Source organism: Sphingomonas sp. NBWT7 (genome assembly GCF_014217605.1).
Taxonomy (GTDB): Bacteria; Pseudomonadota; Alphaproteobacteria; order Sphingomonadales; family Sphingomonadaceae; genus Sphingomonas.
Window position 1 is genome coordinate 2,543,097 of sequence record NZ_CP043639.1, and the last position, 113,879, is coordinate 2,656,975.

103 protein-coding genes, 1 tRNA gene, 1 pseudogene and 1 riboswitch (1 of these 106 only partly in view) are annotated in these 113,879 nt (G+C 68.9%); of the genes and pseudogenes, 65 read left to right on the forward strand and 40 right to left on the reverse strand.

Going from position 1 to position 113,879, the window contains the following annotated elements:
* Window positions 1–3 precede the first annotated feature (3 nt).
* The 5 genes from F1C10_RS12350 to F1C10_RS12370 all read left to right on the forward strand — a co-directional run bounded on the left by F1C10_RS12350 (window position 4) and on the right by F1C10_RS12370 (window position 2,586).
* Window positions 4–483: a PTS sugar transporter subunit IIA gene (locus tag F1C10_RS12350; protein WP_185206579.1), complete on the forward strand. Its 480-nt coding sequence runs from the start codon at window positions 4–6 to the stop codon at window positions 481–483.
* Window positions 470–925, forward strand: coding sequence for a PaaI family thioesterase (locus F1C10_RS12355; protein ID WP_258042897.1), 456 nt, complete (start codon window positions 470–472; stop codon window positions 923–925). The genes F1C10_RS12350 and F1C10_RS12355 overlap by 14 nt, the downstream gene beginning before the upstream one ends.
* Window positions 922–1,251 carry a DUF1491 family protein gene (locus F1C10_RS12360; RefSeq protein ID WP_185210223.1) on the forward strand — a complete coding sequence of 110 codons (330 nt, stop codon included), beginning with the start codon at window positions 922–924 and terminating at the stop codon, window positions 1,249–1,251. Before F1C10_RS12355 ends, F1C10_RS12360 begins: the two co-directional genes overlap by 4 nt.
* A 243-nt stretch (window positions 1,252–1,494) precedes the next feature.
* Entirely contained in the window at window positions 1,495–2,037 is a 543-nt protein-coding gene (locus tag F1C10_RS12365) for a cell wall hydrolase (RefSeq protein ID WP_258042898.1), read from the forward strand.
* A gap of 57 nt (window positions 2,038–2,094) precedes the next feature.
* On the forward strand, window positions 2,095–2,586 hold the full coding sequence (locus tag F1C10_RS12370) for an MmcB family DNA repair protein (RefSeq protein WP_258042899.1): 492 nt from the start codon (window positions 2,095–2,097) through the stop codon (window positions 2,584–2,586).
* A 21-nt stretch (window positions 2,587–2,607) separates the two neighbouring features.
* Here F1C10_RS12370 and F1C10_RS12375 read toward each other — a convergent pair whose 3' ends face one another.
* Window positions 2,608–3,966, reverse strand: a complete 1,359-nt coding sequence (locus F1C10_RS12375) for a short-chain fatty acyl-CoA regulator family protein (protein WP_185206586.1) — start codon at window positions 3,964–3,966, stop codon at window positions 2,608–2,610.
* Between the two features lie 101 nt (window positions 3,967–4,067).
* Between F1C10_RS12375 and F1C10_RS12380 the strand changes: the two are divergent.
* From F1C10_RS12380 to F1C10_RS12440, 13 genes and pseudogenes are all read left to right on the forward strand, one after another.
* Window positions 4,068–4,838, forward strand: a pseudogene (locus tag F1C10_RS12380) (acyl-CoA carboxylase subunit beta); the annotation flags it as partial.
* A 129-nt stretch (window positions 4,839–4,967) separates the two neighbouring features.
* A complete protein-coding gene (locus F1C10_RS12385) occupies window positions 4,968–5,249 on the forward strand; it encodes a hypothetical protein (protein ID WP_185206588.1) in 282 nt (93 codons plus the stop codon).
* Window positions 5,246–5,461, forward strand: coding sequence for a hypothetical protein (locus F1C10_RS12390; protein WP_185206589.1), 216 nt, complete (start codon window positions 5,246–5,248; stop codon window positions 5,459–5,461). The genes F1C10_RS12385 and F1C10_RS12390 overlap by 4 nt, the downstream gene beginning before the upstream one ends.
* Before the next feature lie 8 nt (window positions 5,462–5,469).
* Complete coding sequence (gene mce, locus F1C10_RS12395) at window positions 5,470–5,889, forward strand: methylmalonyl-CoA epimerase (protein ID WP_185206591.1); 420 nt, start codon at window positions 5,470–5,472, stop codon at window positions 5,887–5,889.
* 22 nt (window positions 5,890–5,911) lie between these two features.
* Window positions 5,912–6,703: an enoyl-CoA hydratase-related protein gene (locus F1C10_RS12400; RefSeq protein WP_185206593.1), complete on the forward strand. Its 792-nt coding sequence runs from the start codon at window positions 5,912–5,914 to the stop codon at window positions 6,701–6,703.
* Between the two features lie 218 nt (window positions 6,704–6,921).
* Complete coding sequence (scpA, locus tag F1C10_RS12405) at window positions 6,922–9,096, forward strand: methylmalonyl-CoA mutase (protein ID WP_185210224.1); 2,175 nt, start codon at window positions 6,922–6,924, stop codon at window positions 9,094–9,096.
* Window positions 9,093–9,482, forward strand: a complete 390-nt coding sequence (locus F1C10_RS12410) for a lysozyme inhibitor LprI family protein (protein ID WP_258042901.1) — start codon at window positions 9,093–9,095, stop codon at window positions 9,480–9,482. The genes scpA and F1C10_RS12410 overlap by 4 nt, the downstream gene beginning before the upstream one ends.
* Entirely contained in the window at window positions 9,479–10,492 is a 1,014-nt protein-coding gene (gene bioB / locus F1C10_RS12415) for a biotin synthase BioB (RefSeq protein WP_185206595.1), read from the forward strand. Before F1C10_RS12410 ends, bioB begins: the two co-directional genes overlap by 4 nt.
* An 82-nt stretch (window positions 10,493–10,574) precedes the next feature.
* Window positions 10,575–12,602 (forward strand): acetyl/propionyl/methylcrotonyl-CoA carboxylase subunit alpha, encoded by a 2,028-nt coding sequence (locus F1C10_RS12420; RefSeq protein WP_185206597.1) that lies wholly within the window; start codon window positions 10,575–10,577, stop codon window positions 12,600–12,602.
* 116 nt (window positions 12,603–12,718) lie between these two features.
* The gene (locus F1C10_RS12425) at window positions 12,719–14,170 is read left to right on the forward strand and encodes an efflux transporter outer membrane subunit (protein ID WP_185206598.1); all 1,452 of its coding nucleotides are present in this window, start codon (window positions 12,719–12,721) and stop codon (window positions 14,168–14,170) included.
* The gene (locus tag F1C10_RS12430) at window positions 14,170–15,561 is read left to right on the forward strand and encodes an efflux RND transporter periplasmic adaptor subunit (RefSeq protein WP_185206600.1); all 1,392 of its coding nucleotides are present in this window, start codon (window positions 14,170–14,172) and stop codon (window positions 15,559–15,561) included. The genes F1C10_RS12425 and F1C10_RS12430 overlap by 1 nt, the downstream gene beginning before the upstream one ends.
* Window positions 15,545–16,288 (forward strand): ABC transporter ATP-binding protein, encoded by a 744-nt coding sequence (locus F1C10_RS12435; RefSeq protein WP_258042902.1) that lies wholly within the window; start codon window positions 15,545–15,547, stop codon window positions 16,286–16,288. Before F1C10_RS12430 ends, F1C10_RS12435 begins: the two co-directional genes overlap by 17 nt.
* The gene (locus F1C10_RS12440) at window positions 16,288–17,496 is read left to right on the forward strand and encodes an ABC transporter permease (protein ID WP_085810095.1); all 1,209 of its coding nucleotides are present in this window, start codon (window positions 16,288–16,290) and stop codon (window positions 17,494–17,496) included. The genes F1C10_RS12435 and F1C10_RS12440 overlap by 1 nt, the downstream gene beginning before the upstream one ends.
* Window positions 17,497–17,507: 11 nt before the next feature.
* Here F1C10_RS12440 and F1C10_RS12445 read toward each other — a convergent pair whose 3' ends face one another.
* The 5 genes from F1C10_RS12445 to F1C10_RS12465 are packed head-to-tail and all read right to left on the reverse strand — an operon-like array spanning window position 17,508 to window position 22,708.
* On the reverse strand, window positions 17,508–18,119 hold the full coding sequence (locus F1C10_RS12445) for an NTP transferase domain-containing protein (RefSeq protein ID WP_185206602.1): 612 nt from the start codon (window positions 18,117–18,119) through the stop codon (window positions 17,508–17,510).
* Entirely contained in the window at window positions 18,106–19,029 is a 924-nt protein-coding gene (locus F1C10_RS12450; RefSeq protein ID WP_185206603.1) for an XdhC family protein, read from the reverse strand. The genes F1C10_RS12445 and F1C10_RS12450 overlap by 14 nt, the downstream gene beginning before the upstream one ends.
* Window positions 19,030–19,032: 3 nt before the next feature.
* On the reverse strand, window positions 19,033–21,237 hold the full coding sequence (locus F1C10_RS12455) for a xanthine dehydrogenase family protein molybdopterin-binding subunit (protein WP_185206605.1): 2,205 nt from the start codon (window positions 21,235–21,237) through the stop codon (window positions 19,033–19,035).
* Window positions 21,234–22,208, reverse strand: a complete 975-nt coding sequence (locus tag F1C10_RS12460; RefSeq protein WP_185206607.1) for a xanthine dehydrogenase family protein subunit M — start codon at window positions 22,206–22,208, stop codon at window positions 21,234–21,236. The genes F1C10_RS12455 and F1C10_RS12460 overlap by 4 nt, the downstream gene beginning before the upstream one ends.
* The gene (locus tag F1C10_RS12465; protein WP_185206609.1) at window positions 22,205–22,708 is read right to left on the reverse strand and encodes a 2Fe-2S iron-sulfur cluster-binding protein; all 504 of its coding nucleotides are present in this window, start codon (window positions 22,706–22,708) and stop codon (window positions 22,205–22,207) included. Before F1C10_RS12465 ends, F1C10_RS12460 begins: the two co-directional genes overlap by 4 nt.
* A gap of 99 nt (window positions 22,709–22,807) precedes the next feature.
* On the opposite strand from F1C10_RS12465, the gene F1C10_RS12470 reads away from it, so the two are divergent.
* Window positions 22,808–23,788 (forward strand): glycerophosphodiester phosphodiesterase, encoded by a 981-nt coding sequence (locus F1C10_RS12470; RefSeq protein WP_258042903.1) that lies wholly within the window; start codon window positions 22,808–22,810, stop codon window positions 23,786–23,788.
* Window positions 23,788–24,072 carry a hypothetical protein gene (locus F1C10_RS12475; protein ID WP_185206612.1) on the forward strand — a complete coding sequence of 95 codons (285 nt, stop codon included), beginning with the start codon at window positions 23,788–23,790 and terminating at the stop codon, window positions 24,070–24,072. Before F1C10_RS12470 ends, F1C10_RS12475 begins: the two co-directional genes overlap by 1 nt.
* A gap of 20 nt (window positions 24,073–24,092) precedes the next feature.
* Here F1C10_RS12475 and F1C10_RS12480 read toward each other — a convergent pair whose 3' ends face one another.
* Complete coding sequence (locus F1C10_RS12480) at window positions 24,093–24,815, reverse strand: triacylglycerol lipase (protein ID WP_185206614.1); 723 nt, start codon at window positions 24,813–24,815, stop codon at window positions 24,093–24,095.
* A gap of 110 nt (window positions 24,816–24,925) precedes the next feature.
* Window positions 24,926–26,221: a hemolysin family protein gene (locus F1C10_RS12485; RefSeq protein ID WP_185206616.1), complete on the reverse strand. Its 1,296-nt coding sequence runs from the start codon at window positions 26,219–26,221 to the stop codon at window positions 24,926–24,928.
* Between the two features lie 126 nt (window positions 26,222–26,347).
* Between F1C10_RS12485 and F1C10_RS12490 the strand changes: the two genes are divergently transcribed.
* Window positions 26,348–27,025: an OmpA family protein gene (locus F1C10_RS12490; protein WP_185206618.1), complete on the forward strand. Its 678-nt coding sequence runs from the start codon at window positions 26,348–26,350 to the stop codon at window positions 27,023–27,025.
* A 24-nt stretch (window positions 27,026–27,049) separates the two neighbouring features.
* Here the strand turns inward: F1C10_RS12490 and F1C10_RS12495 are convergent, their stop codons facing one another.
* Together F1C10_RS12495 and F1C10_RS12500 are read right to left on the reverse strand one after the other, a co-directional pair.
* The gene (locus F1C10_RS12495; RefSeq protein WP_185210227.1) at window positions 27,050–27,478 is read right to left on the reverse strand and encodes a nucleoside deaminase; all 429 of its coding nucleotides are present in this window, start codon (window positions 27,476–27,478) and stop codon (window positions 27,050–27,052) included.
* Between the two features lie 81 nt (window positions 27,479–27,559).
* Complete coding sequence (locus F1C10_RS12500; RefSeq protein WP_185206619.1) at window positions 27,560–27,799, reverse strand: hypothetical protein; 240 nt, start codon at window positions 27,797–27,799, stop codon at window positions 27,560–27,562.
* 143 nt (window positions 27,800–27,942) lie between these two features.
* Here F1C10_RS12500 and rpmB point away from each other — a divergent pair, with 143 nt between their 5' ends.
* Window positions 27,943–28,239 (forward strand): 50S ribosomal protein L28, encoded by a 297-nt coding sequence (rpmB, locus tag F1C10_RS12505; protein ID WP_185206621.1) that lies wholly within the window; start codon window positions 27,943–27,945, stop codon window positions 28,237–28,239.
* Window positions 28,240–28,326: 87 nt separating this feature from the next.
* On the opposite strand, the gene F1C10_RS12510 is transcribed toward rpmB, so the two are convergent.
* Complete coding sequence (locus F1C10_RS12510; protein WP_258042906.1) at window positions 28,327–29,334, reverse strand: esterase-like activity of phytase family protein; 1,008 nt, start codon at window positions 29,332–29,334, stop codon at window positions 28,327–28,329.
* An 89-nt stretch (window positions 29,335–29,423) separates the two neighbouring features.
* On the opposite strand from F1C10_RS12510, the gene F1C10_RS12515 reads away from it, so the two are divergent.
* The 5 genes from F1C10_RS12515 (at window position 29,424) to F1C10_RS12535 (ending at window position 38,830) form a co-directional block, all read left to right on the forward strand.
* The gene (locus F1C10_RS12515) at window positions 29,424–29,774 is read left to right on the forward strand and encodes a glycine zipper 2TM domain-containing protein (RefSeq protein ID WP_185206623.1); all 351 of its coding nucleotides are present in this window, start codon (window positions 29,424–29,426) and stop codon (window positions 29,772–29,774) included.
* A gap of 336 nt (window positions 29,775–30,110) precedes the next feature.
* Window positions 30,111–32,102: a threonine--tRNA ligase gene (gene thrS / locus F1C10_RS12520; protein ID WP_185210229.1), complete on the forward strand. Its 1,992-nt coding sequence runs from the start codon at window positions 30,111–30,113 to the stop codon at window positions 32,100–32,102.
* Window positions 32,103–32,274: 172 nt separating this feature from the next.
* Window positions 32,275–35,103, forward strand: coding sequence for a TonB-dependent receptor (locus F1C10_RS12525; protein WP_185206625.1), 2,829 nt, complete (start codon window positions 32,275–32,277; stop codon window positions 35,101–35,103).
* A 132-nt stretch (window positions 35,104–35,235) separates the two neighbouring features.
* Window positions 35,236–35,769: a translation initiation factor IF-3 gene (gene infC / locus F1C10_RS12530; protein WP_185206626.1), complete on the forward strand. Its 534-nt coding sequence runs from the start codon at window positions 35,236–35,238 to the stop codon at window positions 35,767–35,769.
* 238 nt (window positions 35,770–36,007) lie between these two features.
* A complete protein-coding gene (locus F1C10_RS12535; RefSeq protein ID WP_185206628.1) occupies window positions 36,008–38,830 on the forward strand; it encodes a TonB-dependent receptor in 2,823 nt (940 codons plus the stop codon).
* Window positions 38,831–38,920: 90 nt separating this feature from the next.
* On the opposite strand, the gene F1C10_RS12540 is transcribed toward F1C10_RS12535, so the two are convergent.
* Complete coding sequence (locus F1C10_RS12540) at window positions 38,921–39,301, reverse strand: VOC family protein (RefSeq protein WP_185206630.1); 381 nt, start codon at window positions 39,299–39,301, stop codon at window positions 38,921–38,923.
* Window positions 39,302–39,346: 45 nt separating this feature from the next.
* A complete protein-coding gene (locus F1C10_RS12545) occupies window positions 39,347–42,094 on the reverse strand; it encodes a [protein-PII] uridylyltransferase (protein WP_185206632.1) in 2,748 nt (915 codons plus the stop codon).
* Window positions 42,095–42,235: 141 nt separating this feature from the next.
* Here F1C10_RS12545 and F1C10_RS12550 point away from each other — a divergent pair, with 141 nt between their 5' ends.
* Together F1C10_RS12550 and F1C10_RS12555 are read left to right on the forward strand one after the other, a co-directional pair.
* Entirely contained in the window at window positions 42,236–42,412 is a 177-nt protein-coding gene (locus F1C10_RS12550; protein WP_185206634.1) for a hypothetical protein, read from the forward strand.
* Window positions 42,409–42,723, forward strand: a complete 315-nt coding sequence (locus tag F1C10_RS12555) for an antitoxin Xre/MbcA/ParS toxin-binding domain-containing protein (RefSeq protein WP_185206636.1) — start codon at window positions 42,409–42,411, stop codon at window positions 42,721–42,723. Before F1C10_RS12550 ends, F1C10_RS12555 begins: the two co-directional genes overlap by 4 nt.
* Window positions 42,724–43,001: 278 nt before the next feature.
* Here F1C10_RS12555 and phbB read toward each other — a convergent pair whose 3' ends face one another.
* The 4 genes from phbB to F1C10_RS12575 form a co-directional block, all read right to left on the reverse strand.
* A complete protein-coding gene (gene phbB, locus F1C10_RS12560; protein ID WP_185206638.1) occupies window positions 43,002–43,724 on the reverse strand; it encodes an acetoacetyl-CoA reductase in 723 nt (240 codons plus the stop codon).
* Between the two features lie 34 nt (window positions 43,725–43,758).
* Window positions 43,759–44,766, reverse strand: coding sequence for a ferrochelatase (gene hemH, locus F1C10_RS12565; protein ID WP_185206640.1), 1,008 nt, complete (start codon window positions 44,764–44,766; stop codon window positions 43,759–43,761).
* Entirely contained in the window at window positions 44,763–46,967 is a 2,205-nt protein-coding gene (locus F1C10_RS12570; protein WP_185206642.1) for a molybdopterin cofactor-binding domain-containing protein, read from the reverse strand. Before F1C10_RS12570 ends, hemH begins: the two co-directional genes overlap by 4 nt.
* Window positions 46,968–47,072: 105 nt before the next feature.
* A complete protein-coding gene (locus F1C10_RS12575; RefSeq protein ID WP_185206644.1) occupies window positions 47,073–48,776 on the reverse strand; it encodes a class I adenylate-forming enzyme family protein in 1,704 nt (567 codons plus the stop codon).
* An 89-nt stretch (window positions 48,777–48,865) separates the two neighbouring features.
* Here F1C10_RS12575 and lgt point away from each other — a divergent pair, with 89 nt between their 5' ends.
* The 6 genes from lgt (at window position 48,866) to F1C10_RS12605 (ending at window position 53,359) form a co-directional block, all read left to right on the forward strand.
* Complete coding sequence (gene lgt, locus F1C10_RS12580) at window positions 48,866–49,741, forward strand: prolipoprotein diacylglyceryl transferase (RefSeq protein ID WP_185210230.1); 876 nt, start codon at window positions 48,866–48,868, stop codon at window positions 49,739–49,741.
* Window positions 49,742–49,757: 16 nt separating this feature from the next.
* The gene (locus F1C10_RS12585) at window positions 49,758–50,810 is read left to right on the forward strand and encodes a class I SAM-dependent methyltransferase (RefSeq protein WP_258042908.1); all 1,053 of its coding nucleotides are present in this window, start codon (window positions 49,758–49,760) and stop codon (window positions 50,808–50,810) included.
* Window positions 50,807–51,322: a GNAT family N-acetyltransferase gene (locus F1C10_RS12590; protein WP_185206646.1), complete on the forward strand. Its 516-nt coding sequence runs from the start codon at window positions 50,807–50,809 to the stop codon at window positions 51,320–51,322. Before F1C10_RS12585 ends, F1C10_RS12590 begins: the two co-directional genes overlap by 4 nt.
* Window positions 51,319–52,092 (forward strand): peptidoglycan editing factor PgeF, encoded by a 774-nt coding sequence (gene pgeF / locus F1C10_RS12595; protein ID WP_185206648.1) that lies wholly within the window; start codon window positions 51,319–51,321, stop codon window positions 52,090–52,092. Before F1C10_RS12590 ends, pgeF begins: the two co-directional genes overlap by 4 nt.
* Window positions 52,089–52,646: an MAPEG family protein gene (locus F1C10_RS12600; RefSeq protein ID WP_258042909.1), complete on the forward strand. Its 558-nt coding sequence runs from the start codon at window positions 52,089–52,091 to the stop codon at window positions 52,644–52,646. The genes pgeF and F1C10_RS12600 overlap by 4 nt, the downstream gene beginning before the upstream one ends.
* A 137-nt stretch (window positions 52,647–52,783) precedes the next feature.
* The gene (locus F1C10_RS12605) at window positions 52,784–53,359 is read left to right on the forward strand and encodes an opacity protein (RefSeq protein WP_185206650.1); all 576 of its coding nucleotides are present in this window, start codon (window positions 52,784–52,786) and stop codon (window positions 53,357–53,359) included.
* 56 nt (window positions 53,360–53,415) lie between these two features.
* Here the strand turns inward: F1C10_RS12605 and F1C10_RS12610 are convergent, their stop codons facing one another.
* Window positions 53,416–54,138: an arylesterase gene (locus F1C10_RS12610; protein ID WP_374939382.1), complete on the reverse strand. Its 723-nt coding sequence runs from the start codon at window positions 54,136–54,138 to the stop codon at window positions 53,416–53,418.
* A gap of 23 nt (window positions 54,139–54,161) precedes the next feature.
* Here F1C10_RS12610 and F1C10_RS12615 point away from each other — a divergent pair, with 23 nt between their 5' ends.
* Both F1C10_RS12615 and F1C10_RS12620 read left to right on the forward strand, forming a co-directional pair.
* Window positions 54,162–54,857: an ABC transporter ATP-binding protein gene (locus F1C10_RS12615; protein WP_185206652.1), complete on the forward strand. Its 696-nt coding sequence runs from the start codon at window positions 54,162–54,164 to the stop codon at window positions 54,855–54,857.
* Entirely contained in the window at window positions 54,854–57,388 is a 2,535-nt protein-coding gene (locus tag F1C10_RS12620; protein WP_219729753.1) for an ABC transporter permease, read from the forward strand. The genes F1C10_RS12615 and F1C10_RS12620 overlap by 4 nt, the downstream gene beginning before the upstream one ends.
* A 43-nt stretch (window positions 57,389–57,431) precedes the next feature.
* Here the strand turns inward: F1C10_RS12620 and F1C10_RS12625 are convergent, their stop codons facing one another.
* The 3 genes from F1C10_RS12625 to F1C10_RS12635 form a co-directional block, all read right to left on the reverse strand.
* Window positions 57,432–59,375: a TonB-dependent siderophore receptor gene (locus tag F1C10_RS12625; protein WP_185206654.1), complete on the reverse strand. Its 1,944-nt coding sequence runs from the start codon at window positions 59,373–59,375 to the stop codon at window positions 57,432–57,434.
* 223 nt (window positions 59,376–59,598) lie between these two features.
* A riboswitch (cobalamin riboswitch) is annotated at window positions 59,599–59,820 on the reverse strand.
* A 47-nt stretch (window positions 59,821–59,867) separates the two neighbouring features.
* Window positions 59,868–60,635, reverse strand: a complete 768-nt coding sequence (locus F1C10_RS12630) for an ABC transporter ATP-binding protein (RefSeq protein ID WP_185206656.1) — start codon at window positions 60,633–60,635, stop codon at window positions 59,868–59,870.
* Complete coding sequence (locus F1C10_RS12635) at window positions 60,629–61,621, reverse strand: iron ABC transporter permease (protein WP_185206658.1); 993 nt, start codon at window positions 61,619–61,621, stop codon at window positions 60,629–60,631. The genes F1C10_RS12630 and F1C10_RS12635 overlap by 7 nt, the downstream gene beginning before the upstream one ends.
* Before the next feature lie 66 nt (window positions 61,622–61,687).
* Between F1C10_RS12635 and F1C10_RS12640 the strand changes: the two genes are divergently transcribed.
* Window positions 61,688–62,569 (forward strand): ABC transporter substrate-binding protein, encoded by an 882-nt coding sequence (locus F1C10_RS12640; protein WP_185206659.1) that lies wholly within the window; start codon window positions 61,688–61,690, stop codon window positions 62,567–62,569.
* Here the strand turns inward: F1C10_RS12640 and F1C10_RS12645 are convergent.
* From F1C10_RS12645 to murI, 3 genes are all read right to left on the reverse strand, one after another.
* Complete coding sequence (locus F1C10_RS12645; protein ID WP_185206661.1) at window positions 62,536–63,405, reverse strand: 3-hydroxybutyryl-CoA dehydrogenase; 870 nt, start codon at window positions 63,403–63,405, stop codon at window positions 62,536–62,538. The genes F1C10_RS12640 and F1C10_RS12645 overlap by 34 nt on opposite strands.
* Before the next feature lie 227 nt (window positions 63,406–63,632).
* Window positions 63,633–64,877, reverse strand: coding sequence for a 5-aminolevulinate synthase (hemA, locus tag F1C10_RS12650; protein ID WP_185206663.1), 1,245 nt, complete (start codon window positions 64,875–64,877; stop codon window positions 63,633–63,635).
* 140 nt (window positions 64,878–65,017) lie between these two features.
* A complete protein-coding gene (murI, locus tag F1C10_RS12655) occupies window positions 65,018–65,806 on the reverse strand; it encodes a glutamate racemase (RefSeq protein WP_185206665.1) in 789 nt (262 codons plus the stop codon).
* A 142-nt stretch (window positions 65,807–65,948) separates the two neighbouring features.
* On the opposite strand from murI, the gene plsY reads away from it, so the two are divergent.
* From plsY to topA, 4 genes are all read left to right on the forward strand, one after another.
* Window positions 65,949–66,533 carry a glycerol-3-phosphate 1-O-acyltransferase PlsY gene (gene plsY, locus F1C10_RS12660; protein WP_185210235.1) on the forward strand — a complete coding sequence of 195 codons (585 nt, stop codon included), beginning with the start codon at window positions 65,949–65,951 and terminating at the stop codon, window positions 66,531–66,533.
* On the forward strand, window positions 66,526–67,623 hold the full coding sequence (gene dprA, locus F1C10_RS12665; protein ID WP_185206667.1) for a DNA-processing protein DprA: 1,098 nt from the start codon (window positions 66,526–66,528) through the stop codon (window positions 67,621–67,623). Before plsY ends, dprA begins: the two co-directional genes overlap by 8 nt.
* The gene (locus F1C10_RS12670; RefSeq protein WP_185206669.1) at window positions 67,620–67,973 is read left to right on the forward strand and encodes a hypothetical protein; all 354 of its coding nucleotides are present in this window, start codon (window positions 67,620–67,622) and stop codon (window positions 67,971–67,973) included. The genes dprA and F1C10_RS12670 overlap by 4 nt, the downstream gene beginning before the upstream one ends.
* Window positions 67,974–68,061: 88 nt before the next feature.
* Window positions 68,062–70,659: a type I DNA topoisomerase gene (gene topA / locus F1C10_RS12675; protein WP_185206671.1), complete on the forward strand. Its 2,598-nt coding sequence runs from the start codon at window positions 68,062–68,064 to the stop codon at window positions 70,657–70,659.
* A 31-nt stretch (window positions 70,660–70,690) separates the two neighbouring features.
* Here topA and F1C10_RS12680 read toward each other — a convergent pair whose 3' ends face one another.
* Both F1C10_RS12680 and panC read right to left on the reverse strand, forming a co-directional pair.
* Entirely contained in the window at window positions 70,691–70,987 is a 297-nt protein-coding gene (locus F1C10_RS12680) for a hypothetical protein (protein ID WP_185206673.1), read from the reverse strand.
* A 61-nt stretch (window positions 70,988–71,048) separates the two neighbouring features.
* Window positions 71,049–71,900 carry a pantoate--beta-alanine ligase gene (gene panC / locus F1C10_RS12685; protein WP_185206675.1) on the reverse strand — a complete coding sequence of 284 codons (852 nt, stop codon included), beginning with the start codon at window positions 71,898–71,900 and terminating at the stop codon, window positions 71,049–71,051.
* An 81-nt stretch (window positions 71,901–71,981) separates the two neighbouring features.
* Here panC and F1C10_RS12690 point away from each other — a divergent pair, with 81 nt between their 5' ends.
* Window positions 71,982–72,764: a division plane positioning ATPase MipZ gene (locus F1C10_RS12690; RefSeq protein ID WP_185206677.1), complete on the forward strand. Its 783-nt coding sequence runs from the start codon at window positions 71,982–71,984 to the stop codon at window positions 72,762–72,764.
* A complete protein-coding gene (locus tag F1C10_RS12695) occupies window positions 72,761–73,048 on the forward strand; it encodes a J domain-containing protein (protein WP_185206679.1) in 288 nt (95 codons plus the stop codon). The genes F1C10_RS12690 and F1C10_RS12695 overlap by 4 nt, the downstream gene beginning before the upstream one ends.
* Here F1C10_RS12695 and F1C10_RS12700 read toward each other — a convergent pair.
* Window positions 73,045–73,608: a hypothetical protein gene (locus F1C10_RS12700; RefSeq protein WP_185206680.1), complete on the reverse strand. Its 564-nt coding sequence runs from the start codon at window positions 73,606–73,608 to the stop codon at window positions 73,045–73,047. The genes F1C10_RS12695 and F1C10_RS12700 overlap by 4 nt on opposite strands.
* Before the next feature lie 130 nt (window positions 73,609–73,738).
* Here F1C10_RS12700 and pgmG point away from each other — a divergent pair, with 130 nt between their 5' ends.
* From pgmG to F1C10_RS12735, 7 genes are all read left to right on the forward strand, one after another.
* On the forward strand, window positions 73,739–75,112 hold the full coding sequence (gene pgmG, locus F1C10_RS12705; RefSeq protein ID WP_185206682.1) for a phosphoglucomutase/phosphomannomutase PgmG: 1,374 nt from the start codon (window positions 73,739–73,741) through the stop codon (window positions 75,110–75,112).
* A 31-nt stretch (window positions 75,113–75,143) separates the two neighbouring features.
* Window positions 75,144–75,902 (forward strand): exonuclease domain-containing protein, encoded by a 759-nt coding sequence (locus F1C10_RS12710; protein WP_185206684.1) that lies wholly within the window; start codon window positions 75,144–75,146, stop codon window positions 75,900–75,902.
* A gap of 81 nt (window positions 75,903–75,983) precedes the next feature.
* Window positions 75,984–77,495, forward strand: coding sequence for an ATP-binding protein (locus F1C10_RS12715; RefSeq protein ID WP_185206686.1), 1,512 nt, complete (start codon window positions 75,984–75,986; stop codon window positions 77,493–77,495).
* Window positions 77,492–77,935 (forward strand): response regulator, encoded by a 444-nt coding sequence (locus tag F1C10_RS12720; protein ID WP_085810066.1) that lies wholly within the window; start codon window positions 77,492–77,494, stop codon window positions 77,933–77,935. The genes F1C10_RS12715 and F1C10_RS12720 overlap by 4 nt, the downstream gene beginning before the upstream one ends.
* Entirely contained in the window at window positions 77,935–78,960 is a 1,026-nt protein-coding gene (locus F1C10_RS12725; protein ID WP_185206688.1) for a sensor histidine kinase, read from the forward strand. Before F1C10_RS12720 ends, F1C10_RS12725 begins: the two co-directional genes overlap by 1 nt.
* Before the next feature lie 21 nt (window positions 78,961–78,981).
* Window positions 78,982–80,088: an S-(hydroxymethyl)glutathione dehydrogenase/class III alcohol dehydrogenase gene (locus F1C10_RS12730; protein WP_185206690.1), complete on the forward strand. Its 1,107-nt coding sequence runs from the start codon at window positions 78,982–78,984 to the stop codon at window positions 80,086–80,088.
* A gap of 58 nt (window positions 80,089–80,146) precedes the next feature.
* Complete coding sequence (locus tag F1C10_RS12735) at window positions 80,147–80,530, forward strand: VOC family protein (RefSeq protein WP_185206692.1); 384 nt, start codon at window positions 80,147–80,149, stop codon at window positions 80,528–80,530.
* Window positions 80,531–80,795: 265 nt separating this feature from the next.
* Here the strand turns inward: F1C10_RS12735 and F1C10_RS12740 are convergent, their stop codons facing one another.
* The 3 genes from F1C10_RS12740 to sucC form a co-directional block, all read right to left on the reverse strand.
* Entirely contained in the window at window positions 80,796–81,725 is a 930-nt protein-coding gene (locus F1C10_RS12740) for an electron transfer flavoprotein subunit alpha/FixB family protein (protein WP_185206694.1), read from the reverse strand.
* Between the two features lie 145 nt (window positions 81,726–81,870).
* Window positions 81,871–82,620 (reverse strand): electron transfer flavoprotein subunit beta/FixA family protein, encoded by a 750-nt coding sequence (locus tag F1C10_RS12745; RefSeq protein ID WP_085810071.1) that lies wholly within the window; start codon window positions 82,618–82,620, stop codon window positions 81,871–81,873.
* Between the two features lie 57 nt (window positions 82,621–82,677).
* Window positions 82,678–83,877 (reverse strand): ADP-forming succinate--CoA ligase subunit beta, encoded by a 1,200-nt coding sequence (sucC, locus tag F1C10_RS12750; RefSeq protein ID WP_185206696.1) that lies wholly within the window; start codon window positions 83,875–83,877, stop codon window positions 82,678–82,680.
* Between the two features lie 168 nt (window positions 83,878–84,045).
* Here sucC and F1C10_RS12755 point away from each other — a divergent pair, with 168 nt between their 5' ends.
* A complete protein-coding gene (locus tag F1C10_RS12755; RefSeq protein WP_258042911.1) occupies window positions 84,046–86,784 on the forward strand; it encodes an ATP-dependent DNA helicase in 2,739 nt (912 codons plus the stop codon).
* A gap of 13 nt (window positions 86,785–86,797) precedes the next feature.
* Complete coding sequence (locus tag F1C10_RS12760; protein WP_185206698.1) at window positions 86,798–87,337, forward strand: histidine phosphatase family protein; 540 nt, start codon at window positions 86,798–86,800, stop codon at window positions 87,335–87,337.
* A 327-nt stretch (window positions 87,338–87,664) separates the two neighbouring features.
* Here F1C10_RS12760 and F1C10_RS12765 read toward each other — a convergent pair whose 3' ends face one another.
* Both F1C10_RS12765 and F1C10_RS12770 read right to left on the reverse strand, forming a co-directional pair.
* Window positions 87,665–92,287, reverse strand: coding sequence for an NAD-glutamate dehydrogenase domain-containing protein (locus F1C10_RS12765; RefSeq protein WP_185206700.1), 4,623 nt, complete (start codon window positions 92,285–92,287; stop codon window positions 87,665–87,667).
* Window positions 92,288–92,368: 81 nt separating this feature from the next.
* A complete protein-coding gene (locus F1C10_RS12770; protein WP_185206702.1) occupies window positions 92,369–93,202 on the reverse strand; it encodes a hypothetical protein in 834 nt (277 codons plus the stop codon).
* A gap of 156 nt (window positions 93,203–93,358) precedes the next feature.
* On the opposite strand from F1C10_RS12770, the gene F1C10_RS12775 reads away from it, so the two are divergent.
* Both F1C10_RS12775 and F1C10_RS12780 read left to right on the forward strand, forming a co-directional pair.
* A tRNA-Thr gene (locus F1C10_RS12775) sits at window positions 93,359–93,434 on the forward strand.
* A 126-nt stretch (window positions 93,435–93,560) separates the two neighbouring features.
* Window positions 93,561–94,298 (forward strand): haloacid dehalogenase type II, encoded by a 738-nt coding sequence (locus F1C10_RS12780; RefSeq protein ID WP_185206704.1) that lies wholly within the window; start codon window positions 93,561–93,563, stop codon window positions 94,296–94,298.
* Window positions 94,299–94,375: 77 nt separating this feature from the next.
* Here the strand turns inward: F1C10_RS12780 and F1C10_RS12785 are convergent, their stop codons facing one another.
* A complete protein-coding gene (locus F1C10_RS12785; RefSeq protein WP_185206706.1) occupies window positions 94,376–95,224 on the reverse strand; it encodes a TauD/TfdA family dioxygenase in 849 nt (282 codons plus the stop codon).
* Window positions 95,225–95,289: 65 nt separating this feature from the next.
* Between F1C10_RS12785 and F1C10_RS12790 the strand changes: the two genes are divergently transcribed.
* The 5 genes from F1C10_RS12790 (at window position 95,290) to F1C10_RS12810 (ending at window position 99,123) form a co-directional block, all read left to right on the forward strand.
* Window positions 95,290–95,952, forward strand: a complete 663-nt coding sequence (locus F1C10_RS12790; RefSeq protein ID WP_185206708.1) for a Crp/Fnr family transcriptional regulator — start codon at window positions 95,290–95,292, stop codon at window positions 95,950–95,952.
* Between the two features lie 79 nt (window positions 95,953–96,031).
* Entirely contained in the window at window positions 96,032–96,715 is a 684-nt protein-coding gene (locus F1C10_RS12795) for a PepSY-associated TM helix domain-containing protein (RefSeq protein WP_185210237.1), read from the forward strand.
* Between the two features lie 22 nt (window positions 96,716–96,737).
* A complete protein-coding gene (locus tag F1C10_RS12800; protein WP_185206710.1) occupies window positions 96,738–97,229 on the forward strand; it encodes a DUF2271 domain-containing protein in 492 nt (163 codons plus the stop codon).
* Between the two features lie 17 nt (window positions 97,230–97,246).
* On the forward strand, window positions 97,247–98,131 hold the full coding sequence (locus F1C10_RS12805) for a DUF4198 domain-containing protein (RefSeq protein WP_185206712.1): 885 nt from the start codon (window positions 97,247–97,249) through the stop codon (window positions 98,129–98,131).
* 17 nt (window positions 98,132–98,148) lie between these two features.
* On the forward strand, window positions 98,149–99,123 hold the full coding sequence (locus F1C10_RS12810) for an FAD:protein FMN transferase (protein WP_258042913.1): 975 nt from the start codon (window positions 98,149–98,151) through the stop codon (window positions 99,121–99,123).
* Between the two features lie 14 nt (window positions 99,124–99,137).
* On the opposite strand, the gene F1C10_RS12815 is transcribed toward F1C10_RS12810, so the two are convergent.
* Window positions 99,138–100,577, reverse strand: a complete 1,440-nt coding sequence (locus tag F1C10_RS12815) for a M48 family metalloprotease (protein ID WP_185206714.1) — start codon at window positions 100,575–100,577, stop codon at window positions 99,138–99,140.
* Window positions 100,578–100,737: 160 nt separating this feature from the next.
* Window positions 100,738–101,406 carry a TetR/AcrR family transcriptional regulator gene (locus tag F1C10_RS12820; protein WP_185206716.1) on the reverse strand — a complete coding sequence of 223 codons (669 nt, stop codon included), beginning with the start codon at window positions 101,404–101,406 and terminating at the stop codon, window positions 100,738–100,740.
* 153 nt (window positions 101,407–101,559) lie between these two features.
* On the opposite strand from F1C10_RS12820, the gene F1C10_RS12825 reads away from it, so the two are divergent.
* Window positions 101,560–102,777, forward strand: a complete 1,218-nt coding sequence (locus F1C10_RS12825) for an LLM class flavin-dependent oxidoreductase (RefSeq protein WP_185206718.1) — start codon at window positions 101,560–101,562, stop codon at window positions 102,775–102,777.
* Entirely contained in the window at window positions 102,774–103,634 is an 861-nt protein-coding gene (locus F1C10_RS12830; protein WP_185206720.1) for an SDR family oxidoreductase, read from the forward strand. The genes F1C10_RS12825 and F1C10_RS12830 overlap by 4 nt, the downstream gene beginning before the upstream one ends.
* A gap of 13 nt (window positions 103,635–103,647) precedes the next feature.
* On the opposite strand, the gene F1C10_RS12835 is transcribed toward F1C10_RS12830, so the two are convergent.
* Window positions 103,648–104,091 carry a hypothetical protein gene (locus F1C10_RS12835; RefSeq protein ID WP_185206722.1) on the reverse strand — a complete coding sequence of 148 codons (444 nt, stop codon included), beginning with the start codon at window positions 104,089–104,091 and terminating at the stop codon, window positions 103,648–103,650.
* Window positions 104,092–104,140: 49 nt separating this feature from the next.
* Window positions 104,141–105,667, reverse strand: coding sequence for an FAD-dependent oxidoreductase (locus F1C10_RS12840; protein WP_185206723.1), 1,527 nt, complete (start codon window positions 105,665–105,667; stop codon window positions 104,141–104,143).
* 179 nt (window positions 105,668–105,846) lie between these two features.
* On the opposite strand from F1C10_RS12840, the gene F1C10_RS12845 reads away from it, so the two are divergent.
* From F1C10_RS12845 to F1C10_RS12855, 3 genes are all read left to right on the forward strand, one after another.
* Complete coding sequence (locus tag F1C10_RS12845; RefSeq protein ID WP_258042914.1) at window positions 105,847–106,917, forward strand: zinc-binding dehydrogenase; 1,071 nt, start codon at window positions 105,847–105,849, stop codon at window positions 106,915–106,917.
* The gene (locus F1C10_RS12850; RefSeq protein WP_219729754.1) at window positions 106,914–107,930 is read left to right on the forward strand and encodes an alpha/beta fold hydrolase; all 1,017 of its coding nucleotides are present in this window, start codon (window positions 106,914–106,916) and stop codon (window positions 107,928–107,930) included. The genes F1C10_RS12845 and F1C10_RS12850 overlap by 4 nt, the downstream gene beginning before the upstream one ends.
* Before the next feature lie 231 nt (window positions 107,931–108,161).
* Window positions 108,162–108,599 (forward strand): DUF1772 domain-containing protein, encoded by a 438-nt coding sequence (locus F1C10_RS12855; RefSeq protein ID WP_185206725.1) that lies wholly within the window; start codon window positions 108,162–108,164, stop codon window positions 108,597–108,599.
* Between the two features lie 57 nt (window positions 108,600–108,656).
* On the opposite strand, the gene F1C10_RS12860 is transcribed toward F1C10_RS12855, so the two are convergent.
* From F1C10_RS12860 to F1C10_RS12870, 3 genes are all read right to left on the reverse strand, one after another.
* Complete coding sequence (locus F1C10_RS12860; protein ID WP_185206727.1) at window positions 108,657–109,331, reverse strand: nitroreductase; 675 nt, start codon at window positions 109,329–109,331, stop codon at window positions 108,657–108,659.
* 120 nt (window positions 109,332–109,451) lie between these two features.
* A complete protein-coding gene (locus tag F1C10_RS12865) occupies window positions 109,452–111,293 on the reverse strand; it encodes a DUF885 family protein (protein ID WP_185206729.1) in 1,842 nt (613 codons plus the stop codon).
* A 139-nt stretch (window positions 111,294–111,432) separates the two neighbouring features.
* A protein-coding gene (locus F1C10_RS12870; RefSeq protein WP_185206731.1) for an amidohydrolase family protein crosses the window boundary here: on the reverse strand, window positions 111,433–113,879 show its 3' portion. 961 nt of this gene lie beyond the right edge of the window; 2,447 of the gene's 3,408 nt are visible here — the last part of the coding sequence; its start codon lies beyond the right edge, outside the window; the stop codon is at window positions 111,433–111,435.

Consider the following 113,879-nt stretch of genomic DNA (forward strand, 5'->3'; position numbering starts at 1 on the left):
GTCATGTCCAATGATTTGAGTGATCTGCTCCACCCCGACCTCGTCGTCGTCGGGGTGGCGGCAACCAGCAAGAAGACGTTGTTCCAGCAACTTGGTTCGATCGTCGCGCCCGCCATCGACGGCAAGCCGTCCGCGATCGCCGGCGCGCTTACGGAGCGCGAGAAGCTTGGTTCGACCGGTTTCGGCGGGGGCGTGGCGATCCCGCATGCGCGCCTCCCCGATCTGCCGCGGATCATCGTCGGCGTGGCGCGGCTCGCGCAGCCGATCGAATTCCAGTCGGTCGATGACGTGCCGGTGGATATCGTGGTAGCGATGCTGTCGCCGCCCGATGCCGGCGCGGAGCATCTGAAGGCGCTGGCCCGCGTGTCGCGTCGGTTCCGCGACCGCGCGTTCGTGGCCAAGCTGCGCGGCGCCGGTTCGCGCGATGCGCTATATGCCCTGCTGACGGCGGATGACGGGAACCACGCGCGTGACGCGGCCTGAAGGTGCCGAGGCGCATCATCGTGCCCTTGAATCGCTCTATGCCGCAGCACCGATCAACGCGCTGTTCGCCTCGCGGCTCGAAATTCCCGAACCCGGCGTCGCGCGGATTCGGTTCGACGTTGTGCCCGATCACTTCCACGCCGCGGGTGCCGCGCACGGGACTACCTATTTCAAGATGCTTGACGATGCCGCTTTCTACGCGTGCAACAGTCTCATCACCGATCGTTTCCTGCTGACGACGCAGTTCAATCTGCTGCTGACGCGCCCGCTCGCCGCCGGTCCGGTCGTGGCGGAGGGGCGTTGGGTCAGCGGACAGCGCCGCGTCTTCGTCGGGGATGCACGGCTGATTGCGGCGGATGGGGAGGAGGTCGCGCGGGGTACCGGCACCTTCATGCGCAGCCGTATCGCGCTAGCCGGGCTGCCTGGGTACCGTGTCGGATAGTGGCAAGGCTGCCGACGCACCTGCTCGTTTCCGCACTTCTCCGCCGCATCAATGATGCCGGCGGGTTCGCCGTCGTGCGCGCCCGCGGTGATGCCGATTCCGGCGGTATCTTAATCTTGCTCGAGCGCGAGGATCGGCTGATCGAGCGGATGATCGGCATGGATGGTCGCGATGCTTTGACCCCAGCGGGACTCGCCGGCGCGGCAGCGGAAACGCCCGACGATTACTGGCAGCGGCGCCGCGCGCGCGATCCCGACTTATGGGTGGTTGCTCTGGATGTCGCGGACGGCGAACGGTTCGCCGCTGAAACGATCTGCATTAATTGACTCGAAACCCCTGGTGAACGAGCAGCCTCGTATTGCTTTTGGCGTTGTGCTGCACGGGTGCGATCCGTTCGGTGACGCAGTCGGGGGGGCTCCCGGGCGATCGATGTTCGCAGGCGAACGGCTGGTCGTGTCCGCGTAACCACCGCATTTGATAGTGTACGAATGGCTTTCTTCTCGCAGGCCGCGATTGCCGTGGCCATGACGATGACGTTTCTTGGACTGGGTGTGCAGAGCACGCCGTCCATGGCTGCAGAGGTTGAGCAGCAATCGCTCCCCCAGCCTGCCACCACCCAGCCTGCCACGACTGCGGTAGTCACCACCGCCACTCCGGCGGTCGCGACGAACAATGAACTCGCGACCGGCGATACGGTTGCCTATCCGACGCTTGCGGCCGCGGTCGCTGCGCAAACGACGCACGACGGCGACGATCAGGCGATCGAATGCCTCGCCGGCGCGATCTTCTACGAGGCGAAGGGCGAGCCGCTGTCCGGCCAGCTTGCGGTCGCTGACGTGATCCTCAACCGCTCGAAATCGGGCCGCTTTCCCGAGGACGTCTGCCAGGTCGTCACCCAGCGCGGCCAGTTCAGCTTCGTCCGCGGCGGTCGCATCCCGTCGATCGACGAGGACAACCGCTATTATCGCACCGCCGTCGCGGTGGCGAAGGTCGCGCTCGCCAACGCTTGGGACGGCGAGGCGGATCGTGCGCTGTATTTCAACCGTGGCCGCGCCCCCGCGGCAGGGCTGCGCAAGGTCGCGTCGATCGGCAATCACGTCTTCTGGCGCTGAGCGATCGGGCATCGATCCCTGCTTTCCATCGTTCCCTTCCTGTTCTAATCAATGGGCGTGCTTACGACGCCTCAACCCTGCCTCGACGATCCTCTATCGCCGCTCTGCGCCGCGGATGTTGCGCGCGGCGTGACGCGGCTGTTGCTGCGGCACGATCTGGTGGCGATGGCCGAGGTACCGCTCGAGGGCGGGCGCCGCGTCGATCTGATGGCGATCGACGGGCGCGGGCAGATCACGATCGTCGAGATAAAGGTGTCGCGCGCCGATCTGCTCGGCGACGGCAAGTGGCAGGATTACCTGCCGCATTGCGATCGGTTCTTCTGGGCGGTGCCGGCGGGGTTCGATCACGCCCCGATTGCGGGCGACGCCTTCCTTCCCGAACGCACCGGGCTGATCGTCGCCGATCGCTACGATGCGGCAGTGGTGCGCGAGGCGCGGACCGATCCGATGAATACGCATGCGCGCAAGAAATGCACGCTCGCCTTTGCCCGTCGCGCGGCGCGCCGGCTCGTCGTGCTGGCCGATCCCGAAGCGGCGCAGGCGTGGTAGCGCACGCCGCCCCGTCCCTTGCTACAGCACCCGGTACGGCACGATCCGCCTGACCCCGGGCTCGACCGCGATCGGCCGGTCGGTGGGGGGAAAGGCGCGCTGGTCGCACTCAATGCGCGGGCACAGCCGGCACGATATGCCGATCGGCGTCGGGCGGCTCGTCCGATCGACGGCATCGGCGTAGACGAAGTCGGCGGCGTGCGTCGCCTCGCACCCGAGCACGACGGCGTAGCGGCGCGCGAGCCGATCGAACCGCCCCGACGACTTCACCAGCCCCTTCGCCATCGAGACGTAGCGGACGCCGTCCGGCGTTTCGGCGTGCTGCACCAGGATACGATCGGGCACCGCGACCGCTTCGTGCACGTGCCATAGCGGGCAGGCGCCGCCGAAGCGCGCGAACTGCAGCCGCGTCGCCGAGTGGCGCTTGGTGATGTTCCCCGCCATGTCGACGCGGCAGAAATAGAACGGCACCCCTTCCACGCCCTGCCGCTGCAGCGTCGACAGGCGGTGGCACGCCTGTTCGAAGCTGACGTTGAAGCGCCGCGTCAGCCGATCGATGTCGTGCCGCAGCCGGCGGGCTTCGGCTCGGAACCTAGAATAGGGCATGACGAGCGCGCCTGCGGCGTAGTTCGCCAAACCCACGGCGAGCAGCCGGCGTGCCTCGTTCCCCGGCAGATCGGCGGCAGCGACGATCCCCTCGATCATCCCCGCGAACGCCGTCGCCGCCAGCCGGTGCGCGACGAGGAAGCGCTGCGTCTCGGGGGAAAGCGCGCCGTTGATCGTCAGTCGCACGCCGTCGAAGCGCGACAGCGGTGCATCCTCGTCATGGTCGGTCGCGACGACGATGCCGTGATCGGACAGTGCACGCGCAAGGCTGGTGGCGCGCTCCGCCAGCTCCTCAGCCGCGCGGTCGAGCGGGTCGATGTAATTGCCCGCCTCGTGAAACCAGTCGCGCACCGCCTCCCACGGCAGCCGCGCGCCGCTGCCCGCGACGAGCGACTCCTCCGCCAGCGCCAGCCGGTCCTCCGCCGCGCGCTTCGCCGCCTGCAGCGCGATGAGGCGATCGGCGACGCCCGGCTGGGCTTCCGCCAGCTTCACCGCGTCGATCGCGTCGAACCCTGCCAGCGCACGATCCGCCAGCGCGTCGGTCAGTGCGGTCAGCCGGCGCGCTGGCGCCTCGCCCTCGATCACCGCCAGCGCCTGCGGATAATGGCGCGCGAGCGCGGCCGTCACCGCCGTGGTCAATGGCCGCTCGTCGCTCTCCAGCTGCGACAGGTAGCTAACTGACAGGCCGAGTTTCGTCGCCATCGCGCGTTGGTTCATCCCGGCGGCGAGGCGTAGCGACCGCAGTTGCGAACCGGCGTAGAGACGGGCAGCCATAGTTCCGCCTATTTCGCAGAGCTTCCATTCGCAAGTTCGCAACTTCACATTTGCGTCAGGCGGCCCTGCGGCGCAGACAGCACCACCGTCAGGAGAGATGCATGTCGTCGACGATCGAGGAACTGGAACGCAAACGCGACGCCGCGCGGCTCGGCGGCGGGCAGAAGCGTATCGATGCGCAGCACGCCAAGGGCAAGCTGACCGCGCGCGAGCGTCTCGACGTGCTGCTCGACGAAGGGTCGTTCGAGGAACTCGACATGTTCGTCGAGCATAACTGCGTCGATTTCGGCATGCCCGATCAGGTCTATCCGGGCGACGGCGTCGTCACCGGATCGGGCACGATCAACGGCCGTCTCGTGTTTGTCTTCAGCCAGGATTTCACCGTGTTCGGCGGCTCGCTGTCCGAACGCCACGCGCAGAAGATCTGCAAGGTGATGGACATGGCGATGAAGGTCGGTGCGCCCATCATCGGCCTCAATGACTCGGGCGGCGCACGCATTCAGGAGGGCGTCGCCTCGCTCGGCGGCTATGCCGAGGTGTTTCAGCGCAACGTCCTTGCCTCGGGCGTGGTGCCGCAATTGAGCCTCATCATGGGCCCGTGCGCTGGCGGTGCGGTCTATTCGCCGGCGATGACCGACTTCATCTTTATGGTGAAGGATTCCTCTTACATGTTCGTCACCGGCCCCGACGTGGTGAAGACGGTGACCAACGAAGTGGTGACGCAGGAAGCGCTGGGCGGCGCGGTGACGCATACCACCAAGACGAGCGTCGCCGACGTCGCGTTCGAAGACGATATTGAGGCGCTGCTCGCCGCGCGCGACTTTATCGATTTCCTTCCCGAATCCAACCGCTCACCGGTGCCCGAGCACCCGCCGCCGCATCGCGCTTGGGCTCAGGAAGCTCAAGAACAAGAGCCTCGAGAACCCGTGGAAGAAGCATGACAACATCCCGTTGTGAGCCGCTTGCCTGCACATTATAATGTGATGTGAAGGAGAGCCGTCATGCAGACCGAGCGAGTTACGTTCCTCACCACCCCGGGCCACAAGGCTGCGCTTACCGCGCGTGCGGCGGCGCGGGGCGTGTCGCTCGGCCAGTATATTCGGCAGCGGATCGAGGATGAAGATGCAACGCCGGAGGATGAAGCTGAGCTCGCCGAACTCGTCGCGCAGGTGAATGAAGCGCTGCCGCACATGAATGCCTCGATCGATTCGATGATCGAGACGTTGCAGGCGACCAGCCGGAGCATCCGCGAGACGCTCGATCAACTGGACCGCGATCGGTGAGCGCCGTCAACGATGCCTTTTCGGCGTTGAAGAACGTGGTGCTGATGCAGGAACGGCTGGATGTCGTCCGGCGCGAGCTTGGCGAGCTTCGGGCCACGGTGGGCACGTTGAACGATCGGGTGATCGGCCTGGATCGCCGTCTCGTCCGCATCGAGACCATGATCGAAATGACACGCGGTAGCGGATCGTCCGTGCCGCGCATCGAGGGATAAGAGGACACATGAACCTTGGTCGCCTGAACCATGTCGGCGTCGCGACGCCGTCGATCGAGAAATCGGTCGAAACGTACCGCACGCTGCTCGGCGCGGCGGCGATCGGCGAGCCGTTCGACCTGCCGGCGCAGGGGGTGAAGGTGTGCTTCGTCGATGCGCCCAACACCCAGATCGAGTTGATCGAGCCGTATGACGCGAGCTCGCCGATCGCCGGCTTCCTCAAGAAGAACCCGGCGGGCGGGCAGCATCACGTGTGCTTCGAGGTGCCCGACATCGACGCCGCAGTGGCGCATCTCAAGGCGAACGGCGCGACGGTGCTGGGCGAGCCGCGGATCGGCGCGCACGGCACGCCGATCATCTTCGTCCACCCCAAGGACTTCGGCGGCATGCTCGTCGAGCTGATGGAAGAGCCCAAGCAGGCGCATTGAACACGATAAAAGGAGAGCGGGAATGGCTGATTACGAAACGATCCTGACGGAAAAGAAGGGCGATGTCCTCGTCATCACGCTGAACCGCCCCGAGCGGCTCAACGCGGCGTCGATCCAGCTCGCCGAGGACCTGACGGTCGCGCTGTACGATCTGCAGGGCGCGCGCGCGGTGCTGCTGACGGGCGCGGGCCGGGCATTCTGCTCGGGCGCCGATCTTCAGGCCCGCGGCGGCGGCGACAGCGTGGTGAAGGGTGGTGACACCAGCCACCGCGCGCTGATGAACTTCTACAACCCGCTGATGAGCCAGATCATGAACCTGTCGGTGCCGGTCGTCACCGCGGTGAACGGCCCGGCGGCGGGCGTCGGCTGCTCGATGGGGCTGTCGGGCGATTTCGTGTTCGCCGGCAAGAGCGCGTACTTCCTCCAGGCGTTCGTCAACATCGGGCTGGTGCCCGACGGCGGCTCGACCTGGCTGCTCGCCAAGACGATCGGCAAGGCGCGCGCGACGCAAATGATGATGCTGGGCGAGCGGATCGGCGCCGAGCAGGCCGAGCAGTGGGGGCTGATCTACAAGGCGGTCGACGACGCCGCGCTGATGGACGAGGCGCTGGCGATGGCGACGCGCCTCGCGAGCGGGCCGACCGTCGCGCTGTCGGCGATGCGCAAGAACATTCAGGTCGCACTCGACGGCACGTTCGATCAGGTGCTGCGCGCCGAGGCGGAGGGGCAGCGGCTCGCCGGTGGTTCGCAGGATTCGCGCGAGGGGGGGCTCAGCTTCCTCGAGAAGCGCAAGCCGGTGTTCAGGGGCCAGTAAACCACATGCTCCGTTCGTCCTGAGGAGAGGCTGAGCGGCGCGAAGTTTCGTCTCGAAGGACCGCCCCGCGCGTTGACGCGGATGGCAGTCCTCCGAGACGGCACTTCGACAAGCTCAGTGCCTCCTCAGGACGAACGGCTGGGATGACGATAGCAATGACCGACAAGCCCGAAACCAACCTTGGCGAAGACACCGGCGCCGCGCCCAAGCCGGCACCGATGCCGACCGAAGTCGCGTCGCCGCCGCCCGCGCCCACGCTCGACACATGGGCGAAGGCCGCCGCCAAGGAGGTGAAGGGCAAGAATCTCACGTGGGACACGCCCGAGGGGATTCAGGTCAAGCCGCTCTATACCGAAGCGGATACCGAAGGCTGGGAGCCGGGTCTGCCCGGTTTCGCGCCTTTCACACGCGGCGTGCGCGCGTCGATGTATGCCGGGCGCCCGTGGACGATCCGCCAGTATGCCGGCTTCTCGACCGCCGAGGAATCGAACGCCTTCTATCACCGCAACCTGAAGGCGGGGCAGAAGGGGCTGTCGGTCGCGTTCGATCTCGCGACGCACCGCGGCTATGACAGCGACCACCCACGCGTCACCGGCGACGTCGGCAAGGCGGGCGTCGCGATCGACACGATCGACGACATGAAGATCCTGTTCGACGGCATCCCGCTCGATCAGATGAGCGTGTCGATGACGATGAACGGCGCGGTGATCCCGATCCTCGCCTTCTTCATCGTCGCGGGCGAGGAGCAGGGCGTCGACCGCAAGCTGCTCGACGGGACCATCCAGAACGACATCCTCAAGGAGTTCATGGTCCGCAACACGTACATCTACCCGCCCGAGCCGAGCATGCGGATCATCTCGGACATCTTCGGCTACACCAGCCGCGAGATGCCGAAGTTCAATTCGATCTCGATCTCCGGCTATCACATGCAGGAAGCTGGCGCGACGCAGGTGCAGGAGCTCGCCTTCACCATCGCCGACGGCATGGAATATGTGAAATACGGCGTCGCGAGCGGGCTCGATATCGACAAGTTCGCGGGCCGCCTGTCGTTCTTCTTCGCGATCGGCATGAACTTCTTCATGGAAGTCGCCAAGCTGCGCGCCGCGCGCGTGCTGTGGCACCGCGTGATGACCAACCTTGGCGCGCAGGACGAACGCTCGAAGATGCTGCGCACGCACTGCCAGACGTCGGGCGTCTCGCTAACCGAGAAGGATCCGTACAACAACGTCATGCGCACCACGATCGAGGCGATGGCGGCGATGCTGGGCGGCACCCAGTCGCTCCATACCAACGCGCTCGATGAGGCGATCGCGCTGCCGACCGATTTCTCCGCCCGCATCGCGCGCAACACGCAGATCGTGATTCAGGAAGAGACGGGGATGACCAAGGTCGTCGATCCGCTCGGCGGCAGCTATTACGTCGAGGCGCTGACCAAGGATCTGGTCGACCGCGCATGGGCGATCATCGAGCGCGTCGAGGCGGAGGGCGGCATGGCCAAGGCGGTCGCCGCCGGCTGGCCAAAGGCGATGATCGAGGAAGCGTCCGCGGCGCGCGCGGCGCGGATCGATCGCGGCGAGGAAGTCGTCGTCGGCGTCAACAAATACACCAAGGACAAGGAGGATCCGATCGAGATCCTCGACGTCGACAACGTCGCGGTGCGCGAGGCGCAAATCCGCCGCATCGAGAAGGTGAAGGCGGAGCGCGACGGCGCGGCGTGCCAAGTGGCGCTCGACGCGCTGCGCGACGGCGCGAAGGGTAATGGCAACCTGCTCGAACTCGCGGTGGAATGCGCGCGCAAGCGGGCGACGCTGGGCGAGATCTCGGCGGCGATGGAGGATGTGTTCGGCCGCTTCGGCACGTTCCCTACGCCGGTGAAGGGCATCTACGGCGGCGCGTACAAGGAGGACGAGCGCTGGGCGCGGCTGCTGCGCGGTGTTGAGGCGACCGAGCGCCGGCTCGGCCGCCGCCCCCGCATGTTCGTCGCCAAGATGGGGCAGGACGGGCACGATCGCGGCGCCAATCTCGTCTCGTCGATGTTCGGCGACCTGGGGTTCGAGGTGATCGCCGGGCCGCTGTTCCAGACGCCGAAGGAATCGGCCGCGGTGGCGCTGGAAAAGGACGTCGACGTCGTCGGCGCGTCGAGCCTCGCCGCGGGTCACAAGACGCTGATTCCCGAACTGATCGGCCACCTGCGCGATGCCGGGCGCCCGGACATCAAGGTGATCGCGGGCGGTGTGATCCCGGCGCAGGACTATCAGGCGCTGTACGACAGCGGCGTGCAGGCGATCTTCGGCCCGGGCACCAACCTCATCAAGGCGGCAGAGGACGTGCTGCGGCTGCTCGGCCACAACATGCCGCCCGAAGGCGAAGAGCAGGCGGAGGCGGCGGAGTGAGACTGCTCGTGCACACTGCGGGTCTGGCCTGCATCGCGCTGTTATGTGCCACCCCCGCCGCCGCGCAGACGCAGGCGCAGATGAACGCTTCCGCCGGCACAGACTATCGGCGCGCCGACGCCGCGATGACGGCGCAGTGGAAAGCGACGTACGCGTACATGAAGCGTGAGGATGCGCAGAACACGGTGGGCACGCGCAGCCCGGGCTATGCCGCGGCGACGCTCGCCAGCCAGCGCGCGTGGCTCGCCTTCCGCGACGCGCAATGCGCGATCGAGACGAAGGAGGTCGAGGGCGGATCGATGGCGCCGATGGTGCGCGCCGGCTGCCTCACGCGGCTGACCAAGGAACGGACGAAGCAATTGAAAGATTTGATGTGGCGCCGATGATCCGCACCGATTGGACGCGGGCGGAGATCGCCGACCTGTTCGACCTGCCGTTCGACGAACTGATGTGGCGCGCGCAATCGGTGCACCGCGCGCACCATGCGGCGGGCGAGGTGCAATTGTGCACGCTGCTGTCGATCAAGACCGGCGGCTGCCCCGAGGATTGCGGCTATTGCTCGCAGTCCGCCTCCGCCGACAGCGGGGTGAAGGCGACCAAGTTGATGGACGTGCGCGCCGTGCTGCAGAGCGCCGCGCAGGCGAAGGACGCGGGCTCGCAGCGCTTCTGCATGGGCGCGGCGTGGCGCAATCCCAAGGACAAGGACATGCCCGCCATCGTCGAGATGGTGCGCGGCGTGCGCCAGATGGGGATGGAGACGTGCATGACGCTGGGGATGCTCACCCCGCGCCAGGCCGCGATGCTCGCCGACGCCGGGCTCGATTACTACAACCACAATATCGATACCTCGCCGGAGCGGTACGGCGACGTCATCACCACGCGCACCTTCGGCGAGCGGCTCGAAACGCTGGAGAACGTCCGCACCGCCGGGATCAACGTGTGCTGCGGCGGGATCGTCGGCATGGGCGAGACGCGCGAGGATCGCGTCGGCTTCGTTCACGCGCTCGCGACGCTGCCGCGGCATCCGGAAAGCGTGCCGGTAAACGCGCTGGTGCCGGTGAAGGGCACCGTGCTCGGCGACATGCTGGCGGACACGCCGCTCGCCAAGATCGACGACATCGAGTTCGTGCGGACGGTGGCGGTGGCGCGGATCACCATGCCGATGAGCATGGTGCGCCTGTCGGCGGGGCGGGAGAGCATGAGCGAGGCGACCCAGGCTTTGTGCTTCATGGCCGGCGCGAATTCGATCTTCACCGGCGACAAGCTGCTGACCGCGGGCAACCGCGGCGACAGCGCCGACGCCGCGCTGTTCGCGAAGCTCGGCGTGCGGCCGATGCAGGCGGAAGAGCCGATGCGCGCACGCCGCGACGAAGCCGCGCTCGAGCCGGCTGAATAAAGGTGATCGGGGAGCCTGCCTCCCCGCATAGGGTTCGATCGCTTGCGACGGCACACCCGCCGCAGGCCTAGGGGAGAAGGCAGTGTTCAAGAAGATCCTGGTCGCCAATCGCGGCGAGATCGCGTGCCGGGTGTTCCGCACCGCGAAGAAGATGGGCATCAAGACCGTCGCGGTCTATTCGGATGCCGACGCGCGTGCGCCGCACGTGCTGATGGCGGATGAGAGCGTGCGGCTCGGGCCGGCGCCGGCGGCGGAGAGTTATCTCAAGGCGGATCTGATCCTGCTCGCCGCCAAGGAGACGGGCGCGGACTGCATCCACCCCGGCTACGGCTTCCTGTCCGAGCGTGAGAGCTTCGCCAAGGCGTGCGCCGAGGCGGGTATCGCCTTCGTCGGTCCGCCGCCCAACGCGATCGCCGCGATGGGCGACAAGATCGAATCGAAGAAGCTCGCCAAGGAAGCCGGCGTCAACGTCGTCCCCGGCTATCTCGGTGAGATCGCGGACACCGACGAGGCGGTGAAGATCGCCGGCGACATCGGCTATCCCGTCATGATGAAGGCGTCCGCCGGCGGCGGCGGCAAGGGCATGCGGCTCGCGTGGAGCGAGCAGGACGTGCGCGAGGGCTTCGAGGCGACCAAGCGCGAGGGGCTGGCGAGCTTCGGCGACGACCGCGTGTTCATCGAGAAGTTCATCGAGAGCCCGCGCCACATCGAGATCCAGGTGCTCGGCGACCAGCACGGCAATGTCGTCTACCTCAACGAGCGCGAATGTTCGGTGCAGCGCCGCCACCAGAAGGTGGTCGAGGAAGCGCCGTCGCCGTTCGTCACGCCCAAGATGCGCAAGGCGATGGGCGAGCAGGCGGTCGCGCTGGCCAAGGCCGTCGGCTACTACTCCGCCGGCACGGTCGAGCTGATCGTCTCGGGCGCCGACAAGACGGGCGAGAGCTTCTACTTCCTCGAAATGAATACCCGCCTGCAGGTGGAGCATCCGGTTACCGAAGAGATCACCGGGCTCGATCTGGTCGAGCAGATGATCCGCGTCGCTTATGGCGCGAAGCTCGGTTTCGGGCAGAAGGACGTCAAGATCAACGGCTGGGCGATCGAGAATCGCGTCTATGCCGAGGATCCGTATCGCGGCTTCCTTCCCTCGATCGGCCGGCTGGTACGCTACAATCCGCCCGCTGCGGACAAGCGCCAGGCGCCGTTCGGCGACGACGAGGGCGCGCCCGGCGTGCGCGTCGACGACGGCGTGTACGAGGGCGGCGAAGTCAGCATGTTCTACGATCCGATGATCGCCAAGCTGATCACCCACGGCAAGACGCGCGAGGAAGCGATCGACAAGCAGGTCGCGGCGCTCGACCAGTTCGAGATCGTCGGGCCGGGCACCAATCTCGATTTCGTCTCCGCGCTGATGCAGCACCCGCGTTTCCGCTCGGGCAATATCACGACGGGGTTCATCGCCGAGGAATATCCCGAGGGCTTCCACGGCGCGCCGGCGTCCGAAGAAACGGTTCGCGCGCTCGCCGGCATCGCCGGCTTCGCCGCGACGGCAGAGGCGGACCGCGCGCGCCGTGTCGACGGGCAGCTCGGCGATCGGCTGCATCCGCCGGCCGACTGGGTGGTGCGGATCGACGGCAAGGACCATGATGTCACCGTCTCGCCCGATGCGCTGCGCGTCGACGGGGCGGACCTGCCGCTCGCGCTCGAATACACGCCGGGTGACCGCGTCATCGTCGCCGAGCCGACCGAGGGTGATGCGCCGGCGCTGACGGTGAAGCTTGCGAAGACGCGTACCGGCTTCACGCTCAACGCGCTCGGCGCCAGCCACAAGGTGCGCGTGCTGCCCGCACGCGCGGCGCCCTACGCGCAGCACCTCCTCGAGAAGGTGCCGCCCGATCTGTCCAAGTACCTGATCGCGCCGATGCCCGGGCTGCTGGTGCGGCTCGACGTCAAGGCCGGCGACAAGGTCGAGGCGGGGCAGCCGCTCGCGGTGGTCGAGGCGATGAAGATGGAGAACATCCTGCGCGCCGAGAAGAGCGCGGTGGTGAAGAGTGTCAGCGCCGAAGCGGGCGCGAGCCTCCAGGTTGATCAGGTGATCCTCGAGCTCGAATAGCCGATCTCCCGTTCCTGCCGGTTCCGGAGGCCGGCAGAAACGGCGCGTGCCGCACTGCGACAAATCGCGACACTAAAGTGCTGGACCGGACGGGCCGCCGCCGCCATCCCGATCCCATGCAGCGTTTCCGCGCCTCGCTCCTCCTCGCCGTCGCGCTCGGCGGATGCACCGTCGGGCCCGACTATCGTCCGCGTACGGCGAGCGAGCTGGGCGTTCCCGACGCCTATTCGGTTACCGCGGCGCCGACGCGCGAGGATCTGACGCGCTGGTGGCGCGGGTTCGACGATCCCGTGCTCGGCGATCTCGTCGAGCGTGCCGCGGCGACCAATCTCGACATTGCGCAGGCAGCGGCGCGGCTGCGCCAAGCACGCGAGGCGCTGGTGCAGAACCGCGCGACCCTGCTGCCGACGCTCAACGGCTCGGGCGGCTACAGCCGGTCGGAGACGCTACGCGGCGGCGGCACCGTCCAGAACGTCGGCGGGGGCGGGGGCTCGAACTTCTCGCTCGGGCTCGACGCGCAATACCAGCTCGGCCTGTTCGGCGAGGTGCGGCGCACGATCGAGGCGAGCCGCGCGCAATATGAAGCGTCGGGGTTCGATCAGGCGACCGTGCTGCTGTCAGTGCAGGCGGAGGTCGCGCGCAACTACGTGCTGGCGCGGCTGTATCAGCTGCAGCTCGCGAACGCGCGCGACAGCCTCGCGTTGCAGGACGACAATCTCGAGATTGCCGGCTTCCGCGTCCAGGCGGGGCTCGTCTCCAGCCTCGATCAGGAGCAGGCCCGCGTCCAGCGCGCGCAGACTGCAGCGTCGATCCCGCAGATCGAGCAGCAATATAACGCCGCCGTGTCGCGGCTGGGCGTGCTGACCGGCCAGGCGCCCGGCGCGCTCAAGCCGCTGCTCGCCGCGCCGCGGCCGATCCCGCGTGGGCCGCAGGCGGCAGGCGCGGGCATCCCCGCCGACGTGCTGCGCCAGCGCCCTGACGTTCGCTCGGCGGAGCGCAACCTCGCCGCCGCCACCGCGCAGATCGGTGTCGCCAAGGCGCAGCTCTATCCCGCGCTCGCGATCAGCGGCAGCATCAACACCAATGCGGGCAACATCGGCGGGCTGCTCGAGACGATCACGGGCGGGCTTTTCGCCGGGCTGACGCAGGCGATCTTCAACGGCGGACGGTTGCGCAGCCAGGTCCGTGGGGCCGAAGCCGCGACCGATGCCGCGCTCGCCGCGTACAAGCAGGCGGTGCTCATCGCGCTTGAGGACGTCGAGAACGCTCTGGTCGCGCGGCGCAGCGCGCAGGAGCGCGAGCGGCAGTTCGCGATCGCGCTCAACGCGGCGAACGCCTCGGCAATCCTCAGCCGCAGCCAGTATCGCACCGGCCTCACCGATTTCACGACGCTTAGCCAGCAGGAGGCGGCGCTGCTGTCGGCGCGCAACAGCGCGGCGCAGGCGCGCGGCGATCAGGCGACGGCGCTCATCCAGCTATACACCGCGCTCGGCGGCGGGTGGGACGCGGGCGCCGCGCCGCTCGCCGATACCGATCCGCAGCGTCTCAACCAGAACGGATCGCGCTGATGGCGACGACGGACCTCGACGATTTCCTTGGCGTGAAGCCGCAGCCCGCGTGGCGGCGCTGGATCAAATGGCCAGCGATCGCGCTCGGCGTCATCCTGCTCGTGCTGCTCGGCATGCGCCTGTTCGGTTCGAGCGCGGAGACGGGATACGCCACCGCGCCGGTGCGGCGGGGCGATCTGACCGTCACCGTTTCCGCGACGGGCAAGCTCGCGCCGACCAACCAGGTAACGGTGGGTTCGCAATTGTCGGGGCTTGTCACGCGTGTCGTCGTCGACGTCAACGACCGCGTCGTCGCCGGCCAGCCGCTCGCGCTGATTGATCCCGAGCAGATCGACGATCAGATTCGCGCCGGCGAGGCGCAGCTCGCCGCCAATGTCGCGCAGGTCAACCAGGCGCGCGCCACGGTGTCCGAAGCGCAGGCGCAGCTCGCGCGGTTGCAGGAGGTTTACCGGCTGTCGAACGGCCGCGTGCCCTCGAAGACCGAGCTGCAGACCGGTCAGGCCAATGCGCAGCGCGCGGTCGCCGCACAGCGCGTCGCGGAGGCCAATGTCTCCGCCGCGCGCGCCAATCTCGCGCAGAGTCAGACGCAGCGCCAGCGCGCGATCATCCGCTCGCCCGTCAACGGCGTCGTGCTCGCGCGGCAGGTCGATCCCGGTCAGACGGTCGCCGCCTCGTTCAACACGCCGACGCTGTTCGTCATCGCCGAGGATCTGAGCCAGATGAAGCTCGAGGTCGCGATCGACGAGGCGGATGTCGGCGCGGTGAAGCAGGGGCAGAAGGCGAGCTTCGCCGTCGATGCCTTTCCCGGCCGCACCTTCCCGGCGACGATCACCCGCGTCGATCTGGGTTCGAACCTGACCGCCAGCACGGCGAGCGCATCGAGCAGCGGCACGGCGAGCACGACGGCGAGCACCGGGCAGGTCGTCTCCTATGCTGCCGATCTCACCGTCGCGAACCCGACGATGGAGCTGCGCCCGGGGATGACGGCCACCGCGGATATTGTCACCAGCGACAAGAAGAACGTGCTGCTCGTGCCCAATGCGGCGTTCCGCTTCGCGCCGACCGCGGCGGGCGACGGCGGGCAGGGCGGCATCGCCGGCTCGCTCACCTTCCGTCCGCGCCGCGGCAATTGCGCCGAGCGCCAGGTGACGGTGGGCCGCGGCGCGCAGCAGACCGTGTACGTCAAGGGCGAGGACGGCCAGCCGCGCGCGATCCAGGTGACGACCGGCGATACCAACGGCAGCGTGACGGAAGTGCTGTCGGGCGGGCTCAAGCCAGGCATGCAGGTCATCACCGGGCAGCTGGCGGGCGGTGACGAGGGCGCGGCGCCGCGCGGCGGCGGCCAGCGCCGCCAGCGGCAGGGAGGCGGCGGCGGTGGCGGTGGCGCCTGACGCGCGCCGCGCCGCCGGCGACCCGATCATCACGCTGCGCGGCGTGACGAAGACCTATGGCACCGGGCCGACCGCGTTCCAGGCGCTGAAGGGCGTCGATCTCGACATCGCGGCGGGGGATTTCGTTGCGGTGATGGGTCCGTCGGGATCGGGCAAGTCGACGACGATGAACATCCTCGGCTGTCTCGACGTGCCGTCGGGCGGCACCTTCCTGTTCCGCGGCCACCATGTCGAGACGCTCGACCGCGATCAGCGCGCGCTGCTCCGCCGCCGCTACCTCGGTTTCGTCTTCCAGGGGTTCAACCTCTTGAGCCGCACCAGCGCGCTCGAGAATGTCGAGCTGCCGCTGCTGTACCGCGGCGACGATCGCAAGGCGCGGCGCGACGCTGGCATGGCGGCGCTCGACAAGGTCGGGCTCGCCGACTGGTGGGATCACACGCCTGCCGAACTGTCGGGCGGCCAGCAGCAGCGCGTCGCGATTGCGCGCGCGATCGTGACGCGGCCCGACGTGCTGCTCGCCGACGAGCCGACCGGCAACCTCGATTCCGAACGCTCGGTCGAGATCATGGAGCTGCTCACCGATCTCAACCGGACGAGCGGAATCACCGTGCTGATGGTGACGCACGAGCCCGACATGGCGGCGTTCGCGCACACCGTCGTTCACTTCAAGGATGGGCTGGTCGAGCGGATCGACGCCAATCATCGCATGGGGGAGGGGGTGGAATGATCTTCGGCACCACCTTCATCCTCGCGCTGCGCTCGATCCGGCGGCACCTCCTGCGCTCGTTCCTCACCACGCTCGGCATCGTCATTGGCGTCGCCGCCGTCGTCGCCATGGTGACACTGGGCAAGGCAACGACCAGCGCGGTGCAGCAGCAGATCGCTGCGCTCGGCACCAACGTGCTGCAGATCCGCCCCGGTCAGGGCTTCGGTCGCGGCGGCGGCGGCCCGCGCCCGCCCGATTTCAAGCCCGAGGACGTCACTGCGATCGAGCAGCAAGTCGCCGGCGTCACCGCCGTCGCACCGCAGGCGTCGGCCACCGCCACCGCGATCTACGAGGGCGCGAACTGGTCGACGACGATCCAGGGCACCACCAATGCGGTATTCACCGTGCAGCCATGGCCGCTCGCGCAGGGGCGCACCTGGACGCCGGCGGAGGAGCAGGCCGGAAAGGCGGTATGCATCATCGGCAATACCGTGCGGCAGAACCTGTTCCGCCGCGGCAGTGCGGTGGGGCAGCGGATGCGCATCGGCGCGATCAGCTGCGACGTCATCGGCGTCCTCACTGCGCGCGGTCAGGCGGGGTTCGGCGGCGATCAGGACGATACGGTGGTGATGCCGATCAAGGCCGTCCAGCGCCGCTTCACCGGCAACCGCGACGTGCGGCTGATGCTGGTCGGCGTCGATCAGGCCTATTCGACCGCGGCGGTGCAATCGTCGATCAGCGATCTGCTGCGCGAGCGGCGCAACGTCGGCGGGGGCAAGCAGGACGATTTCAACATCTTCGACACCAAGCAGATCAGCGACACGCTGACGGGCACGACGACGCTGCTGACGCGCATCGTCGCCGCGGTGGCGGCGATCAGCCTCGTCGTCGGCGGGATCGGCATCATGAACATCATGCTCGTCTCGGTCACCGAGCGGACGCGCGAGATCGGCATCCGGCTCGCGATCGGCGCGGTGGCGAACGAAGTGCTGATGCAATTCCTCGTCGAGGCGGTGACGCTGTCGATGCTCGGCGGGCTGATCGGGCTGATCCTGGCGCAGCTCGTCATCCTCGTCGCGACACCGCTGATGCAGGTACCGTGGACGTTCGATCCGACGATCAACATGATCGCCTTCGCCATCGCGGCGGTGATCGGCGTCGTCTTCGGCTATTTCCCCGCCCGCCGCGCGGCGGCACTCAACCCGATCGACGCGCTGCGCCACGAGTAGCGCATCGGTAATCAGGCGCGTCGGCGGGTATGCGCCTCGGGTGCGTGGACCAGCCGGCGCAACTCCTCGAGCTCCCCAGGTGTGTCGACATCGATCAGTTCGGCCGCGGTGGTGACGACGTGCTTGCCCGCGCGGATCAGCGCGCGCGCACCGTGATCGCCGGTGATCGCCAGCAGCTCGTCGAACCGATCGCGCCCGAACAAGGCCGGCGGGCGCGGCTGGCGACCGTCGCTCGACGCCACCACCGCGCGCGCATCGTCGGCGGCGTCGAGCAAATTGTAGACGTGCGTCGCGGTAACGCGCGGCATGTCGGCGAGCGCGATCGCCACCGCCGCGGCGTTGCGCGCATGCGCGCAGGCGATGCCGAGCCGCAGCGAGGACGCCATGTCGGCGATCGCGGCGTCGTTGCGAACCACGGTGTAGCCGTGCTGCGCATAGTCGATGCGGCAATTGGCGGTCACCGCGATCCGCTCGCGGAACGGCATGTCCTCCAGCGCCACCGCGACGTGCAGCCCGAGGGCGCGGCCGAGAAACGGTTCGTCGAGCTTGCTGCCGATGTCGCCGAAGCGGGTCGATTTGCCCGCCGCGAGCAGGACGAGGACGACGTCCTCAGCCGCGATCATGAAACGCCTTGATCATCGCCCCCGCGACCGACAGCGCGATCTCCGCCGGCCCGATCGCGCCGATATCGAGCCCCACGGGCCCGTCGATCCGATCGAGGTCCGCGTCGCTTACGCCCGCCGCCGCCAGCCGCTCGCGCCGCGCCGCGTGGCTCTTGCGGCTGCCCAGCGCACCGACGTAGCCGGTGTCGGCGGCGAGCGCCGCGATCAGCGCCGGGTCATCGATCTTGGTATCGTGGCTAAGCGTCACTACCGCGGTCGACGGACCCGGTTTGTACGCCGCCACCGCCTCGTCGGGCCAGCGATCGTCGAGCACCGTATCGGGAAAGCGCTCCTCGGTAAGGAAGCGCCCGCGTGGATCGACCACCACCGTTTCGATTCCCAGCGTGCGCGCGAGCCCGACCAGCGATTGCGCGATTTGCACCGCCCCGACGACGATCAGCCGGCGCGGCGGATCGTAGCGGTTGGCGAAGACTGCCCCCGTTTCGACGGGCCGCAGATCGGAATGGCCGGTCGCAAGATCGGTCGTCACCGTCAGCGACTGGCCGTTGGCACGCGCGGCGACGATGCGGTCGAACAATTCGGGATCGAATCCCTCGGCGCTCACCGGCTGCACCATGACGCTGATCTGGCCGCCGCACGGCAGCCCGACTTCCCACGCGCTGGCGTCGGCTACGCCATACTCCTTTACCGCGAACGGCGCGCCCGCGAGAATCTGCGCCGCGGTATCGAGGATGTCGCCTTCGACGCAGCCGCCCGACACCGAGCCTTCGAACCGCCCGTCCTCGTGCACCAGCATGTGGCTGCCGCGCGGCCGCGGAGCCGATCCCCAGGTCGAGACGACGGTGGCGAGCGCCATCCGGGCTCCCTTCCACGCCTGGGCCGCGGAAAGGACAGGGTCGTTATCGGCCATGGATCACACCGGGGGGAGCGAGGGGAGGAGCTTATCGAGGGTTACCGGCATGTTGTAGCTGCGCACGCCGGTCGCATTGTGGATCGCGTTGACGATCGCCGCGCCGGCACCTGCGATGCCGAGCTCGCCGACGCCCTTGGCGCCGACCGGGTTGGCCGAATCATCGATCTCCTCGATGAAATGCGCCTCGATCTGCGGCACGTCGGCATTCACCGCGACGTGATACTCGCCGAAATCGGGGTTCACGAACCGCCCGTTGCGCGGATCGACGACGGCGTCCTCGCTCAGCGCGTAGGCCAGCCCCCACACCATGCCGCCGACCACCTGGTTGCGCGCCGTCTTCTCGTTGAGCACGCGGCCGATGTCGAACACGCCCAGCATCCGGCGCACGCGTACCTCGCCGGTCACCGCGTTGACCGCGACTTCGGCGAACTGCGCGCCGTGGCTTGCCTGGCTCGTCGCCTGCGATTCCTTGCCGGGCGACGTCTTGCCGCGCGCGGTGATCGGCGCGCCGCGCACCAGATCGCCGATCGCGCTCGTCCGTCCGCCGGCGGTGACCTGACCGTCGAGCAGCGCGAGATCCTCCTGTGCGGCGTTCATGCGCAGCGCGAGTTCGGCGAGTATATCCTCGCACGCCAGCGCCACCGCCGCGCACGCGCTGCCCGCGCCGAACGATCCGCCCGAACCCGCGCTCGGCGGCAGGTCGCTGTCGCCGATCACCACGTCGATGGCGCTCACCGGCAGGCCGAGCATCTCGCCCGCGGTCTGCGCCAGGATCGTGTAGGTGCCGGTGCCGATATCGGTCATGTCGGTGCGCAGCGTCGCGCGCCCGTCCGCCTCCAGCGTCACCTCGGCTTCCGCCTGGACGGTGAAGTTGCCGCGCAGCGCCGCCGCCATGCCCATGCCGATCAGCCACTCGCCCTCGCGCCGGCTGCCCGGCGTCGCCGCGCGCCGCTCCCAGCCGAAGCGCCGCGCGCCCTCTTCGTAGCAGTCGAGCAGGCGGCGGGTGGAGAAGCGCTTACCCGTCGTCGGATCGACACTCGGCTCGTTGCGCCGGCGCAGCTCGATGGGATCGAGCCCGAGCTGCTCGGCGAGTTCGTCCATCGCGCACTCGACCGCGAAGGTGCCGATCGCCTCGCCCGGCGCGCGCACTGCGCCCGTCGCGGGCAGGTCGATCCGCGCGAGATCGGTGCGGAAGCGACGCGCCTTGCCGGCGTAGAGCGGCAGCGTGCCGAACGGCACCGGCTCGAGGAACCCGCTGTCGTCGTTCTGATAGGCGACGCTCTCGTGCGCCATCGCGCTGATATTGCCATCGGCATCGCAGGCGATGCGCATCCGCTGCTGCGTCGGCGAGCGGTGGTGCACCATATAGGCGGTCTGCCGGCGCGTCAGCGCGACCTTCACCGGACGCCCGACCTTCTCTGCCGCGATCGCGGCGAAGATCACCTCGGGGCCGACGCCCGTCTTGCCGCCGAACCCGCCGCCGACATAGGGCGCGAGTACGCGCACGCGGTCCTTGTCGATCCCCAGCGCCGTCGCGATCGTGCCCTTCGCGCCGCCGATCACCTGGTTGCTCGACCGCACGATCAGCCGCTCGCCCTCCCACCACGCGGTGGTCGCGTGCGGCTCGAGCGCGGCGGGGAAGTGGATCGGCGTCGAATAGGTGCGATCGAACACAATCTCGGCCGCGGCGAGCGCTTCGTCGAACCCGCCCTTGTCGATCGCCGGCAGGAAGCCGAGCTTGTGATCGCGCTCGACCGTGACGTCGCCCGCGTCGAAGCGGCCCGGCTGCTCGGCGTAGTTCACCTCGATCAGCCGCGCCGCGGCGCGCGCCGTCTCCTGCGTCTCGGCGACGACGAGCGCGACACCCTGGCCGTAATGGAAGATCTCGTCGCTGCCGAGCGTCGCGGGCGCGCGCGAATTGCCCTCGCCGGTCGGCATGCGCGGATCGCCATGGATCACCGCGATTACGCCGGGCAGCGCCTCGGCCGCTGCGGCGTCGATCCCCGTCACACGCCCGCGCCCGATCGCCGCCGTCACCACCGCCATGTACGCGGTACGCTCGGGCGCCTGCTCATAGGCGTAGTGCGCCGCGCCGCTGACCTTGGCCGGCCCCTCGTAGCGGTCGATCGGCTTGCCCAGCAGCCCCTGCTGCGCGCGGTCGAGCGCGGCGGGGCGGTACGGGGCGTCCATCGCGACGTCGTTCATGGCTGCACCTGCGTCAGCTCGCGCAGCGTGGCGGTCAGCACGCGCCGCACGAGCGGGATCTTGAAATCATTGTGGCCGTAGCCGCGCGCGTCCGCGAGCAGCGCGTCCGCCGCCGCGGCGAAGGTCGCCGCATCGGGCGCCTGGCCGACCAGCGCCGCCTCGACCGCCGCGTCGCGCCACGGCATCGGCCCGAGTCCGCCGAAGGCGAGCGCGGCGTAGGCGATCCGCCCGTCCTCCACCGCGATCACGCCGGCGACGGAGACGACGGCAAAGGCGTAGGACGCGCGATCGCGCACCTTGCGATACGCCTGTCGCGCGCCCGCCGGCGGGGCGGGCAAAGCGACGTGGGTGATGAGCTCGCCCGGTTCGAGCACCGTCTCGATTTGTGGCGTGTCGCCGGGCAGGCGATAGAAATCCCCGAGCGGGATGCGCCGCCGGTCGCCGTCGGGCTTCAGCGTCACCACCGCCGCGTCGAGCGCGCGCATCGCCACCGGCATGTCGCCGGGATGCGTCGCGATACATTGGTCGCTCGTCCCCAGCACGGCGTGGATGCGGTTGAACCCGCCGATCGCGTCGCAGCCGCTGCCCGGCACTCGCTTGTTGCACGCGGCGTGCGTGTCGTAGAAGAAATAGCAGCGCGTGCGCTGGAGCAAATTGCCCCCCGTCGTCGCCTTGTTGCGTAGCTGCCCCGACGCGCCGGCAAGCAGCGCGCGGCTCAGCACGGGGTAGCGTGCGATCACGCGGGGGTGCGCGGCGAGATCGCTGTTGGGCACCAGCGCGCCGATCAGCAGCCCGCCGTCGCGCTCCTCGATCGTATTGAGGTTAAGCCGGCTGATGTCGACCAGCGCCTCGGGCGTCTCGACCTGCAGCTTCATCAGATCGATGAGGTTGGTGCCGCCCGCAATGAACCGCCCGCCCGCTTTCACCGCAGCTTCGGGACTGTCGGCGCGGGTATAGCTGAACGTCTTCACGCCGCCGCCCCCGCCTCGTGCACGTCGCGGATCGCGTCGACGATCGTCGGATAGGCCGAACAGCGGCAGATGTTGCCGCTCATCCGCTCGCTGATCTCGGCATCGTCGAGCTGAGGCGCCGTGAGATCACCCGAGACGTGGCTCGGCCATCCCTTCGCGACTTCGTCGAGCATGCCGACTGCCGAGCAGATCTGCCCCGGCGTGCAATAGCCGCACTGATAGCCGTCGTGACGGACGAACGCGGCCTGCATCGGGTGCAACGCGTCGGCGCTGCCCAGCCCCTCGATCGTCGTAATGTCATCGTCCTGATGCATCACCGCGAGCGTGAGACACGCATTGATCCGCCGTCCGTTGACCAGCACCGTGCACGCGCCGCACTGGCCGTGGTCGCACCCCTTCTTGGTGCCGGTAAGGCGGAAATCCTCGCGCAGGAGGTCGAGAAGCGAGGCGCGGATATCGGGATCGGCCTCGCGCTTGCTGCCGTTGATGGTGAAGCGCATGACGATAGTATGCGCGCTTCGATGATCCGATCCAAGAGTGCCGCAATAATTCTTGTTATGCTGCTGGCGGGCGGCTGCGCTTCGCGGCAACCTGTGGCGATGGATCCGGTCGCCTCGCTCTCGCCCCCCATCGTCATCGCGCACCGCGGCGCCTCGGGCGAGCGGCCCGAGCACACGCTCGCCGCCTATGCACGGGCGATTCAGCAGGGCGCCGACGTGATCGAGCCGGATCTGGTGCCGACGCGCGACGGCGTGCTCGTCGCGCGGCACGAGAACGAGATCAGCGAGACGACCAACGTCACCGATCACCCCGAATTCAGCGATCGCCGCGCCACCAAGACGATCGACGGCAAGACGCTGACGGGCTGGTTCACCGAGGATTTCACGCTCGCCGAACTGAAGACGCTGCGCGCGCGCGAGCGCCTGCCGCTGCTCCGCCCGGATAATACGGCCTATGACGGGCAGGAGACGATCCCGACGCTCGACGAGGTGATCGCGTTCGCCAAGCGCCACGGCGTCGCGATCTATCCCGAGACCAAGCATCCGAGCTATTTCGCCGCGATCGGCCACGGCACCGATGCGCCGCTCGTCGCCGCGCTCAAGGCGGCGGGGTGGGACAGCGCCGACGCACCCGTCTTCATCCAGTCGTTCGAGGTCGCGAACCTGCGGCGCCTCGCGACGATGACGAAGATCCGGCTGATCCAGCTCGTCGATGCGGATGGCACACCGGCGGATGGCGCGGCGGCGAGCTATGCCGATATGACGACGCCCGCCGGGCTAGCCGCGATCGCGCGCTACGCCTGGGGGATCGGCCCCAACAAGGCGATGCTGTGGCAGGGGGATGCGCCGAGCACGCTCGTCCGCGACGCGCACGCCGCCGGGCTGCGCGTCCACCCCTGGACGTACCGTGCCGAGAACTACTTTCTGCCGTCACCTTTCCGCCAAGGCATGAATCCGCGCGGACACGGCGATGTCGCCGCCGAGATTGCGGCCGCGCTTCGCCTTGGTATCGACGGATTTTTCACCGATTTTCCTGCTATCGGGGTGAAGGCGCGAAACGACGCGCGGGGAGTGAAGTGATGCGTAAGATCATCGTGTGTGCGGCCGCGCTGGCGCTGCCGCTGAGCGCCGGCGGGTGCATTCGCACCGCGGCCAGCGTCGTCACCGCGCCGTTCAAGGTCGCGGGGCAGGCGGCGGACTGGGCGACGACCAGCCAGGACGAGGCGGATCGCAACTACGGCCGCAAGATGCGCAAGAAAGAAGCGCGCGAGGGCCGCGAGCGCCGCGACTGGGAAAAACGCTGCCGCCGCGATCCGGAGAATTGCGGTCGCTACGACGGCTACGTCGCCGGCCGCGACAATTAGGCGGATCCGCTAGGCCGCGTTCATCGCGCGCGGCCCAGCGTCTCGGCAACCGCCTGCAGCACCTGCGGGCGATGCTGCACGCCCATGTGGCTCGCCACCACCTCGATCGCGCGGCATCCCGGCTCGTCCGGCGCGTGGCAGATCAACCCGTTGACGATCCCGTCGGTGGCGCTCCAGATCGCGGTGGCGGGCACCGGCAGCGGGCGCGCGATCTCCGCCAGCCGCTCCTGCACGGCCGGCCCGTCGACCTTCTCGCCCGTCATCCACTCGAACAGCCGCCACACATTCGTTGCGCGCGGGCTGCCGGCATAGGGCGATGCGATGGTGATCACCTCGCGCACCAGATCGGGGCGGCGATGCGCCGCGAGCCGCGCGATCATCCCGCCCAGGCTGACGCCGACCAGCGTGACCGGCCCGTTCTGCGCCACGCTCGCCTCGAGCCGCGCAAACAGCAGTTCGGCCTCCGCGCCGATCGTGCGCACGCCGAAATTGGCGCCCATTCCCCAGCCCTCGGCGCGGTAGCCGAGCCAGCCGAGATAGCGGCGCATCGGGAACATCGATCGGTCGCCGGTGAACAGCCCCGGCAGCGTCACCACCGTCCGCCCGTCACCCTTGGGCGCCGACAGCAGCGAACGCCGCGCGCCGAGCAGCAACATCGTGCCCGCGATCGAGCGCACCGGCTCGGCGATCCACTGCCGCGGCGGTGGCGGCGCGAGGGTGAAGGGCAGGGCGGCGGCCGTCATCGGCAATTCCGTAACGAGCTTGCGCAGTAGAGCGCAGCGGGCCTCGTTACAGTTCCATGACGGAACGGCGCCTGAACCGATAGCGCCGACCTCGCGGCGTGATCGGATTGCTACTCGGCGCTCACCAGCAACTTGTCGATCCGTCGCCCGTCGAGGTCGACCACCTCGAACTTCCAGCCTTGCTCCACGAAGCTCTCACCCTCGCTAGGCAGATGGCGGAACACCGCCAGTGCGAGCCCAGCGACGGTCGCATAGTCGCGATCCTCGGGCAGATCGATGCCGAGCCGGTCGGCGAGCGCGTCCGCCGCCATCGTGCCGGCGACGAGCAGCGAGCCATCGTCACGCTCGACGACATTAGGCGCGTCGCCAGGGTCGCTGTCCGACGCGAACTCGCCGGCGATCGCGGCAAGCAGGTTGGCCGGCGTCACGATCCCTTCGAAATGGCCGTATTCGTCGTGGATCAGTGCCATCGGCACGTCCGCGCGGCGCAGCGCATCGAGCGCATCCATCGCGTCGATCCGGTCGATCACCACCGGTGCCTTGCGCACCAGCTGCGCCAGATCGAGCGTCTCGCCGCGCGCGAGCGCACGCGCGATGTCGCGCGCCTGCACCACGCCGATCACCGCGTCGATCGATCCGTTGGCGACGGGCAGGCGGCTATGCGCTGACGTAAGCAGCTTGGCGCGGATCGCCGCATCGTCGAGCGCGGCGTCGAGCCATTCCACCTCGGTACGCGGCGTCATCACCTCGCGCACCGGTCGGTCGGCGAGCCGCACGACGCCCGAGATGATCGAGCGTTCATGCTCCTCGATGATGCCCGATTTCGACGCTTCGGCGACGATGTGGTGGATCTCCTCGGCGGTGACGTGCTCCTCCGATTCGCGGTTGAGCCGCAGCAACTTGAAGATCAGCGCGCTGCTCGCATCGAGCAGCCAGACGAGCGGCTTGGTGCCGACCGCCAGCCACGTCATCGGCAGTGCGATCCAGGCCGCGACCGGCTCCGGCTTTCGCAACGCGAACTGCTTGGGGACGAGCTCGCCCAGGATCAGCGAGGCGAAGGTCGTCAGCCCGATCACCAGCGTCAGCCCGATCGTGTGCGCCGCCGCCGTAGGCACGCCGAGCGCCGCAATCCGCGCCGCTGTCGGCTCACCCAGGCTTGCGCCCGAATAGGCGCCGTTGACGATCCCGATCAGCGTGATGCCGATCTGCACCGTCGACAGGAACTTGCCGGGATCGGCCGCCAGCGTCAGCGCGGCGCGCGCGCCGCGATGCCCGCCGCGCGCCATCGCCTCCAGCCGCGCGCGCCGCGAAGATACGATCGCGAGCTCGCTCATCGCGAAGACGCCGTTCAGCGCGACGAGCGCGAGGATGATGAGGACGTCGATCCAGGGGAACGGCGGAAGCATGGTGTGACGATCTCTTGGCGGGAAAAGCCGTCGCCGACAACCACCCGCGTCAGCGATGGTTCAGCACGCAGGCGGAACAACCGTCGCGAAAACCGGTTTGAGGCGGAAACCGATAGGGGAATGTTGATGCGTATCAAGTCAGCTCTGATTTCCACGATTGCCGGCGGCGCGCTGCTCGCGACGGCTGCGTGCACCACCGATCCCGAGACGGGCGAGCGGCGGATCTCGAAGGCGGCGATCGGCGGGATCGGCGGCGCGCTCGGCGGCTATCTGCTCGGCGATCTCGTCGGCGGGCGGCGCGATCGCACGGAAAAGATCATCGGCGCGGGCATCGGCGGCATCGCCGGCGCTGGGATCGGCGCCTATATGGACAAGCAGGAACGCGATCTGCGCGCGCGTACCGCCGGCACCGACGTGCAGGTGATCCGCCAGGGCGACGATCTGCTGCTCAACATCCCCAGCGGGATCAACTTTGCGTACAATTCGGCGGCGGTGCAGCCGCAGTTCCAGCGCACGCTCGATCAGGTCGCCGGCGTGCTCAGCGAATACAACCGCACCTATGTCGACGTGTACGGCCACACCGATTCGACCGGCAGCGACGCCTATAACCAGGGCCTGTCCGAACAGCGCGCCCGCGCCGTCGCCGATTATCTGTCGACTCGCGGGGTGCAGAGCGCACGGATCGGCACGCGCGGCTTCGGCGAGACGCAGCCGATCGCAACCAACGAGACCGAGGAAGGGCGCGCCGCGAATCGCCGCGTCGAGATCAAGATCGTGCCGATCTCGCAGAACGAAGCAGGCTGAGCCGGTGGCGCTGACGCAGGTTCGTCAGCGCCGCGCCTGAAAGAAAGCGCGCAAAAGGTCGCGCGCCTCGCCATCACCGATCCCGGCATAGACTTCGGGACGGTGGTGGCAGGTCGGCTGCTCGAACAGGCGTGGTCCGTGCTCGACCGCGCCGCCCTTCGCATCGCTTGCCGCATAATAGAGCCGCGCGATCCGCGCGTGCGCGATCGCCCCGGCGCACATCGCGCACGGCTCCAGCGTCACCCACAGGTCGCAATCTTCCAGCCGGTCGCGCCCAAGCTGCGCAGCGGCGGCGCGAATCACCAGCATCTCGGCATGTGCGGTCGGATCAAGCAGGCGACGCGGCGCATTGGCCGCTGTCGCGATCACCTCGCCCTGATACGTAACCACCGCGCCGACCGGTACTTCGCCGATCCCCGCCGCCTCGCGGGCAGCGTCTAGCGCGCGGCGCATCGGTGCGGGCAGGGGAAACATCCCACCGCCCGTATCGCCGATCGGTAAGGGTCGCCAGTCGAGCGACCCCCCGAAACGTGCTTACTGTGCCGGCGTCGGCGTCGCGCCCGGCTTCTGCACCTGGATGCTGGGCACCTCGACCGTCTTGGTTTCGGTGCCCACGTCGATCCGCCCGACATCGGCTTTGAATTCTGGCGCCTGCCCGCCCTCCAGACGCGGCAGCTGCGCCGTCTGCGTCTGATCGATGCTGATGAACCCAGTCGCCATCCCCGCCAGAATCACGAGCGCGGCGATGCCAAGTAGGACGAGCAGGGCACGCATGACGGGTATCTCCACAACCGATTCGCTGCCGGAACAACGCCCGCCCGCGGCCAAGAGTTGCATCACCGGTCGCTTGACCTTTGCCCGTGCGATGGTTATCGGCGCCGACTTTCCGGGCCAACCCGAAACTCAGGATCTGAATCATGTCGCGCATCTGCGAGCTGACCGGCAAGGGCCGGCAGGTGGGACACAATGTTTCCCACGCCAACAACAAGACCAAGCGCACCTTCCTGCCCAACCTGCAGAACGTGACGCTGATGTCCGATTCGCTCGAGAAGAGCGTTCGTCTGCGCGTGTCGACGCACGGCCTGCGCTCGGTCGAGCATAACGGCGGTCTCGACAACTGGCTGGTCAAGACGGGCGACGACAAGCTGTCGCTGCGCGCACGCCGCCTGAAGCGCGACGTCGTCAAGAAGCTGGCGGCCGCTACCGCCGCCTGATTGGCGCGCGATTGCGACGCGGGAACGGCCTGCTGCCCCATCGGGCAGCGGGCCTTTCGCTGTTGTGGGGCAGCGATCGTCGCCGGCTCAACCGCCTAGCGCAAACTTCAGCAGATAGGTCGGGCGCCACGGCATCGCGTCATTGTCGGTCACGATCCACACCATCGTCCGCCCGCGCTCGCGCGTGATCGCCAGTCCCTCGCAATTCTCGGCCACGAGCGGCGCGCGCAGGGTCGCGATTACCAGCCCGGCCACCTGCGCACCCGCGCGAATCGACTCGCGCGGCACGCGGACGAGCTTGGCGGAGAATTCGAACGGAAAGCGGAAGCGCCGCGTCAGGATCAGCAGGTCACCGTTGGGCAGCGTTGCCGCATCGCTCGGGTCGTAGCGCTCGGGCGGCACGAACAGGAAGCGCGCGATTCGCGTGTCCGCTCGCGTCGGATCGCCCGAGAACAGCACCGCGTGGCGCGTTCGACGGTTCGGCTTGCGCTCGGCGAGCGCGACGAAGCGGCCGTCCACCAGCCGCGCGAGCGATTCGACGCCCTGGTTGGTCGCCCAGTCGCGCATCGCTGCCGGCCGCGCCCGCGCCGTCGCCCGGCCGAAGTCGACCGTGTAGCGCCAGATCTCGTTGTTGTTCTCAAACCCGATCCACGCCGTGCCAGTGGCGGGATCGAGCGCGATTGATTCGCTGTCGCGGTCCGATCGCGTCCACCCCGTCCCCGGCCCGGCGCGCAGCACATGACCGGTGGGATCGATCACACGGCCCCCTGCGATGGCGAAGCGCACGATGTTGCCGCCATCCGACAATAAGGTGATTCGGCCATTGCGCAGCGCGATGCCCGAGAAGCCGCCGAACGCCGGCGTCGGGCTCGTCAGCGTCACCCCGCCGATCGGGCGCAGCGCGCCGACGCGCGCCGGCCAGCCGCCGGCCGGCACGTACGGCGTCGCGCGGATTTCGGGCGTCGCGCGAATCAGCGGCAGCCGTTCGTCGCCGCTGTAACGCGGCACGGCCAGTAGCACGGCGATGATCGACAGGATGATGCGCACGCCGGTGCCATAGGCGCTTCTTGCCTGAACGGTCGATAACGAGCGCATTCAGGCTTCACTCAACGCGACTCGGCCAAAAGCATGTTCATCGAGGCGGCACCCGCCACCTCGCCGGAAACACCAACGGGAGTTGCAAGATGTTCAAGAAGCTTTCGCTCGCCGGCGCCGCTCTCGCCATGAGCACGGTCGCCATGATCCCGGCCGAAGCGTCGGCACAGCGTTACTACGGCGATCGCTACGAGCGCCAGTATCGCGGCTACGACAACGGCTACCGCAACTATCGCGGCAATGATCGGCGCTATTATCGCAACCAGCGCTGCAACAGCGGCACCACCGGCACGATCGTCGGCGCGATCGCCGGCGGCCTGCTCGGCCGGGTCGTCGACAGCCGCGGTGATCGCACGCTCGGCACGGTGCTTGGCGGTGTCGGCGGCGCGGTCGCTGGTAATGCGATCGGGAAGTCGAACAATCCGCGCTACTGCCGCTAACCAGATGGCCTGACGGCCGAACCCTTCCCTCCGGTCGCGTATCGAGGGCGCGGGCCCGCTTCCCAACGGAGGCGGGCCCGTTGTTGTAAGCGGCGCTATTGTTCGCAGCGGTTCGCGCCGCTATCTTCCGCGCCATGCCGCTCGTCCGCGCCACGACTAGCACCACCACCCCGGTCACCCGGGGGCGGTCGCCCACGCGCTAGGCGCGCGGTCGGCCAGCTCGCCCGGGAACGGGTGGGCCAGCGTCCCCTCTCGTTCCTGCACCCATCGGACGCTCTTTTCGCGCGGGCGCGCCTCGCCTAAGCGGCAAGCATTGCAGGAAAGCCAGTGATGAACATGTACGCGATCACGCTCCCCGACGGTTCGGTGCGCGAAGTTCCCCCCGGCGCGACGCCCGCCGATATCGCCGCGGCGATCGGCCCCGGTCTGGCCAAGGCGGCGATCGCCGCGCGCGTCGACGGCGAGCTGCGTGATCTGTCGCGGCCGTTCAATGGCGATGCGCAATTGGCGCTCGTCACGATGCGCGACGAGAAGGATGCGCTCGAACTCGCGCGGCACGATTACGCGCACGTGCTGGCCGAAGCGGTGCAGCATCTGTTCCCCGGCACGCAGATCACCTTCGGCCCCGCGACCGACGACGGCTTCTATTACGATTTCGCCGCGCCGGCGGATCGCGGCCCGTTCACCGAGGACGATCTGCCCGCGATCGAGGCCGAGATGCGCCGCATCATCGCGAAGAACGAGCCGTTCACGCGCGAAGTGTGGAGCCGCGAGCAGCTGATCGAAACGTGGCAGCGCCAGGGCGAGACGTTCAAGGCCGAATGGGCCGCCGAACTGCCCGACGGCGAGGAACTGACGATCTATCGCCAGGGCCAGTGGCTCGACATGTGTCGCGGCCCGCACATGCCCTCGACGGGCAAGCTTGACCCGCAAGCGTTTAAGCTGACGCGTGTTTCGGGCGCCTATTGGCGCGGTGACCAGAAGAATGCGATGCTGTCGCGCATCTACGGCACCGGCTGGCTCAACAAGGAGCAACTCGATGCGCATCTCACGATGCTCGAGGAAGCGGCGAAGCGCGACCATCGCAAGATCGGCCAGGAGATGGACCTGTTCCACCTCCAGGCCGAGGCGCATGGCAGCGTCTTCTGGCATCCCAAGGGCTATATGATCTGGCGCCAGCTGGAGGCGTACATGCGCCGCCGGCTCGACGCGGCGGGCTATGACGAGGTCAAGACGCCGCAGGTGATGGACGCGCGCCAGTGGGAGAAATCCGGCCACTGGGGCAAGTATCGCGAGAACATGTTCGTCATCCCAGACGAAGTGCCCAACATCGAGGATGAGGGCGCGCTGGTGTCGGACGACGCCGACTGGATGGCGCTGAAGCCGATGAACTGCCCGGCGCACGTCCTGATCTTCCGCCAGGGGATCAAGTCGTATCGCGACCTCCCCATCCGCATGGCGGAATTCGGCTGCTGCCACCGCAACGAGCCGCACGGCGCGCTGCACGGCATCATGCGCGTGCGCCAGTTCACGCAGGACGACGCGCATATCTTCGTGCGCGAGGATCAGCTGGTCGACGAAGTCGCCAAGTTCATCGACCTGCTCGACAGCGTGTACCGCGATCTGGGCTTCACCGATTACGCGGTGAAGCTCGCGTTGCGCCCCGAGAAGCGCTTCGGCGACGATGCGATGTGGGACAAGTCGGAGGACGAGCTGCGCCGCGCCGTCATGGCGTCGAACCTGCCGCAGACGATCAAGGACGGGTTCGAGGAGCTGGAGGGCGAGGGCGCCTTCTACGCCCCGAAGCTCGAGTTCCACCTGACCGACGCGATCGGCCGCACCTGGCAGGTCGGCACGATCCAGTCGGACCGCGTGCTGCCCGACCGGCTCGATGCGTCGTACATCGGCGAGGATGGCGAGCGCCACCGCCCGGTGATGCTGCACCGCGCGATCCTTGGCACGTTCGAGCGCTTCCTCGGCATTCTGATCGAGCATCACGCCGGCCGCTTCCCGCTATGGCTGTCACCGGTGCAGGTGGTCGTAGCAACGATCGTTTCCGACGCCGACGATTACGCCGAAGAGGTGCGCGCGAAGCTCGCCGCCGCCGGGCTGCGGGTGGAGACCGATCTCCGCAACGAGAAGATCAACTACAAGGTGCGTGAGCACAGCCTCGCCAAGGTTCCCGCAATGCTGGTTGTCGGCAAGCGCGAGGCGGAGGAGGGCACCGTCGCCGTCCGCCGGCTCGGCAGCCAGGGGCAGGAGATCGTCGCGCTCGACGAGATCGTCGCCCGGCTCGTCGAGGAAGCGCGCGCGCCCGACATGGCGTAAGGTCCTAGTCGCCGCCGCCGGGATCGCTTCCCGCGCGGCGCGCGATGTGGCGCGAAAGACGCACTTCGTTACAAAGCTGCAACCTGACGATCGTGTCAGGTGACGCGAACGTCACCCCACCGCTAAAGGCGCCCCAAACCGGCCGATAGGGCCGAAAGGGGAGGATCGCCACATGCGCTCGACGTTGCTTACTTGTCTGCTCTCGGCCGCACCGCTCGCGCTCGCGATGCCCGCGGCGGCGCAGACGCAGTCGACCACCTCTCCCGCCGCCGATGCCGCGGTCGCCGATCAGGCGCCCGCCGCGAGCGACGATCCCGGCGATATCGTCGTCACCGCGACGCGCCGTTCCGAGGCGCTGTCGGACGTGCCGATCGCGATCTCGGCGGTATCGGGTGAGACGCTGCAGAACACCGGCGCGACCGACGTGCGTGCGCTCAACCAGGTTGCGCCGTCGCTGCTCGTCTCGGGCGCGACGAGCGAGGTGAACTTCACCGCGCGCATCCGCGGCATCGGCACCGTCGGCGAGAACGCCGGCCTCGAGAGCTCGGTCGGCCTGTTCATCGACGGCGTCTATCGCAGCCGCACCGGCGTCGGCCTGTCCGAACTCGGCGATATCGAGCGCGTCGAGGTGCTGCGCGGCCCGCAGGGCACGCTGTTCGGCCGCAACTCGACCGCCGGCCTCATCAACATCACCACCAAGGGGCCCGAGCTCGGCCGTTTCATGGCGAAGGGCGCCTTCACCTACGGCAATTACGATTTCATGCGCGCTGAGGGCGCCGTGAACGCGCCGCTGGGCGAGAACGCCGCCTTCCGCCTCGACGGCGTGTGGCAGCAGCGCGACGGCTATATCAAGGCGCTGACCCCCGGCGAGCCGGACATGAACGATCGCGATCGCTGGCTGCTGCGCGGCCAGCTCGCGTTCGAGCCGACCGACCAGCTCAAGGTCCGCCTGATCGGCGACTATTCGAAGCGCGACGAGAATTGCTGCGCCGGCGTGCTGCTCGGCCCGGTTCGCGGCTTGACGCGCCAGGCCGACGGCACCGCCGCGATCGGCCCCAACGCGCTGTTCGGCCTCGTCCAGGCACTCGGCGCGAACTATCCCGCGATCCCCGCCAGCCGCCGCTTCAACTATCAGACGCCGACGACGCCGGGCGTGCGCTACACCTCCGACAGCGAGGATTGGGGCGTCTCGGGTGAGATCGACTATGATCTGGGCCCTGCGAACCTGACGTCGATCACCGCCTATCGCGATTACAAGAACAAGCAGGGGCAGGACGGCGATTTCAGCGCGCTCGGCCTGCTTGACCGCTTCAACCTTGATCGCCGCTTCCGCCTGTTCAGCCAGGAGCTGCGGCTGCAGGGCGAGGCGTTCGACGGCCGGCTCGACTGGCTCGTCGGCGGCTATTACTCGAACGAGAAGCTCAACGTCCGCGACGACATCAAGTATGGCCGCGATTTCGAGCGCTACGCCAATTGCACGCTCTTCTCGAGCGTGCTGCCGACCGCGGTGCAGACGAGCAATCCCTTCTGCGTCAACGTGCCGGTGGTGCAGGGCACGATCGCGGCGTTGAACGCGCTACCGGCAACCGATCCGCGCCGCGCGTCGCTGGGCACGTTGCAGGCGCTGATCTTCAACACCGCGCGTCCCGGTTTTGGCAGCCTCGCGGCACGCCTTGGCCAGCCCGATATCGCGATCAACGGCACCGGCAACGTCGACACGCGCTATCGCCAGGACAGCGAGAACTACGCCTTCTTCACGCACAACACGGTCGACATCATCGAGGACCGGCTGATGTTCACGATCGGCGCGCGCTACACGCACGAGCGCAAAGATCTGGGCATCGACGCCAATCTCAACAACGCGATCTGTCCGCTGATCGTCAACTCGCCGTTCCAAGCGCTCGCCGCGCTGCCGTGCGTCACCAACGGCACCGCGCCCGATTTCGCGCGCGGCACGCCGGGCACGCGCTTCACCGACAGCGAGTGGACGGGCACTGCGGTGCTCTCGTTCAAGCCGATCGACAGCCTGCTCGTCTACGGTTCGGTGTCGAAGGGGTACAAGGCGGGCGGCTTCAACCTCGATACGTCGGCGCTCGATCGTCCGTGCTTCACCGCGTTCGACACCGCCTGCGCCGCGCGCCTCGCCCTGCCGGCGAACCGGCAGGGCAACGGCCGCGCCGAGGCCTCCGATCTCGCCTTCGCGAGCGAGAAGGTGTGGGCGTACGAAGTCGGCGCCAAGTTCAACGGCCGCGGCATCGACGTCAACGTCGCCGCTTTCTACCAGGCGTATGAGGATTATCAGCTCAACACCTACAACGGCGTCAATTTCGAAGTCACCAATATCCAGGCGTGCAAGGACAGCCTGAACGGCGGCGACCGCGACGCCTCGGCGCTGACCGGCGCGTGCGATTCCGATCGCCTGCGCCCCGGCGTCGTCTCCAAGGGGTTCGAACTCGAGGCGTTCCTGCGTCCGTATCGCGACATCTCGGTCAACATGGCGCTGACCTACGTCGACTCCTACTACCGCCGCGATCTCGTCGGCACGGGCGGCCGGCCGCTCTCGCCGGTGCTGTTCCAGCTGCCCGGCCAGAACGTCTCCAACTCGTCACGCTACGCCGCCACCGCGGGGATCAGCTGGTCGCCCGAGATCGGCAGCAGCGGGATGTCGGCGCTGTTCTATCTCGACACGCGCCTGCAGAGCGACACCAACACCGGCTCCGATCTCGATCCCGAGAAGATCCAGGACGGGTTCGCGGTGGTCAACGGTCGCATCGGTCTCTACGGCGCCGACAAGCGCTGGGGGCTCGAATTCTGGGGCCAGAACCTGTTCAACAAGCGCTATTTCCAGATCGGCGCGGACATGCCGCTCCAGGGCAGCGGATCGCTCGGCACCGTTACTGCGCCGGCATCGGCGGGCTTCCCGGCGACCGCCAACCAGCTGTTCGTCGGCTTCCCGGGGGAGCCGCGCATGTACGGCGTCACGCTGCGCGGCAGCTTCTGATCCGATCGCCGGTCAAACGTCGCGGCCGTCGTCCCCCCGGGCCGGCGGCCGTTTCGTATCTTTCGGATTGAAACGCGAGCGCCTATATTGGCGGTAAGTGTTCAAACAGGAGAATCAACCATACGTCCGCCAATGATGCGCCGGCCAAACCAGGCGCCGCCGATGAACGGCCCGCGATTCAACGAATGGATCCAGAGCCAGAAGGTCCGCGTGATCGATCACGAGGGCGAGAATCTCGGCGTGCTGTACACCCGCGAAGCGATCGCCCAAGCCAAGGAAGTCGGGCTTGATCTCGTGGAAGTGTCGCCCAACGCCGATCCGCCCGTGGCCAAGTTCCTTGATGTCGGCAAGTTCAAGTACGAGGCGCAGAAGAAGGCAAACCTCGCCCGCAAGAGCCAGAAGACGCAGGAGATCAAAGAGATCAAGATGCGTCCCAACATCGACGATCACGATTACGATACGAAGATGAAAAAGGTCGAGGAGTTCATCGGCGACGGCGACAAGGTGAAAGTCACCATGCGCTTCCGCGGGCGTGAGCTCAGCCACGGCCAGCTCGGCATGGCGGTGCTGCAGCGCGTCGCCGAGCAGGTGGCGGAGGTTGCCAAGGTCGAAGCCTATCCACGCATGGAAGGCCGCCAGATGCTGATGGTCCTCGCGCCCAAGTAATTTTTATCGGAACCGTTTGCGATCGGCCGCGTCCGCCAGTCGGACGCGGCCTTTTTTGTGCGTTGCCGTAACGTCAGTTGTGCGGCGCAACCGAACCGCTTCGGCCGCATCGTGGCGCGCGGGCGACAGCCGTATTCGAAACCGCCGGGCAGCAACAAAAATTCGCTAGATCGCGTCCTCGTTGGCCCTAAACGCGCCGCTCCAAACCCGACCTTCAAAAAATAATCCGGAGAGCACGATGCGTCGCGCCGCCTCGCTTTTGTCTACCGCCGTCCTGTTCGCCGCACTGCCTGCGCTGGCGCAGCAGCAGCCGAGCCAGGATCCCACCGCCGCCGCGTCGGTCGATACGCCGCAGCCCGCACCTGCCGCGGACACCGATCTGGGGGCCGGCGAGGGCGGCAATGCGGGTGACATTGTCGTCACCGCGACGCGCCGTGCCGAGCGCCTCGCCGACGTGCCGATCGCGGTTTCGGCGGTGAGCCAGGCCGCGCTGCAGAATTCGGGCGCCAACGACATCCGCGGCGTGGTGCAGCTCGCGCCGTCGCTGCTCATCTCGTCGACCGGCAGCGAGGCGAACGCCTCCGCGCGTATCCGTGGCATCGGCACCGTCGGCGACAACCCCGGGCTCGAGAGCTCGGTCGCGGTATTCATCGACGGCGTCTATCGCAGCCGCACCGGATCGGGCCTCAACGACATCGGCGAGGTCGACCGGATCGAGGTGCTGCGCGGGCCGCAGGGCACGCTGTCGGGCCGCAACGCGTCGGCCGGCGCGATCAACGTCTATACCAAGGCGCCGTCGAACGAGTTCGGCGGCTACCTCGAAGGCACCTACGGCAATTACGACAACATCCGCATCGCGGGCGCGGTGACGGGCCCGATCGTCAAGGACGTGCTGTCGTTCCGCCTCGACGGCGTGTTCAACAAGCGCGACGGCTTCTACCGCGATGTCGTCAACGACACCGATTACAACAATCGCGATCGCTATTTCGTCCGCGGCCAGCTGTTGTTCGAGCCGACCTCGGAACTCACCGTCCGCCTGATCGGCGACTATACCTTCCGTGACGAGAAGTGCTGCGGCGCGGTCTATGTCGACACGCGCGAGAAGCTCGATCCGACGCCGGGCGTCGCGGGCGACTTCACCGTCAATCCCAACGGCAACCGCATCGTCGACGTGCTACGTAGCCTCGGCGGCGTGTTCCCGAGCGCGGGCGATCCGTACAACCGCCGCATCGCCTTCTCGCCGGGCCGCGCCTATGGCAACAAGACCAAGGATTACGGCGGGTCGATGCAGATCGACTATGATTTCGGCAACGCCTCGCTGACGTCGATCACCGCCTATCGCGAGTATAAGGCGGGCAATGCGGCGGACATCGACTATGGCAACGTCGATCTCGGCTACCGCGCCGACGACGGCCGCGCCTTCCGCCAGTTCCACACCTTCACGCAGGAAGTCCGCCTGCAAGGTTCGGCGTTCGACGATCGCCTCGACTGGCTCGTCGGCGGCTTCTACTCGAACGAAGACCTGACGATCGGCGACAACCTCCAGTTCGGTTCGCAGTACGGCGCCTTCGCGTCGTGCCGCATCGTCGCGACCGTCAATCCGCTTGCGGCGCTGCGCAATCCGGCCGCACCGGGCTGCCTTGGTACCGGCTTCGTCGCACCGGGCGTTACGGGCCGTGCAGCCGTGCTCGGAGGCTTGATCCAGGCGCAGGTCGCTGCCGGCACGCCGCTCGCCACCGCCTCGACGAACGCCGGCCTGCTCGGCGCGGGACTTGATCGTCTGTCGACGCTCAACAACCTCGGCGATCGCAACGCGACGTACAAGCAGAACAGCGAGAATTACGCGTTCTTCACGCACAACATCTTCAAGCTGACCGATACGCTGTCGATCACCGCCGGCCTGCGCTGGACGCACGAGGCGAAGAACTTCCGCGCCGCGTTCGACAACACCAACACCGTCTGCCCGCAGCTCCAGCAGAGCCTCGCGCCGCTGCTCGGCAACGCCGCGCTCGCGCAGCTCGCTGGCGGCATCATCACGCTGGGCTGCACCGGCAACTCGACGGTCGCGCTCAACGGGCTCGATCTCCGCGATGATTTCGCGGAGGACGAATTCACCGGCACCGGCGTCCTCTCGTGGAAGCCGACGCGCGATCTGATGCTCTATGCGAGCTACTCGCGCGGCTATAAGGCGGGCGGCTACAACCTCGATCGGTCGGAGCTGGCGCCCAACGCCTTTGCGCCGCCAACGAACGCGGGCGCAGCGCGCCTCCGCTTCGATCCGGAGCTGGTCAACAGCTACGAAGCGGGCGTCAAATATTCGACGCGTCAGTTCACCGCCAATGTCACCGTGTTCCGTTCGGACTTCGAGAACTTCCAGCTCAACACGTTCAACGGCACCAACTTCGTCGTCCAGAACATCGGCTCGTGCTCGGATAGCCTGAACGGCGCCGATCAGGACGCGTCGGCCGCGACCGGCGCGTGCGCCGGCAAGGTCGGCACCGGCGTGCGCAGCCAGGGCGTCGAGCTCGAGATCGGCATCTACCCGGCGCGTAACTTCGCGGTGAACCTCGGCTATACGCTCGCCGACACCAAGTTCCGTCGCAACCTCGTCGGCTCGGCCTCGGGCGAGCCGCTCGATCCGGCGCTGTTCCTGCTCGCCGGCAGCCAGATGTCGAACGCGCCGCGCAACGTGGTGACGAGCTCGGTCAGCTGGACGCCCGATATCGGCAGCAACGGCATGTCGGCGCTGTTCTACCTCGATGGTCGTCTGTCGAGCGACTATAACACCGGCTCGGACCTGTTCCTCGAGAAGGCGCAGGACAGCTTCTTCGTCGCCAATGCGCGCGTCGGCCTGCGTGGGCCGGACGCCAACTGGGCGATCGAGGGCTTCGTGCAGAACCTGTTCGACCAGGATTATCAGCAGGTCGCGTTCAACGCGCCGTTCCAGGGCGCAGGCAGCATCGCGCAGGTCCAGCGCTTCGGCGGTACCGGGAACCAGATCTTCTCGTCGTTCCTCGCCGAGCCGCGCACCTACGGCGTCACGCTGCGCAAGCGCTTCTGATCGGAAGCGGGCAGGGGAGGGGCATCCTCTCCCCGATCGCCTGAGAGAGGCGGCACCCGGTCGATCCGGGTGCCGCCTTTTTCTTGGCCGTCAGGCCGGCGGTTCCCACAGCTCGATCGCATTGCCTTCGGGATCGTGGATGCGCGCGAAGCGGCCAGTCTCGGGCGAATCCCATTCCGCACGCGTCTCGGCGGCGATGCCGGATGCGGCGAGCGACGCGACCAGCCCGGCAAGGTCGCTGACGCGCAGGTTGAGCATCCACGCCTTGTCGGCGGCGAAGTAATCGCTGTCGGCGCGGAATGGCGCGAACACCATCGGCCCGCCCTGCGTCTGCCAGAACCACTCGTTCGCCGCGCCGTCCCCGGTCGCGTCGCACCCCGCGCCGACGCCGAGATGTGTGCGGTACCACGCGCTCAGCGCGTCGGGATCGCGCGCGCGAAAGAACAATCCGCCTATTCCTAGTACCGGCATCGCGCACCTCCCGCTTGAGCGAACAGGATGGTGCGCCGTCGATGGCTAGGCGGCAAGCTCCATCGCGCGCCCCGCGGCGGCATCGAGCAACCGCTTCTCCAGCGTCTTCAGCCGCGGCCCGCTGGCGATCTTGTCGCCCGTCAGATCGGTCAGGTAAAAGGTGTCGACCGCGCGCTCGCCATAGGTCGCGACATGCGCCGAGTGGATCGTCACCTTCGACTGGAACAGCGCGTGCGCCAGCTGGTTGAGCAGCGCCGGCCGGTCGCGCGCGGTCACCTCGACGACGGTGAAGCGGTTCGACGCCTTGTTGTCGATCAGTACGTTGGGTTCGATCGCGAAGGCGTCGGCACGCGTGCGCGGCAGCGGCTTCGCCTTCAGCCGGTCGATCAGTTTGCCGCGGTTGGCCAGCGCATCCTCGATCGCGGTGCGCAGCCGCGCGAGCTGATCGTCCTCGGCGAACGGCCGGCCATAAGGGTCCTGCACCAGGAAATTGTCCAGCGCCATGCCGTCGCGCGTCGTATGGATGCGCGCGTCGATGATGTTCCCGCCAGCGACGTGGATCGCGCCGGCGATGCGATAGAAGATGCCGGGATGGTCGGCGGCGTAGACGGTGACGAGCGTCGCGCCGCGCTGCGCATAGACCTGCGCGTCGATCGCCAGCCGCGCCTCGCCCATCCGTGCGACGAAGCGCGCATTGTGGAGCAGCACGTCCTCGGGCTCGGCGATCCAATAGGCTTCGGGGAATCGGCGGACGTAGCGCGCGAGCGCGTCCGCATCCCACGCCATCGCCGCCGCCAGGTTCGTCTGCTTTGCGGCGATCCGCTCGCCGCGGCCCTTCTGCTTGTGGCCGAGCCGCAGCACCTCCTCCGCGGCCTCGAACAGATCGCCGAGCAGCTGGCGTTTCCAGCCGTTCCACGTGCCGGGGCCGACCGCGCGGATATCGACGATCGTCAGGATCAGCAGCAGCCGCAGCCGCTCCGCCGATTGCACCACCGCAGTGAAATCGAGGATCGTCTTGAAGTCCGACAGGTCGCGCTTGAACGCCGTCGCCGACATCAAGAGGTGATGCCGCACCAGCCACGCGACCGTCTCCGTCTCTGCGCGGCTCAGCCCGAAGCGCGGGCACAGCCGTTCGGCGACCGCCGCGCCCAGGATCGAATGGTCGCCGCCGCGCCCCTTGGCGATATCGTGCAGCAGCACCGCGACGTACAGCACGCGCCGCGACAGGATCTGGCCGAAAATCGCGCTGGCGAGCGGGTGGTCGGCGGCGAGCGTGCCGCTCTCGATCCGCGCGAGCAGCCCGATCGCGCGGATGGTGTGCTCGTCGACGGTGTAATGGTGGTACATGTCGAACTGCATCTGCGCGACAACGCGGCCAAAATCGGGCACGAAGCGCCCGAACACGCCCGTCTCGTTCATCCAGCGCAGCACCAGCTCGGGATCGCGCGGGCTCGTCAGCACGTCGAGGAACAGCGCATTGGCGCGCGGATCGGTGCGCACGTCGTCGACCAGCTTGGCGTCGCGCGTCGCGGCGCGCGCGGCGAGCGGATGGATCTCCACCCCGTGCAGATCGGCGAGCTGGAAGATCTCGATCAGCCGCACCGGATCCTCGGCGAAGAAGCCGTCGTGCGGCAGCGCCAGCCGCCCGCGATCGAGCACGAAGCCCGCCAGCTTGCGCGGGCGCCGGCGCAGCTGCGGCAGCCCGAAGCGCCGCCCGCGCGCCGCGAACTTCTCGTCGAGATGCGCCAGGAACACGCCCGTCAGCGCGCCGACCGATTTGGCGTGCAGGAAGTAATATTGCATGAACCGCTCGACCGCCGCCTTGCCCGGCCGGTCGGAGAAGCGCATCCGCTCGGCGATCTCGCGCTGCATGTCGAACGTCAGCCGGTCCTCGGCGCGCCCGGCGGCAAGGTGGAGGTGGCAGCGCACCGCCCACAGGAAATTGTCGGCGCGGTGGAACAGGCGGTATTCCGCCGGGGTAAACAACCCGACGTCGACGAGCTGCGCGGCGCGATCGACGTCGTAGATATACTTGCCGATCCAGAACAGCGCGTGAAGATCGCGCAACGCGCCCTTCCCTTCCTTCACATTGGGTTCGACGACGTAGCGCGTGTCGCCCATCTTGACGTGGCGCACGTTGCGCTCGGCCAGCTTGTCGGCGATGAACTGGCGTTCGGTGCCGAACGTCACCTCCGCCTTGAAGCGCGCGATCGCCTCGTCGTGCAGCGCGGTGTCGCCCCACACGAACCGCCCTTCGAGCAGCGCGGTACGGATCGTCACGTCGCCCTTCGCCTGGCGCACCATTTCGTCGAGCGAGCGCGACGAATGGCCGACTTTCAGCCCCAGATCCCACAGCGCGTAGAGCATCGATTCGATGACCTGCTCGGCCCATGGCGTCTGCTTCCACGGCGTCAGGAAGCCGATGTCGACGTCGGAGAACGGCGCCATCTCGCCGCGGCCATAGCCGCCCACAGCGATCAGCGACAGGCGCTCGCCCGCGGTTCGATTGGTCGGCGGGTACAGCCGCTGGGTGATGAGATCGAGCAGGATGCGCAGCAGCTGGTCGATCAGGAACGCCTGCGCATTCGCCGCCTCCAGCCCGCGCGACGGGCGGTCGGCAAGCCGCCGCGCGATCTCGGCACGGCCCGCGTCGAGCGCGTCCTTGAGCATCGCGGTGGCGGTACGGCGCAGCAGCGCGGAGTCGTTGATCTCGACCGCGTCGATCGCCTCGGCGAGTGCGCGGCGATCGACGATCGCCCGGCGATTGGGAAGCGTATCGAAGCGCGTGCTCATGCTGCGAGCGGTAAGGCAAAGCGACGCGCCTTGGAACCGGGCGCAATCGTTCCTATATGGTAACAATCGCCAGTATCACCGCCCGTAGGCGCTGGCGGCTGAGAGACGCACGTGCTCCCGCTTACGCGCCGGAGTGTTTTGATGGACCTCAACCAGTTGTTCGCCCGCCACCAGATATCGCTGATGCGCACACGTGCCGCGGAGTCGCCCGAGGCGCGTCACGCGCACGCCGGGCTCACGCGCGGCTATGCGGCGCGGATCGCGACGCTTCAGGCCGATACCGGCGCCACCAGCCCGCTCGCCGGCCGCACCGCATGAGCACGGCGCCGGAAACCATCGCCGTCGTGGCCGACGCCGGTGACGCGCCGGTAGCGGCCCCGGTGGTGAAGCGGCGCCAGTTCCGCACCGCCGCCACCAAATCCAAGCTGTCCGTCGAGGAGGCCGATCGCCAGGGCCGCGCGGTACGCCTCGCGTTCGAGAAGATGGGCCGCGACGCGTCGCGCGCCTTCCTCAACGAACCCGACGCCGCGCTCGGCGGCCGCCCGCTCGACGTCGCCACGGCGAGCGCAGTCGGGTTGGCCGCGGTCGAGGCGGCGATCGTCGCGCACGCGGCTGCCACACCGCGCTGAAGCGTGGCCGACACTAACTAGGCACGCCGCGGCGAAGCCGCGTCGTCGGACGGGTTCGGCTCGGCCGACCCGCCGGCCGTGCCGGGCGCTGCTCGGGCGCTACGCGCCGCGAACGATGCCGCAATCTTTGCGCTGAGGTGCAATCGACAGGTCGGTCGCGAGGTACGCCGCGGCGGAGCCGCGTCGTCGGACGGGTTCGGCTTGGCCGACCCGCCGGCCGTGCCGGGCGCTGCGCGGCTAGCCCGCGCATCGGCCCGCGGCGCGCGAGCCTACGCCCGTCAGTACATATGCTGGCCGCCGTTGATGCTCAGCGTCGATCCGGTGACGAACCCGCCCTCTTCCGAACACAGGAACGCGACGCCACGCGCGATCTCGTGCGCTTGGCCGAGCCGCCCGACCGGGATCTTGGCGACGATCTTGTCGAGCACGTCGGCGGGCACCGCCGCGACCATGTCGGTATCGATATAGCCCGGCGCGATCGCGTTCACCGTCACGCCGGCGCGCGCGCCCTCCTGCGACAGCGCCTTGGTGAAGCCGTGGATGCCGCTCTTCGCCGCGGCATAGTTGACCTGGCCGTACTGGCCCGCCTGGCCGTTGATCGAACCGATGTTGACGATCCGCCCCCAGCCGCGCTCGCGCATCCCCGGGAACACCGCCTTGGCCATGTTGAAACACCCGCCGAGGTTGGTGTCCATGACCTCCTTCCACATCTGGTACGTCATCTTCAGGATCGTGCCGTCGCGCGTGATGCCGGCGTTGTTGACCAGCACGTCGACCGGCCCCAGCTCGTCCGCGACGCGCGCGACGCCCGCCTGGCACGCCTCGTGATCGGCGACGTCCCACTTGTACGCCTTGATCCCCGTCCGCTCGGTGAAGGCGGCGGCCTTCTCGTCGTTGCCGGCGTAATTTGCCGCCACCGTCATGCCCATGTCCTCGAGCGCCAGGCTGATTGCCTCGCCGATCCCGCGCGTTCCGCCCGTGACGATCGCGACCCGTGCCATTCAGCCTCTCCCTAATCCGCAGCCAGCCGCGACGCTACTTAGCCGCCACCCAGCCTTCAAGCTCCCGCGCCAGCAGCGTTCGTAACAAATCGATGCCGACCGCGCTGTCGTTGAGGCACGGCAGGTAGGCGAAATGCGTGCCCCCCGCTTCCTCGAACGTCTCGTGCCCGCGGATCGCCAGCTCCTCAAGCGTTTCCAGGCAGTCGGCGGAAAAACCCGGTGCGACGATCGCCACCTTCCGCACGCCCTCGCCGGGCAAGGCGGCGAGTGTCGTGTCGGTCGCCGGCTCGAGCCATTTCGCCGGGCCGAAGCGGGATTGGAAGGTAATGCGCACCTCGCGCCCCATCGCCTCGCCCAGCAGCCGCGCGGTCTTCTGGCAGTGGCAATGGTACGGGTCGCCCAGCTGAAGCGTGCGCTTGGGCATGCCGTGGAAGCTCGCGATCAGTAGGTCAGGCGTGAAATCGAGCGCCGCCAGACCGTCCTCGATCGACGTTTTCAGTGCCGCGATATAAGCCGGATCGTCGTGATACGGCGGCAGCGTGCGAAGCGCGGGCTGCCAACGCTGCGTCGCGAGATGCGCGAACGCCTTGTCGTTCGCCGTCGCGGTCGTCGCCGCGCAATATTGCGGGTAGAGCGGCGCCAGCAGGATGCGCTCGCACCCAGCATCCTTCATCGCCTGCAGGCGGTCGGCGATCGCCGGCCGCCCGTAGCGCATCGCGTGATCGACCATCACCTGCGGCCCTAAGGCATCACGTAGCGCCGCCGCCTGCGCGCGCGTGATCGCGGCGAGCGGCGATCCGTCGTCGCGCCACACCTGGCCGTAGGCGTGCGCCGATTTCTTCGGCCGCGTCGTCAGCACCGCACCGCGCAGGATCGGCTGCCACACGATCTGCGGGATCTCGACGACGCGCCGGTCGGACAGGAATTCGGCGAGATAGCGCCTCACCGATCGCGCATCGGGCGCGTCGGGCGTGCCGAGGTTGATCAGCAGCACGCCGATCCGGCGCGGGGGAATGGGGGGATGGTCGGGGGGCAGGGTCATGATGCTCCAAACGGCAGGGTGCGCAGCCGGTTGCCGGTCGCCGCGCTCAGTGCGTTGGCGATCGCCGGGGCCACCGCCGCTACGCCGAGATCGCTGATCCCGCCGGGATCGGCATCGCTGGGCAGCAGCTCGACCGTAATCTCGGGCGTGTCGGCGAGGCGCGGCAGCGCGAGATCACCGATCCGTTGCGCGCGGGCGACGCCGCCGGTGAATCCCGGCCCCGCGCCGGTGGCGAGCGCCAGCCCTAGTACGATGCCGCCCTCGATCTGCTGGCGCACCACGTCGGGATTGATCACCCGCCCGGCATCGACCGCGGCGACAATCCGGTCGACGCGCGGCCGCCCCGCGCCGTCGAACTGTGCCTCGGCGAGGATCGCGATGCTGCTGCCGGCCATCGCGTGGCAGGCGAGTCCCTGGCCGCTACCCGGCCGCCCGCCGTCCCACCCGCCGAGCGACGCCGCCGTCGTCAGGCAGCGCGCAAGCCGCGCGTCGTGCCCCAACATGCCGATGCGGTACGACATCGGCTCCGCGCCCGCGCGATGCGCCAGCTCGTCGAGGAAGCATTCGGTGAAAAAGGCGTTGGCGCGGTCCGCGTGGCCGCGCAGGTGGCCGACGGCGATCGGCAGATCGGCGACGTGATGGTCGATCGCCAGTGCTGGGAGCCGATACGGCGGCACCGCGCCCGACATCGCGTAGCCGTCCGCCCGCTCGGGCAGCAGCGCGTCGGCGCGCAGCAGCGGATCGCCCGGCGCAAGTCTCGCCGCCAGCGCCGCGCCGGTCGCCGGAGTCGCGATCTTCGCCTGCCATTCGAGGATACGCCCGTCGCTCGCCATCCGCGCCGCCATGCGCGCCTTGGCCGGCGCGCCGAAGCGATCGTGCAGAATCGCCTCGCGCCGCGACCAAGTGAGCTGCACCGGGCGTTTGAGCGTCACCGCCAGCATCGCGGCCTGCGTGATCGCGTCATGCTCCAGCGCCTGGCCGAACGATCCGCCGATCAGCATCGGGTGAATCGTGACCGCGCTTTCGCTCACGCCGATCGCGCGCGCCGCCGCCGCGCGCGCCGCGCCCGGCGCCTGCGTCGCCACCCACAGTTCGAGCCGGTCGGCATGCCACCACGCCGTCGCGGTCGGCGTCTCGATCGCGGCGTGGACGCCAACGCCGATCGCATAGTCGGCGCGCACCACGTCGCCTTGCAGCACCTCCGCCACGTCGCCGATCGCCGCCAAGCGGCGACCTTCACCCCGCAGCGCGGCGTCGAGCGCGCGCGCGATCGCCGCATCGTCCGCCAGCGCACCGCGCGTGGTAAAGCGCGGCGCGAGCGCGGCGATCGCGCGGTTCGCCGCCCACCAGTTGTTCGCCGCCGCCGCGACCCAGCGCGTATTCTCCAAGACGGCAATGACGCCGCTCACCCGGTCCGCCGCCGCGCGATCGACGCGCACCAGCCGGCTCTCACCCCCCGCCGGGCCCTGGCAGATGCTGGCGAAGACCATGTCGGGCAGCCGCACGTCGGCGGCGAAATTGGCCGATCCGTCGACCTTTGCCGGCGCGTCGAGCCGCGGCAGCGGCTGCCCGGTCAGCCGACCCGCGTCGCCGATGCGCAGCGGCAGATCGTCGGGCAGCGTCTCGCGCGCCGCCGCCGCGGCGAGCTCGCCGAAGCGCAGCCGCCGGTTGCCGGCGACGACGAAGCCGTCGCGCGTCTCGCACGCGTCCCACTCGATGCTCCAGCGCGCCGCCGCCGCGCGGCACAGCAGCACGCGCGCCGCCGCGCCTGCCTCGCGCAGCGGCTGCTCGAACATCCGCACCGATGTCGATCCGCCGGTCAGCACCAGCGCCGATCGCACCCAATGCTCGCGCCGCACCGCCTCGGGCACGCGCCCGGTGCCGAACAGCGCGTCGGCGGCGAGCGGATTGGCGTAGAGCGGGCTCGGCAGCGCCGCCTCCACCCCGATCGTGCGCCAGTCGGCGCCCAGCTCGTCCGCCAGGATCTGCGGCAGCACCGTCCACACGCCCTGGCCGTGCTCCGCCTGCGGCACTGCGACGGTTATCTGCCCATTCTCGGCGATCTTGAGCCACGCGCCGAATTGGGTCTCGCCCGCCGCCGGGGCCAGATCGACCGCATAGTCGCGCGGCCATACCGCCCAGGCGAGCGCCAGGCCCACCCCCGCGCCACCGGTCACCAGCAAGGAACGCCGCGAGATCATCCGCGCGGGCTTAGCCCGCGATCGCCGCGCCGTCATCGGGCTTGCGCGGGTGAGGCGACGGGGTGGCGCGTGCGCCGGCAGCCTCCGCCACCGGCGCCCGGCCGGTCACGCCGCCTCTGTGTTCGCCAGTGCGCGATAGCGGGTGCGCAGCCCCACCTTGTCGATCTTCTCCGTGCCCAGCCGCGGCAGCGCGTCGTCGGACAGCCAGATCTTGGCCGGCACCTTGAAGGCGGCGATATGCTGGTGGAGGAAGGCGGTAATGTCCTCCGCGGTCACCGCACCGCGGCTCGACAAATGCACGACCGCGCCCGGCACCTCGCCGTATTTCTCGTCCGGCAGGCCGAACACCGCGGCTTCCGCTACATCCGGGTGCTCGTACAGCGCCGCCTCGACCTCCTGGCAGCTGATGTTCTCGCCGCCGCGGATGATGATGTCCTTCTTGCGGTCGACGATGAACAGATAGCCGTCCTCGTCGAGATAGCCGATGTCGCCGGTGCGGAAATAGCCGTCGGCGGTATAGGCGCTCGCGGTCGCGTCCGGCTTGCCCCAATATTCCTGGAAGTTCGCCGCCGACCGGATTGCGACTTCGCCGCGCTCGCCCTGCGCCACCGGCTTGCCGGCGTCGTCCAGAATCGCGAGGTCGACCAGCGGCATCGACGGGCGCCCGGCCGAATTGGGCTTGGCGAGATAGTTCGACCGCCAGTTGCCCGTGCCGACGCCGTTCGTCTCGGTCAGCCCGTAGCCGATCAGCGGCGCGCCCTCCATCTCCTCGTCGATCCGCTTGACGTGCTCCACCGGGCGCGGCGCACCGCCCGCGGCGATGTCGGCGACGCTCGACAGGTCGTATTTGTGGCGGTTGGGATGCGTCAGCATCTCGAAGCTCATCAGCGGCACGCCGACGAAATAGGTGATCTTTTCCTGCTGGATGAGGCGCATCGCCTCCTCCGCGTCCCACTTGGGCATCAGCACCAGCTTGCGCCCGATCGCGAACGACTGCAGCATCACCGGCACCTCGGCGGTGACGTGGAACAGCGGCACGTTGAGCAGCGTCGACGGCTGCAGCGCACCCGCTTCCTGCCCGTCCTGCGCCGCGATCGCGAGCATCATCATCGCCGAGCCGAGATAGTTGAAGACGCCCTGCGTCACCTGGCGATGCGTCGACAGCGCGCCCTTCGACTGGCCGGTCGAACCCGAGGTGAACAGGATCGTCGCGTGGTCGTCCGGCCCCACCTGCGGCAACTCGGCCTCGCCCGCGCCCTTCGCCAGGATCGGCTTCAGCGCGGTGTCGACCGGCTGCAGGTCGTCGAACTCGACCACGGTGGCGTTCAGCTGGCCGATCGCGGCGAGCCGCTTGCAGCGCGGCGGATCGGCGAAGACGAGGTTGCAGCCGACATCCTCGATGCTCGCCTGCAATTCTTCCGATTGCCACCAGCCGTTGAGCAGCGTCGCGACGCCGCCCGCCATCAGGATGCCCATGTACAGGACGATCCACGACGGCGAATTGCGCGCGGCGATGCCGACGCGGTCGCCCTTGCCGACGCCGAAGCCGCTCGCCAGCGCCGCCGCGACGGCGCGCGCGCGCTCGTGAACGTCGGCGTAGGTCAGCCGCTCATCGCCCGCGACGAGGAATTCGGTGCCGGCGTGCTGCTGGCAATAATGATCGAAATAGGCCGGCAGCGTCGGCGGCGCGCCGGCGATGATCGGCAGCTCGCGGCCGAAGCGCGCGATCGAACCGAGCGCAAGCGGGCCACCCTCTGCGGTCATCGCCGCCATCACAGCGTCCATCTTGTGATCGAGTTCGGTCTTCATGCAACGCTCTCCGCATGGCTATTGGTCTTGCTGCCCGGCCCCTTTATGCAGGCGCGACGCGATAGGGGAAAGCCTTGATCCTGCCTCAAATGATTGCTGCCGCGGCGGCCACCGGCCATATCCGCTTCGCGGAGCTCGGCCTGCATCCCGATGTGTTCTCGATCGGCTTCTTCACGCTGCGCTGGTACAGCCTCGCCTATATCGCCGGCATCGTCATCGGCTGGTGGTATCTGCTGAAGCTCCTCGACCAGCCCGGCGCACCGATGGCGCGGCGCCATGCCGACGATCTCGTCTTCTACGCCACGCTCGGCATCATTCTGGGCGGGCGGATCGGCTACGTCCTGTTCTATGCCCCGGAGATGCTGCTCCATCCCTTGCGCATCCTGCGATTGTGGGACGGGGGGATGAGCTTCCACGGCGGGGTGATCGGCACATCGTTGGCGATCATCCTGTTCGCGCGCAAGAACGGGCTCAACTGGCTGCGCATCCACGATTACGTCGCCTGCGTGGTGCCGTTCGGGTTGTTCTTCGGCCGGCTCGCCAATTTCGTGAACGGCGAATTATGGGGCAAGCCGACGCAAGCGGCATGGGGCATCGTGTTCGACCGCACGGTGCCGATCGGCGTGCCCGAGCCGGCGCGCCATCCCAGCCAGCTGTACGAGGCGGGGCTGGAAGGCATCGTCCTCTTCGCAATCCTGTGGTTCTTCTTCTGGCGCACCAAGGCGCGTTACCAGCCGGGTAAGCTCGTCGGGCTGTTCCTCGTCGGCTACGGCGTGGCGCGGTTCATCGTCGAATTCTTTCGTGAGCCCGATTCGCAGTTCGCCGGCACCTTCTTCGCCACCACGATCCACATGGGGCAGCTGCTCTGCCTGCCGATGATCGCCGGCGGGCTCTATCTCGTCGTCACCGCGCCGGGCCGCCGCCAGCGGGTCGAGCCGATCGCCGGCGGCGAGAGCGTCGCCTGACGCGCCGGCGCCAGCGATGACGGCTGCTCCATCCGCCGATCCCGCACCCGGCGCGGACGGCCCGCTGCCCGAACGGCTCGCCCGCGCAATCGCGCTCGGCGGGCCGATCCCGGTCAGCCAGTATATGGCCGCCGCCAACGCGCATTATTACGCGACGCGCGATCCGCTCGGCGCGGCGGGCGATTTCACCACCGCGCCCGAGATCAGCCAGATGTTCGGCGAGCTGATCGGGCTGTGGGCGGCGGACCTGTGGGATCGCGCCGGCCGCCCCGACGTGCGCTGGGTCGAGCTCGGCCCGGGGCGCGGCACGCTCACCGCCGATGCGATGCGCGCCGCGGCGAAGGCGGGCTTCGCGCCGCCCGTCCACTTCGTCGAGACGAGCCCGGTGCTCCGCGCCGAACAGGCGAAGCGCGTTCCCGGCGCGACGTGGCACGACGATGTCGAGGATCTCCCCACCGATCGCCCGCTGATCGTCGTCACCAACGAATTCTTCGATGCGCTGCCGATCCGCCAGCTCGTCCGGCGCGCGGGCAGCTGGCACGAACGCTTCGTCGCCTGCCAAGATACGCTCTTCCTGCCAATTCCGGGCAAGCAGGTGCCCGACGCGATCATCCCGCCGCACCTCGTCGATGCCCCCGCCGGGTCGATCATCGAAACCTCGCCCGCCAGCGTCGGGATCATGCGCGTCCTCGCCGCGCGGATCGTGGCGCAGGGCGGCGCGGCGCTGCTGATCGACTATGGCTACGAAGGCCCGGCGATCGGCGACACGCTGCAGGCGGTGCGCGGCCACGCCTTTGCCAATCCGTTCGAGGCGCCGGGCGAGCGCGATCTCACCGCGCACGTCGATTTCGCGACGCTGGGCGCGGTCGGCCTCGCCAGCGGCGCGCGCATCGCCGGGCCGGACCGGCAGGGCGAGTTCCTCCGCACGCTCGGCATCGATGCGCGCGCCGCGGCGCTCGGGCCAAAGGTCGCCGCCGATCGCGATCGGCTGGTCGACGCGATGGGCACGTTGTTCAAGGTGCTCGCCATCCACCATCCTGATTGGCCACGGCCGGCAGGCTTCGCATGATCGATTATCGCAACGCCGTCGCCACCGATGGGGCGGCGATCGACGAGATGGCGCGCCGCGTCTGGCTCGCGACCTTCGCGCATTCCGCCCCACCGGCGGATATCGATGCCTATGTCGCCAACGCCTACGGCCCCGCCGGCACGCTGCGCCGCCACCTTGCCGATCCCGCCTACGACTTTCAGGTCGCGCTGAAGGACGGCGTCGTCGTCGGCTATTGCAAGCTTGGCCCCACCTTCTTCGACGGCGAGGTGCCGACCGCGGGGACGATCCACCTCCACCAGCTCTACGTCGATCCCGCGGCGCACGGCAGCGGCGTCGCGCCCGCGCTGCTCGATTGGGCGAAGGGGCTCGCACGCCGCCGCGGCACGCCCACGATCCTCCTCACCGTCTGGGAGGGCAACGATCGCGCGCGCGCCTTCTATGCCAAGCACGGCTTCGTCCACGTCGGCGACTATGCCTTCCAGACGGGCAGCCAGATCGACCGCGATCTCATCATGCGGCTCGATCTGTGACGGGCGTCGCCGATCAGGTCGAGGCGATCCGCGCCCGCGCGCTCGACGGCGTCGCGCACGGTTTCCTCGGTCGGCGCGGCGGCGTCTCCGCCGGGATCCACGGCGGGCTCAACGTCGGGCTGGGGTCGGATGACGATCCCGCCGCGGTGGCGGAGAACCGCGCGCGCGCGCTCGCCGCGGTGCTGCCCGGCGCCGCGCTCGCCACCTGCTACCAGGTCCATTCCGCCGACTGCGTGACGCTGGATGCGCTCCTAGCCGAGCGGCCACGCGCCGACGCGCTGGTCACCGCGACGCCGGGGCTCGCGCTCGGCATCCTCACCGCCGATTGCGCGCCGGTGCTGCTCGCCGATCCCGCGGCGGGGGTCGTCGGTGCCGCGCATGCCGGGTGGAAGGGCGCGCTCGCCGGTGTCACCGACACGACGGTCGCGGCGATGGAGGCGCTGGGTGCGCGGCGCGAGGCAATCGTCGCGGCGATCGGCCCGTGCATCGCGCGTGCGAGCTACGAAGTGGACGACGCGTTCCGCCAGCGTTTCGAGGGCAGCGATCCGGCGAACGAGCGCTTCTTCGTCGATGCCCGACCCGGCCACGCGCAGTTCGATCTCGAAGCCTATGTCGCGTATCGCCTCGCCGCCGCCGGTGTTCGCCGGATCGAGGCGCTGGGGCTCGATACCTATGCCGACGAGCAGCGCTTCTTCAGCTACCGCCGCGCGACCCATCGCGGCGAGCCGAGCTACGGCCGCCAGATCGCGATCATTGGTTTGTCTGGGTGAGCGCGCCGCCGTTTGCTTCGCAGCAGCGCGGCGTCGCGATCGGCATGGCGGCGGCGGCGGGGGTGACGATCGTCGCGGCGATCGTGGCGCTTCGCTGGGGCGGCAGCCTGCTGCCCGCGATGCCGACCACCGCAGACCGCCTCGTCTTTGCGCTCCGCTGCGACATCCCCGTTGTGGCGACGCTGCTGCTCGCGATCGCCGCAGTGGCGTCACGGCGCTTCTTCTCCGCCGCCGATATCGACGGCGCGGCCTTTGCCGCGGCGACGCCGCCCGTGGCGGTCGGCCGCGCGATCCTCGCCAACACGCACGAACAGGTGACGCTCGCCGTCTTCGCGCACCTCGCGCTGGCCAGTGTCGCCCGGGAGCGGGAGATCGCGCTCGTCCCGGTTTTCGCCGCGCTGTTCTGCCTCGGTCGTGGCTGCTTCGCGCTTGGATACGCCCGCGGTGCCGCGCGGCGCGCATTCGGTTTCGGCCTCACCTTCTACCCGACGATCGTCGCGCTCGCACTCGCCGCACTCCGCTTGGCTCGGGTAGGCGCGTCGTCGCCGGCCTAGCGCAAAGCTACCATTCTACTGTTACCGCGCTGCAACACGCCGCCGCTTTTGCAACGCACGTGGAAACATGCCCGGCGCCGGCGGTTTTTATTCGCGAGCCGCGCATGAAGTAGGCGGCTCGCTTCAAAGGTATTTTTATGAAGAAGTTGATCCTGGCGGCGACTGCTGCCGTTTTCCTCGTTCCCGCCGTCGCTGCAGCGCAGGATACCACCACCGATGGTTCGCGCGCGTTCGGCATCGATCCGTACGTCGGCGTGATGGGCGGCTACGAGGGGTTCGAAAGCAACCCGGGCGGTGGCATCCCCGCCAGCCCGCGTGGTAATCGCCTCAAGGGCGGGCTGGTCGAGGGCGTCGCCGGCGTCAACGTGCCGCTCGGCGGGTTCTTCGTCGGTGTCGAAGGCAATGCCGCCAAGGGCTTCACCGGTGATATCGATTGGGAATATGGCGTGCACGGCCGCGTCGGCGCGCGCGCCGGTGAAACGGGCCTCGTCTACGTCAAGGCCGGCTACCGCTGGATCAACTTCGATCGCTACGGCAACAACAGCCCCGATTTCGGGCGCGTGTCCTATGGCATCGGCGGCGAGTTCGGCCCGGGGGCGATCGGTCTCGACGGGCTGACCAAGAAGGAAGGCATCCGGCTGCGCGCCGAAGTGTCGACCACCGGCGAGTTCGAATCGGTCCGCCCGATGATCGGCGTCATCGGCCACTTCTGATCCGGAAGATCGGCTGATTTCGGAAGGGGCTCCGGCACGCCGCCGGGGCCCCTTTTTCATTGGCCGGCGGTGGGCGGCAGTGCGTCCGCCACGATCGGCGCCACCTTCGCCACCACCCGCTTCACGCCCGCGGCATTGGGATGGATGCCGTCGCCCAGCAGCAGGTTCCGATCGGTGATCACGCCGTCGAGGAAGAACGGGTAGAGCGGCACGCCGTATTTCTTCGCCAGATCGGGATAGATGGCGTTGAACGCGCCGGCATAGTCCGCGCCCATGTTCGGCGCGGCGATCATGCCGGTCAGCATCGCGGGAATGCCGCGCGTCTTCAGCGTCGCCAGCATCGCGTCGAGGTTGGTCCGTGTCGCCGCCGGATCGAGCCCGCGCAGCATGTCGTTCGCGCCCAGCCCCAGCACGACGAGATCGGGCTTGCGCGGCAGTCCGTCGAGCACGAAGCCGAGCCGGCTGCGTCCACCCGCACTGGTATCGCCCGACACGCCGGCGTTCATCACCTGCGCCGACACCCCTTGCGCTGTCAGCGCGCGCTCCAGCACCGGTGCGAAGCCGTCACCCGCGGGCAGATTGTAGCCCGCATACAGGCTGTCGCCGAACGCCACGATCAGCCGCCGGTCGCCTTGCGGCGCAGCGGCCTGCACCACGTTCGCCGGCGCGGCGGCGGGCGCGGCGGCATTGTCGATGCCCGCCCTGTCGTCACGCGTCGGGCTGCACGCCGCGCTCAGGTGGACAAGCGCCAGCGCGGCCACCAGATGTCGCATCACCATCATGTCGGGAGCGTCCCTCACCTATGCCTAACCAGGACGCTGCTATCGCGGTCCGCGCGCGCGATGTCACGCTCACGCTCGGCAGTCGTGCCGCGCCGGTCGAGGTGCTGAAGGGCGTCGATCTCGATATCGCGGCGGGGGAGAGCCTGGCGATCCTCGGCGCCTCGGGATCGGGCAAGTCGTCGCTGATGGCGGTGCTGTCGGGGCTCGAACGCGCGAGCGGCGGCAGCGTCAGCGTCGGCGGCGTCGATTTCGGCCGCCTCGACGAGGACGGGCTGGCCAGGGCGCGGCGCGGGCGGATCGGCATCGTGCTCCAGGCCTTTCACCTGCTGCCGACGATGACCGCGCTTGAGAACGTCGCCGTCCCGCTCGAACTCGGCGGCCACGCCGATGCCTTTGCGCGCGCCGCGGACGAGCTCGCAGCGGTCGGCCTTGGCCACCGGCTCGATCATTATCCAGCCCAGCTCTCGGGCGGCGAGCAGCAGCGCGTCGCTATCGCGCGCGCCGTCGCGCCGCAGCCCGCGATCCTCTTCGCCGACGAGCCGACCGGCAATCTCGACGCCGCCACCGGTGCCGCGGTGATCGATCTGCTGTTCGCCCGCCAGCGCGCGGCGGGTGCGACGCTGCTCATCATCACCCACGATCCCGCGCTTGCCGATCGCTGCGCGCGCGTGATCGAGATGCGCGACGGCCGTATCGTCGGGGAGCGCCGCGCGTGAGCGACGATGCTGGCGCGCTCGGCTGGGGCGCGACCTGGCGGATCGCGCGGCGCGATCTCAACGCCGGCTTCCGCGGGCTTCGCCTTCTGTTCGTCTGCCTGTTCCTCGGTGTTGCGACGCTCGCGGCGATCGGCAGCCTCACCGCCGCGATCACGCAGGAGCTTGCCGCACGCGGCCGCACGCTGCTCGGCGGCGATATCGAAATCGCGATGATGCAGCGGCAGATCGCGCCCGCCGATCTCGCGATGCTGCGGCGGTTCGGCAGCGTCAGCGAAACCATCCGCCTGCGCGCGATGGCACACACGCTCGGCCCTGCGCGAAGCAACGCGCCGCCGGCGGTGCTCACCGAGCTGAAGGGCGTCGACCGCGCCTATCCGCTCTACGGCACGCTGCGCCTCGCCAAAGGCCGCTACGCGCCGCTCGCCCCCGATCGCGTCGTCATCGGGCAGGCGCTCGCCGACCGGCTGGCGATCGGCCGCGGCGCGCGGCTGCGCTACGGCCAAGCCGATTTCACCGTCTCCGGAATCATCGCCGACGAGCCAGATCGCGTCGGCGAGGGGTTCACGCTCGGCCCCGTCGCGATCGTCTCGCTCGATGGCCTCGCGCGCACCGGGCTGATCCAGCCCGGCAGCCTCTACGACAGCAAATACCGTCTGCGCACCCCGGCGGGCACCGACGCGCCCGGCTTACGCGATCGGCTGGAAAAGGCGCACGCGGCGGACGGCTGGTCGTTCAAGGATCACAGCCGCGCCGCACCCGGCGCGAACCGCTTCTTCGAGCGCATGGGCCAGTTCCTGTCGCTGATCGGGCTCGCCGCGCTGGTGATCGCCGGGATCGGCGTCAGCAACGGCGTGTCGTCGTACCTCGCGCTCAAGCGCGGGTCGATCGCGACGCTCAAGGTGCTCGGCGCGCGCAGCCAGGACATCGCGCGCATTTATCTGCTGCAGATCGGCGCGGTCGCGGTGCTCGCGATCGCCATCGGCCTCGTCGCGGGTGCGCTGATCCCGTCCGCGATCGTGGCACTGCTCGGCGACGTGCTGCCGGTCCGCCCCGGTTTCGCGCTCCACCCGCTGCCGCTCGCCACCAGCGCGCTCTACGGCCTCCTCATCGCCTACGCCTTCACGCTGCCGCCGCTCGCCCGCGCGCGCACGCAGCCAGCGGCGGCGATCTTCCGCTCGGGCGTCGATCCGCGCCGCGGCGTCGACCGCCGCACGCTCGCGCGCGTCGCGCTCGCCGCCGCCGCGCTCGTCGCGGTCGCGCTCGGCACCGCGCGCGAGCCCTTGTTCTCCGCCGCGGTGCTCGGCGCGGTTGCGGGCGTGCTCGTGCTGCTGCTCGCGCTCGGCTGGGGCGTGGCGCGGATCGCCGGCCGGCTGCCACGCCCGCGTCGCCCGCTGCTGCGCCTCGCGCTCGGCAATCTCCACCGCCCCGGCGCGCAGACCGGCGCGCTGGTGGTCGCGCTCGGCCTCGCGCTCACCCTGTTCGTCACGCTCGCCGCGATCCAGTCGAGCCTTTCCGCCGAGATCGCGCGCTCGGTGCCCAAGAAGGCACCCAATCTGTTCGTGCTCGACGTGCCCGTCGCCGACGCGGCGCGCTTCCGCTCGCTCGTCGCCAAGACCGCGCCGGGCGCCGCGCTCAACGTCGTGCCCGCGCTGCGTGCGACGATCGTCGCCTATGGCGACCAGCGCGTCGCGGATCTGAAGCAGCTGCCCGACGGCGCGTGGTTCCTTGGCCGCGAGCGCGGCGCGACGTACAGCGACACGCTGCCGCAGGGGAGCGATCTCGTCGCCGGCCGCTGGTGGCCGAAGGACTATGCGGGTCCGCCGCTCGTCTCGCTCGATGCGGAGGCGGCCAAGGTGCTGAACATCGGCGTCGGCGATACGCTGACGGTCAGCGTGCTCGGCCGCGAGATCCCCGCGCGCATTGCCTCGCTACGCAAGATCAACTGGGACACGATGGGCTTCAACTACATCATGGTGTTCTCGCCCAACACGCTCGCCACCGCGCCGCACAGCGTCACAGCGACGATCACGATGGACAAGGCGCGCGACGGCGCCGTCACGCGCGCGCTGCTCGGCGCCTTTCCCGCTGCCTCGGTGATCGCGGTCAGCGACGTCATCGGGCAGATCGGCGGCATCCTCGATCAAATGGCGCAGGCGATCGTCGCGGCCGCCTCGATCGCGATCCTCGCCGGCATCGCCGTGCTCGTCGGCGCGATCGCCGCCTCGCGCCAGTCGCGCGCCTACGACAGCGTGATCCTGAAGACGCTGGGGGCAACACGCTGGCAAGTGCTCGGCACGCAGGCGCTCGAATACGGGCTGCTTGCCGCGATCCTCGCCGCGGTGGCGCTGGCGCTCGGGCTGACGGCGGCGTGGTTCGTCATCGTCCAGGTGTTCGATTTCGGCTGGGCGCCCGATTGGACGCAGGTGCTCGCCACGCTGGCGGGCGGCGCGCTGCTCACGCTCGGCATCGGGCTCGCCGGATCGCTGCCGCTGATGGCGCTGCGCCCCGCCCGGGCGCTGCGCACGCTGTAGGTCGACGCCCGCCCCCCGCATCGGAAGGGCGGGCGCCCGGCGGTCAGAACTTGGCGCGCACCCCGCCGATCACGCTGCGTCCCTGGCCGACGAAGCTGAAGATCTCCTCGTACCGCTCGTCGAGCAGATTCTCCGCGCGGCCGAACAGCGAGAAGCTATCGGTTAGCCGGTATTCGGCGCTGAGGTTCATCAGCACATATTCCCGGAGGCTCACGCGCACCGGCACGAAGCTCGGATCGATGAACGCATTGTCGAACTGCCGCCCGTTGTAGCGCAGCGTGAGCGTGCCGGAGAAGCGTTGGTCGGCGCTGAACACGCTCGTGTTGAGGCTGCCGATATGCCGCGGCCGGCGCAGCTCGGTCACCCCGTCCTCCTCGGCATCGAGATAGGTGTAGGCCAGGTCGAACTTGATCTGCGGGATCGGCCGCGCGGATACGAACATCTCCACGCCGTGCTGCTTCGACAGCGTCGTGCGGTTCGCCGGCGTCGCGACGAACGCGGGCGCGGGATAGGTGGTGTAGATCTCGTTGGTCAGCCTGTTGTCAAAATAGGTCGCGCCGATCGTCGCCGTGGTGCCGGCGATCTCCTGGTCGACGCCCGCTTCCCAGCCCTTCGACTTCTCGGGCTTCAGGTTCGGATTGCCGATGTAGCGCCCATCCGAATAGCCGAAGAGCTCGAAATAACCGGGGTTCTTGATGCCCGTGCCGTACGCGCCGCGCACGCGCAGCCCGAACGGCAGGCGATAGCCCGCCTGTGCGCGCCACGTCGTCACGTCGTCGAAGCGGTCGTTGGCATCGTGCCGCACGCTCGCGCCGGCCGAGAAGGCATCGTCGACGGTCAATTCGTACTGGCCGACGAAGCCCCAATTCTCCGTCGCGCGCCGCCCCTGGAAGGCGAACGGCGAGGGCGTGGTGTTGCGGAATTCCTCGCGCTCGAAATCGACCGCGCCGGTCACGCGGTTCACCACGCGGTCGCTGCCGAAGCGATAGCTCGTCTCGAACGATCCCTTGTAGCGCGTGCCCTCGTCGCCGTAATCGAAGCCGGCGGCGGTGAAGCCCTTGCGCGTCGTGTCGGCGATCTGCCCGGTCAGCGCGCTCACCCAGCGGCCGTCGGCGAGAGACAATTCGCCACGCGCCAGGCCATAGAACGCCTCGTTGCGCGTCTTCACGCCCGGGCTGTCGACGGTGTAGCCGAACAGCGGGCTCGACGTATCGTTCTCCGAATTGTTGCTGCGCGCGTCGGTGTAGCTGTAGCGGCCGACGCCGGTCAGCTTGAACACGTCGGACGGCGTCCACGTCAGCTTGGCGGTCGCGCCGACACTGGTCGATCCGATGTCGCGCTCGCCGCCGCGCGCGGTCGGCGTGCCGTCGGTGCGATAGGCGGTCGCCGACAGCGCATAGTCGATCGTGTCGGAAACGCCGGCGAAGCGTGCGCCGCCCGCCGCGGTGCCGAACGATCCGCCCTCCGCGCGCAGCGACAGCCCCGGCGCTTCGCGGCCGGTCAGCGTGATCACCTGGATCACGCCGCCGATCGCGTCGGAGCCGTAGAGCGAGGATTGCTGCCCGCGCAGCACCTCGATCCGCGCCGCCTCGTCGGCGATCAGCGTGCCGAAGTCGTACTCGCCCTGATACGGGTCGGCGACCTCGATGCCGTCGATCAGCACCAGCACGTGATTGCTCTCGCTGCCGCGGATGCGCACCTGCGTCAGCCCGCCGACCGCGCCGGTGCGGCTCACCGACACGCCCGGCACGTCGCGCAGCACGTCGGAAACGATGCGCGCCTGGCGCAGCTTCAGATCCTCGTCGGCGATGACGGAGACCGACGCGGGCAGATCGGACACGCGGTTGGCGTCGCCCGATCGCGATCCGGTGACGACGATGTCGCGGCCCTCGGCATCGCGCGTCGGGATCGTTGGATCGCTCTGCGCGAGCGATGGTGTGGCGACGCTCGCGAGGGCGAGCGCCAGCAGCGAAACATGGTTCTTCATTCTTTTATTCCCCCCGCGCCGAACGTTCGGACACGCGGCGGGGCCGTCCGCCGCACGCCTGCGACGGACCGATGACGCGCGGAGATGACGGACGCGGTGCCCGCTCGACGCGCCACGTGCGGCCCCGGAGCCGCGCGGCTGTCGGTGATCGGCGGGTCGCCCCGCCGCGCACCGTCGTCGCTCGAACGGATGTTCCGTGCCCCGACCATCCCCTGGACCCGAGCATCGAGCGACCCGCGCCGGCAGGTTTCCTGGCTCGCGGGTCGTCGCGCGCCGCACGCCTTCCCAGGTTTCCCCAGTGGCTGCTCCCGGCAACGGTGCCGGGCGCCTGTGCGCCGCGCTCGCCGCTTACAGTTGCAGGGACAGCCGCGGCTTGGGGAGGAACCCTCCCGCACCGCATTCCCTCGATGGCCCCTCTCGGGGCACCAGCGCGAACGTGGCCCGGATCACCGGGCCGCCGGCGCCTCTACCGCAGATGCGAAGAAAGGCAAGTCATGCGCCGGTGCGGGCCAGCGGCGCGATCGGTTGCCCATCGTGGAACAGCGCGCTGATGCCGTAGACGTCGGCGAGCAGCGGCGGTGTCAGTACCGCACCCGGCGCCCCGTCGGCGACCAGCCGGCCGTCCTTCATCACCAGTACGCGGTCGCAGAAGCGTGCGGCGAGTCCCAGATCATGGAGCACGGCGATCACCAGCACGCCGGCGCGCGCCTGCGCCTGCAGAATCTCCATGCCGTGCAGCTGGTGCGCGGGATCGAGGCTGGCGAGCGGTTCGTCGGCGATCAGCACCGGCGCCGCTACGGCGAGCGCGCGGGCGAGCATCACGCGCGCCCGCTCACCGCCCGACAGCTCGGTCGCGACGCGCTGCGCGAGCGGCGTCACCTCGGCGAGGTCCATCGCGCGCGTGATCGCGGCGCGATCGTCGTCGCCGAGCCGCGAGAAGGGGGCAAGGTGCGGCAGGCGACCGAGCGCGACGAGCCGCGCGACGCTGATCGGCCAGTGCAGCGCCTGCCCCTGCGGCAGATAGGCGAGCCGCCGGCCGCGCGTCGCCGCGGCGATCTCGGCGATCGGCTGCCCGTCGATCGCGATCCGGCCGCTCGCGGGCAGCAACCCAAGCAGTGCGCGCATCAAAGACGATTTGCCTGCGCCGTTGGGGCCGAGCACACCGACGAACGCTGCGCCCCGCGCGGTGAACGACACGTCCTCGACGACCTGCCGCCCGGCGAGCCGCACGCCGACCCCCTCCAGCGTCACCGTCACCACAGCCGCCGCTCGCGCATCAGGTGGACGAGGAACACGGGCACGCCGAGGAATGCGGTGACGACGCCGAGCCGCAGTTCGTTGCTGCTCGGGATCACGCGTACCGCGACGTCGGCGAGGCACAGCAGCGCGGCGCCGCCCGCCGCGCTCGGCCACAGCACCGCCGACGGGCTGCGGTCGGTCCATGGGCGCACGAGATGCGGCACGATCAATCCGACGAAGCCGATTGCGCCCGACACCGCCACCGCGCCGCCGACACCGAGCGCGACGCCGAGCAGCATGCGGATCCGCACCCGCGCGAGGTCGATCCCCAACGTCGCGGCGCTATCCTCGCCGAGCGTCAGCGCGTCGAGCGCGCGGCCGTCCCATGCGAGCAGCGTGATTCCCACCGCGATGCATGGCAGCGCGAGCGCGACGTGGTGGAACGACCGGTCCTCGAGGCTGCCGAGCAGCCATGTCGCGATCTCCATCGCCGCGAACGGATTGGGCGACAGGTTGAGCGCGAGGCTGATGCCCGCACCCGCCAGCGTGCCGACCGCGATCCCGGCGAGGATCAGCGTCAGCGCGCTCTCCGCCCGCCCGGCCAGCACGAACAGCAGCGCAAGGCTCGCGAGCGCGCCGAGGATCGCGAGCAGCGGCACGGTCGCTTCGTGCCACGCCGCCAGCCCGAAATAGAGCGCGACCACGGCACCCAGCGCGGCCCCGTTCGACGCGCCGAGCACCGACGGTTCGGCGAGCGGGTTGCGCAGATAGCCCTGAAGCGCCGCCCCGGCGATGCCCAGCATCGCGCCGACGAGCAGCGCGAGCAGCGTGCGCGGCAGCCGCAGCTCGATCAGGATCGCCCGCTCGACCGGATCGCCGCCGCCCGCCAGCGCGCGCAGCACGCGCGGCAGCGGGATCGCGGCGCTGCCGATCCCGACCGATGCCGTCGCGGCGATCACCAGCAGAAGGATCAGCGCGGGCCAGAGCCAGCGGCGGGTAGATGGCAAGCGGCGACCCCGGGGCAGTTCGCCCGCTCCCTAGCCGATGCGCGCGGGCTGAGGCAAAGGCGATGCATGCGCCACTGGCTCGTCCTTCCCTTCGCTACCCTCGCCCTCGGTGCAGCCCCCGTTTACGCCCTTCAAGCTCACCCGAAGCCCTCCCAAGGCCTACCGTTTCGGCCACAACGCATCGTCTCGCTCAACATGTGCGCCGACCAATATCTGGTCGCGCTGGCGGATCGATCGCAGGTGGCGGCGCTCACGCGTCTGTCGCGCGACCCGAATATGTCGGCGGTCGCGGCGCAGGCGGCGTCCTGGCCCGTTTCCGCCGGAACTGCGGAGGATATCCTCGCGATGCGCCCCGATCTCGTCATTGCCGCCCCCGGCTTCCGCCGCGCCGCGCTCGATCGCCTGACGCGTGGCCGGACGCGGCTGATCGAGCTCGACACCGCCGACACGGCACAGGAAATCGCCGCGCAGATCCGCCAGATCGCGGCCGCGATCGGCCAGCCGGCGCGTGGCGAAGCGCTGATCGCGCGGATGCGCCGCGATCTGGCGGCGCTGCCTGCCAACCCCGGGCGCGGCGGTGTCGCGGCTTATTACCAGCGGCGTGGCTATCTCACCGGAACGGGGACGCTGGTCGACGATCTGATGCGGCGCGTCGGCCTCACCAACCTTGCGACGCGGCTCGGCACGCCGCCGCTGGCGCGAATCGGGCTCGAACAGATCGCGCTCGCGCGGCCCGACTTTCTGATCGTGGAAACCGCGACCGACGTAGCGACCGATCGCGGCGCGGCGATGCTGCACCACCCGCTGATTGCGCCGATCCCGCGGCTACGCGTGCCGGAGGCGTGGACGGTATGCGGGGGGCCGGCCTATGTCCGCGCCGCGCAGTCGCTGACGGCGCAGCTACGCCGCGCGCCTCAGCGCGTCGGCACCGGCTCGGCGCCCGAATAATCGTAGAAGCCGCGCTTGGTCTTGCGGCCATACCAGCCGGCCTCGACGTACTTCACCAGCAGCGGAGCGGGGCGGAACTTCGGATCACCCGTCGTCTCGAACAGCACGCGGGTGATCTCGAGACAGGTGTCGAGCCCGATGAAATCGGCCAGCGTCAGCGGCCCCATCGGGTGGTTGAGCCCCAATTGGCACGCCAGATCGATGTCGCGGATCGTGGCGACGCCCTCGCCGAGCGCGAAACACGCCTCGTTGATCATCGGCATCAGCACGCGGTTGACGATGAAGCCCGGCGCGTCGTTGGCGCGGACCACCTGCTTGCCGAGCGCCGCGGCATAGGTCTCGATCGTCGCCACGGTCTTGTCCGACGTCGCGAGGCCGCGGATCACCTCGATCAGCCCCATCACGGGCACGGGATTGAAGAAGTGGACGCCGATGAAGCGCGCCGGATCGGGTGCCGCCTGCGCGAGCCGGGTGATCGGGATCGACGAGGTGTTCGACGCGAGCACCGCCTGATGGCCGAGCACGGTGCCGACGCGCGCGAAGATCGTGCGCTTCACCTCCTCGCGCTCGGTCGCGGCCTCGATCACGAGGCCGCACGCCGACATTCCCTCGACGCCCTCGATCGGCTCGATTCGCGCGAGCGTCTGGTCGCGCGCCTGCGGCTCGAGCTTCCCCTTGTCGACCGCGCGGTCGAGCAGCCGCTCGATCCCGGCCTTGCCCGCCTCGGCACGCGCTTTGTCGACATCGGTCAGCAGGACGCGATAGCCGGCCTGTGCCGAGACCTGCGCGATCCCCGCGCCCATCTGCCCCGCCCCGACGACGCCGACTGCCTGCATACTCTGTTTCCCTCTCAAATTGGCTTCAATCCCCATCCACCGTTCGTGCTGAGGACATGCTGAGCCAAAGGCGAAGCCTGTCCTGAGCGCCTGCCTCGGCAGGCAGTCGAAGGGTGACGTCTCGAAGCATCAGCCCCGTGGCGCACGTCCTTCGAGACGAGGCTTCGCTCGCGCTCAACCTCTCCCCAGGACGAACGGAGTGGTGAGGCAGCGGGCAAGGAGGCGGATCAAGCCGCCTTGCGCAGCTCCAGGCGATCCCAGATCTCGGTGAGCGCGTCGGTCAATTCCTGCATCATCGCTTCGCTGTGTGCCGGGCCGGGCGTGAAGCGCAGCCGCTCGGTGCCGCGCGGGACGGTCGGGTAATTGATCGGCTGGACGTAGATGCCGTATTCGGCGAGCAGCACGTCGCTGATCTTTTTCGCCTTCACCGGATCGCCGACCATCACCGGCACGATGTGCGTGTCGCCAATCATCACCGGGAGCCCGGCCTCGGTCATCATCGCCTTCAGTCGCGCGGCGGCAGCCTGCTGCCCCTCGCGCTCGATCGACGATGCCTTGAGGTGGCGCACGCTCGCCAGCACACCAGCGACGAGCACAGGCGAGAGCGACGTGGTGAAGATGAAGCCCGGCGCGTAGGAGCGGATGACGTCGATGATCGTCCGGTCCGCGGCGATATAGCCGCCCATCACGCCGAACGCCTTGCCCAGCGTGCCTTCGATGATCGTCAGGCGGTGCGCGACGTCGTCACGCTCCGAGATGCCGCCGCCGCGTGCGCCGTACATGCCGACGGCGTGAACCTCGTCAAGGTAGGTCAGCGCATTGTACTTGTCGGCAAGGTCGCAGATCGCGGCGATCGGGGCGACGTCGCCCTCCATCGAATAGACGCTCTCGAACGCGATCATCTTGGGTAGCGCGGGGTCGTCCGCGGCGAGCAACTCCTCGAGATGCGCGAGATCGTTGTGGCGGAACACGCGCTTCTCGCAGCCCGCGTTGCGGATGCCCGCGATCATCGACGCGTGGTTGAGCTCGTCCGAGTAGATGATGCAGCCGGGCAGCACCTTGGCCAGCGTCGCCAGCGTCGCTTCGTTCGAGACATAGCCGCTCGTGAACAGCAGCGCGCCTTCCTTGCCGTGCAGGTCGGCGAGCTCGGCCTCCAGATCGACGTGATAGTGCGTGTTGCCGCCGATGTTACGCGTGCCGCCCGAGCCGGCACCGACGTCGTGCAGCGCTTCCTCCATCGCCGCGATCACCTTGGGATGCTGCCCCATCGCGAGGTAATCGTTCGAGCACCAGACGGTGATCGGCTTCGGCCCGTTATGGCCGGCAAAGCAGCGCGCGCTGGGATAGGCACCCTTGTTGCGCAGGATGTCGATGAACACCCGATAGCGGCCTTCGGCGTGCAGGCGATCGATCGCCTGCGAGAAGGCGCGCGTGTAATCGACCGGCTTTCCGGCGAGAGCGTCGATGGACATGGCGTGCGACTTACGCGCGTGGAGCCGCAGTTTCCAGCGGATTCCGGCGATGACGCTGATCTGCCGGCTCGTTCAACGCGCAATGACGCGGCGGGTGCCACCGCACGCGCATCGCTGCCCGGGCGTGCGCAAGATCGAGATCAGAGCCGTTCGAGCGTGCCGAAGCCGCGTGCCGCGAACGCCGCTTCTAGCCCTGTCGCGACCGCGCCGGTGAACACCGCGCGGTCGGCACGGTCGCGCGCGAACGACTGGCCCTGCGTCAGGAACGCGATGCGACGGGCGATACCGTCCCCGCCGTCGACGAAGTCGATCGGCCGCGCAATGGCACGCTGCAACTCGTCTCGCAGCAGCGGGAAGTGCGTGCAGGCGAGCACGACGGTGTCGATGCGATCACCATCGTCCGCCTCCAACATCGGCCGGATTGCCGCGCGTATGGCGTCCGGATCTACCACCTCGCCGGCGAGCTTGGCCTCCGCCAGCGTCACCAGCGCCGCGCTGCCGTGCCGGATGACGCGGCAATCGGCGGCGAAGCGTGCGGCGAGATCGTCGACGTAGCGCTGACGCACCGTTGCCGCGGTGCCGAGGACCGCGATCGTCCGCGTCCGGCTACGCGCGGCGGCGGGCTTGATCGCGGGCACGGTGCCGACGATCGGCACATCGAGCGCGCTGCGCACCGCGGCGAGCGCGATCGTCGAGGCGGTGTTGCATGCGATCACGATCAGCCGCGGTGCGTAGCGTTCGGCCAGCCGCCCGAGCAGTGCAGGCACGCGAGCCGCGATCTCGGCCTCGTCCCTCGTGCCGTAGGGAAAACCAGCCGAATCGGCGACATAGACGAAAGGCGCGTTCGGCAGCGCGGCGCGCGCAGGATCGACGATCGACAACCCGCCGACGCCCGAATCGAAGAACAGGATCGGCCGCGCGTCGCTCATCGCTGCCGCCTACCGCGCGGCGGCGGAGCGGGGAAGCGCGCACGCTTCCGTACGGTTGATGCAGGTGAGTAGCGTCGCGGCAATCGTTCGGTTATCGTCACGACCAACGGAGGGAGTGCACCTGGAAACCGGGATCGTCTGGATGCCGCCGGCCGCGGCGCTGCTGCTCGGCTATCTGCTGGGCTCGATCCCCTTCGGCGTGCTGCTGACGCGCTTCGGCGGGGCGGGCGATCTCCGTCAGATCGGCTCTGGCAACATCGGCGCGACCAACGTGCTGCGCACGGGGCGCAAGGGGCTCGCCGCGGCAACGCTGCTGCTCGACATGATCAAGGGCTGGGCCGCGGTAGCGATCGTGGCGCGGCTGTTCCCGGGCAATGAGCAACTGGCGGCGGCGGGCGCGTTTGTCGGCCATTGCTACCCCGTCTGGCTGATGTTTCGCGGCGGCAAGGGCGTTGCGACGCTGATGGGGATCGTGCTCGCGCTCTACTGGCCGCTTGGGCTGGTCTATGCGATCGTCTGGCTCGGGCTGCTCGCACTGCTGCGCATCTCCTCGGTCGCCGGCATGACGGCGGCGGTCAGCGCGCCACTGGCGGCGGCGGCGTTCGACCAGTTCGACTATGTGCCGCTGCTGCTCGCGCTCGCACTGATCGTCATCTGGAAGCACCGCGAGAACATCGGGCGACTGATCAAGGGCGCGGAACCCAGGATCGGCAGAAAGGGTGGCTGACGCCGATCCGCTGCTCCACGATGCGGCGGATCGCCTGCGGCTGATCCGCACGCCGGGCGTCGGCCCGGTCACTTATCGCCAGCTGATCCGCCGCTTCGGCACGGCTGCCGCCGCGCTCAGCTCACTGCCCGATCTCGCGCGGCGCGGCGGCGGGCGCAGCGGCGCTCCGCCCGATCCACGTACGGTCGCGCAGGAAGTCGATCGGGTCGCAGCGCTCGGCGCCCGCCATCTGTTCATCGATTCGCCCGACTATCCGCGGTTGCTCGCCGAACTCGACGATGCGCCGCCGGTGCTGACCATGCGCGGCGTTTTGCCTGCGGCCGACGCGCGGATCGTGGCGATCGTCGGCGCGCGCAACGCTTCTGCGGCAGCGTGTCGCTTCGCGCGCGGTCTGGCGCACGATCTGGCCGCGGAGGGCGCGATCGTCGTGTCGGGCCTCGCGCGCGGGATCGATACCGCGGCGCATATGGGGGCGGGCGCCGCGACGATCGCCGTTATCGCCGGCGGGATCGACGTCGCCTATCCGCCCGAGAACGCCGCGCTGCAGGAGCGGATCGCGACCGACGCGCTGCTTATCGCCGAGATGCCGCCGGGGATCGAGCCGCGCGCCCGGCACTTTCCCTATCGCAACCGGATCATCGCAGGACTGGCGCACGGGACGGTGGTGGTCGAGGCCGCACCCAAATCGGGCTCGCTGATCACCGCGCGGCTCGCCAACGAGGCCGGTCGCGAGGTGATGGCGGTGCCCGGCAGCCCGCTCGATCCGCGTGCGCAGGGGTGCAATCTGCTGATCCGCGAGGGCGCCACGCTGGTGCAGAACGCCGCCGACGTACTGGAGCAGATCCGCCCGCTCGACTCGCGCCTCGTCCGCTCCCCGACGTGGGGGTTCGAGCCGCAGCCTCCGGCGGACGCCGACGATCAGGCGCGGCGCGGCATCGCCGATCTGCTGGGGCCGGTGCCGGTCGCGGTGGACGAACTGATCCGCCAGTCTGGCATTGCGCCCGCGGTCGTCCAAATGGTGCTGCTCGAGCTGGAACTCGCCGGCCGGCTGGAACGCCACGCCGGCGGCCGCGTGAGTATCGTCACGTGACGGCGCCGCGCTGGGTTCCGCTGTGGTTTCGCGGCGCGGCGATCTACGGGCTGCTCGCGCTGCTGCCGCAATATCTACTGCCGCAGCCCGCGGGAGCTGAGCTCGTCGCTTATGGCTTCATCGGCACCGCGAGCGCGTTTCAGATCGTCTTCTGGATCATCGGCGGCGACCCAATCCGCTACCGCGCGCTGATGCTGACGGGCGTGGCGGAGAAGCTGGCGTTCGGCGTGCCGGCGCTTCTGCTCCACGCAGCGGGCAAGGCACCGCTCGCAGTCGTCCTGTTCGGCGGGCTCGACCTTTTGCTCGGGCTCGGCTTTTTGCTCGCGTGGCGGGCGACACCCAGACGCTGATCGGCAGATGCAGCGCGGGCTGCTTGACGATCCGCCGCCGCCGCCGTCACCCTCGCGCGTACGTGTGAAGATCGTTAGCAAGGCGCCAATGCAACTCGTCATCGTCGAATCGCCCGCCAAGGCGAAGACCATCGAAAAATACCTCGGCTCCGATTATCGCGTCCTCGCGAGCTACGGCCATGTCCGCGATCTGCCGCCCAAGGACGGCTCGGTCGATCCCGATGCCGGCTTCGCGATGGAGTGGGAGAATTACGCCGACAAGGCAAAGCAGCTCAAGGCGATCGCCGATCTGGCGAAGGGCGCCGACCGGCTGATCCTCGCGACCGACCCCGATCGCGAGGGCGAGGCGATCAGCTGGCACGTCCAGGAAGTGCTGGCGAAGCGCAAGGCATTGCCCAAGGACGTTCAGCGCGTCACCTTCAACGCGATCACCAAGGCGGCGGTGACGACCGCAATGGCGAACCCGCGCGAGCTCGATACCGATCTGATCGACGCGTACCGCGCCCGCCGCGCGCTCGACTATCTCGTCGGCTTTACGCTCTCGCCGGTGCTGTGGCGCAAGCTGCCCGGCGCCAAGTCCGCCGGCCGCGTCCAATCGGTCGCGCTGCGCCTGATCGTCGATCGCGAGCGTGAGATCGAGGCGTTTCGCGCGCAGGAATATTGGTCTGTCACTGCCGCCATGGAGCAGGACGGCACGCCCTTCACCGCGCGCCTCGTGCAATGGGACGGCAAGAAGCTCGACCGCCTGTCGATCGGCAACGAGGGCGACGCGCTGAAGGCCAAGGCCGCGGTCGAGGCCGGCCGCTTCACCGTCGAGCGGGTTGAGACCAAGCCCGCGACGCGCAACCCGCCGCCGCCCTTCACCACCTCGACGTTGCAGCAGGAAGCGGCGCGCAAGCTCGGCTTCTCCGCCGATCACACGATGCGGATCGCGCAGCAGCTCTACGAGGACGGGGCGATCACTTACATGCGTACCGACGGCGTGCAGATGGACGGCAGCGCCATCGACGCCGCGCGCGGCGCGATCGCCAATCGCTATGACGCGAGCTACGTGCCCGACAAGCCGCGGCAGTACCAGACCAAGGCGAAGAACGCGCAGGAAGCGCACGAGGCGATCCGCCCGACCGATTTCAGCCGCGATCGCGTCGGCTCGGGCGACCATGCCCGCCTTTACGATCTCGTCTGGAAGCGCGCACTCGCCAGCCAGATGGCTTCGGCCCGCATGGAGCGCACCACCGTCGACATGGCTGACGGCACTGGCCGCAACATGCTGCGCGCGACCGGCCAGGTCGTGCTCTTCCCCGGCTATCTCGCGCTCTACGAAGAGGGGCAGGACGATAGCGCCGATGAAGACGCGAAGCGCCTGCCGCGGATGCGCGACGGCAATTCCCCGGCCAAGAAATCGGTCGACGCCGAACAGCATTTCACCCAGCCGCCGCCGCGCTTCTCCGAAGCCTCGCTGGTCAAGCGGATGGAGGAGCTCGGCATCGGCCGCCCCTCGACCTACGCCTCGATCATCAAGACGCTGAAGGATCGCGCCTACGTCCGCGTCGAGAAGAACCGCTTCTTCGCCGAGGAGAGTGGGCGGCTCGTGACGGCGTTCCTCGAGCGCTTCTTCGAACGCTACGTCGGCTATGACTATACCGCCGAGCTCGAGGAGGAGCTCGACGACGTGTCCGGTGGCCGTGCGGAGTGGCAGGCGGTGCTCGAGAGCTTCTGGCGCGATTTCAAGCCGCGCACCGCGGAGGTGATGGAGTTCAAGCCGAGCGAAGTCACCGAGCAGCTCGACGCGTTTCTCGAAGACTATCTGTTCCCGCAGAAGGCGGACGGCGGCGACGCGCGGCTGTGCCCCAATTGTGGCGACGGGCGGCTCGCGCTGCGCGGCGGTCGCTTCGGCGCGTTCATCGCCTGCTCCAACTATCCCGAGTGCAAATACACCCGCCGCTTTGCGCAGGCAGGTGCCGAGGGCGGCGACAGCGGCGAGCCCGAGCAGCTTGGCCACGATCCGGTCACCGGACTGCCGGTCGAGCGCAAGTCCGGGCGGTTCGGCCCGTACATCCAGCTCGGCGAGGGCAAGGAGGCAAAGCGCGCCTCGGTCCCCAAGGATATCGGTGAACTCGACCTCGAAATGGCGCTCAAGCTACTGAGCCTACCGCGGACGATCGGCCAGCATCCCGAAACGGGCAAGGACATCGTCGCCTCGATCGGCCGCTACGGCCCGTATCTCCAGCACGACGGCAAATATGCGCGGCTCGGCGCGACGATGGACGTGTTCGAAACCGGCATGAATGCCGCCGTGGTCAAGCTCGCCGAAGCGGCGGCGGGCCGCGGGCGGCCGCAGCGCGGATCACGCGAGCCGCTCAAGGTGCTCGGCAAGCATCCGCGGACCGAGGCGGAGATCAAGCTGATGGAGGGTCGCTACGGCCCCTACGTCACCGACGGCGAGACGAACGCGACGTTGCCCAAGACGATCGCCCCCGACGCGCTGACGCTCGAGGAAGCGGCGCAGCTGATCGACGCGCGCGCCGCGATGCCGTCGAAGGGCAAGCCGAAGAAGAAGGCGCCGGCGAAAAAGCCGGCTGCCAAGAAGGAAGCGGCGGCGAGCAAGGATGCGCCGGCCAAGAAGGCGGCCTCCAAGAAAGCTGCGCCGAAGAAGGCAGCCGCGAAGAAGAGCGCCGCGGCGTAAGTCGCGCCGGCTGAGCGCGGCCGCGGAAGCGTCAGGCCGCGCGGCGCTGGCTCGCGGCGATCCAGTCGCGTGCCGCGCGCTGCGCGGTCGCGATCTCGCGTGCGGTCATGTCGTCGGCGATCTCGGCGCGGGCGACCTGCGCCGCTTCGTTGCCGGCAACCGCCGCGAGATTGAACCATTTGTGCGCCTGGATGAGATCGTAATCGGCGCCGCCGGTGCCGGTCGAATATGCGACGCCCAGGTCGTAGCAGGCGCGATCGTCGCCGCGCATCGCGTCGGCCAGTCGTGTCTCGATCAGAAATCGTGCGCTTTTCAGGCTGTTGCCCATGTTATTGCCCCAGTTCAGGTCCCCATGGGCTGACCTTGGCGCGATTCGTCTCTATAAATGGTTAACGGGTTAACGCGGGGTCGACGGCGATATTGTCGATCAGCCGGGTCTGCCCCATGCGCGCGGCGGCAAGCAGGCGGCGCGGGCGATCAGCGCCCGTCGGCTCGCCCAGCGTAGCCGCGTCGACTAGCGCGACGTAATCGACGACGAAGCCCGCGGCGACGAGGCTCGCCTGCGCTTCGGCCAGCGCCGCCGCCGGATCATCACCGCGGGCAATCGCGCGCCCTGCGACACCCAGCGCACGCGGCAGCGTCACTGCCTTCGCGCGCTGTTCCTCGTCGAGGTAGATGTTGCGCGACGACAGCGCGAGGCCGTCGTCGTCGCGCTGCGTCGGCACGCCCACGATTTCGATCGCGAAATCGAGATCGCTGACCATCCGGCGGATGACGGCAAGCTGCTGGAAATCCTTCTCGCCGAAATAGGCGGCGTCGGGCGTCACCTGATTGAACAGCTTGGTAACGACGGTCGCCACGCCATCGAAATGCCCCGGCCGCGCGGCGCCATCGAGCCCCTCTGTCACGCCGGACACGGACACGTTGGTCGCGAAACCGTCCGGGTACATGACCTCCACCGGCGGCAGCCACAGCAGGTCGCATCCCGCATCGACCAGCAGGCGCGCGTCGGCCGCCTCGCGCCGCGGATAGCGCGCCAGATCCTCGTTGGGGCCGAACTGCTTGGGATTGACGAAGATCGACGCGACGACGCGCGTCCCGGCCCGCTTCGCCGCGTCGATCAGCGCGATATGCCCGGCATGGAGCGCGCCCATCGTCGGCACCAGCGCGACGCGCGCGCCATCGGCGCGAAAGGCGGCAACGGCAGCGCGCAGGTCGTTCAGGTCACGGACAGTCTGCACGCGCGTCGAAACTCCACTCGTAACGGGATCAACGGGCATCTATGGGGGAGTATCCGCGCGATCAACAAGGGATGCGACGACTTGCCGAGTGGTTCCGACAATACTCACGTCATCGTCTTCGCCAATGAAAAGGGCGGGACGGGCAAGTCGACGACGGCCGTGCACGTCGCGATCGCGCTTGCCGTACGCGGCGCGCGGGTTGCCTGCCTCGACCTCGATCATCGCCAGCGCACGATGGGGCGGTATCTCGACAATCGTGCCGAAACGGTACGCCGTACCGGCGCGCCGCTTGTCATTCCGCGCCATCGCACGGCGCACGACGATTTCGAGCCCGCGTTCGAGGCGATGGTCGACGGCAGCGACTTTCTGGTGATCGACACGCCGGGCCGCGACGATCCCTATGCGCGGATGGCGGCGGTGCGGGCTGACACGCTGGTGACGCCGATGAACGACAGTTTCGTCGATTTCGACCTGATCGGCCAGGTTCATCCCGAAACCTTCAAGGTCACCCGGCCGAGCTTCTACTCGGAACTGATCTGGGACGCGCGCAAGGCACGGGCGAAGGCGGACGGCTCGACGATCGACTGGGTCGTGCTGCGCAACCGCCTGCAGCATATCGAGGCGCGCAACATGCGCCGCGTCTCCGAAGCGCTCGACCAGCTCGCCAAGCGCGTCGGCTTCCGCATCATTCCCGGGCTCGGCGAGCGCGTGATCTATCGAGAGCTGTTCCCATCGGGCATGACGATGCTCGATGCCAAGGAGTTCGGCGCGATGGGGCTCGGCCATGTCGCGGCGCGCCAGGAATTGCGCGAGATGATGGCCGGGCTCGCGCTGCCCGAACCGGCGGTGCCGCAAGTCGCATGATCTGGAAGCTGCTGATCGCGATGCTCGTCGCCTACGCCGGGTGGAAGCTGTGGAAGGACGCGCTCGGCAGCGGCAAGCGAGCGGTACGATCCGGCCCAACGGTCGACCCGGCCGACGCGATCGCTGCGCGCCGCCTGCTCGGGCTCGATGCCTCTGCCGACGAGCGCGGGATACGCGATGCGCACCGCCGGCTGATGAGCGAGGCGCATCCCGATCGCGGCGGATCGCCCGAACGCGCCCGCGCGCTCAACGCCGCGCGCGATCTGTTGCTGCGCCGGGGTTAACCCAGCCGCGCGAACAGCAGCGCGATGTAGACGACGACCATCGCGGCGATGGCGACGGCGCTGATCTCGTGCAGTCGGGCACGGCGACTGATCGAACAGGCCAGTGCGATCGCGGCGAAGGCGGCGTGGAACAACAGGTTGATGCCCGACGGCAGATAGCCGTCGATGATGAGATCCTTGAACCCGCTGACGAGCAGGATCGCGACGAGGATGGCAAAGAACGGTCGCGTCTCGCGATAATAATGCTCGCGCAAATCGGCCGGCTCGTGGAGCGCGAAATCGGGCAGGACGAGCGCGGCGAGCATGTAGAGCAGCGTCGTCTGCACCAGCACGATGCCGAATTCAGCGAAGGTCCACTCGGCGTGATCGGCCAGTCCGAAGCTCGCCCACCACATCTGCACCGCCATCAGCAGGATCGTCCCGGCCCATAGCAGCACCGGCGGGTACGGCCGCACGTGGCGCCGCGACAGCAGCAGGCCGCGCACGCCCTGCAGCACCTGCGTGATCGCCAGCCCGAGGATGATCGATAGCAGCACCGAGAGATAGGAGAAGGCGTCCACCCAGGCAGTGTCACCGCGACGCCGCCGGGGATCAAGCGCCGTATCGATCGACCGACATGCGGACGCATCGCACGGTGAAGGTCGCGACGGCGGGGATGACGCGCCCTGATCGGAGCCCTAAGCATGCCCGATGCGGCACCTCTTCGATCCCTCGATCCTGCGTGAATACGACATTCGCGGCACCGTCGGCGGCAATCTCGCGCCGGAGGACGCGCGCGCGCTCGGCCGTGCGTTCGGCACGATCGTGCGGCGGCAGGGCGGCGCGCGGGTCGTCGTTGGGCGCGACGGGCGCGTGTCCTCGCCGGCGCTCGAGGCGGAACTGGTGGCCGGGTTGCGCGCCGCGGGTATCGCTGTGGTGCGGATCGGGCTCGGGCCGTCGCCGATGCTCTACCATGCCGAACGCCTGCTCGACGTCGACGCCGGCATCCAGGTGACCGGCAGCCACAATCCCGCTGACGATAACGGGTTCAAGATGGTGCTTCGCCACCGGCCGTTCTTCGGTGCGGACATCAAGGCGCTGGCGCAGCTGTCCGCGACGGGCGACGTCGAACATGGGGCAGGATCGGTCGACGAAGTCGACGTGCTCGACGGCTACGTCGCCTCGCTCGTGTCCGGCGCGCCGATCCCGTCGCTTCGCATCGGCTGGGATGCCGGCAACGGCGCGGCCGGGCCGGCGATCGAGCGGCTGGTGCGGCTGCTGCCCGGCAAACACCACCTGCTCTTCACCGATGTCGACGGCCGCTTTCCCAACCACCATCCCGATCCGACCGAGGCGGTGAACCTCGCCGACCTGCGCCGCCTCGTCGCCGCGAACGATCTCGATCTCGGCGTCGCCTTCGACGGCGACGGCGACCGGATCGGCGCGATCGACGCGCAGGGGCGGATCGTCGCCGGCGACCAGTTGCTCGCGATTCTCGCTGAGCCGACGCTGCGTACGCATCCCGGCGCGGCGATCGTCGCCGACGTGAAGGCAAGCGCCACGCTGTTTGAGCGGATCGCCGAGCTGGGCGGCAGGCCGGTGATGTGGAAAAGCGGGCACAGCAACATCAAAACGATGATGCACGAGGTCGGCGCGCCGATCGCGGGCGAGATGAGTGGGCATCTGTTCTTCGCCGAACTTGGCGGCCACGACGACGCGCTGTTCGCAGCGATCGCGCTGATACGCGCGATCGGAGATAGCGGGCGCAGCCTTGCCGATTTGCGCGACGCGATGCCCGATGTGGTGGCGACGCCCGAGCTGCGCTTCGCCGTAGATCCGCATCGTGCTCAGGCGATCATCGACGAGGTGCTCGCGCGGCTCGAGGCCGAGGGTGCGAGCGTCGATCGCACCGATGGGGCGCGGGTCACCACGCGTGACGGATGGTGGCTGTTGCGCGCGTCCAATACGCAGGCGATGCTGACCGCGCGGGCCGAGGCGCGCGACGCGGCGGCGCTCGACCGGCTCGTCGCGGCGATCGATACGCAGTTGCTGGCGAGCGGTGTGACGCGCGCTGTCGGCGGATGACACCGGGCGTCGCGATCCCCACATAACGCGCATGCGTCAGCAACCCAGTATCATCCGCGTGATCGACCTCGAGACGACGGGCAACGCCCCGCCCGCGCACGGCGTGTGCGAGATCGGGTGGCAGGACGTAGCGCTCGGCACCGATGGGCGCTGGGAATTGTATGGTGAGGGCGGCAACCGGCTGGTCAACCCCGGCCGCGCGATGCCGCCGATCACGCAGGCGATCCATCACATCCGTGACGAGGACGTCGCCGACGCGCCATGGTGGCACGACGTCGCGCGCGCGGTGCTCGATCCCTATCCGCGGCGCGTCGCGCTGGCCGCGCATCGCGCCGATTTCGAGCAGCAATTCTGCACGCCCGCGATGACGCACGGCGCGGACTGGATCTGCACGTGGAAGTGTGCGCTGCGGCTGTGGCCCGACAGCCCGAGCTTCTCGAACCAGGTGCTGCGCTACTGGCGCAAGCCGCATGGGCTGGATCACGAGCGCGGTCTGCCGGCGCATCGCGCCTTTCCCGACGCCTATGTCACCGCGCATCACCTGCGCGACATGCTCAACGAGGCGAGCGTCGCGCAGCTGATCGAATGGTCGAGCATCCCGGCGCTGCTGCCGCGCGTGCGCTTCGGCGCCGATCGCGGCAAGCCATGGACCGAGATCGAGGAGGAGAGCCTCGTCAAATTCCTGACCGATCGCGATCCCGACGTCCGCTTCACCGCCGAGACCGAGATGGCACGGCGGCGCGGCGGCGGTCACGTCGGCCGGATGACCGCGCAGGACTTGCTACTTTGACGCGCGGCTGCGGCTGACGCTGACGCATGTTGGCGGTGCGATACTGGTCTTCGTCCGATTGGGCGCCTAGACGCGCTGGCGATGGCTGGCGAACGCGAGCAGCGACTGAACGTCTCCGAAGGCCGCATCGGCCGGCTCCTCGTTGCCTTCATGGCGGCGGGCTTCGTTGCGCTGCTCGCCGCTGGCATCGCGGCGGCGTGGGTGACGGGACAGCTTGCGCAGCACAGTCAGGCGGTTGCGCATACCTATCAGGTCGAACTGGCGATCGCCGATATCCGGCGACTGATCGAACAGGGTGAGACGACGCGCCGCGGCTATCTCCTGGCGCCGCAAACGCCAGGGTTCCTAACCGCCTATCGCGAGGCGGCGGCAGGACTGCCGCGTGCCGCGCAAAAGCTGCGACGGCTGACGGATGATAATCCGCGTCAGATCGGCAATCTGCGCCTGCTTGAGGCGCGGATCGGCGCCCTTGGCGCGCTGCGTGAACGATCGATCCTGCTGATCGCCGACGGTCGCGTCGCGCAGGCGATCACTGAATTTCGCGCGGAACTGAGCGCCGCGCGCCTGCGCGAAATCCGTGCGACGTTCAACGCGATGTCCCGCGAGGAACGCCGCCTGCTCGCGGAGCGCGATGCCGAGCAACAGCGCAGTCTCGCGCTGTTCTACACGGTCCTGATCGTTGCCGGCGTCCTGCTGCTTGTCGTCGCGCTGGCGTCGCTGCTCGTCGTGCTGCGCTTCACCGGTGACGTTGCCCAGTCGCGCGAGCAGTTGCGGCAGCTTAACGAAAGCCTCGAGGCGATCGTCGTCGATCGGACGGCGGATTTGACGCGCGCCAACGATGAGATCCAGCGATTCGCCTATATCGTCAGCCACGATCTGCGTTCGCCGCTCGTCAACGTGATGGGCTTCACCGCCGAGCTCGAGGCGTCGAGCGCGACGCTGCGCGCGCTGGTCGATCAGGCCGAGGCGGAGGCGCCGGCGATCCTCACCGAGGATGCGAAGCTCGCCGCGCGCGAGGACTTGCCCGAGGCGATCGGTTTCATCCGTACGTCGACGCAGAAGATGGACCGGCTGATCAACGCGATCCTGGCGCTGTCGCGGCAGGGGCGCCGGGTGCTCGCACCCGAGCCGCTCGACCTGGAACAGATGGTGTCGTCGATCCGCGATTCGATGGCGCACCGGCTCGACGAGACCGATGGCACGATCACCGTCGATGGTACGCTGCCGCATCTAATCAGCGATCGTGTCGCGATCGAGCAGGTGCTGTCGAACCTGATCGAGAATGCGGTGAAATATCGCGATCCCAAGCGGCCGGTCGCGATCCGCGTGAGCGGTGCGCAGGCGGGCGACCGCGTGTGGCTGTCGGTGACCGACAACGGCCGCGGCATCGACCCGCGCGATCACGAGCGGGTGTTCGATCTCTTCCGCCGGTCGGGCGTGCAGGATCAGCCGGGCGAGGGGATCGGGCTCGCGCACGTCCGCGCGCTGACCTATCGCCTTGGCGGCACGATCACGCTGCGATCCGCGCTTGGCGAGGGCGCAACCTTCCGCCTATCGCTGCCATCGACGTTGAATTTGCAGGAAAAGCCATGAACGCGCATCAATCCGTCAGCATCGTGATGATCGAGGACGACGAGGGCCACGCCCGGCTGATCGAGAAGAACATCCGGCGCGCAGGCATCCTCAACGACATCAAGCATTTCCTGGATGGCACGACGGCGCTCGACTATCTGTTCAACGCGCCCGACGGACCGGCGCTGAACGGCCCCGCGCTGGTGCTGCTCGACCTCAACCTGCCGGACATGAGCGGCACCGACATCCTCGCCCGGATCAAGCAGTCCGACGGGCCGGTGAAGCGCACCCCGGTCGTCGTACTGACCACCACGGACGACAGCCGCGAGATCCAGCGCTGCTACGATCTGGGTGCCAACGTCTACATCACCAAGCCGGTGAACTACGAGAGCTTCGCCCAGGCGATCCGCCAGCTCGGACTGTTCCTGTCGGTGATCCAGGTTCCCGACATCGAGGAGTGATGGACCGCATCCTCTACATCGACGACGACGAGGGGATTCGCCGGCTAGCCTCGCGTGCGCTGGCGCGGCGCGGCTGGGACGTGACGACCGCCGACGGCGGCGAGGCGGGCGTCAGGATAGCGGCCGAGCAGAAGTTCGCGCTCGTCGCGGTCGATCACTACATGCCGGGGATCGACGGGCTCGAGACGCTGGCGCGGCTGCGCGCGCTGCCCGATCCGCCGAGCGTCGTCTACGTCACCGGATCGGAGGAGCAGCGCGTCGCAGTGGCAGCACTGCGCGCCGGCGCGTCGGAATATGTCGTCAAATCGGTTGGCGACGATTTCTTCGACCTGCTCGATGCCTCGTTCCGCGGCGTCGCGGCGCGCGCGCAGCTCGAGCGTCAGAAGCTCGCCGCGGAGGAGGAGCTGCGTGTCTCCAACGCGCGGCTCGAGGCGCTGCTCGCGGAGGTCAACCACCGCGTCGCCAACTCGCTGCAGCTCGTCTCGGCGATGGTGCGGTTGCAGGCCGGCGCGCTGAGCGATCCGGCGGCGCGCGCCGCTCTCGAAGATACACAGCACCGCATCAGCGCGATCGCGCAGGTTCATCGCCGGCTGTACACCGGCGGCGACGTCGAGCAGGTCGACATGCGCGAATATCTCGGCGCGCTGGTCGACGAGCTCGCCGAGACGTGGTCGAGCGTCGAGCGGCCGCGCCTGCTACGGCTCGTCGCCGATCCGATCCAGCTGCCGACCGATCGCGCGGTGTCGCTCGGCGTCATCGTCACAGAACTCGTCAGCAACGCCTGCAAATACGCTTATCCTGCGGGCAGTGGAGAGATCCGCATCGCGCTGCATCGTGACGGCGACGCCGTCTTCCTGCTCGCGGTCGAGGACGACGGCGTCGGGCTGAGCGGTGCGGTGGCGCCCGGCGGCACCGGCGTCGGTACCAAGCTGATCCGCGCGATGGCACAGAGCCTGCAAACGAGCATTGAGTACGATTCTGCCCATCGCGGCACGCGCGCCACGCTGCGTGCGGCGCTAGCCTGATCTTGCCTTGAGGGAATTGCCATGAAGACCCGCGCCGCCGTCGCGTTCGAAGCCAAGAAGCCGCTCGAAATCGTCGAGCTCGACCTCGAGGGGCCGAAGGCGGGCGAGGTGCTGGTCGAGATCATGGCGACGGGCATCTGCCACACCGATGCCTATACGCTCGACGGGCTTGACAGCGAGGGGCTGTTTCCCAGCGTGCTTGGCCATGAGGGCTGCGGCATCGTGCGCGCGGTGGGGCCGGGGGTGACGAGCGTCGTTCCCGACGATCATGTGATCCCGCTCTACACGCCGGAATGCCGCCAGTGTAAGTCGTGCCTCAGCCAGAAGACCAACCTGTGCACCGCGATCCGCGCGACCCAAGGCAAGGGGCTGATGCCGGACGGCACGAGCCGCTTCAGCTACAAGGGGCAGCCGATCTTCCATTATATGGGCTGTTCCACCTTCTCGAACTTCACCGTCCTGCCCGAGATCGCCGTGGCGAAGATCCGGCCCGACGCGCCCTTCGATACCAGCTGCTACATCGGCTGCGGCGTGACGACGGGGGTAGGCGCGGTAGTCAACACCGCCAAGGTCGAGCCGGGCGCGACGGTAATCGTCTTCGGGCTGGGCGGGATCGGGCTCAACGTGATCCAAGGCGCGAAGTTCGCCGGCGCCGCGCGCATCATCGGTGTCGACATCAATCCGGACCGTGAGGAATGGGGCCGGCGCTTCGGCATGACCGACTTCGTCAACCCGAAGTCGGTCGGCGACGTCGTGCAGCATCTCGTCGCGATGACCGACGGCGGCGGCGACTATACGTTCGACTGCACGGGCAACACGGTAGTGATGCGGCAGGCGCTCGAGAGCGCGCACCGCGGGTGGGGCGAATCGATCGTCATCGGCGTCGCCGAGGCCGGCAAGGAGATCGCGACGCGACCGTTCCAGCTCGTTACCGGACGGGTGTGGAAGGGGACGGCGTTCGGCGGCGCGCGCGGCCGGACCGACGTGCCCAAGATTGTCGAGTGGTACATGAACGGACTTATCGAGATCGACCCGATGATCACGCACCGGTTGAGCCTCGACGAGATCAACAAGGGGTTCGACCTGATGCACGCCGGCGAGAGCATCAGGAGCGTGGTGGTTTACTGACTTGCGTGTGCCGGCCAAAACCCGGCACGATGACGATGCAGATAAAGGGAGAGGATGCATGTTCAGTCACATGATGGTCGGATCGAACGACATTGGCCGATCGAAGAAGTTCTACGACGCGCTATTCGCATCGGTCGGCGGCAAGCCGGCGATCGAGGACGACAAGGGCCGCCTGATCTACATGCACAACGGCGGTCTGTTCCTCGTCACCAAGCCGATCGACGGCGAGCCGGCGACACACGCCAATGGCGGGACGATCGGGTTCGCGATGGACAATCCCGAGCAGGCGAACGCGTGGCATCAGGCCGGCGTCGACAATGGCGGCACCGCGATCGAGGACGCGCCGGGCGTGCGCGAGGGCGGGTTCGCCAACCTGTACCTTGCCTATCTGCGCGATCCGGACGGCAACAAGCTGTGCGCGATGCACCGTATGCCGGCGTAATCGCGACGGCGCGTCGTGCGATCAGGCACGCGCGATGCGCCGTTCGGTGCCTTAGGCACGGCGCGATTCAGCGGCCCGAGCGGTCGTTTGGTTGGCCTTCGGTGTAGGCTTGATGTGGGGTGCGTGAGGGGTATGACGCGTTGCTGACGCGCGATCGCGGCAGCGCGATGCCCTTGCTCCATTGTAGATACGACAACGGCGGCGTCCGGGTGGGCGCCGCCGTCGTTCGTTGGTCCGGGCCGGCGGCGCCGGGCGCCGGGACCGATCAGAGCTTCTCGGTCAGTTCCGGGACGACCTTGAAGAGATCGCCGACGAGGCCGATGTCCGCGACCTGGAAGATCGGCGCGTCCTCGTCCTTGTTGATCGCGATGATCGTCTTCGAATCCTTCATGCCCGCAAGGTGCTGGATCGCGCCGGAGATGCCGACCGCGACATAGACTTCAGGCGCGACGATCTTGCCGGTCTGGCCGACCTGATAGTCGTTGGGGACGAAGCCCGCGTCGACCGCGGCGCGGCTGGCGCCGACGCCGGCGCCGAGCTTGTCGGCGAGCGGCTCGATCAGCGCGCGGAAGTTCTCGCCGTTCTGCAGCGCGCGGCCGCCCGAGACGATGATCTTGGCGCTGGCGAGCTCGGGACGGGCGCTCTTGGCGATCTCCGAACTCTGGTAGGTCGACAGGCCCTTGTCACCGGTCGACGACACCGCCTCGACCGTTCCCGAGCCGCCTTCCGCCGCCGCCTTGTCGAAGGCAGTAGTGCGCACGGTGATGACCTTCTTCGCGTCCGATGTCTGCACCGTCGCGATCGCGTTGCCGGCGTAGATCGGGCGGGTGAACGTGTCCTCGCCCTCGACCGACAGGATGTCGGAGATCTGCATCACGTCGAGCAGCGCGGCGACGCGCGGCGCGATGTTCTTGGCCGAGGTGGTCGACGGCGCGACGAACGCGTCGTGATGCCCCATCAGATCGACGATCAGCGGCGCGACATTTTCCGCCAATGCGTGCCCAAAGGCATCGTCGTCGGCGACATGGACCTTGCCGACACCGGCGATCTTGGCGGCCGCCTGCGCGACGCCGTCGACGCCCTTGCCGGCGACGAGGAGGTGCACTTCGCCAAGCTTCGACGCGGCGGTCACCGCGGCAAGCGTTGCGTCCTTGACGGCCGATCCGTCATGCTCGACCCAAACCAGAGTCTTCATAGCTTCTCTTCCTTCCGAACCCGTATCTCCCACCGTTCGTGCTGAGGAGCGGCTGAGCCTGTCGAAGCCTCGTCTCGAAGCACATGCCCTTCGAGACGGCACTTCGCTTGCGGCTCAGCGCCTCCTCAGGGCGAACGGATGGATTTTACTTGGCGATGCCCATCGCCTTGAGCTTCATCACCAGCTCGTCGACGTCGGCGACTTTGGCGCCGGCTTGGCGCTTGCCGGGCTCGACAACCTTGAGCGTCTTCACGCGCGGGCTGACATCAACGCCGTAATCGGCGGCGGTCTTCTGCGCGAGCGGCTTCGACTTCGCCTTCATGATGTTGGGCAGCGAGGCGTAGCGCGGCTCGTTGAGGCGAAGATCGGTGGTAACGATCGCCGGCAGCTTGTAGCTGTCGGTCTCGAGCCCGCCGTCGACCTCGCGCGTCACCGTCACGGTATCGCCCGATACTTCGACCTTCGAGGCGAACGTGCCCTGGCCCCAGCCGAGCAGGCCGGCGAGCATCTGGCCGGTCTGGTTGTTGTCGTCGTCGATCGCCTGCTTGCCGAGGATGACGAGCTGCGGCTGTTCCTCGTCGGCGATCGCCTTCAGGATCTTGGCGACGCCGAGCGGCTCGACGCGATCGTCCGCGGTGACGAGGATCGCGCGATCAGCGCCCATCGCGAGCGCGGTACGCAGCGTTTCCTGCGCCTTCGCCTCGCCGATCGACACTGCCACAATTTCGGTCACCACGCCCTTTTCCTTGAGGCGAATGGCTTCCTCGACCGCGATCTCGTCGAACGGGTTCATGCTCATCTTGACGTTGGCCAGATCGACCCCCGTCCCGTCCGCCTTCACGCGGGGCTTCACGTTGTAATCAAGCACCCGCTTGACCGGCACCAGCACCTTCATTCGCTTACTCTCCAAATCAGTCGGCAACGCTTCCGTGGGATTTCCCGGGGAGGAGCGTCAGGCCGCCTTCTTCACCTCGGCGACGATCTTCTGCGCGGCATCGCCCAGATCGTTCGCGGGAACGATGGCGAGACCCGAGTTGGCGAGGATTTCCTTGCCCTTCTCGACGTTCGTGCCTTCGAGGCGAACCACCAGCGGCACCGAAAGGTTCACTTCCTTCGCGGCGGCGACGATGCCGTCGGCGATGATGTCGCACTTCATGATCCCGCCGAAGATGTTGACGAGGATACCCTTCACGTTCGGATCGGCGAGGATGATCTTGAACGCCGCCGTCACCTTCTCCTTCGAGGCGCCGCCGCCGACGTCGAGGAAGTTGGCCGGGAACATGCCGTTGAGCTTGATGATGTCCATCGTCGCCATGGCGAGGCCCGCGCCGTTGACCATGCAGCCGATGTCGCCATCGAGCTTGATGTAGGCGAGGTCGTACTTCGACGCCTCGAGCTCTGCGGGATCCTCTTCGGATTCGTCGCGCAGCTCCATCAGGTCCTTGTGGCGGAACAGCGCGTTGCCGTCGAAGCCGACCTTGGCGTCGAGCACCAGCAGATTGCCCTGCTCGGTCAGCGCGAGCGGGTTGACCTCGATCTGCGCGGCGTCGGTGCCGAGAAAGGCGTCGTACAGCGACTGCGCAACCTTGGCGGCCTGCTTGCCCTGATCGCCTGACAGGCCAAGCGCGTTGGCGACAGTGCGGCCGTGGTGCGGCTGGAACCCGCTCGCCGGATCGACGATGAACGTGTGGATCTTCTCGGGCGTCGAATGCGCGACTTCCTCGATGTCCATGCCGCCCTCGGTCGAAACGACGAAGGCGACACGGCCGGTGGCGCGATCGACCAGCAGCGCGAGGTAGAATTCCTTCGCGATGTCGGCGCCGTCGGTAACGTACAGGCGGTTGACCTGCTTGCCGGCGTCGCCCGTCTGGATCGTCACCAGCGTGTTGCCGAGCATGTCGGTGGCATGCGCGCGCACCTCGTCAAGGTTGAAGGCGAGGCGGACGCCGCCCTTCGCCTCGGGCGCCAGCTCCTTGAACTTGCCCTTGCCGCGACCGCCGGCATGGATCTGCGACTTCACGACGTAGAGCGGCCCGGGCAGCTGCTTGGCGGCCTCGACGGCCTCCTCGACGGTGAAGGCGGCGTGACCCGCGGCGATCGGCGCGCCGTACTTGGCCAGCAGTTCCTTGGCCTGATATTCGTGGATGTTCATGGAGCGTCGCACCTCGTGATGACGAAAGTTACGGAACGAAATTTATGGTGCCCTAAGCACAGCGAGGCCGGGGAATCCAGCCTAGCGTGCGAGTTTCCGCATCCTTGCCCCGGCGGCGGGGGCGTGCGGCGGCTGGCGATGGTTGTCGCTTTGTTCTAAGGCGCGCGCGTGTCGCCCGAGCCGTTTCCCGCGCTGCCATACCCCGCGCTTCACGCGAGCCACACCGGCATCTGGATCGCGCAGGGCGGCGAGACGCGGCAAGTGTCGCGCGGCGAGGCGATCCGCGCCGCCGCCGACACGCCGATGATCTTGCTCAACGCGCCGCTGATCGGGCAGCGGCTGGGCTATGCCGAACTGTCGGGGCTGGACCTGCTCGAGCTGTTCGCGTTCCTGCGGCCCGCCCGCTTCGCGGTTCCGACACCCAAGGGTCTCGCCGCAGTTACCGGGCTCGACATGCCCGCCGACGACGCGGGCATCGCGCCGTTTCTGCTTGCCGCCGCCGCACGGCTGCTGGCGATCCCGCAGGGCGACTGGCCCGAGCGCGAGGGGGCGTGGACGGCGGCGCAATCCTTGTTCCGGCTGCGCTGGGCGTGGGCGCCGCTGCTCGTCGATCGAATAAAGAAACCGGCGCAGAACGAACGCTGGCTGTTCGCCAAATTGCCCGAATGGGAGGAGGCGGCGCCGCGCCCCGCGCCACGCACGGTGGCGATCGATCCCGAGGCGACGCAGCGCGTGCTCGCGACGCTGGTCGGTGACACGGCGGAGACGCGGCCGGGGCAGCGCGCCTATGCCGCCGCTGCGACGGGGGCGTTCGCGTCGCGCGCGGTGCGCGAGGCGCCCAACGTGGTGCTGGCGCAGGGCGGCACGGGGATCGGCAAGACGCTGGGCTATCTCGCGCCCGCCAGTCTGTGGTCGCACACCGCGGGCGGCGCGGTGTGGGTATCGACCTATACCAAGGCGCTGCAACGGCAATTGGGGCACGAGGCGCGGCGCGTGTACCCCGACGAGGCGGTGCGGCGGCAGAAGGTGGTGACGCGCAAGGGGCGCGAGAACTACCTGTGCCTGCTCAACCTCGAGGATGCGTTGCAGGGTGGGTTCGCGGGCCGCGCCGCGATCCTGGCGCATCTCGTCGCGCGCTGGGCGGCGTATAGTGCCGACGGCGACATGGTGGGCGGCGACCTGCCGGGCTGGCTCGTCACGCTGTTTCGCCGCAACGGATCGGCGGCGCTGACCGACCGGCGCGGTGAGTGCGTCTATGCCGGCTGCCCGCATTACCGCAAATGCTTCATCGAGCGTGCGGCGCGCGCCTCCGCCGAGGCCGACATCGTCATCGCCAATCACGCGCTGGTGATGGTCAACGCCGCGCGCGGGCGCGAGACGGCGACACGGCCGACGCGCTACGTGTTCGACGAGGGCCATCACCTGTTCGACGCCGCCGACGCGATGTTCGCCACCGCGCTGACCGGGCAGGAGACGATCGAGCTCCGCCGCTGGGTGATCGGGCCTGAGGCAGGAAGTCGCGGGCGGCGACGCGGGCTGGCGGCGCGGCTGTCCGACGTCGCGAGCTACGACGAGGGCGGGGCGCAGGCGATCGGCGATGCGGTGAAGGCGGCAGGCGGGCTCGCCGCCGAAGGCTGGCTGCAGCGCATCGCCGAGGGGCAGCCGTTCGGCCCGATCGAGACGCTGCTGGCGAGCGTGCGCGGGCTGACCTACGCGCGCGCCGAGGGGGCGGAGGATGCAGGCTATGGGCTGGAGACCGAGCTCGCCGAGCCGTCGCCCGAGCTGATCGAGGCGGCGGCGCCGGCGGCGGAGGCGCTCGACGCGTTGTATCGCCCGCTCGTCGCGCTGGGCAAGCGGCTGGAGGCGGTGCTTACCGACGCGCCCGACTGGCTGGACGGGCCGGCGCGCGCGCGCGTGGAGGGGGCGATCGCCTCGCTCGGCTGGCGCGCCGAGACGGTGGCGGCGTGGCTGGCGCTGATCGCACGCGTCGGCGGGCCGGCGAGCGCGGATTTCGTCGACTGGCTGGCGGTGGAGCGCGTCGAGGGGCGTGAATATGACATCGGGCTGCACCGCCGCTGGCTCGATCCGACGCGGCCGTTCGCCGAGATCGTGCTGAATCCGGCGCACGGTGCGCTCGTCACCTCTGCGACGCTGACCGCGGGGGGCACGTGGGAGACGGCGGAGGCGCGGGTGGGGGCGCATCATCTCGCGCTGCCGCCGACCCGCTTCGCGGCGGAGAGCCCGTTCGATTATGCCGCGCGCGCCGAGGTTCTCGTCGTCACCGACGTGAAGCGCGGCGACGTGCCCGCACTGAGCAACGCCTATGCGCGGCTGATCGAGGCGGCCGGCGGCGGCACCCTGGGTCTGTTCACCGCGATCCGGCGGCTGCGCGGGGTGCACGCGCGGATCGCCGACCGGCTGGCGCGCGCCGGGCTGCCGCTGATGGCGCAGCACGTCGATCCGATCGACACGGGGACGCTGGTCGACATCTTTCGCGACGATCCGCACGCCTCGCTGCTCGGCACCGACGCGCTGCGAGATGGCGTCGACGTGCCCGGTCATTCGCTGCGGCTGGTCGTGATGGAGGGCGTGCCGTGGCCCAAGCCGAGCGTGCTGCACGCCGCGCGCCGCCTGGCGAACACCGACGGCGCGGGCGGCAGCGCCTACGACGACCGGATCGTGCGCGCGCGGTTGGCGCAGGCGTTCGGGCGGCTGATCCGCTCCGCCGACGACCGCGGCGTGTTCGTGCTGCTGTCCGCGGCGACGCCGTCGCGGTTGCTCGACGCGTTTCCGGCAGGCGTGCCGATCGCGCGCGTGCCGCTCGACGAGGCGATCGCGCGCGTCGCTTCGCGGCTTTCCTCGGACGCGGCGTTGGGGCATGAGGCGGCTCCCGCCCGCATGCCTTGATGGAGACCCGGCCTTGAAGACGCTGACGCTGCTGCGCCACGCCAAATCGGGCTCGGACGATACCGTTGCGCGCGACTTCGACCGGCCGCTCAACGCCAAGGGGCGCAAGGCGGCACAGGCGATCGGGCGGCATCTGCGCGAGGAAAAGCTGTCGTTCGATCACATCGTCGCCTCGCCGGCGCAGCGCGTCGTGGAGACGATCGACGACGTCGCGCGCGGCTATGGCAGCGCGATCGCGCCGGCGTGGGACAAGCGGCTGTACCTCGCTTCGGCACAAACGCTGATGGACGTCGCGCGCGAGACACCGGCCGACGCCGCGCGGTTGCTGATGATCGGGCACAATCCGGGGCTGGAGGATTTCGTGCTGCTGCTGCTGGGCGGCGGCGATCCCGCGCTGGTGCGCGCGGCCGAGGCGAAATATCCGACCGCGACGATCGCGGCGCTCGAGTTCGCGGTCGACGATTGGGCGGGGATCGCCGCGGGGGCGGGAACGCTGGTGCGCTTCATCCGACCGCGCGACCTCGATCCGACGCTGGGGCCTGACGCGGACTGATCGCTGCCGCGGGCGGCGGGTGACGGTGCTTCGAGACGGCACTTCGCGTTGCTCAGTACCTCCTCAGCACGAACGGGGGGACGGGAGAACGGCTCATACGTTCTCCTGAAGCAGTATCCTGGACCTCGGACCGGAAACCCCTTCCCGGATGTGAGCCGGTGTGCCGTTGAAACGATCGCAGTGACGAAGCGCGACGCTTGCGATGGCCGTTCCCGCCTCAGCTCCGGCCTTCGAGGCGCAGGCGCCGCAATCGGAGTTTATCGCACCGCAGGACCTGCTCCGCCGCCCGGTGCGTCATCGCGGGCCTGCCCGCGATGACGTCCTTTCTCAGCGGCCGAGCAGCATGCGCGCCTGGCTGGCGACTTGCGCGAGCATCGCGGCGTTGGGGGTGGCGGACTGGCGCGCGCGGGTGACGACGGCGGCGAACTGCGCGACGCGCGCGGGGTTCTCGGCGAGCCACGCCTCGACCGCGGCGTCGGGATCGCGCTTGCCCTCGCGCGCGAGGAAGTCGAGCCGCATCTGCTCGAAGTCGCGCACCAGCCCGGCGACGAGCAGTCGCTCCCACGGATCGGACGGAGCGAGCCGCGTCGCCGCCGCCTGCGCCCAATCGAGCCCGAGCGCCTCGCCGAGCCGGGTATAGGCGCGCGTCAATGCGGTCTCGTCGGTCTTCGACTTACCGCTGAGATCGACGAGGCCGATCGCGCCGTCGAGTTCGGACAGGCGCACCACGCGCGCAGCGAGCGCGTCGGGGGCGCCGGCGCGGGCGAGCGAGGCGGCGATCCGCGCGCTTTCCGTCCGCGCCTCGGCGAGCAGCAGGTCGGTCGCCTGCGTCTCGAGCTTGGCGACGCCCTTGCCGATGCGCGCGAGCACGTCGCCCGGCATCGTGCCGGGCGCGACGACGCGCAGCAGATCGGCGACCTGCCCACGGACGGCGCGTGCGACGCCCTCGAACAGCGCGAGGCGACCTGCCTCGGGCATCGCTGTCGTCTCGATATCGAGCCACAGCGTGTCGAGCGCGAACAGTCGTTCGACGACGACGAACATCGCAGCGACGTCACTCAGTGCGGCGCCTTCCTCCTCGGCGAGCTCGAACGGATTGAGCAGGCCGATGCGGTTGACGATGCGGTTGGCGAGCTTGGTCGCGACGATCTCGCCGCGCAGCTGGTGCTTGTCGATCGCCTTGGCGAGCCGCTCGCGCATTGCCGGCGGGAAGGCGGCGTGGAGATCGGGCTCAAGCAGCTTGTCGGCCCCGAGCTCGGCCTGCTCGATCGCGTCCTGAAGCGCGAGCTTGGCGGTCGACAGCAGCACCGCCAGTTCGGGGCGCGTCAGCCCGCGGCCTTCCGCCGAGCGGCGCAGCAGATCCTCGTTCGCCGCCAGCCCTTCGACGCGGCGATCGAGCCGCCCCGATGCCTCGAATATCTCGATCGCGCGCACGTAGCTCGGCACACCGCGCGCGCCGCCGCGCTCGGCGATCGACAGCGCGAGCGTCTGCAGGCGATTGTCCTCCAGCACGAGGTGCGCGACGTCGTCGGTCATCGCGCCGAGCAGTGCGTTGCGATCGTCGAACGAGAGGCGGCCCTCGGCCATCTCGCGGTTGAGCGCGATCTTGATGTTGACCTCGTTGTCCGAGCAATCGACGCCGGCCGAATTGTCGATGAAGTCGGTGTTGATCCGCCCGCCCTTGGCGGAAAACGCGATGCGTGCAGCCTGCGTGACGCCGAGGTTCGCGCCCTCGCCGATCGCCGTCGCGCGCAGCTCTTCCGCATCGACGCGCAGGCGATCGTTGGCGGGATCGCCGACCGCGGCGTTATTCTCGCCCGCCGCCTTCACATAGGTGCCGATGCCGCCGAACCAGATGAGGTCGACCGGCGCCTTGAGGATCGCGGAGATCAGCGCGCCGGGCTCGATCTCGTCGGCCGAGATGTCGAGCGCAGCCTTGATCTCAGGCGACAGGCGGATCGACTTGGCGGCGCGCGGGAAGACGCCGCCGCCGGCCGAGATCAGCGTGGCGTCGTAATCCTGCCAGCTTGAGCGCGGCAGGCTGAACAGCCGCGCGCGTTCCGCCCAGCTCACCGCCGGATCGGGATCGGGATCGAGGAAGATGTGGCGGTGATCGAATGCCGCGACGATCTTGAGCGTCTGCGACAGGAGCATGCCGTTGCCGAACACGTCGCCCGACATGTCGCCGCAGCCGACGACGCGGATCACGTCCTTCTGCACGTCGACGCCACGCTCGGCGAAGTGGCGCTGGACGGAGACCCACGCACCCTTGGCAGTGATGCCCATCGCCTTATGATCGTAGCCCTGCGATCCGCCGCTGGCGAAGGCGTCGCCCAGCCAGAAGCCGCGATCGAGCGCGATCGCATTGGCGACGTCGCTGAACGTCGCGGTGCCCTTGTCCGCGGCGACGACGAAATAGGGGTCCTCGCCGTCGTGGACGCGCACGCCGTCGGGATGGACGACCTTGCCGGCGACGATGTTGTCGGTGATCGACAGAAGCGTGCGGATGAAGATGCGGTAGCTCTCCGTCCCCTCCGCCAGCCAGGCGTCACGATCGGTGGCGGGGTTGGGCAGCTGTTTTGGATAGAAGCCGCCCTTCGCGCCGGTCGGCACGATGACGGCGTTCTTGACGCGCTGCGCCTTCATCAGCCCGAGGATTTCGGTGCGGAAATCGTCGCGCCGGTCGGACCAGCGCAGGCCGCCGCGCGCGACCGGGCCGGCGCGCAGGTGGATGCCCTCGACGCGCGGCGAGTAGACCCAGATCTCGCGCCACGGCAGCGGGGCGGGGAGGCCGGGGATGCGCGCGCTGTCGAGCTTGAACGCCAGCGCCTCGGCCGCGGCGGGGGCGAAGGCGTTGGTGCGCAGCGTGGCCGCGATCACCGCCTTGAACGCGCGCAGGATGCGATCGTCGTCGATCGCGACGATCGCGTCGAGCCCGGCGGCGATCTCGGCATCGATCGCGGCGACGTCTCCCGTCGCGGCAGGATCGTGCGCCAGCGTGAAGCGGTCGATCAGCGCCTTGGCGAGCGCGGGCGCGCGGCCCAGCGCGTCGGCGACGGTGGTGAGGCCGTAGGCGAGGCCTGCCTGGCGCAGATAGCGGAACCAAGCGCGGTAGAGCAGCACCGCCGCGGGCGTGAGCCCGGCGACGAGCATCAGGCGGTTGAACGCGTCGTTCTCCGCGGTGCCGCGCAGCACGTCGGCGATCGCGTCCTCGAGCACGGTGCGATCGATATCGGCGACGTCGGCACGCGTCTCGACGATGAAGTCGTGGACGAAGCTGTCGCTGTCCTCGCGCAGCCGCGTCGGCAGTTCGCCGATCACGCGATAGCCGAAATTCTCGAGCACCGGCACCGCCTCGGACAGCGCCAGCGCGCCGTGCGACTTGTAGATCTTGAGTCGGTGATCCTCGCCTGCCACGGCAGGATAGATCAGCACCGCGCGATCGGCCGCGTCGGCGAGCTCGGATACGCGCAGGATGTCCTCCGCCGCCTCCTCGGGCGTGCTGAGGTTCCTATAATTGGCGGGGAACGACGCCGCCCAGCGCAAGGCGAGGCGCGCGGCGCGCGCCGGCGCCAGCCGCTCGGCGAGCGCGGCCTCGACGTCGCGTTCCCAGCCGCGCACCATCTTGACGAGGCGTGCGTCGAGCGCGGCGGTATCGGGCACCGCGCCGCCCTGGCGCAGGTCGATCGTGTAGCGCAGCATCGCCACCGTGCCGTCTTCGAGCGAGATCGACCAGTTGAGGATCGTGCCGTTCGCTGCCTCCGCCAGCATCTCGCCGATCGCGACACGGCGCGCGGTGGTGAGATCGTCGCGCGGCAGCCACGCGAAGGCGAAGAGGTGGCGGCCGAGCGCCGAGCGCAGCAGCACGAGCTTGGGCCGCGGGCGATCGGCGAGGCTCATCGCGGTGAGCGCGAGCGACTCGACCGCCTCGGCATCGACCGCGGTGACAAGATCGTGCGGCAGCGCGGCCATCGCGTGCGTCAGCGCCTTGCCGGCGTGGCCGGCGGGATCGAAGCCGAGCTTCTTCTCGAGCTCGGCCAGCCGCTGGCGCAGCACGGGCACGCTGCGCGGCGGCGCGTTGAGTGCGGCGGAGGTCCACAGCCCGGCGTGGATCGAGAGGCCGGTGATCCGCCCGCCGTCGCGCAGCGGGACGACGACGAGATCGATCGGCGCGCGGCGATGGACGGGCGAGATCAGGCTCGATTTCAGCAGCAGCGGCGCTGGCTTGCCGGCAGCGAAATAGTCGATCGCGAGGCGACGCGAGCGCTCGGCGAGCAGCGCCGGTTCGTGCGGCTGGCGCGCGATGCCGAGCGGCGCGCGGTCGCTGGTGCCGTCTGCCAGCCAGCGTTCGTGGCCGAGCAGCGTGAAATGGCGATCAAGGAACCAGCGCATCAGCGCTGCGCCCTCGTGATCGCCGCCCGTCTCCTCGAGCATGCCGGCGTCGGCGGCGAGCGTCGCCTGCATCGCACGCCAGTCCGCCACCGCGGCGCGCACGTCGGCGAGGCCGGCGGTGAGATCGTCGACCAGCTCGCGCCGTTCGCGCGCGTCGGCGCGCTCGGTCTCGATATAGATCATCGATTCGCGCGTGCCGCTGTCGCCGACGCCGCCAAGCACGCCGTCGGCGTCGCGACTGACGGGCACGACGGGATGGATGATGCGGTCGATCGCGATGTCGTGCGCGCCGATCGCGCCGGCGATCGAATCGACGAGGAACGGCATATCGTCGTTGACGATGGCGAGGCGCATGCGGCGCGCCGTGCCGTCACCCGGCAGCGTATCGAGCGCGATCGCAACCGTGCCGGGCGCGCGGCGCTCCGCCGTGGCGGCGAGGAACGCAGCCGCCTCCGCCTGTTCCGCGGGGCCGAACCCGTCCAGCTCGCCCGGCAATGCGCCGTGGGTGAGCCGGTCCGCCAGCGCCTGGGTGAGCGCCTTCATCGATGCTTTCGCCATGCGCGCGCCTATGCGCCCGGGCGCGGCGGGGCTCAACCCCGGGTCATCAGTTTCGTATCGATTGAGACGAGATGGCGGCGGTCAGCCGATCGCAGCGAGCGCGCGGGCGGACAGATCGGGATCGTCGGTAACAGTGCCGAACACGTCGAGCCCGCCGGTCGGCGAAACGCGCGCGAGCAGCACTACGAGATCGCCCGGGAAGCCGCGCACGTCGAGCGGCAGCGTGGCGAGCGTCGCATGTTCCGGTGCGCGAGCGGCGGGCGGCGCGATCGCGGCATTGCCGAAGCCCGCGCTCGGCCCGTCCGCCCACACGGCGCCGTGCGCGGTGGGCGCCGGTGCGGTGCGCATCGCACCGGCGAGCTCGGCGAACAGCCGCTGCTGCTCGGCGCTGCCGACCAGCTCCTTCCAGTTGATGACGCCGTAGACGAAATCGATCGTCGACCCGTCGGACGAGAAGGGCATCAGGATGCCGCGATAGAGCGTGTTGTGCCCGCGCGTGCCGACGAACTCCGCCTCGAAGCCGATCGGCGCGCGATTGGCGATGATCTGAAGATAGTGATCGGTCAGCCGCGACAGCAGCGAGCGCTCGGGCACGTCCGAGATGCGCGTGATCCCCGAATCGAGATCGCACTCGTCGCGCAGCGCCTGGCCGAGAAAGCGGATCGAGGGATTGCCGACGCCGTCGGTGAAGTCGAGCAGTACGCTGTTGGGCCCGAAATCCGTGTTCTGCGCGGGATCGAGATCGACGATCGAGGGATAGGCGCGGCCTTGAAGCAGGCCGACCCAGTGATTGTACGCACGCACGTGCATGCGCCGCTCGTCGGTGCCGATGGCGATCATTGGTTCGCCTACGCCGCCTTCGGTGGGATCGTTCCCGTCGCTCGGGCGCGCCTCGTCGAAGCCGCGGATGTCCATGTGCGTCAATCCCCTGGGCAAAGTGCCTCTTGCGCCCGGCTTTGCGGCCAACAGGGTAAAGGGCAGGTAAAGCGCGAGCGCCCGAACACCGGCTTGCACCGATCGAGCGCGCCTGCTACGCGGCAATCATCGACGTGCCCCTTCGGGGCGCGCGGCGCCGCTTTAGCTCAGCTGGTAGAGCATCGCATTCGTAATGCGGGGGTCACAGGTTCGAGTCCTGTAAGCGGCACCATCCTCTCCTTTCATATAAGCTGGTGCTTTGGTTCGGTCGTCTGGCGTGCCGGGGGTGGCGCGTTGGTGCGACTTGGCTGATGCTGCGCAGATCGATCGGCGAAGCGATCGTGCGGGAGGATAGCGTATGGCGGTAGCTGGGGTGCCGAAGGTGCTGGCGTTCGACGTGTTCGGCACGGTGGTCGACTGGCGCACGAGCGTGGCGCGCGAATCCGCGATCTTTCTACAGCGGATCGGGCGGGCGGATATCGACGCTACGCGCTTCACCGACAGATGGCGCTATCGCTACCTCGACGTGATGAAGCGCTATCGCGAGACGGGGCGCAGCTTCACCGTGCTCGATGTTCTGCACCGCGAGATGCTCGACGAGACGCTGCGGGGCGACGGCGTCGATCCTGCCGCGCTCGACCCGGCGCTGTTGCAGGACTGGACGTTCGCCTGGCGGCGGCTCGCGCCTTGGCCCGACAGCGTCGCAGGGTTGGCGCGGCTGAAGACGCGATTTCCGATCGTGACATTGTCGAACGGCAATATCGCGCTGATGCTCGCGCTGGCGCGGCATGCGGGGCTGCCGTGGGATGCGATCCTGGGTGCGGAGGTGACGCAGGCGTACAAGCCTGATCCAGAGGCCTATGTGGGCACCGCGCGGATCCTGGGCGTAGCGCCCGGCGAACTGTGCCTCGTCGCCGCGCATCATAGCGATCTGGCCGCGGCGCGCGCGTGCGGACTCGCCACCGCCTATATCGCGCGACCTGACGAATATGGCGGGCGACGTACCGCGGACGACGACGCGGCGCAGGATTGGGACTGGTCGGCAAACAGCCTGGTGGCGCTGGCCGACGAGTTGGGGTGCCCGCCCGCCGCGTGAGGCGCCGCACGGCGGGGCGTGCGGCCCAGCAGGACAGCCGCGCACCCGTTCGAGCGCGCGGCCTGCGGGTCAGTAGATCAGTTGAGCGGTTCGCCCGAGATGGTGATGCGGTGCATCAGCCGGCGGTGGCCGTGGTAATCGTTCATCGCGCAATGCCACGTCGAGCGATTGTCCCAGATCGCGATCGAGCCGGGCGACCATTGCAGCCGGCACTGGAATTCGTCGCGCATCGCCACCTGATAGAGATAGGTCAGCAGTGGCTGGCTCTCTGCACGCGTCCAGCCTTCGAAATGCAGCGTGAAGGCGGGATTGACGTAGAGGATCTCGCGCCCGGTGCGCGGATGGCGGATGACGACGGGGTGGACGGCGTGGGTGCGCACGTCGTGCCCCTTCAGATCGGCGCCCTGATCGGTCTTCGAATAGATGCCGTCGGCACTGTAGATATGGTCGGCCGAATGGACCGCGCGCATCGTGCGCAGCGTCGCCTTCATGCCTTCCGACAAGGAATCGAACGCGGCGGATAGGCTGGCGAACAGCGTGTCGCCGCCGCTCGGCGGGGTTTCGCGCGCGAGCAGGATCGAGCCCATCGCTGGCACCTGATCGTAGCTGTGATCGGTGTGCCAGCCGCCGCCGATGTTGGTCTGCTGGTTCTCCGCCTTGCGCACCTCGGCAATCTCGGGATGGCCGCCGTTCGCCGGGAAGTAATTGTTGACGTCGATCGTCCCCCAACGGCGCGCAAAGGCGATATGCTGTTCGGGGGTGAGCTGCTGATCGCGGACGAAGACGACGCCGTGATCGGCGAGTGCATCGCGCATTGCGGCAAAGGTGCCGTCGTCGAGCTGGTTGAGATCGACGTCGGTGAATTCGACGCCGATATGCGGGGCGATCTTGCGTTCGGCGGCGCGCGCCAACGTCTGCGAAGCCATGGTCCTCTCCTCTGTCTTGTTGCATCGGCTTTTATGCGAGTCGCGAGCGTGGCATTGTCACCTGCGTGACAATTGCCGACGATCTGATGCCACTGCTGGCACGCAGCGGCTGGTTCGCGCGTCAGCCGGCCGCGTTGCAGCGGCGGTTGGCGGCGGCGGGGCGCGTCGTGTCGCTGGCGGCGGGGCAGTGGGTGTACAGCCAGGGCGACGAAGGCACCGGGCTGTGCGCACTGCTGAGCGGCGCGCTGCGGCTCGAGGTGGCGCTCGATGCCGAGCGCGACGTGCTGATCGGCATCGCGACGCCGCCCGCGATCCTGGGGCAGACGCAGCGGCGCGGCGGCGGGCCGCGGATCGTGACGACGCGCGCCAACGTGCCGTCGCGCGTGCTGCTGATCGCCGACGATGCGCTGGAGAGGGTGGCGGCGGCGGAGCCCGGCGTGTGGCGCGCGGTCAACGAGCTCGTCTACGCGCAGCTCGAGGAGATGACGCGCGTCGCGGCGCGGCTGCTGATCCAGGGCCCGGCGGCGCGCGTCGCGTGGCGTCTGCTGCAGATCGCCGATGGGACGGAGGCGAGGATCGGCCAGGCGGATCTCGCCGAGTTGACCGGCCTGTCGCGCAAGACGGTGAACGCGCATCTCGCGGCGTTCGAGGCGGCGGGAGCAATCACGCGCGGGTATCGCGGCGTGCGCATCGTCGATGCGTCGGCGCTGTCACGAATGATCGGGTAACGAACGATATTGCGAGTTAGTCGCAGATACGCTAGCGGGCAGCGATGACGAGCGCGGGAACAGCGGCGTGAGCGACGGGATGGTGCAGGACGCGCGGCAAGTGCGCGTGCAGCGCACTGCGCGGTCCGCCGCGCCGCCGGCAGCGCCGCGTGCCAGGCGGCGGGTGCGCGCGACGTTCCTGAAGCAGGTGCATCTGTGGCATTGGGTTAGCGCGGCGCTGTCACTCGCCGGGATGCTGCTGTTCGCGATCACCGGCATCACGCTCAACCACGCCGCCTCGATCGGCGCCGAGCCGAAGGTGACGCGCGCCGAGGCGGTGCTGCCGCCCACGGCAATCGCGGCGCTGCGCGGGGCTCGGCCGGCGGGCGCGGCGCTGCCCGCGGGGGTCGCCGCGGCGGTGACGGCGGCGGTGGCGCTCGACCCCGCGGGGCGGGCGGGCGAGTGGACCGATGAGGAGGTCTATGTCGCGCTGCCCGGGCCGGGGCGCGACGCGTGGGTGAGCATCGATCGCGCAAGCGGCCGGGTGGAGGCGGAGACGACGTGGCGCGGCTGGATCTCGTACGTCAACGATCTGCACAAGGGCCGCAACACGGGCGATGCCTGGTTCTGGTTCATCGACGCGTTCGCGATCGCCTGCATCGTCTTCACGCTGACCGGGCTGCTGCTGCTCCAGCTTCACGCCCGGCATCGCCCGTCCACCTGGCCGCTCGTGGCGACGAGTCTCATCCTGCCGCTGCTGCTGGCCGTGTTCCTGATCCATTGACGTGAAAGCCGAAAGAAGCCCCATGCGCCCTGCCCATCTGCTTGCCGCCGGCGCGATCGCCGCGCCGATCATCGCCGCCCCCACGGTCGCCGCGGCGCAGACGGTGAGCGTTACGATCCCGCGGCTCAACGTCGCCGAATATCACCGCCCGTATGTCGCCGGGTGGCTTGAGCCCGCGGCGGGCGGCGCGGCACGCACCGTGTTCGTCTGGTACGACATCAAGAAGCGCGGCGCGGAGCCCGGCACCAAGTGGCTCGCCGATCTGCGCAGCTGGTGGCGCAAGGGCGGACGCGGGCTGGCGCTGCCCGCCGACGGGGTGAGCGGTGCGACGCGCGCGCCGGGCACGTATCAGGTGCCGCTGCCGCGCAACCTGCCCGCGGGGCAATATGTGCTCAACGTCGAGGCGGCGCGCGAGACGGGCGGGCGCGAACTGGTGCGCGTGCCGATCACGCTGCCCGGCCGCGGCGGCAGCGCGACGGGCAGCACAGAACTCGCCGCCGTCACGGTTCGCTGAGAAAGGGACACACGATCATGCGCCTCTCCACCCTGCTGCTTGCCGCCGGCGGCGCGATCACGCTCGCCGCGCCGGCGCTGGCGCACCGCCAGTGGCTGCTGCCGTCGACGACGACGCTCGCCGACACCAATCAATATGTCACGGTCGACGCGGCGGTATCGAACGATTTGTTCTATCCCGATCACGTCGCAATGCGGCCCGAGCAGATCAAGGTGTGGACCCCCGATGGCGCGCCCGCGGCGATCGAGAATGCCGCCACCGGGCGGCACCGCACGACGTTCGACGTCAAGGTCGACAAGCCGGGCACGTGGAAGATCGGCACCGAAATGGCGAACGTGATGGGCAGCTTCACGCTCAACGGCGAGACGTGGCGCGTCGGCGGGCGGCGCGGGCCGATGGGCGGGCCGGGTGCGGCGGGAACGCCGGCGGGTGCTCCAGGTGCCGCGCGGCCGGCGCCCAAGTTCGTGGCGACGGCGGCCGAGATCCCAGCCGGCGCGGACGACGTCAAGCTGACCGAGGTTCTGAGCCGCAACGTCGTGTTCGTGACGGCGGGTGCGCCGAGCGAGGGCGTGTTCAAGCCGACGGGCAAGGGGCTGGAGATGCAGCCGGTGACGCATCCCAGCGCGCTGGTGGCGGACGAGGAGGGGCAGTTTCGCTTCCTCGTTGACGGCAAGCCCGCCGCCGGCATCAAGGTGACGGTGGTGCCCGGATCGAAGAAGTTCCGCACGGCCGAGGACGCGCAGGAGCTGACGACGGGCGCCGACGGGCTGCTGCGCGTCAAGTGGCCGGTCGCCGGCATGTACTGGCTAAGCGCCAGCGCAAGTGACGCGAAGGCGAGTGTGCCGCGCGCGACCGAGCGTCGGATGAGCTATACCACGACGCTGGAAGTGCCCGCGCCCTGACGCGCGCCGAGGCGGGCATGACGCCGCGGCTTGCGGTGCCGCGGACGCTCGATCCCCTGGCGCTGGCGGGGTGGGACGCGGGGGCGAGGCTCGCGACGCTCGGCGGCGCGACGATGGGCACGACATGGGCGATCCGCCTCGCCGCGCCGCCGGGCGACGACCTCACCGACTTGCGGCGTGAGGTCGAGGCGCTGCTGGCGCGGCTGGTGGCGCAGATGAGCCACTGGGAGCCAGCGTCGCTGTTGTCGCGGTACAACCGCGCGCCCGCCGACAGCTGGACCGCGCTGCCGCCCGAATTCGCCACGGTGATGGCGGCCGCGCTCGACGTGGCGGCGCGATCGGATGGGGCGTTCGATCCGGCGATCGGGGGGCTCGTCGACCTGTGGGGCTATGGCGCGTTGCCGGCGGCGGGCGTGCCGGATGCGGCGGCGATCGACGCGGCGCGAGTTGCCGGCGGGTGGCGGCGGCTACGCTTCGACCGCGCCGCGCGGCGGCTGTACCAGCCCGGCGGCGTGCGGCTCGACCTGTCGGGCATCGCCAAGGGCTATGCCGTCGACGCGGTTGCGGCGCTGCTCGCGGCGCGCGGCGTGCGCCATTGCCTGGTCGAGATCGGCGGCGAGTTCGTCGGGCGCGGGATGCGGCCCGATGGCGATCCGTGGTGGGTCGAGCTCGAGACGCCGGGCGACGTCGCGGCGCCGATCCGCGTCGCGCTGCACCAACTCGCGGTCGCGACCTCAGGCGATTACGTGCGCGGGCACCACACGATCGATCCGCGGACGGGCCATCCGGTCGATCACGCGCTCGTCGTCAGCGTGCTCCACGCCAGTGCGATGGTCGCCGACGCCTGGGCGACCGCGCTCGGCGTTCTGGGTGGGACGGCAATGATCGAGCGGGTGACGGGCGAAGGGTTGGCGGTACGCGCGCTGCTGCGAAAGGGTGACGGCGTGAGTGAGTGGATCAGCCCCGCGCTTGCGGAGATGCTGACGGACTGACCGGGGGCCGCCCGTTATTGCGCGAGCCGGACGATTTTGACGCGGGTGCCGGGCGTGAGCGGGTCGGTCGATTTCCCGCCGTTGAGCAGATCGAACAGTGCGCGCGGCGCGGCGTCCGCGTTCAGCGCCGAGAGGCTCGCGCGCGTGTCACCGGCGCGGACGGGAACGACGCGCACGAAGCGTGGGCGCAGCCGTGCCGCCTCGTCCGGCGACAGCCGCCGGAACGAGGCGAACAGCGCCGCCACTGCCGCCGCATCGGCATTCGCCGGCGGGGAGGCGACGATGAAGTGATACGCTTGGCCGTCGCCCCCATCGTAGACCGCGATCGACAGCGGCACCGCGCCGTCGCGCACCGCCAGCCGCAGCCGCAGCAGCACCGCGGGGATGCCGTTGATCACGGTCGAGACGGCATCGTCGAGCGTCGCTGGCGCATCGCCGACGATATGGTTGGCGAGCGCCTCGGCATGCGCCTCGAGCGTCGGTGCGGCGAGCGGTGCGCCGCCGAACTCGCCGGAGATGCCGTTGGGGCCGGTGAGCCGGATCGCCTGCGGGCTGTTGGTCAGCGCGAAGCCGGGGGGCGCCTCGAACGAGATGCGCATGATCGGATGCGCGAAGCGGCGCCCGAGCACGAAGCCCTGTTCGGGATCGTCGCCCCATAACAGGCCATCGACGGCATCAAGATAGGCGTCCGCGCGCTCGGGCAGCTCGTCGTCCTTCAGCCCGGTATCGTCCGCCGCATCGCGCGCGCGATCGATGCGATGCGCCGTCGTCGGGTGGCTGAGCGCCCATTCGGGGATGCCGCGCGCGGTGTCGCGCCGCTCGGTGGCGGTGAGGAACGCCTCCTGCCGTTGCAGCGCGGCGAGCATGTCGCCGGCGGCGTAGACGTCGTAGCCGGCGCGCTGGAGATAACGAATGCCATAGTCGTCCGCTTCGTATTCCTGCCCGCGCGAGTAGCGCAGCGTGAAATATTGTGCCGCCTGACTGGCGAGCCGGGTGAGCCGCTCGGACCCGGTGACGCTGACCGCGATGACGCCGAGCGTGCGCCAGATCGACCGCTGCTGCTGGCGCTGCGCGTGCTGCGCGGCGATGTGGCCGACCTCGTGGCCGAGCACGGAAGCGAGTTCCGCCTCGCTCGTCACCACCGCGAGTAGCCCGCGGGTGACGTAGATGAAGCAGCCGGGGACGGCGAAGGCGTTGACGACGTCGCTGTTGACGAGCGTGAAGGTGCATTCGCCGGGCGTGCCGGCGGCGGCGGCGATGCGTTCACCGACCGCGGCGACGTAGCGCGCCTGCGGCCCGGCGTAGGCGCCGCCGAACTCGGCGAGCAGCTGCGGATGCTGCTGCGCGCCGATCGCGCGTTCCTCGTCGGTGATCTCGGGCGCGGCATCGGGCACGCCGCCGCCACAGCTGGCGAGCAGTAGCGCGAGCGCGGTGGCGAGGATGCGCCGCGTCACGAGCGGTCGAGCATCCGGCAGGCACGCCGCATCAAACCGGCCGAGCCCGCCCATCCGATCCGGCGCGAGAATAAGAGAGCCATCGAGCGCGTCCTGCCTTTCCGCCAACCGCAACGGTCGAGCCGCCATCCGGTTCGATCGCGCGCGGATCGAGTGGCGATCAGGCGGCGGCGGGGCGGGCGCGGTGGCGCGCGAGATCGCGCTGATAGGCGATCAGCCGCCGCTCGATCTGCTCGCGCCCCGCCTCGCTCGCCGCGCCGCGCAGCGCGAGCGCGTAGCCGTAGCCGACGCTCGCCTCGATCTCCTGCACGTCGATCGCGCCGAGCACCCAGGCGAGCATCGCGGCGACATAGACCGCGTCCAGCGCGCGCAGCAGCGGATCGATCTCGATCTCGGGCAGCAGCGTGCCCTCGGTGCGGGCCTCGCCGAGCAGCGCCCACCAGAAGCCGTAGCGCTGCGGCGACTGGAGCTCGCCGCGCAGTTCGCCGCCATCGAAGCGCAGCGCCTCGGTCCACAAGGTGCGGTAGAAATCGGGATCGTCGGCAAGATAGGCGAGCGTGATCGACACCGCCTGGAAGATGCGGTCGACCGCGCCGACGCGATGCAGCTGTGAGAAACGCTCGTGGAACTCGCGCACGTCCTCGAGCAGCGCGATGACGATCGCGCGCTTGGATCCGAACAGGTTGTACGGCGTCGTCAGCGACACGCCGGCGCGCGCCGCGATCGCGCGCATCGACAGCCCAGCGTCGCCCGTTTCCTTGATCAGATCGCGCGCCGCCGCGACGATGCGCCGCCGCCGCTCCGCCTTGGCGTCCTCCCGCCGGCTCATCGTGCTACCCGAGGCATCCTTCACCCTAAGCGGCGATCGCGTGCGCGGCAACACGCGGCAGATAGATAACCATAACGCGTTCCGCAAAGATCGCTGGCGTCACCGACGCCGCGCGCTTAGCATCGCGCCCAGGACCTGGGCGAGGAGAAGCATATGGCAGGCGACAAGATCAGGTTCGGCGCGTTCATCGCCCCGTTCCATCCGCTGAACGAGAACCCGACGCTGGCGCTGGAGCGCGACCTCGATCTCGTCGTGCACATGGACCGGCTGGGCTATGACGAGGCATGGATCGGCGAGCATCACTCGGCGGGCTACGAGCTGATCGCGAGCCCCGAGCTGTTCATCGCCACTGTCGCCGAGCGCACGCGGCACATCCGGCTCGGCACCGGCGTATCGTCGCTGCCGTATCATCACCCGCTGATGCTGGCCGATCGGATCAACCAGCTCGATCATATCACGCGCGGGCGGGTGATGTTCGGTGTCGGGCCCGGCGCGCTGCCGTCCGACGCGTTCATGATGGGCATTCCGGTCGCGAAGCAGCGCGACCGGATGGACGAGGCGCTCGACGTGCTGGTGCCGCTGCTGCGCGGCGAACAGGTGACGCACAAGACCGACTGGTTTGAGCTCAACGAGGCGCGGCTGCAGATGCTGCCTTATACGCGTCCGTCAGTGGAGATCAGCGTCGCGAGCCAGGTATCGCCGTCGGGGGCGAGCGCGGCGGGGCGGCACGGGCTGGGGCTGCTGTCGATCGGTGCGACGCAGAGCGGCGGGTTCAACGCACTCGCCTCCAACTGGACGATCGCCGAGCAGCAGGCGGCGGAGAGCGGCGCGCGCGTCGACCGGCGTCAGTGGCGACTGGTGGGGCCGATGCACGTCGCGGCGACGCGCGAGGAAGCGCGCGCGCAGGTGCGCTTCGGACTGGAGAAATGGCTGTACTATTTCCGCGAGGTGGCCGCGCTGCCGCTGGCGCCGAGCGATGGCAGCGATCCGGTCGACGCGCTGGTCAATTCGGGGATGGCGGTGATCGGCACGCCGGAGGATGCGGTGCGGCAGATCGAGCGGCTGCGCGACCAATCGGGCGGGTTCGGCGCGTTCCTGATGATGGACCACAATTGGGCCGAGTGGGAGAATAAGAAGAAGTCGTTCGAACTGATCGCGCGCTACGTTATCCCGGAGGTGAACGGCGAGAATGCCAATCGCCAGGCGTCGATCGACTGGGCGGCGGCGAACCGCCCGCGCTTCATCGGCGAGGCGCAGGCCGCAGTCGGCGCACGGCTGGCGGACCATATCAACCGCAAGGGGACGGAGAACATCCGCCCCGAGATCCTTGCCGCGATGGGGCTCGACAAGAAATCGGAGGCAGCGGAATGAGCGACGCCGCATCCGCACCGGCGGCGAACGGGCGCAAGGCGATCTTCATCACCGGCGCCGCATCGGGGATGGGGCTGGAAACCGCGCGACTGTTCGCGGCGCAAGGCTGGTTCGTCGGCGCGTTCGACGTCAACCAGATCGGGCTCGACCGGCTGCGCGACGAGCTTGGGGCGGACAAGTGCTTCGCCCGGCGGCTCGACGTGACCGACCGCGAGGATTATCGCGCCGCGCTCAACGAATTCGCCGCGGCAACGGGCGGGACGCTCGACCTGCTCTACAACAACGCCGGGATCGGCCGCGGCGGGCCGTTCGCCGATCAGCCGTGGGACGACGTGCTGGCGGTGGTCAACGTCAACTTCGTCGGCGTGCTGACGGGCATCCATCTCGCGATCCCGCTGCTCAAGGCGACGCCCGGCTCGCTGTGCTTCACCACCTCATCCTCCTCGGCGACCTACGGCATGCCGATGATCGCGGTCTATTCGGCGACCAAGCACGCGGTGAAAGGGCTGACCGAGGCGCTGGCGATCGAACTGAAGCCGCACGGCGTGCGCGTGGCGGACGTGCTGCCGGCGCTGATCGATACGCCGATCCTGCCGGAGGGCGCCGCCGCCAATGCGCCGAAGCAGGGGGTGTTCCGCGCGATCCCGCCGCGCGAGGTGGCCGAGACGGTGTGGGAAGCCTATCACTCCGACCGGCTGCACTGGTACGTGCCGCGCGAACTCGTGCGGCTCGACCACCTGGCGACGCTGGAGCCCGAGCGGACGCGCGACGCGATGGCGGCGGGCACGCTGTTCGCGACGATCGACGCCGAGGTGGCGGCGGCGACGGCAGTGCCGGTGGGTGCGACGGCGGGCTAGCTCTAAACTTCGCTCAGAAGTCCAGCGTGAGCGTGCCGCCGACCGGCACGTCGCCCCATTGCGCGGTCAGATCGGCGAGGCGGGTACGGATCGCGGCGACGTCTTCCGGCGATACCGGTGGGGTGGGGTGGCCGCGCGCGTCGCAGGCATGGGCATACGTCGCCAGAAGGTCGGCCGCGGGAACCGCGCCGCCCCATAGTTCGGCCTGGAACGTCTCGACCAGCCGCTCCACCGCTTCCTCGCTGGCGCCGGCTGTCATCGCGAACGCCGGCGCTGCGCCGTCCGCCACGTGCGACAGGAAGCCGCGATGCGCGAGGATGCTCTCGACGGCATAGTGCACCATGTCGTGCGGGATGATGCCTTGCTTTGGGCAGTCGATGCGCGCGGGCGCGCGGCCGGGGCGGGTGACGACGAGCGCGTCATACTTACCGGCGTGCTTGGTGAAGGCGAGCTGCATCCGCGCCGTCTGCCGCGGCCCTGCCGCCCGATGCAAGCGGCGGCGGCGATCAGGCGGCGAGCATGTCCGCCTGCGCGTCGAGGCCGAGATGCGCCATCAGTTCGGGCCGGTCGGGACCGGGCTTTGGAGCGTAAGCCGCGGCGTTGCGCTTGGCCCCGCGGGCCCAATAGCCGAGCACGCGCCCGAGATTGGCGGGGCGCTTCAGCCATGCCTCGGGATGTTCGAGCATGTGGAAGCCGCGCATCATTGCGCGCATCAGATCGACGTCCGACCGCGCGGCGACGGTGATCCCGTCCTCAATGAAGCTCTTGGCGAGCCGCGCCTTGATCCGCGGGCGGTGATCGGGCGTCAGCGTGGCGCGCGCGCGGCGGATCGCGGAACGATCCTGCTTGAGCATGAGATCGTAGTAAGGCTTCACCTCCGCGCGCAGCCCGCCGTCGTAGATGAGCAGGCGCTTCGCGGGATCGGCGGTGGTATCGAGCGCGCGGCGCAGCACGCCTGCGCTGACCGCGGCGAGCGAGCAGCCGCGCCCGTAGAGCGGATTGGTGCGCACCAGCGCGTCGCCGATCGCGAAATAGCCGAGCACGGCGGGCTTGCCGTCGCTGACGAGATTGCGCCAGCGGCTGTGCAGATCGCCCATGCCGATCACCTTGCCGACCGGCTCCGACGTCGCCGGATCGACCCACGGTGCCATGCCCGGCATCGCGAGGCAGATGCGCTGGAACATCTCACCGTCCATCACCGCGCGGCGCAGGCCGTGCTCGATCTCGGGCACGCACAGGGTGATCGAGAAGCGCTGGTTGTCCGCCGGGAAGACGCCGAATTTGAGGTAACCGAGATCGCCCGAGGCGGCGATCTCGCCGCGCGGCGGCTCCCCCTGCCCGTCGCGCAGGCGATAGTGGCGCGTGAAATAGAGCACGCCGGCGGTTTCCGCCGTCTCGCCGATCGGCGCGCCGGCCTTGATCAGCTGTTCGATGAGATTCGCCGCCTTGCCGCCTGCGTCGACGACGACGTCGGCGGCGATCTCCTCGCGCCCCGTCGCGGTATCGGCGACGACGCCGGTGACGACGATCGTGCCGCGCGCGTCCTTGTGGCGGACGAGCTCGCGCACCTTGACGCCGCTGCGGATCGTGACGCCGGGCAGCCGCTCGACATAGCGGCGGATGACGAGTTCGAGCGTGGTGCGGCGGCTGGTGAGGATGGTGAGATCGGCGTCGCCGCGCTGCGCCACGTAGCGGTCGCGCAGCGCGGGCGGCAGCATGTCGGCGAAGGCGATGTCGCGGCAGCCGGCGGCGTAGAGATCGGCAAGCAACTGCGGATGCTCGTCACGGATGATGTTGCGCAGCCGCGCGAGGAACGCGTGGCTCTGCCGCAGCTGGCCGACGCCGCGGCGTTGCCACTGGTCGAAGGCGACATCCGGACCGCCCTCGGGCGGGGCGTCGTCGCGCTCGAGCAGCGTTACGTCGCGCGTTCCGCCGCCGAGGCGAAGCGCGGTGCACAGTCCGGCGATCCCGGCGCCGACGACCAGGATTTGCTCACGCTGCGCAGCAGGCGAGGCAGCAACTAGGGCAACCATCGTTTCCTCCTCGATCGGATCGTCCGGCGGATAGAGCAAACCACCCGGAGATGCAACAAATACGAACGCGTTATGGTTTTGGGGATTGCGCGGGCGGGGTGGCTGCGGCACGATGCATCGCGACGATCCGGCCCGAGCCGGACATTCCGGCCGAGAGGATGGCGACGATGCGCGCAGTGGTGAGACGCAACAAGCAGCTGGTGTGCGACGAGATCGCCGATCCCGTGCCGGGGCAGGGCGAAGTGCTGGTGAAGACGCTGGCGTGCGGCATCTGCGGGTCGGATCTCCACGCCGTGCACTCGTTCGAGAACATGCTCGAGCTCGGCGCGCGGACAGGCGAAAAACCGAAGACCGATCCGGCGCGCGACATCGTCTTCGGGCACGAATTCTCCGCCGAGATCCTCGATCACGGGCCGGGCACGCAGAAGACGTTCAAGGCTGGCACGCACGTCGTGTCGATGCCGATCGCGATGAAGCCCGAAGGCTATGAGGCGATCGGTTATTCGAACAGCTATCCTGGCGGCTACAGCGAGCGGATGGTGCTGAGCGAGGCGCTGCTGCTCGAAGTGCCCAACGGGCTGTCCGACGTGCAGGCGGCGATGACCGAGCCGTTCGCGGTGGGCGAACATGCGGTGGCGATGTCCGCCGCCGGGCCCGATACGGTGCACCTCGTCATCGGCTGCGGCCCGGTGGGGCTCGCGGTGATCGCGGCGCTCAAATCGCGCGGGCTGGGGCCGGTGATCGCGTCCGACTTTTCGCCCGCACGCCGCGCGGTGGCGGAGAAGATGGGTGCCGACGTGATCGTCGATCCGGCGAAGGAGTCGCCGCATACCCGCTGGAGCGAATTCGGCGTGCCGCGCACCTCGACCGAGCGGATGGCCGCGATGGTGACGGGCAAGACGGGCAAGAAGGCCATCGTCTTCGAATGCGTCGGCGTGCCCGGCGTCATCAACCATATCGTCGAATCGGTGCCGGTCGGCACGCAGGTGATCGTCGTCGGCGTGTGCATGGAAACCGACAAGATCGAGCCGTTCCTGTGCATCAGCAAGCAGATCGATTTCCGTTTCGTGCTCGGCTATTCGGGCGAGGAATTCGCCGTGACGCTGGGCAAGATCGCCGATGGGACGATCGACGTGCTGCCCGCGATCACCGACGAGGTCGGGTTGGACGGCGTCGCGGCGGCGTTCAAGGCGCTGGGCGATCCCGAGCAGCAGTGCAAGGTGGTGGTGCGTCCTGAGATGACGGCGTGAGCGACGATCCCATCGCGTCGCCCGCGCTCGCGAAAGCGATGCCGCCGGTGCAGTTCGCCGACGTCAACGGCATCCGCATGGCCTATTATGAAGTCGGCCCGCGCGGTGAAGGCGTGCCGGTAATCTTCTGCCACGGCTTTCCCGAGCTCGCCTTCTCGTGGCGGCATCAGCTCGACGCGTTCGAGAAGGCGGGGCGCTGGGCGATCGCGCCCGACCAGCGTGGCTACGGCCTGACCAGCCGGCCGGAGCGGATCGAAGATTACGATCTCGAGCATCTCACCGCCGATATCGCCGCGCTGATGGACACGCTGGGAATCGAGAAGGCGATCCCCTGTGGGCACGACTGGGGCGGGATGGTGGTGTGGCAGTTCGCGCTGCGTTACCCCGAGCGGTGCGCGGGCGTGATCGGCGTCAACACGCCGTTCCTGCCGCGCGGCGACGTGGATCCGATCGCCGGCATGCGCGCCGTTTACGGCGACGACATGTACATCGTCTGGTTCCAGAAGCCGGGCGAGGCCGATGCGGCGTTGGCGGCCGATCCCGAACGCTCGATCCGCTATTTCATGCGCAAGCCGCAGATGACGTTGAAGGAATATGAGCAGCTGCCCGCCGAGCAGCGCACGCTGGCGCTGGGCGAGGGGCTCAAGCTGTACGACGCGGGCGCCGACACGCAGCAGTTCCTGACCGACGACGAGATCGCCGCTTTCGCCGAGACATTCGCGGCGACGGGGTTCACCGGCGGGATCAATTGGTACCGCAACTTCACGCGTAACTGGCAGGCCTCGGCGAACCTGGTCGAGAAGGTCGACGTGCCGTCACTGATGGTGATGGCGGAGAACGACGTGGTGCTTAGCCCGGCGATGGCGGAAGGGATGGAGGCTTACGTGCCCGATCTCGACAAGGTGCTGATCGAGAAGTCGGGGCATTGGACGCAGCAGGAATATCCGACGCAGGTGAATGCGGCGCTGTTGGGATGGCTGGACAAGCGGTTTCCGGTCAGCGGCGGGCAATAGCTGCTACGTCGGCGGTGGGACGATAACGCCGGATCGGGCACACTGCTGCACTAAGCGCTTGATTGCGAACACCACTCCGGCCAATATCCCGATGCCGAAAATAGAGCAGCAGGTCGGTAGTTCCTGCGCCCGCCATGTGGGCTCTTCTCAGCCACGGCGTCGAACCAACCATGTTGGGGAGGCGCTCGTCTGTGTTTGCGCTTCCCCGGCCGATGCCGAGGACACAATATGATGCTCTTGCCGATCATCGCGCTTGTCAGCGCCGCGCTTTTTTCAGGGGCCGCAACCTACATCACGCTCGTCGAGCATCCGGCTCGTCTCCAGCTCGAGGATCGCCCGCTCTTGGCACAGTGGCAACCGAGCTATCTTAAGGCTCTTCCGCTTCAATCCGGTCTTGCGATCGTCGGCGGTCTATCAGGCTTCGCCTCGTGGTATATGTCCGGCGATTGGCGCTGGATGATCGGCAGTCTTGTGCTGCTTGCGAACTGGCCGTTCACGCTGCTCCGGATCATGCCCACGAATAAGGGATTGCAAGCAATCTCGCCGGCAGACGCGGGTCCGGAGAGCCGGAACTTACTGATCGCGTGGGGGAAGCTGCACAACGTGAGGACCGCGCTCGGGCTCGCATCGACGGTGCTGTTCGCCTGGTCGCTCGGTGCATCGGTCTAGCGCCCGCTTACCTCGCAGAATAAGCCGTCCGGCGGACCCGCGATCCCCCTTACCCCATCAATCGAACCCGACGAACCGCGCCGCTTCGTTCACCGGCTTGCGGCGGGAGACGACGGCGTTGGCGGGGAAGCTGTCGTCGGGCCAGCCCATCGCGACGCAGGTCTGGATCACCTGATCGTCGGGGATGCCGGCGTGTTCGCGCACCACGGGCGACTGCATGATCCCCTGGCTGTTGATGACGCAGCCGAGGCCGCGCGACCAGGCGGCGTTGACGAGCGCGTTGACCACCGCGCCGCAATCGAACGGCGCGATGTCGCTGCCCAACAGTACGCGATCGTAGGTCACGACGATCGATACCGGCGCGCCGAACTGGCGGAAGCCGCGCAGCACCCAGTCCTGCCGCTTCTCCTTGTCGTCGCGTGCGATCTCCATCGCGCCGAACAATTGCTTGGCGATCTCGATCTGCCGCTCGCGGTGCGCGCCGCCATATTGCTCGCCGGTGCGGAATTCGCGCGATTCAGGGACGCCGGCGAGCGTGCGGCGGGTGTTCTCCTCGCGGATGCGGTCGAGCGGCGCGCCGGTGACGACGGTGAAGTTCCACGGCTGCGTGTTGAGCGACGAGGGCGCGCGGCTGGCGAGCGTGATGATCTCCTCGATCAGCGCGCGCGGCACCGGCTTGTCGAGAAACCCGCGGATGCTGCGGCGGCCGTTGACGACCTCGTCGTAGATCATGTCGCTCTCCTTTTGCCCGCCAGCCTTAGCCGATGACGCATACGCGCCAAGCCAAGGAAGGATAGGCGGGGGCGTAGCGACGCTTGTCGCCCCCGCCCCCACCGGCGGGCGGGCTTAGCTTCAGGCGGCAAGCATCCGCTCGCTCACCATCCGTTCGAGGATGGTGAGCGGCATCGCGCCGTCGCGCAGCACCGCGTGGAAGGCGCGCGGATCGAACGCTGCGCCCTGCTTCTTCTTCACCGCGTCGCGCAGGCGCACCCAGACGGTGTGGCCGATCTTGTAGCTGCACGCCTGGCCCGGCCAGACGGTGTAGCGATCGATCTCGTTCTGGCTGCGGCCGCGTGCGATGCCGGTGGTGGCAATGAAGTAATCGGTCGCCTTCTCGCGGCTCCAGCGCTTGTGGTGCATGCCGGAGTCGACGACCAGCCGCGTCGCGCGGAACAGCAGCGACTGGAGATAGCCGACCTGGCCGAGGGGATCGCCCTCGTACATGCCCATCTCGTCCGCTAGCTGTTCAGAATAGAGCGCCCAGCCTTCGGTATAGCCGCTGAAGCCGCCGCGGCGGCGGATCAGCGGAATGTCCTGCGATTCGAGCGCGGTCATCACCTGCAGATGGTGGCCGGGCACCGCCTCGTGGTGCGTCAGCGTGGCGAGGCCGAACTTGGGCCGATCGAAACTGTCGCGCAGGTTGATGTAGTAGATGCCGGGGCGCGAGCCATCGAGCGCGGCGTTCTGGTAATAGCCGCCCGGCGCGCCCGCCTCGATCGACTTGGGTACGCGGCGCACCTCTACCGGGGCCTTGGGCAGCGTGGCGAATTGTTCGGGCAGGCGCTTCTGCATCGCGATGACCTGCGCGTTCAGCTGCGCGATCAGCTGCTCCTTGCCGGCGTCGGTATTCGGATAGACCTGATCAGGGCGCTTGTTGAGTGCGACGAGCCGCTCGCCGACGCTGCCTTGCGTCATCCCCTGCGCCTTGAGGATGCCGTCGATCCGCGCGGTGATCTCGGCGACCTGCGCGAGGCCGAGGCGGTGCACTTCCTCACCCGGCATCGCGACGGTGGTCGCCGCCTCGACCGCGGCGGCGTAATAGGCCTCGCCGTCGGGCAGGCGCCAGACGCCCGCGTCGTGGCTCGCCTTGCCACGCAGCTCGGTGACGAGCGCGCGCTGGCGATCGAGCGCGGGGAAGACCTGCTCGGTCATGATCGCGGTTGCCTGCTGTACGCGATCGGCGGGGAGGTTGGCGGCCTTGAGCTTCGCGGCGAGCGCGGTGACGGGCACTGTCTGCGCGGCGGGCTGGTCGCGCAGGGATCCCATCAGCTTGAGCGTGGTATCGAGGATGTAGTCGGGCGCGAACACGCCGCGCGCGGCATCGGCGCGCTGGCGCTCGCTGTCCTGATCGATCGCGGTGGCGAAGGCGGCGACGCGCGCCAGATAGGCGTCGGCATCGGCCGCGGACTTGATCGAATGCTGCGCCTCAAGGAAATCGGGCGTGTCACGGTACGCGCCGGTGAGCTGCGTCAGCACATAGGGCGCGAACCGCCCCATGCTGGCGCCGTAGGTGAAGCGTTCCGCGCCGGCGATGCCGCGCTGAAGCTGATAGGAGACGACTTCATAGTCAATCTTCGCCGCCGGCGAGAGCGTGGCGGGGTTGATCGCGCGCAGTTCGGCGAGCTCGCGCTTCGAGCGGGCGAGATCGTCGGCGACGCCTTTTGCCGACCCATCGTTGAGCTTGGATTTCAGCGCGGCGCGCGCGCCCGTGTCGAGGCCGAGCGCGGTAGCGCCTTCCGGATTTTCCGCGACACGGTCGTAGAAAAAGCGATCGAGCAGCGCGTGGAGGCGCGCGTCGGCCGGATTGGCGATGCCGGGCTTGGTATTTGCCTGGGCGGCCGTCTGCGCGGCGGCGGGGAGGGCGGCGGTCAGCGCGGCGGCGCCGGTGCTGCCGAGGAAGGTGCGACGATCCATGATATTTTGTCCTTATGCGATCTTGGCGCGGTTCGTCCGCAGGACGGGCTGAACCGCGACTGAAGTGTCGTCCCGGCGGCCGTAGCCGGGGGACGACGCGTGGCTATGTCCGACGCGCCGCGCCGGTACGCGTGGCGGCTCAGTTCGTTGGCGTTTCCCAGAAATATGCGCCGCGCTTCGCGGTGCCGGTCGTGACCTCGTCGAGCGTCTTCGCATCGTAGAGGCGTCCGCCGAGCATCACCTGGCGCACCTTGTCGCTGTTGCGGATGTCGGCGGTGGGATCGGCATCGAGCACGACGAGGTCGGCGAGCTTGCCGGCCTCGAGCGAGCCGATGTCGCGCGCCATGCCGAGCGATTGCGCGGAAACGATCGTTCCCGCGCGCAATGCCTCGACCGGCGTCATCCCGCCGCGCACGAACGACCAGAGTTCCCAGTGCGCGCCGATGCCCGCCTGCTGGCCGTGCGCGCCGATCGAGACGAGCACGCCCTTCTTGGCAAGCTTGTTCGCCTCGCGCGCATTGTCGTCATCGACAAAATTGTCGTCCGGCGCCTTGATGCGGCGGGCGTTGTCGGCAAGCAGGCGCGTCGGCGGGGTGTGCGCCTTCAGCAGCGGGTGCGCGAAGACGTCGGTCGCCTGCCGCCAGTACGGGTCACCGGCGAGCCCGCCATAGCTGACCACCAGCGTGGGCGTATAATTCGTCTTCGACGCGGCGAAGAATTGCAGCACGTCGTCGTAGAAGGTTTCGAGCGGGATGTTGTGCTCCAGCGTCGAATTGCCGTCGGCGATGTGGGTGATGTCGAGCCCGTAGAGCGAGCCGCCTTCCGCCACGACCTGCATGTTCTCGCGCCGCGCGGCCTCGGTCACCTGCTGACGTTGATCGCGGCGCGGCTGGTTGTAGTTCTTCACGCTATGGCCGCCCTGCGCCTTCAGCCGGCGGACGTGCGCCAGCGCATCGTCGAGGCTGTCGATCTGCGCGTACACGTCGGCCGCCTTGGCGCCGTACACCACCTTGCCGGTCGAGAAGATGCGCGGCGCGAGGATCAGCCCGGCGCGCTGATATTCAGACGCGGTGAAGATCTCGCTCGAGCGGTTCGACGGATCGTGGATCGTCGTCGTGCCGAGCGCGAGGTTCTGCAACATCGACCAGTTGCGCTGCGGCACCAGCTCATCGCTGCCCGCGGGGCCGTGCGCGTGCGCGTCGATCAGCCCGGGGATGATCGTCTTGCCGGCGGCGTCGATCGTCGTCGCACCGGCGGGGATGGTGGTGGAGGCGCGCGGGCCGACCGCGACGATGCGATCGCCGCGGATCACGATCACGCCGTCCTCGACGATCCCGCCGTCCGCCGCCGCCGGCCCGGCCATCGTCACCAGCTTCGCGCCGGTGATCGCGAGCGTCGCATTCGGCTTGGCCGCGGTTTCATCCATCGCGAGCGATACGCCGCTCGCGGGCGGGGTGAACGACGGCGCGCCGTCGCTGCGCGGCGCATCGGCGAAGAGCCGCACGGTCTCGACGGTGTAGAGTGTCGGCCCGAGGCTCCAGTGCAGCCGCGTGCCGTCGTTCGACCAGTTGATGTAATCCGCGCCGCCTGCGCTCACCTTGGTCACCGGCAGCGCTTTCGCATCGGGCGACAGGCCGACCGACTGGCCGCCGGGCATCAGCGGCACCACGTAAGCCGCGTAATTCTGGCGGAACGCGACGTACTCGCCGGTCGGCGAGACGATGTAATCGGTCGCGAGCTCGCCGCCGGCATGGACGCGCTTCGCCTCGCCCGACAGATCGGTGCTGACGAGCTGGCGCACCGATTTGCCGTCCTTGCGCTCGTCCTCGAGCATGAACAGGCGGTCGTTTGCGGCACCGAATTGCGGCGCCGCCGCTCCGCGCGCGACGCGGGTGATCGCGCCGCCCGTCGCGGCGATGCGATAGACGCCGGGATCTTCCGACCATTTCGAGCTGGTGAGGCCGCCGGCGCCGGTGCGCTCGAATACGATCGTCTTGCCGTCGGGCGAGAAGCGCGGGCGCGCATAATGGCCGGGCTGGGTCGTCACGTCGCGCGGGTTCCCGCCGCCGGCGGCAACGGTCCGCAGCCGGCCGAGCCCGTCGTCGGTCCAGCTGACGAAGACGAGGTTCTTGCCGTCACGCGACCAGCTGGGGAACAGTTCGAACCCGTCGTCGCCGCGCGTCAGCCGGCGCGGCGCGCCGCCCGCGAGTGGTTTCAACCACAGCTTGCCGAGCGTTTCGAACACCACCTGCCGCCCGTCGGGGGAGACGCTGGCGAAGCGCGGCATCGCGGTGATGAAGCGATCGGGCGCGACCGCGATCTGCGGATGCGGCCCGTCGATCACCCCGCGCGTGTCGTTGATTGCGAAGGGGATCTCGCGCGCGTTGGAGCCATCGGCGTCGATGCGGCGGATTTTGCCCTTCGCCCAGAAGACGAGGCCCTGGCTGTCGGGCAGCCACGCCATGTTGGGATAGACGCCGGTGACCGCCCAGGTTTCCTGCACGTCCTGGTCGAGATCGTCGTAGATCTTGCGCTCCTCGCCCGAGGCGAGATCCTTGACGTAGAGCTTCGAGCGCGTCGCCTCGC

Bases quoted from the DNA above. Each gene is read 5' to 3' on its own strand.
- F1C10_RS12465 (WP_185206609.1), bottom strand. From the start codon at position 22,708: ATGCGCTTCACCATCAACGGCAGCAAGCGCGAGGCCGATCCCGATATC.
- infC (WP_185206626.1), top strand. From the start codon at position 35,236: ATGATGCGCCGGCCAAACCAGGCGCCGCCGATGAACGGCCCGCGATTC.
- scpA (WP_185210224.1), top strand. From the start codon at position 6,922: ATGCCGACCGAAGTCGCGTCGCCGCCGCCCGCGCCCACGCTCGACACA.
- F1C10_RS12475 (WP_185206612.1), top strand. From the start codon at position 23,788: ATGCGTAAGATCATCGTGTGTGCGGCCGCGCTGGCGCTGCCGCTGAGC.
- F1C10_RS12455 (WP_185206605.1), bottom strand. From the start codon at position 21,237: ATGAACGACGTCGCGATGGACGCCCCGTACCGCCCCGCCGCGCTCGAC.
- topA (WP_185206671.1), top strand. From the start codon at position 68,062: ATGCAACTCGTCATCGTCGAATCGCCCGCCAAGGCGAAGACCATCGAA.
- F1C10_RS12795 (WP_185210237.1), top strand. From the start codon at position 96,032: ATGGTGCAGGACGCGCGGCAAGTGCGCGTGCAGCGCACTGCGCGGTCC.
- F1C10_RS12470 (WP_258042903.1), top strand. From the start codon at position 22,808: ATGGATCCGGTCGCCTCGCTCTCGCCCCCCATCGTCATCGCGCACCGC.
- F1C10_RS12365 (WP_258042898.1), top strand. From the start codon at position 1,495: ATGGCTGCAGAGGTTGAGCAGCAATCGCTCCCCCAGCCTGCCACCACC.
- F1C10_RS12480 (WP_185206614.1), bottom strand. From the start codon at position 24,815: ATGACGGCCGCCGCCCTGCCCTTCACCCTCGCGCCGCCACCGCCGCGG.
- F1C10_RS12645 (WP_185206661.1), bottom strand. From the start codon at position 63,405: ATGCAGGCAGTCGGCGTCGTCGGGGCGGGGCAGATGGGCGCGGGGATC.
- F1C10_RS12550 (WP_185206634.1), top strand. From the start codon at position 42,236: ATGGACCTCAACCAGTTGTTCGCCCGCCACCAGATATCGCTGATGCGC.
- F1C10_RS12680 (WP_185206673.1), bottom strand. From the start codon at position 70,987: ATGGGCAACAGCCTGAAAAGCGCACGATTTCTGATCGAGACACGACTG.
- F1C10_RS12625 (WP_185206654.1), bottom strand. From the start codon at position 59,375: ATGAAGAACCATGTTTCGCTGCTGGCGCTCGCCCTCGCGAGCGTCGCC.
- F1C10_RS12515 (WP_185206623.1), top strand. From the start codon at position 29,424: ATGTTCAAGAAGCTTTCGCTCGCCGGCGCCGCTCTCGCCATGAGCACG.
- F1C10_RS12525 (WP_185206625.1), top strand. From the start codon at position 32,275: ATGCGCTCGACGTTGCTTACTTGTCTGCTCTCGGCCGCACCGCTCGCG.
- F1C10_RS12835 (WP_185206722.1), bottom strand. From the start codon at position 104,091: ATGCAGCTCGCCTTCACCAAGCACGCCGGTAAGTATGACGCGCTCGTC.
- lgt (WP_185210230.1), top strand. From the start codon at position 48,866: ATGATTGCTGCCGCGGCGGCCACCGGCCATATCCGCTTCGCGGAGCTC.
- F1C10_RS12585 (WP_258042908.1), top strand. From the start codon at position 49,758: ATGACGGCTGCTCCATCCGCCGATCCCGCACCCGGCGCGGACGGCCCG.
- F1C10_RS12780 (WP_185206704.1), top strand. From the start codon at position 93,561: ATGGCGGTAGCTGGGGTGCCGAAGGTGCTGGCGTTCGACGTGTTCGGC.
- plsY (WP_185210235.1), top strand. From the start codon at position 65,949: ATGCCGCCGGCCGCGGCGCTGCTGCTCGGCTATCTGCTGGGCTCGATC.
- murI (WP_185206665.1), bottom strand. From the start codon at position 65,806: ATGAGCGACGCGCGGCCGATCCTGTTCTTCGATTCGGGCGTCGGCGGG.
- sucC (WP_185206696.1), bottom strand. From the start codon at position 83,877: ATGAACATCCACGAATATCAGGCCAAGGAACTGCTGGCCAAGTACGGC.
- F1C10_RS12865 (WP_185206729.1), bottom strand. From the start codon at position 111,293: ATGGATCGTCGCACCTTCCTCGGCAGCACCGGCGCCGCCGCGCTGACC.
- F1C10_RS12555 (WP_185206636.1), top strand. From the start codon at position 42,409: ATGAGCACGGCGCCGGAAACCATCGCCGTCGTGGCCGACGCCGGTGAC.
- pgmG (WP_185206682.1), top strand. From the start codon at position 73,739: ATGCGGCACCTCTTCGATCCCTCGATCCTGCGTGAATACGACATTCGC.
- F1C10_RS12485 (WP_185206616.1), bottom strand. From the start codon at position 26,221: ATGCTTCCGCCGTTCCCCTGGATCGACGTCCTCATCATCCTCGCGCTC.
- F1C10_RS12855 (WP_185206725.1), top strand. From the start codon at position 108,162: ATGCTCTTGCCGATCATCGCGCTTGTCAGCGCCGCGCTTTTTTCAGGG.
- F1C10_RS12615 (WP_185206652.1), top strand. From the start codon at position 54,162: ATGCCTAACCAGGACGCTGCTATCGCGGTCCGCGCGCGCGATGTCACG.
- F1C10_RS12740 (WP_185206694.1), bottom strand. From the start codon at position 81,725: ATGAAGACTCTGGTTTGGGTCGAGCATGACGGATCGGCCGTCAAGGAC.
- F1C10_RS12710 (WP_185206684.1), top strand. From the start codon at position 75,144: ATGCGTCAGCAACCCAGTATCATCCGCGTGATCGACCTCGAGACGACG.
- F1C10_RS12810 (WP_258042913.1), top strand. From the start codon at position 98,149: ATGACGCCGCGGCTTGCGGTGCCGCGGACGCTCGATCCCCTGGCGCTG.
- F1C10_RS12575 (WP_185206644.1), bottom strand. From the start codon at position 48,776: ATGAAGACCGAACTCGATCACAAGATGGACGCTGTGATGGCGGCGATG.
- F1C10_RS12605 (WP_185206650.1), top strand. From the start codon at position 52,784: ATGAAGAAGTTGATCCTGGCGGCGACTGCTGCCGTTTTCCTCGTTCCC.
- F1C10_RS12430 (WP_185206600.1), top strand. From the start codon at position 14,170: ATGGCGACGACGGACCTCGACGATTTCCTTGGCGTGAAGCCGCAGCCC.
- phbB (WP_185206638.1), bottom strand. From the start codon at position 43,724: ATGGCACGGGTCGCGATCGTCACGGGCGGAACGCGCGGGATCGGCGAG.
- F1C10_RS12730 (WP_185206690.1), top strand. From the start codon at position 78,982: ATGAAGACCCGCGCCGCCGTCGCGTTCGAAGCCAAGAAGCCGCTCGAA.
- F1C10_RS12735 (WP_185206692.1), top strand. From the start codon at position 80,147: ATGTTCAGTCACATGATGGTCGGATCGAACGACATTGGCCGATCGAAG.
- rpmB (WP_185206621.1), top strand. From the start codon at position 27,943: ATGTCGCGCATCTGCGAGCTGACCGGCAAGGGCCGGCAGGTGGGACAC.
- thrS (WP_185210229.1), top strand. From the start codon at position 30,111: ATGTACGCGATCACGCTCCCCGACGGTTCGGTGCGCGAAGTTCCCCCC.
- F1C10_RS12820 (WP_185206716.1), bottom strand. From the start codon at position 101,406: ATGAGCCGGCGGGAGGACGCCAAGGCGGAGCGGCGGCGGCGCATCGTC.
- F1C10_RS12400 (WP_185206593.1), top strand. From the start codon at position 5,912: ATGGCTGATTACGAAACGATCCTGACGGAAAAGAAGGGCGATGTCCTC.
- F1C10_RS12830 (WP_185206720.1), top strand. From the start codon at position 102,774: ATGAGCGACGCCGCATCCGCACCGGCGGCGAACGGGCGCAAGGCGATC.
- F1C10_RS12350 (WP_185206579.1), top strand. From the start codon at position 4: ATGTCCAATGATTTGAGTGATCTGCTCCACCCCGACCTCGTCGTCGTC.
- F1C10_RS12695 (WP_185206679.1), top strand. From the start codon at position 72,761: ATGATCTGGAAGCTGCTGATCGCGATGCTCGTCGCCTACGCCGGGTGG.
- F1C10_RS12500 (WP_185206619.1), bottom strand. From the start codon at position 27,799: ATGCGTGCCCTGCTCGTCCTACTTGGCATCGCCGCGCTCGTGATTCTG.
- F1C10_RS12800 (WP_185206710.1), top strand. From the start codon at position 96,738: ATGCGCCCTGCCCATCTGCTTGCCGCCGGCGCGATCGCCGCGCCGATC.
- bioB (WP_185206595.1), top strand. From the start codon at position 9,479: ATGATCCGCACCGATTGGACGCGGGCGGAGATCGCCGACCTGTTCGAC.
- hemH (WP_185206640.1), bottom strand. From the start codon at position 44,766: ATGACCCTGCCCCCCGACCATCCCCCCATTCCCCCGCGCCGGATCGGC.
- F1C10_RS12570 (WP_185206642.1), bottom strand. From the start codon at position 46,967: ATGATCTCGCGGCGTTCCTTGCTGGTGACCGGTGGCGCGGGGGTGGGC.
- F1C10_RS12375 (WP_185206586.1), bottom strand. From the start codon at position 3,966: ATGGCTGCCCGTCTCTACGCCGGTTCGCAACTGCGGTCGCTACGCCTC.
- F1C10_RS12805 (WP_185206712.1), top strand. From the start codon at position 97,247: ATGCGCCTCTCCACCCTGCTGCTTGCCGCCGGCGGCGCGATCACGCTC.
- F1C10_RS12860 (WP_185206727.1), bottom strand. From the start codon at position 109,331: ATGATCTACGACGAGGTCGTCAACGGCCGCCGCAGCATCCGCGGGTTT.
- F1C10_RS12425 (WP_185206598.1), top strand. From the start codon at position 12,719: ATGCAGCGTTTCCGCGCCTCGCTCCTCCTCGCCGTCGCGCTCGGCGGA.
- F1C10_RS12495 (WP_185210227.1), bottom strand. From the start codon at position 27,478: ATGCGCCGCGCGCTAGACGCTGCCCGCGAGGCGGCGGGGATCGGCGAA.
- F1C10_RS12840 (WP_185206723.1), bottom strand. From the start codon at position 105,667: ATGGTTGCCCTAGTTGCTGCCTCGCCTGCTGCGCAGCGTGAGCAAATC.
- F1C10_RS12640 (WP_185206659.1), top strand. From the start codon at position 61,688: ATGCGCCACTGGCTCGTCCTTCCCTTCGCTACCCTCGCCCTCGGTGCA.
- F1C10_RS12490 (WP_185206618.1), top strand. From the start codon at position 26,348: ATGCGTATCAAGTCAGCTCTGATTTCCACGATTGCCGGCGGCGCGCTG.
- F1C10_RS12715 (WP_185206686.1), top strand. From the start codon at position 75,984: ATGGCTGGCGAACGCGAGCAGCGACTGAACGTCTCCGAAGGCCGCATC.
- F1C10_RS12545 (WP_185206632.1), bottom strand. From the start codon at position 42,094: ATGAGCACGCGCTTCGATACGCTTCCCAATCGCCGGGCGATCGTCGAT.
- F1C10_RS12825 (WP_185206718.1), top strand. From the start codon at position 101,560: ATGGCAGGCGACAAGATCAGGTTCGGCGCGTTCATCGCCCCGTTCCAT.
- F1C10_RS12610 (WP_374939382.1), bottom strand. From the start codon at position 54,138: ATGGTGATGCGACATCTGGTGGCCGCGCTGGCGCTTGTCCACCTGAGC.
- F1C10_RS12590 (WP_185206646.1), top strand. From the start codon at position 50,807: ATGATCGATTATCGCAACGCCGTCGCCACCGATGGGGCGGCGATCGAC.
- F1C10_RS12445 (WP_185206602.1), bottom strand. From the start codon at position 18,119: ATGATCGCGGCTGAGGACGTCGTCCTCGTCCTGCTCGCGGCGGGCAAA.
- F1C10_RS12385 (WP_185206588.1), top strand. From the start codon at position 4,968: ATGCAGACCGAGCGAGTTACGTTCCTCACCACCCCGGGCCACAAGGCT.
- mce (WP_185206591.1), top strand. From the start codon at position 5,470: ATGAACCTTGGTCGCCTGAACCATGTCGGCGTCGCGACGCCGTCGATC.
- F1C10_RS12765 (WP_185206700.1), bottom strand. From the start codon at position 92,287: ATGGCGAAAGCATCGATGAAGGCGCTCACCCAGGCGCTGGCGGACCGG.
- F1C10_RS12725 (WP_185206688.1), top strand. From the start codon at position 77,935: ATGGACCGCATCCTCTACATCGACGACGACGAGGGGATTCGCCGGCTA.
- F1C10_RS12450 (WP_185206603.1), bottom strand. From the start codon at position 19,029: ATGGCCGATAACGACCCTGTCCTTTCCGCGGCCCAGGCGTGGAAGGGA.
- hemA (WP_185206663.1), bottom strand. From the start codon at position 64,877: ATGTCCATCGACGCTCTCGCCGGAAAGCCGGTCGATTACACGCGCGCC.
- F1C10_RS12785 (WP_185206706.1), bottom strand. From the start codon at position 95,224: ATGGCTTCGCAGACGTTGGCGCGCGCCGCCGAACGCAAGATCGCCCCG.
- F1C10_RS12535 (WP_185206628.1), top strand. From the start codon at position 36,008: ATGCGTCGCGCCGCCTCGCTTTTGTCTACCGCCGTCCTGTTCGCCGCA.
- F1C10_RS12770 (WP_185206702.1), bottom strand. From the start codon at position 93,202: ATGGACATCCGCGGCTTCGACGAGGCGCGCCCGAGCGACGGGAACGAT.
- F1C10_RS12720 (WP_085810066.1), top strand. From the start codon at position 77,492: ATGAACGCGCATCAATCCGTCAGCATCGTGATGATCGAGGACGACGAG.
- F1C10_RS12745 (WP_085810071.1), bottom strand. From the start codon at position 82,620: ATGAAGGTGCTGGTGCCGGTCAAGCGGGTGCTTGATTACAACGTGAAG.
- F1C10_RS12510 (WP_258042906.1), bottom strand. From the start codon at position 29,334: ATGCGCTCGTTATCGACCGTTCAGGCAAGAAGCGCCTATGGCACCGGC.
- F1C10_RS12540 (WP_185206630.1), bottom strand. From the start codon at position 39,301: ATGCCGGTACTAGGAATAGGCGGATTGTTCTTTCGCGCGCGCGATCCC.